Genomic DNA, 113904 nt, shown 5'->3' on the forward strand with positions numbered 1-113904 from the left:
TTCATCGCCGTGGCCGCCGGGGTGGCCTTCTTCGCCACCCGCAGCAACCGCTACACCCTGGCCACGGCGGCGATCACCCTGCTGGTGCTGTTCTGCTTCAACCAGGTCGGCGACGGCTATGGCCTGATCATCCCGCGCCTGGTCGACACCCTGCTCGGCAGCCTGATCGCCGGCCTGGCGGTATTTTTGATCCTGCCGGACTGGCAGGGTCGCCGGCTCGACCGCATGGTGGCCAACACCCTGAGCTGCAACAGCACCTACCTGCGCCAGATCATCCAGCAGTACGCCAGCGGCAAGCGCGACGACCTGGCCTATCGCCTGGCGCGGCGCAATGCCCACAACGCCGACGCGGCGCTGTCCACCACCCTGGGCAACATGCTCATGGAGCCCGGGCACTTCCGCAAGGAGGCGGACATCGGCTTTCGCTTCCTGGTGCTCTCGCACACCCTGCTGAGCTACCTCTCGGGGCTCGGCGCGCATCGCGGAGAGATGCTCCTGACCGAGGGCCACAACCAGTTGCTGAGCAGCGCCGAACGCCTGGCCAGCAGCCTGGATGAAATCGCCGGCGAGCTCGGTGAAGGCCGCGCGGTGGCGATCCACAGCGATGCCGAGGAACAGCTGGCGGCCGAGCTGGAGCGCTTGCCGGAGGAACTCGATGACCAGCAGCGCCTGGTGCAGACCCAGCTGGCGTTGATCTGTCGGCAACTCGGCCCGCTGCGCACCCTCGCCGCCCACCTGCTCAAGGGACGCGGCGATAGCACGGCGAAGTGAGTGAATAGCTAGCGCAGGGCCGCGGCGATGCTGTGGATTTCGTCCCAGTGCTGGCTGACCAGTGAGAGGCAGCCGTGCTCGTCCAGTTCGTTCTGCGGCGCAGCCAGCTTGGCGTAGGCCGCCAGCTCGTCGATCGGCGGCAGGTCGGCGGCCGGATTGGTGTCCTTGACCGCGTGATACAGCCCCAGGTTGACCAGGTCGATCAACTCGATCTGCCGCTGCCGCAGCAGTGTCCAGTCACCAATGTCACGAATGATCTGCACATAGGCTTCGTCCACCGCCCATTTCTTCAGCAGCATGACCCCCAGCGACTTGCTGTAGGCCCGGCACAGCTTGAGATAGCGGTCCTTGGTGGGTACCAACGTTTGGCTCTTGAACGCCGACAACACGGCCAACGAGCCGACCTCGCTGAGCAGGCAGGCCAGCACCGCATGGTCCGCCGGGATGTGCCCGACCATGCGCGCCAGGAAGGCGCAGACGCTGGCCTTGAGAGTCAAGCGGTGCCAGGCTTCCATGAACAACTGCTTGTGCTCGGCGCTGTGCAGGGTGAACAGGCTCTTGACGCTGTGCACCATGACCACCCGGTCCACCTGCTGCAGGCCGAGCACCCGCATCACATCAAGCAGGTTCCGCGGCGCCATGCGCGAACGCAACAGGGCGCTGGACGCATACTTCATCAGCAGGGCGCTGAGCGCCGGGTCCTGACTGATCAGCTCGACCAACTGGCTGATGCTGACCTCGGGCTCCGCGAGCGCGCGGCGAATCTTCCAGGTCAGCGACGGCAGGCTGGGCAACTGCTCCTGATCGCTCATCAGCTGAGCGATCAGGTCGCGGTAGACCGAATAGTCCGACTGTAGCGTTTCCATCGTTGCCTCCGGCCCAGTATCGCCTCGAGTGTAGCCAAGCGGCCCTTCTATTGCGTGACTTTCAGCCGCCGCGGTTTTGCCAGGGAGGCCTGGCACGCGGATAATCCGAGCTTTCCCGCTGTGCTGGCGAGTCGTCGATGGACAAGAACACGCTTCACCCGTTGATCATCGAACGCTTGCAGGCCGATCTGGAGCTGGCCCAGCGCGCCGCCCAGAGCGCCTACGAGGCGGCCACCGACGAGCAGAATATCGCCGAGAACAAGTACGACACCCTCGGCCTGGAGGCCTCCTACCTGGCGACCGGTCAGGCGCGCCGGGCGCAGGAGATCCGCCAGAGCCTGAGCGCCTGGCAGCAGCTGACCCTGCGTCCCTTCGACCCGCGGCAGGGCATCCAGCTCGGCGCCCTGGTCTGGCTGGCCGATGCCCGGGAGCGTGAGCAATGCCTGCTGCTGGGCCCGGAGGGCGCCGGGTTGAGGCTTCAGTGGCAGGGTCAGGAGGTACTGCTGGTCAGTCCGCGCGCGCCCCTGGGTCAGCGCCTGCTCGGCTGCGGCCCGGGCGATGAGGTGGAGCTGCGCATCGCCGGCGGCGTGCAGCACTTCGAGATACTGCGCGTGCTCTGAACCGGCGCGCAGACCAGGCCAGCCGCGATCTGCGCTAGGCTGATAAGAGCATGGTCGTGCGCTGGCCGGCGCCCCATCGGCGCCTTATCCACCGAGCAGAGGTACTCGTCATGGAAAGCCCCATCCACAGTCTTCCGGCCCTGTTCAAGCAACTCGGCTTGCCCGCCGATCAGGGCAGCATCGATCGCTTCGTGCGCAACCACTCGCCTCTGGCGCCGACCTGCAAACTCGCCGACGCCGCCTTCTGGAGTCCGTCCCAGGCGACCTTCCTGCGCGAGGAGATCCTCGAGGACGCCGACTGGGCCGAGGTGGTCGATCAGCTCAACGTGATGCTGCGCGGCTGAGCGGCTCAGGGACCTGAGCGCTCAGCCGGGCCTGGCCGCCGACAGCTCGCGCCAGGTCAGGTACAGGCGCAGGTCGAACTCCAGCTGGCCATAGCCGGGGAGCATGTGCTCGCACAACTGGTAGAACGCCTTGTTGTGCTCGGACTCCTTCAGGTGCGCCAGCTCGTGCACCACGATCATCTGCAGAAATTCCGGCGCCGCCTCCTTGAACAGCGAGGCGACGCGAATCTCCTTCTTGGCCTTGAGCTTGCCGCCTTGCACCCGCGAGATCGCCGTGTGCAGGCCCAGGGCGCGGTGGGTCAGGTCCAGGCGGTTGTCGTAGAGCACCTTGTCCAGCGCCGGCGCATTGCGCAGGTGTTCCTGCTTGAGCGCCATGGTGTAGGCGTACAGCGCCTTGTCACTCTGCACCGCGTGACGACCGGCATAGCGCCGGCTCAGGTAGTCGCCCAGACGCTCTTCGGCAATCAGCTGGCGCACCTGATCGAGCAACTGCGCGGGATAGCCCTGGAGGTATTTCAGTGGAGTCATGGCCGCGGCCCGGTTGCTCGCTGGGATGGATCGGGGCCGCGGAGTATGCCGCAGCGCCGCCCCGCGGGCCTACCGTTCGTCGCCTGAGGCAAGCTGGGCGACGCCCCCGATCACCGAGCCGCCCCCGCTTGCGCGGTCGATTCGCACGCGCCAAAGGGTGCACCAATTCACAGAGATGGTACGGGTGCTCCAAAAACTGAAAAGCCGGGCTAGGCTTCCCCTTCGCGTCCGGATCGATGCAGTTAAGGACCAGTCGCCAGGGGCCACAAGCCGACCTGGCAACGCACTCTCCCTAAGGATTGGAGGAACCATGTCTAGAACAGTTACCCACTGGCGTTTTCTCAGTTGCGCTCTCGCCCTCGCCCTGTCCACCAGCCTGCAAGCTGCCCCGCCGACACCCAGCGACCTGCTCAACGAGTTCTGGAGCCCGGCCCGACCGACCTCGGCCGGCTGCAATTCGGTGCTGCTGAACAACAGCCCGCTGGGCCTGCCCCGCTGCATGCAGGCGCGCAAGACCATGTACCACCTGCAGATGCTGCAGGACATCGCCGCCGCCAACGGCGGCACCCGCGCCGCCGGCCTGCCGGGCTACCAGGCCTCGGTGGACTACGTGAAGCAGACCCTCGAGGGGGCCGGCTACCAGGTCAGCCTGCAGCCCTTCCCGTTCACCGCCTTCTATCCCCAGGGCCCGGGCGAACTGGCGGCACTGGCGCCGACGCCGGCCACCTATGAATGGGAGACGGACTTCACCTACCTGTCGCAGACCGAGGCCGGCAACCTCAGCGCCAGCGTCGCGCCGGTCGACCTGGCCCTGGGGCCGAACAACGCCTCGACCAGCGGCTGCGAGGCGGCCGACTTCGCCGGCTTCCCGGCCGGCTCCATCGCCCTGATCCAGCGCGGTGCCTGCAGCTTCCAGCAGAAGGCCGAGAACGCCGCGGCGGCCGGTGCCGTCGGCGCGATCATCTTCAACCAAGGCAACACCGAAGAGCGCAAGGGCCTGCTCAACGCGACCCTCGGCGACGGCTACGGCGGCGGCATCCCGGTGCTGTTCGCCACCTACGACCTGGGCGCGGCCTGGGCCGCCACCGCCGGCCTGCAACTGCGCCTGATGGTCGATGTGGTGCGCGAGAAGACCGAGACCTACAACATCATCGCCGAAACCCGCCGGGGCAACCCGGACAACGTGGTGATGGTCGGCGCCCACCTCGACTCGGTGTTCGAGGGCGGCGGCATCCAGGACAACGGCTCGGGCAGCGCGGCGATTCTCGAAATGGCCCTGCAGATGCGCAAGGCCCGTCCACACAACAAGGTGCGCTTCGCCTGGTGGGGCGCGGAAGAGTCGGGCCTGGTCGGCTCGACCCACTACGTGCAGAACCTCAGTGCGCAGGAGAAAGCCAAGATCAAGGTCTACCTGAACTTCGACATGATCGCCTCGCCGAACTTCGCCTACTTCATCTATGACGGCGACGGCTCGCAGTTCGGCCTCGAGGGCCCACCCGGCTCGGCGGCGGTGGAGAAGCTGTTCGAGACCTACTACCGCCTGCGCGCGCTGCCGTCGGAGGGTGACGAGATCAGCTTCCGCTCCGACTACGCGCAGTTCTTCCTCGACGGCATCGCCTTCGGCGGCCTGTTCACCGGCGCCGAAGTGCTGAAGAGCGAAGAGCAGGCGGCGAAGTACGGTGGCGACGCCGGCGTCGCCTTCGACCCCTGCTACCACCAGGCCTGCGACAACACCCTCAACATCAACCAGCAGGCCCTGGAGATCAACGGCGATGCCGCGGCGTTCGCCACCAGCTGGCTGTCGTTGTCGACCAAGATCATCGACGACGAAATCGCCGCGGCGCAGCAACCGAGCACCCGCGCCTTCAGCGCACAGCAGTCTGCCGCCTATGACATCACCCACTGGGGCAAGCACTGGGTCAAGTAAGGCATCGCCCCTGACCCACAACGAAGAAGCCAGGCCGCAGGGCCTGGCTTCTTCGCTACACGGCCCGGCAGGCGCTCGCCCACCGGACCGATGAACCCGCGCGCTATCAGCTGCCGCTGCTGAGCGCATGCCCGGGGAAGTGCTCCTTGAACTGGCGCTCGCTCTCTTCCAGGAGGCGACGCCCCTCTTCGATCTCGCGGTTACCGCGGGTCACCTGCTCACGCCCCTCCTCGAGGGCCTGCTCGGCCGAGTCGATCTGCTTCTCGCCCTTGCTGATGCGCTTCTCGCCGTCGCGCACCAGCTCCGAGCCACGATCCCAGTCCGCGGCAAACTGCTTCCTCAACTCCACACGAGCCTGCGCCTCATCGGCGTGTGCCCGCATCAGGTCGGCCGTGCTGGGCTGGCTGGCGCAACCAGCCAGCAGGGTGGAGGCAAAGCCAACAGCGATATAAATGGCATGCTTTCTCATTGATAACCTCGACTCATGTGGACTGCTTGTCTCGCATCCCGCATGCTCGCCTGCGCATTCACTGCACCGGCTCATCCATCCCTAGAAGGCATAGGGCGCACTTCTTCTTGCAGGCATGCTGACGAGTACATAATCAGCACCCTAGTCATTGAGAAGACTCAGATGCCAACAAAGTCACACTACGGCCGAAATACTATTCGCGTCCGCGATGAGCTCGAGATCTATCAATTCCGTCAAAAATCAGCTCCTGCGCCATGACAAGCCCTCCATCGCGGCCAACAAAAAAGCCCGCTCGAGAGCGGGCTTTCTGGCTGACGCGGCGCGGGCTTAGTTGACCTTGGCCGCCAGCTCGCCCTTGGCATAACGCTGGAACATGCCTTCCAGGGAGATCGGCTTGATCTTCGAGGCGTTGCCGGCGGTGCCGAAGGCTTCGTAGCGGGCGATGCAGATGTCACGCATGGCGGTGACGGTGGCGGCGAAGAACTTGCGCGGGTCGAACTCGCTCGGGTGCTCGGCCATCATGCGGCGCATGGCACCGGTGGAGGCCAGGCGCAGGTCGGTGTCGATGTTGACCTTGCGCACGCCGTGCTTGATCCCCTCGACGATCTCCTCGACCGGCACGCCGTAGGTTTCCTTGATGTCGCCGCCGTACTGGTTGATCACCGCCAGCCACTCCTGCGGCACGCTGCTGGAGCCGTGCATCACCAGGTGGGTGTTGGGGATGCGCGCGTGGATCGCCTTGATCCGGTCGATGGCGAGGATATCGCCGGTCGGCGGCTTGGTGAACTTGTAGGCGCCGTGGCTGGTGCCGATGGCGATGGCCAGGGCGTCGACCTGGGTGCGCTTGACGAAGTCGGCGGCTTCTTCCGGGTCGGTGAGCATCTGGCTGTGATCGAGCACACCCTCGGCGCCGACGCCGTCTTCTTCACCGGCCATGCCGGTTTCCAGGCTGCCCAGGCAACCCAGCTCGCCTTCCACCGAGACGCCGCAGGCGTGGGCCATGGCCACGGCTTGCTGGGTCACGCGGACGTTGTAGTCGTAGTCGGCCGGGGTCTTGCCGTCTTCCTTCAGCGAGCCGTCCATCATCACCGAGGAGAAACCCAGCTGGATCGAACGCTGGCAGACATCCGGGCTGGTGCCGTGATCCTGGTGCATGCACACCGGGATATGCGGGAATTCTTCGATGGCGGCGAGGATCAGGTGGCGCAGGAAGGGCGCGCCGGCGTACTTGCGGGCACCGGCGGAAGCCTGGACGATCACCGGCGAGTCGGTCTTGTCGGCCGCTTCCATGATCGCGCGCATCTGCTCGAGATTGTTCACGTTGAAGGCCGGCACGCCGTAGCCGTATTCGGCGGCGTGGTCGAGCATCTGGCGCATGCTGATAAGTGCCATGGTTTCCTGTCTCCCGGTTTGGAGGTCGTTAATCGTGCAAGCCTGCCGCAGGGGCAGGCGCTATTCAAGTATTCGGGGATAAGGGGTCGCTGGCGCGCGCCGCGGTCCAGGCTTCAACGCCCGGCCCACGGCGCGCCCCGGGCGACTCAGCCCCGGGCGCGCTCTTCGAGCACGGCCACGGCCGGCAGCACCTTGCCCTCGACGAACTCGAGGAAGGCGCCACCGCCGGTGGAAATGTAGGAGATGCGCTCGGCCACGCCATATTTGTCGATCGCCGCCAGGGTGTCGCCACCGCCGGCGATGGAGAAGGCCGGGCTCTCGGCGATGGCTTCGGCGAGCACCTTGGTGCCGTTGCCGAACTGATCGAACTCGAACACCCCGACCGGGCCGTTCCACAGGATGGTCCGGCTGGACTTGAGCAGTTCGGCGAACTGCGCCGCGGTCTGCGGACCGATGTCGAGGATCATGTCGTCCTCGGCCACCTCGGCCACCAGCTTGACGGTCGCCTCGGCATCCTCGGCGAAGGCCTTGGCCACCACCACGTCGACCGGCAGCGGTACGCTGACCTTGGCCGCGATGGCCTTGGCGGTGTCCACCAGATCGGCCTCGTACAGCGACTTGCCGACCGGGAAGCCGGCGGCGGCGAGGAAGGTGTTGGCGATGCCGCCACCGACGATCAGCTGGTCGCAGACCTGGCTGAGGCTGTTGAGCACGTCCAGCTTGGTCGACACCTTGGAACCGGCGACGATCGCCGCCATCGGTTTGGCCGGGTTGCCCAGGGCCTTGCCCAGGGCGTCCAGCTCGGCCGCCAGCAGCGGACCTGCGCAGGCCACTGCGGCGAACTTGGCCACGCCATGGGTCGAGCCCTCGGCGCGGTGGGCGGTGCCGAAGGCATCCATGACGAACACATCGCACAGCGCGGCGTACTGCTGGGCCAGCTCGTCGCTGTTCTTCTTCTCACCCTTGTTGAAGCGCACGTTCTCGAACAGCACCAGCTCGCCGGCGGCGATCTCGACACCGCCGAGGTAGTCGGCCAGCAGCGGCACGTCGCGGCCCAGGGCCTTGGCCAGGTAGTCGGCAACCGGCTTGAGGCTGTTCTCCTCGGAGAACTCACCCTCGCTGGGGCGGCCCAGGTGCGAGCAGACCATCACCGCCGCACCCTTCTCCAGCGCCAGCTTGATGGTCGGCAGGGCGGCGAGGATGCGTGCATCGCTCTTCACCACGCCGTCCTTCACCGGCACGTTGAGGTCTTCGCGGATCAGCACGCGCTTACCCTGGAGGTCGAGGTCGGTCATCTTCAAAACGGTCATTGGAATCAGTCCTTCACGGGGGCTGGTGGAACGGTGGCAGAGGAGACTTCGAGAAAATGCTGGGCGACATCGAGCATGCGGTTGGCGAACCCCCACTCGTTGTCGAACCAGGCCAGCAGGTTGACCAGGCGCGGGCCGGAGACCCGCGTCTGGCTGCCATCGACCACCGCCGAATGGGGGTCGTGGTTGAAGTCGCAGCTGGCATGGGGCAGTTCGGTGTAGGCGATCAGGCCCTTGAGCGGCCCGGCTTCGGCGGCCTCGCGCAGCACCCGGTTGATCTCGGCGGCCGAGGTGTCGCGGGCGGTCTGCAGGGTGATGTCCAGGCAGGAGACGTTGACCGTCGGCACCCGGATGGCCTTGGCCTGGATGCGTCCGGTCAGTTCCGGCAGCAGGCGTTCGATGCCCTTGGCCAGGCCGGTGGACACCGGGATCACCGACTGGAAGGCCGAGCGCGTGCGGCGCAGGTCTTCGTGGTGGTAGGCGTCGATCACCGGCTGGTCGTTCATCGCCGAGTGGATGGTGGTGATGGAGACGTACTCCAGGCCCACGGCGTCGTTGAGCAGCTTGAGCAGCGGCACCCCGCAGTTGGTGGTGCAACTGGCGTTGGACACCAGGCGCTCGGCGCCGCTCAAGCGTTGCTGATTGACCCCGAAGACGATGGTGGCGTCGATATCCGCCTCGCCGGCCATCGGCTGCGACAGCAGCAGCCGCGGTGCACCGGCCTCGAGGAAACGCTCGGCCTCGGCACGGCTGGTGTACTGCCCCGAGCACTCCAGCAGCAGGTCGATGTCCAGCGCCGCCCAGTCGATGCCTTCCGGCTCCTCCTGGCGCAGCACCTGCACGGAAGTGCCGTTGATATGCAGGCAGTCCCCTTCGACCCGTACCTCGCCGGGGAAGCGCCCGTGGGTCGAGTCGAAACGGGTCAGGTATTCGAGGCTGGCCTGGTCGGCCAGGTCGTTGAGGGCGACGATTTCCAGCTGCGCGCCCGCACCGCGCTCGTGCAGCGCGCGCAGCACGCAGCGACCGATGCGGCCGTAGCCGTTGAGGGCAACTCTATAGGGACGCTTGGACATGGCGATCTCGATGGATAAACGACCGTAGGATGAGCCGCGCCGCGCGCAGCCCGACCCATCCTAACTGCTGATCAGCCTTCCAGCAGTTCGGCCGCGGTTTCCAGGACGTTTTCCAGGGTGAAGCCGAAGTGCTCGAACAGCGCCGCCGCCGGCGCCGATTCGCCGAAGGTGGTCATGCCGATGACCCGACCCTCGAGCCCCACGTACTTGTACCAGAAGTCGCTATGGGCGGCTTCGATGGCGATCCGCGCGCCGACCTGCAGCGGCAGCACGGCCTGCTTGTAGCCGGCGTCCTGCTGGTCGAACACGCTGGTCGACGGCATCGACACCACACGCACCTTGCGGCCCTGCTCGCTGAGCTTGTCGTAGGCCTGCACGGCCAGGCCGACTTCCGAGCCGGTGGCGATGAGGATCAGCTCCGGCTCGCCGGCGCAGTCCTTGAGCACGTAGCCGCCGCGGGCGATGTCGCCCAGCTGCGCCGCGTCGCGGCTCTGGTGCGGCAGGTTCTGGCGGCTGAAGATCAGCGCGCTGGGGCCATCGCTGCGCTCGATCGCGCACTTCCAGGCCACCGCCGATTCCACCGCGTCGGCCGGACGCCAGGTGTTGAGGTTCGGCGTGCAACGCAGGCTGGCCAGCTGCTCGATCGGCTGGTGGGTCGGGCCGTCCTCGCCCAGACCGATGGAGTCGTGGGTGTAGACGAACAGCACGCGCTTCTTCATCAGCGCCGACATGCGCACGGCGTTGCAGGCGTATTCCATGAACACCAGGAAGGTCGCGCCGTAGGGGATGAAGCCGCCGTGCAGGGCGATGCCGTTCATGATCGCGCTCATGCCGAACTCGCGCACGCCATAGAACATGTAGTTGCCCGAGGCGTCCGCCGCGGAGACGCCCTGGCAACCCTTCCACAGGGTCAGGTTGGAGCCGGCCAGGTCGGCCGAGCCGCCGAGGAATTCCGGCAGCAGCGGGCCGAAGGCGTTCAGCGCGTTCTGGCTGGCCTTGCGGCTGGCGATGGTCTCGCCCTTCTCGGCGACTTCCTGGATGTAGGCGGCGGCCTTCTCGGCGAAGTCGGCCGGCAGCTCGCCCTTGATGCGCCGCTGGAACTCGGTGGCCAGTTCCGGGTAGGCGGCGGCGTAGGCGGCGAAACGCTCGTTCCACTCGGCCTCGACGGCGGCGCCGGCCTGCTTGGCGTCCCACTCGGCATAGATCTCCGCGGGAATCTCGAACGGGCCGTGCTCCCAGCCCAGGGCGGCGCGGGTCAGGGCGATCTCGTCGACGCCCAGCGGCGCGCCGTGGCAGTCTTCCTTGCCCTGCTTGTTCGGCGAGCCGAAGCCGATGGTGGTCTTGCAGCAGATCAGGGTCGGCTGCGCGCTCTTGCGCGCGGTGTCGATGGCGATCTTGATCTCTTCGGCGTCATGGCCGTCGACGTTGCGGATCACCTGCCAGCCGTAGGCCTCGAAGCGGTTCGGCGTGTCGTCGGTGAACCAGCCTTCGACCTCGCCGTCGATGGAGATGCCGTTGTCGTCGTAGAAGGCGATCAGCTTGCCCAGGCCCAGGGTGCCGGCCAGCGAGCAGACTTCATGGCTGATGCCTTCCATCATGCAGCCGTCGCCGAGGAACACGTAGGTGTTGTGGTCGACGATGGCGTGGCCGTCGCGGTTGAACTGCGCAGCCAGGACCTTCTCGGCGATGGCGAAACCCACGGCGTTGGCCAGGCCCTGGCCGAGCGGCCCGGTGGTGGTCTCGACGCCCGGGGTGTAGCCGTATTCCGGGTGGCCCGGGGTGCGGCTGCCCATCTGGCGGAACTGCTTGAGGTCCTCGATGCCGAGGTCGTAGCCGGTCAGGTGCAGCAGCGAATAGATCAGCATCGAGCCATGGCCGTTGGACAGCACGAAGCGGTCGCGGTCGGCGAACTCGGGGTTGTTCGGGTTGTGCTTGAGGTAGTCACGCCACAGCACTTCGGCGATATCCGCCATGCCCATCGGGGCACCCGGGTGGCCGCTGTTGGCTTTCTGCACGGCATCCATGCTCAGGGCACGAATGGCATTGGCACGCTCACGACGGCTGGGCATCGCTGAATCTCCTGCTGGGGCTGATCACGAAAAAGGCGGCCATTTTCGCCCACCCGGGCGGTGCGGGGCAATGACAGATGGTCGCAGGTCCGGCTTTTCTCGGGCCAGGCGCGGCATCAACAAGGCAAATCGCGCCACGACAGCAATATCAAAACTTTTTGATATTGCTGTTGCTGTATGAAAATTGACCGACTAGACTTCGCGCCCTATGAATATCCGCGTGCCCCAGCTGAGCTTCGAGCCTGCCGACGAGCTGGCCGCCCTGTGCAAGGCCGGCGGCGACCCGTTGCGGCTGAATGTGCTGCGAGCCCTGGCCAACGACTCGTTCGGCGTGCTGGAGCTGGCGCAGATCTTCGCCACCGGCCAGTCGGGCATGAGCCATCACCTCAAGGTACTGGCCCAGGCCGGCCTGGTGGCCACGCGCCGCGAGGGCAACGCGATCTTCTATCGCCGCGCCCTGGCCCAGGGCGACTCGCTCGGTGGCACGCTGCACGCGGCGCTGCTGGAGGAAGTCGACAGCCTGGCGCTGCCCGCCGAGGTGCAGGCGCGGATAGCCGCAGTGCACGGCCAGCGGGCGGCGACCAGCCAGGATTTTTTCGCCCGCTGCGCGGCCAGCTTCCAGGCCCAGCAGGACCTGATCGCCGGACTGCCGCAGTACCGCGACAGCGTGCTGGCCCTGCTCGACGCCCTGGGCTTCGCCGGCGACGCCACGGCCCTGGAGGTCGGCCCCGGCGACGGCAGCTTCCTGCCCGAGCTGGCCCGGCGCTTCGCCCGGGTCACCGCGCTGGACAACAGCCCGGCGATGCTCGAGCTGGCTCGCCAGCGCTGCATGAAGGAAGGATTGGACAACGTCGCGCTGCAGTTGGCCGACGCATTGAATGACGAGTACCCGAGCGCCGACTGCGTGGTGCTGAACATGGTCCTGCACCATTTCGCCGCCCCCGCCGACGCGCTCAAGCAGCTGGCACTGCGCGTAAACCGCGGCGGCAGCCTGCTGATCACCGAGTTGTGCAGCCACAACCAGAGTTGGGCCAGGCAGGCCTGCGGCGATCTCTGGCTGGGCTTCGAACAGGACGACCTGGCCCGTTGGGCCATCGCCGCAGGGCTCACGCCCGGCGAAAGCCAGTACCTGGGCTTACGCAATGGTTTCCAGATTCAGGTGCGGCACTTCGCCAAACCGGATGAACACACCGGCCCACGGGCCACCCTCACCCACCGGTAATTAATTTAGGAAGACCGATAGATGAGCGAATACTCCCTGTTTACCTCCGAGTCCGTGTCCGAAGGCCATCCGGACAAGATCGCCGACCAGATTTCCGACGCGATCCTCGACGCCATCATTTCCCAGGACAAGCATGCCCGCGTGGCCTGCGAGACCCTGGTCAAGACCGGCGTGGCGATCATCGCCGGCGAAGTCACCACCTCGGCCTGGGTCGACCTGGAAGAGCTGGTGCGCAAGGTCATCGTCGACATCGGCTACGACAGCTCCGACGTCGGCTTCGATGGCGCCACCTGCGGCATCATCAACATCATTGGCAAGCAGTCCCCGGACATCAACCAGGGCGTCGACCGCAGCAAGCCGGAAGACCAGGGTGCCGGCGACCAGGGCCTGATGTTCGGCTACGCCAGCAACGAGACCGACGTGCTGATGCCGGCGCCGATCTGCTTCAGCCACCGCCTGGTCGAACGCCAGGCCGAGGCGCGCAAGTCCGGCCTGCTGCCGTGGCTGCGCCCGGACGCCAAGAGCCAGGTCACCTGCCGCTACGAGAACGGCAAGGTGGTCGGCATCGACGCCGTGGTGCTGTCCACCCAGCACAACCCGGACGTCAGCTACAACGACCTGCGCGAAGGCGTGATGGAGCTGATCGTCAAGCACGTGCTGCCGGCCGAACTGCTGCACAAGGACACCCAGTTCCACATCAACCCGACCGGCCAGTTCATCATCGGCGGCCCGGTGGGCGACTGCGGCCTGACCGGGCGCAAGATCATCGTCGACTCCTACGGCGGCATGGCCCGTCACGGTGGCGGCGCCTTCTCCGGCAAGGACCCGTCCAAGGTCGACCGCAGCGCCGCCTATGCCGGCCGCTACGTGGCCAAGAACATCGTCGCCGCCGGCCTCGCCGAGCGCTGCGAGATCCAGGTGTCCTACGCCATCGGCGTGGCCCAGCCGACCTCCATCTCGGTCAACACCTTCGGCACCAACAAGGTCAGCGAAGACAGCATCATCAAGCTGGTCCGCGAGGTCTTCGACCTGCGCCCATACGCCATCACCAAGATGCTCGACCTGCTGCACCCGATGTACCAGCCGACCGCGGCCTACGGCCACTTCGGCCGCGAGCCGGTGGAGATGAGCTACGGCGACGACAACTTCACCGCCTTCACCTGGGAGAAGACCGACAAGGCCGCCGAACTGCGCGCCGCCGCCGGCCTGTAAGCCCCCGCTATAAGAAAAAAGCCCCGCATCCGCGGGGCTTTTTTATTTGTTGGACAACGCCACGAGGGCTCAGTCGCCCGCTCGCTCAGAACGCGCGAAACTCCTTGTGGCAGGCCTCGCAACTGTCCTCGACCCGCTGCACGACCGGCGCCAGCTCGCTCTGGCGCAGCGGCGGGGCGGTGGTGGCCTCGACCAGGGCGGCCGTCGCCCCCTCGAGCTCGCGGGCCAGCGCCTGGAAACGCGCCTGGCGCTGCCACACCTCGTCCTTGGCGCGGGTGTCGTCCTCTTCCTTGACCTGGGGGAAGTGCTGCCAGGGCTCGCGCGCCAGCTGATCCAGCTCCGCGGCACCCTGGATAAAGCGCTGCTCGTCGAAGGCGATGCGCCCGCGCAGCATGCCGCCCAGGTCTTCGCTGGTCTTGAGCATCTGCTTGAAGATCGCCTGGCGCTTGCCCAGGGGCGAATCCGGGTCGACGCCGCCGCAGGCGGCCAGGGCCAGGCTGATGAACAGGACGGGTAAGGCGATCTTCAGTTTCATAGGCAATAGGTTCGACGGTGAAAAACGGGCCACAGTATCCCGACTCGTGACGCCCGGGCCAAGCGCGGTGTTTTGCCACAAATGTCGAGCGGGCGAATCCGTCGATCTGCCGGCAACCCTCGAGACGGCCAATCCGGCGACGGAAAGCCTTGGGCTCGGCGAGCGCCGCCGCTATAATCGGCGGGCTTCACGCGACCGGCACCGCTCCGGTCGTGCCCGCCACCCGTCCGAGGGGCGCTGCAGCAGACCCTGTCCACAGGGATTTGTCAGGCTCGGATGGGGCGTGCTCTCTCCCGCAGAGGGCGTTCAACGCATCAACGGCGCCCATTCGCAGACAACGAATGGAGAACTCTATATATGAGCGCTGTAATGACGCCTGCCGGTTTTAACGACTACAAGGTCGCCGACATTTCCCTGGCCGCCTGGGGCCGTCGCGAGCTGATCATCGCCGAGTCCGAGATGCCCGCCCTGATGGGCCTGCGCCGCAAGTACGCCGGCGAACAGCCACTCAAAGGCGCGAAGATCCTCGGCTGCATCCACATGACCATCCAGACCGGCGTGCTGATCGAGACTCTGATTGCCCTCGGCGCCGAGGTGCGCTGGTCGAGCTGCAACATCTTCTCCACCCAGGACCAGGCCGCTGCCGCCATCGCCGCCGCCGGCATCCCGGTGTTCGCCTGGAAGGGCGAGACCGAAGAAGAGTACGAGTGGTGCATCGAGCAGACCATCCTCAAGGATGGCCAGCCGTGGGACGCCAACATGATTCTCGACGACGGCGGCGACCTGACCGAGATCCTGCACAAGAAATACCCGGCGATGCTGGACAAGATCCACGGCATCACCGAGGAAACCACCACCGGCGTGCACCGCCTGCTCGACATGCTCAAGGCCGGCACCCTGAAAGTCCCGGCGATCAACGTCAACGACTCGGTGACCAAGAGCAAGAACGACAACAAGTACGGCTGCCGCCACAGCCTCAACGACGCCATCAAGCGCGGCACCGACCACCTGCTGTCGGGCAAGCAGGCCCTGGTGATCGGCTACGGCGACGTGGGCAAGGGCTCGGCGCAGTCGCTGCGCCAGGAAGGCATGATCGTCAAGGTCAGCGAAGTCGACCCGATCTGCGCCATGCAGGCCTGCATGGACGGCTTCGAGCTGGTTTCGCCCTACAAGAACGGCATCAACGACGGCACCGAGGCCAGCGTCGACGCCGCCCTGCTGGGCAAGATCGACCTGATCGTCACCACCACCGGCAACGTCAACGTCTGTGACGCCGGCATGCTCAAGGCACTGAAGAAGCGCGCCGTGGTGTGCAACATCGGCCACTTCGACAACGAGATCGACACCGCCTTCATGCGCAAGCACTGGGCCTGGGAAGAAGTGAAGCCGCAGGTGCACAAGGTCCACCGCAACGGCCTGGACCTCGACCCGCTCAACGACGACTACCTGATCCTCCTGGCCGAAGGCCGCCTGGTCAACCTGGGCAATGCCACCGGCCACCCGAGCCGGATCATGGACGGCTCCTTCGCCAACCAGGTGCTGGCGCAGATCTTCCTGTTCGAGCAGAAGTTCGCCGACCTGCCGGCGGCGCAGAAGGCCGAACGCCTGTGCGTGGAAGTGCTGCCGAAGAAGCTCGACGAGGAAGTGGCGCTGGAGATGGTCAAGGGCTTCGGCGGCGTGGTCACCCAGCTGACGCCGAAGCAGGCCGAGTACATCGGCGTGACCGTGGAAGGCCCGTTCAAGCCGGACAGCTACCGCTACTAAGCCTCCGGCCGCAGGCGCCCCGCACAGCCCCTGGGCCGTGCCGGGCGCCTCGCCCCATCAGCCTCACGCCTGGATATTCCTATGAGCCAAGAACACAGCTTCAGCTTCGAGTTCTTCCCCGCGAAGACCGAGGCCGGGCATGAAAAACTGCTGAACACCGCGCGCGAACTGGCCGCCTACAAGCCGGACTTCTTCTCCTGCACCTATGGCGCCGGCGGCTCCACCCGCGATCGCACGGTTTCCACCGTGCTGCAGCTGAATGACGAGGTGCGGGTAGCCACCGCACCCCACCTGTCCTGCGTCGGCGACAGCAAGGCCGAACTGCGCCAGCTGCTGAACCTGTACAAGGACGCCGGGATCAAGCGCATCGTCGCCCTGCGCGGCGACCTGCCCTCCGGCATGGGCATGGCCAGCGGCGAACTGCGCTACGCCAACGAGCTGGTCAGCTTCATCCGTGAGGAGACCGGCGAGCACTTCCATATCGAGATCGCCGCCTACCCGGAGATGCATCCCCAGGCGCGCAACTTCGAGGCCGACATCGCCAACTTCGTGCGCAAGGCCAAGGCCGGCGCCAGCAGCGCGATCACCCAGTACTTCTTCAACGTCGACAGCTACTTCTACTTCGTCGAGCGCGTGCGCAAGCTGGGCGTGGACATCCCGGTGGTGCCCGGCATCATGCCGATCACCAACTACAGCAAGCTGGCGCGCTTCTCCGATGCCTGCGGCGCGGAGATTCCGCGCTGGGTGCGCAAGCAGCTGGAGGCCTACGGCGACGACAGCGACAGCATCCGCGCCTACGGCGAGCAGGTGGTCAGCGAGATGTGCGAGCGCCTGCTGCAAGGCGGCGCGCCGGGCCTGCACTTCTACACCATGAACCTGGCCGGCCCGAGCCTGGCGATCTGGAACAACCTCAAGCTGTCGCGCTGAGGCCAGACGCAACCCTGAGGCCGCCTCTTCCGGCCCCAGGGTTGTGACCGCCTGCCGGTTTGCCGCAAGCGCGCCCTTTCCCGAGCCCGACGGCCCGCGTATTCTGGACCGATGACGGCACTCCAACGACAATTACTCGTCATCCTCCTCCTCGCCAGCTCTTGCCTAACCGCCCAGGCCCAGCCTCTGCGCCTGGTGAGTGAAGCCTGGCCTCCCTACATCTATGAGGAACAGGGCCAGCTGCGCGGCCTGGATTACGAAGCCGCGCACATCGTCCTGCAGCGCCTAGGCGTCGAAGTGGAGTGGCAGCTGATGCCCTGGAAGCGCTGCCTCGCGGCGTTCAGCCAGGGCCGGGTGGACGGCATCTTCGATGTCTTCCAGACCGCCGCACGCCAGGCCACCATGCTGTTCCCCAGCGAACCGTTGTCGGAAATCGAGTTCGTGCTGTTCCACAGCGCGGCGCGCCCCTACCGCTATCGTCGACTGAGCGACCTGGACGGGCTCAAGGTCGGGGTATCCGCCGGCTACTGGTACGCCAATCGGGCCTTTCGCGAATCCGAGCGCTTTACCCGGGAACCGGCGCCCACCCACGCGGCCAATTTCGGCAAACTGCAGCGCGATCGCATCGATCTGGTGATCAACGACCATCGCGCTGGGCACTTCCTGCTGAACCAGATGGGCCTGAGCAAGACGATCGGACACAGCCCCAAGGTGATCAGTCGCGACCGCCTGTACCTGGGCCTGCGCCGCGATGGCGGCTTCGAAGCGCTGGCCGAGCGCTTCGCCGAGGAACTGCGCCGCTTCAAGCGCGAGCCGGGCTATGCCGCCCTGCTCGCCCGTTACGCGCCGCCCCATGAGGTGCACAGCGTTAGCGCGCCAGAAGCGGCGAGCGCTGCCCCCAACCCCTGAAAGCCGGGCGATTGCCGGCCACCTCCGCAGCCGGCAACTTCAGGGGGCGCGCCCCTCAGGCCACCACCTTGTAGCTCGGCACATAGGCACTGCCGCCCGGCAGCTTCATCCGCTGCTGGTCGACGAACGCCTGCAGCAGACGGTCCAGCGGCCGCATGATGCTTTGGTCACCGGTGATCTGGTACGGGCCATGCTCCTCGATCAGGCGAATACCCTGGACCTTCACATTGCCGGCCACGATTCCGGAGAACGCCTGGCGCAGCTGCGCCGCCAGTTCATGCACCGGCTGCGCGCGGGTCAGCTTGAGACCGGCCATGTTCTCGTGGGTGGGCTCGAAGGGACGCTGGAAGGTCTCGTCGATCTTCAGCAGCCAGTTGAAGTGGAAGGCATCGTTGCGCTCGCGGCGGAACTGGGTAACGTCCTTGATTCCCTGGGCCATCTCCCGCGCCACCTCGGCCGGGTCATCGACGATGATCCGGTAACGCTGCTGCGCCTCCTCACCCAGGGTCGCGCCGATGAACTGGTGCAGCTGCTGCAAGTAGGCCTCGGCGCTGCGCGGCCCGGTGAGGATCAGCGGGAAGGGCAGCTCCCTGTTGTCCGGGTGCATGAGGATGCCGAGCAGATAGAGGAACTCCTCGGCGGTACCGGCCCCGCCCGGGAAGATGATGATGCCGTGGCCGACCCGTACGAAGGCCTCCAGGCGCTTCTCGATATCGGGCAGGATGACCAGCTCATTGACGATCGGGTTGGGCGCCTCGGCGGCGATGATGCCCGGCTCGGTCAGCCCCAGGTAACGCCCGGTGACGTTGCGCTGCTTGGCGTGGGCGATGGTGGCGCCCTTCATCGGCCCCTTCATTACTCCGGGGCCGCAGCCGGTGCAGACGTCCAGGCCGCGCAGGCCCAGTTCGTGGCCGACGATCTTGGTGTACTTGTACTCCTCGCGATTGATCGAGTGCCCGCCCCAGCACACCACGATCTTCGGCTCCACGCCGGCACGCAGGGTGCGGGCATTGCGCAGCAGGTGGAAGACATAGTCGGTGATGCCCTGGGAGCTGCTGAAATCGACCCGCTTGTTCTCCAGCTCGCTCTGCGTATAGACGATATCGCGCAGGGCGCTGAACAGCATCTCCCGGGTGCTGGCGATCATTTCGCCATCGACGAAGGCGTCGGCCGGGGCATTCAGCAGCTCGAGACGGATGCCACGATCCTGCTGATGGATGCGGATCTCGAAGTCCGGGTAGGCCTCGAGGATGGTCTTGGCGTTATCGCTGCCCGAACCGGTGTTGAGTATCGCCAGGGCGCACTGGCGAAACAGCGCATAGACGCTGCCGCAACCGGTCTCCCGCAGCTGCTGCACTTCGCGCTGGGACAGGGTCTCCAGGCTTCCTTTGGGGGACACCGAAGCATTGGTGGTGTTTCTCGTGGCCATTGCAGGCGCTCCATCGTGGTGAGGCCGACCAAGCCTGCAAGGCCTGATCGTTGAGTCAAGTTATAGACCAGCGGCCGCTCGGTCCGGCATTCGCCAGGGGCAAACCCGGGCATTGCTGCCGTTGCGCCGCGCCGGTCTGGGTCGAGACCGCGGCGTCAGCGACGCCCCCGATCGACATGGGGTGACGACTGCGCAGCATGATCTCCGAGACGATGCGACTTTGCACGTCGAGCTTTACTGCGCCGTCGCCGGCCGAGGGATTATTCGTCCCCGCCCCCTCTGCAACGGCCTCCTCGAAACGCCGAGGCACGCACGGACAGCCTCCTGCAGGGACCAGTGCGCCGGGCTGACAGTGGCTTGAATCGCAGGTGCAGAGGAAACCCGTACCAGCGGACAGGCGAAAAGTCCCACGGCGTCCTTGTTCTGTTATACTCGGGCCTCCCCGCCAGGCTTGCGCCCGGATGCTAGCCCCCAGTTGGCCAGCAGTACCGGACGGGATTGCGCGCCCCACGCCGCGATTCAAGCCAGGCAATACACCCCATAGGGCCTCGCCCTCACTAGACAGGATTGCACATGTCCTTTGCCTCCCTCGGTCTCTCCGAGGCTTTAGTCCGTGCGGTCGAATCCGTCGGCTACACCCAACCCACGCCGGTGCAACAGCGGGCCATTCCCGCCGTGTTGCAAGGTCGCGACCTGATGGTGGCGGCTCAGACGGGTACAGGTAAGACAGGCGGCTTTGCCCTGCCGATCCTCGAGCGACTGTTCCCCAACGGTCACCCGGATCGCGAACACCGCCACGGCCCGAAACAACCGCGCGTGCTGGTGCTGACCCCCACCCGCGAGCTGGCCGCCCAGGTGCACGACAGCTTCAAGGCCTACGCCCGCGATTTGCATTTCGTCAGCGCCTGCATCTTCGGCGGCGTTGGCATGAACCCCCAGATCCAGGCCCTGGCCAAGGGTGTCGACGTCCTGGTGGCCTGCCCCGGACGCCTGCTCGACCTGGCCAACCAGAGAGCCATCGACCTCTCCCACGTCGAGATTCTGGTGCTCGATGAAGCCGACCGCATGCTCGACATGGGCTTCATCCACGACGTCAAGAAGGTCCTCGCCAAGCTGCCGACCAAGCGTCAGAACCTGCTGTTCTCGGCGACCTTCTCCAAGGACATCACCGACCTGGCCGGCAAGCTGCTGCATAACCCGGAACGCATCGAAGTGACGCCGCCGAACACCACGGTCGAGCGCATCGAGCAGCGCGTGTTCCGCCTGCAGGCCAGCCACAAGCGCGCCCTGCTCGCCCACCTGGTCACCGCCGGTGCCTGGGAGCAGGTGCTGGTCTTCACCCGCACCAAGCACGGCGCCAACCGCCTGGCCGAGTACCTCGACAAGCATGGCCTGCCGGCCGTGGCGATTCACGGCAACAAGAGCCAGAACGCCCGCACCAAGGCCCTGGCCGACTTCAAGGCCAACAAGGTGCGCATCCTGGTCGCCACCGACATCGCCGCCCGCGGCCTGGACATCGACCAGCTGCCCCACGTGGTCAACTTCGAGCTGCCGAACGTCGAGGAAGACTACGTGCACCGCATCGGCCGCACCGGCCGTGCCGGACGCAGTGGCGAGGCGATCTCGCTGGTCGCTCCGGACGAAGAGAAGCTGCTCAAGGGCATCGAGCGGATGACCAAGCAGAAGATCGCCGACGGCGACCTGATGGGCTTCGATGCCAGCAAGGTCGAGGCCGAGCGTCCGGAAGTCCGCGAACCGCAGAAGCCGCGCCCACCACGTGGCGGCGGTGCCGGCGGCGAGCGCCACGGCAGCGGCCGCAAGGACAAGGGCAAGGACAGCGGCAAGGCCAAGTCCCAGCCGAGTCGCGGCCAGCAGCAACCGCGGGCGGCGCGCCCGGCCGCGGCGGCCATCCCCGCCTTGCCTCCCGACCGTGCGCCGGACGAGTTCCGCGATGACGAGATCGACAACTTCGGCAACCGGGTCGACTACGTCAGCCCGCACCAGAACAAGCCGCAGAACCGCGGCCGCCGCCCCGCAGCAGCGGCTGCCGCCGGCACTCCAGCCCAGGCTCCTCGCGGACAGGGCAAGGGACCTCGCAACAGCGGCACTGGCACCGGCCAGGGCAAGCGTCAGGGTGGCCAGGGCCGCACGGGCGGTGGTCGCGCGCGTCCGCCGCGCGACGCCAGCACCTCGCTCAACCGCGACGAGCTGCCCCTCCAGGAACCCGCCGTGAAGAGCACCCGCGACAAGCAGCCGGTGATCATGCACAAGGGTTCGCGCAGCGACCGCTTCCCCACCCCGGAGCAGCTCGACCAACTGCCGAGCAGCCGCCCTCGGGGCGAGAAGCCGGCCCTGCTGACGCGCAACCGCGACAGCTGAGCCGTCACGCCGACAGGCGCGCCCCGCAACGGGCCTGCCTGATCAGCGGAAACGAAAACGCCGGCCCAAGGGCCGGCGTTTTCGTTGGGGCGTTCTCGCTTACTGGCGCACGCCTTCCACCGAGAGGATCAGCTCGACTTCCTGGGAAGCCGGGCCGAGGTCCATCTGGATATCGAAGTCCTTGAGCTTCAGCTTGGTCGAACCGGAGAAGCCGGCGCGGTAGCCGCCCCACGGATCCTCGCCCTGGCCGACGAAGGTGGCGGCGATGACCACCGGCTTGGTCACGCCGTTGAGGGTCAGGTTGCCGGTGATATCGGCGGTGCCCTCACCGGTGCTTTTCACCGCCGTGGACTCGAAGGTCGCGTTCGGGTGCTTGCCGACATTGAGGAAGTCGCCGCTGCGAAGGTGCTTGTCACGCTCGGCGTGATTGGTATCGACGCTGGCAGTGTCCAGCGTGACCTTGACCTTGCTGGCTTCCGGATTCTTCTCGTCGTAGCTGAAGCTGCCTTCGAACTCCTTGAAGGTACCGTACAACCAGCTGTAACCCAGGTGGTTGATCTTGAAGTTGACGAAGGCGTGCTGGCCTTTGGTGTCGATCACGTAATCGGCGGCCAGGGCCTGGCCGGCGCCGAACAGGGCCGAGCCGAGCGCCAACGCGGCGAGGGTCTTTTTCAACATGACGAATCTCCTTGTGAGGGTGTGCGGGTCGATAGGTGGAAGCTGGCGGAAGGCCAAGCGCATCAGCGCCCGAGCATGCGCCGCAGCGTGGCGTCGTGATCGATGAAGTGGTGTTTGAGCGCCGCCAGGGCGTGGATGCCGGCGAAGACCACCAGGGCCCAGGCCAGGTACTCATGCACCAGCCCGGCGACATCCTCCTGGCCGGGAATGCCGGTGACGGTCGCCGGCACCTCGAACAGGCCGAATACGGGAATGCCACGCCCCTCGGCGGTCGAGATCAGGTAGCCGGAGACCATCAGCACGAACAGCCCCAGGTAGAGAAAGCCATGCCCTAGCTTGCTGCCCAGACGGGTCAGTCGACCATGATTCGACAGGCTCGCCGGCGGCGGACTGAGCCGTCGCCAGAGCATGCGCCCGAGCATCACCGCAAACAGCAGCAGGCCGAAGCTCTTGTGCAGCTCCGGCGCAGTCTTGTACCAGCTGCTGTAGTAGTCCAGGCCGACCATCCAGTAACCCAGGCCGAACAGGCCGTAGACCGCCACGGCCACCAGCCAGTGCAGCACTATGCTGACCAGACCGTAACGCTCTGAAGTGTTGCGCCACTGCATGTCGAATCGGCTCCACAACGCGGGCTCGCCTCGAGCCCTTGGAAAATACCCAGCAAGACTATCAACAAAGCATTCGATAAAAAGCGGAAAAATTCGCTCTGAAATATCGAGAAATACGATGCTTGATTGGCTTCTTGCGTGCCAGCAGCCTTAGGTCGACGAACGCCGCGCCGGTTCTGCGCGGCCCTCCCAACGGCAGCATTTGGCGGATGAACGGCAGTCCCTCGCCGGGCGGCCAACCTAGCGGATGCCCGCCCCATAGCCGCGGACACATCTGATAGGCTTGCCGCAGATGATTGGGAGAGCGTTTCGATGAGCCTGAATGACCACTGGATGCAACGCGACCTGGCCGTGCTCTGGCACCCCTGCACCCAGATGAAAGACCACGAGCAGCTGCCACTGGTGCCGATCAAACGGGGCGAAGGCGTGTGGCTGGAAGACTTCGACGGCAAGCGCTACCTCGACGCGGTCAGTTCCTGGTGGGTCAACGTGTTCGGCCATGCCAACCCGCGGATCAACCAGCGCATCAAGGACCAGGTCGATCAGCTGGAGCACGTGATCCTCGCCGGTTTCAGCCATGCGCCGGTGGTCGAGCTGTCCGAGCGCCTGGTCAGGATGACCCCGGCCGGCCTGGATCGGGTGTTCTATGCCGACAACGGCTCGTCCTGCATCGAAGTGGCGTTGAAGATGAGCTTCCACTACTGGCTCAACGTCGGCCAGCCTGCGAAGAAGCGCTTTATCACCCTGAGCAACAGCTACCACGGCGAGACCGTGGCGGCGATGTCGGTCGGCGACGTCTCGCTGTTCACCGACACCTACAAGGCGCTGCTGCTCGACACCCTCAAGGTGCCCAGCCCCGACTGCTTCTACCGCCCGGAGGGGATGGGCTGGGAGGAACATTCGCGGGCCATGTTCGCCCACATGGAACAGTGCCTGGCCGAGCACCACCGGGAGGTCGCCGCAGTGATAGTCGAGCCGCTGATCCAGGGCGCCGGCGGCATGCGCATGTACCACCCGATCTACCTCAAGCTGCTGCGCGAAGCCTGCGATCGCTATGGCGTGCACCTGATCCATGACGAGATCGCCGTCGGCTTCGGCCGCACCGGGACGATGTTCGCCTGCGAACAGGCCGGCATCCGCCCGGACTTCCTCTGCCTGTCCAAGGCCCTGACCGGCGGCTACCTGCCGCTCGCCGCCTGCCTGACCACCGACACCATCTACCAGGCGTTCTACGACGACTACTCGACCCTGCGCGCCTTCCTCCACTCGCACAGCTACACCGGCAACCCCCTGGCCTGCGCCGCGGCCCTGGCGACCCTGGACATCTTCGAGCAGGACGATGTGATCGAGGCGAATAAACAACTGTCTGCGCGGATGGCCAGCGCCACCGCCCACCTGGCCGATCACCCCCACGTCGCCGAGGTGCGCCAGACGGGCATGGCCCTGGCCGTCGAGATGGTTCAGGACAAGGCCAGCAAGACTGCCTATCCCTGGCAGGAGCGCCGCGGCCTCAAGGTCTATCAGCACGCCCTGCAACGCGGCGCATTGCTGCGCCCCCTGGGCAGTGTGGTGTACTTCCTGCCGCCCTACGTGATCACCCCGGAGCAGATCGACTTCCTCGCCGAGGTGGCCAGCGAAGGCATCGACATCGCCACCCGCGAGTCGCTCAGCGTGGCGGTGCCGAGCGGCGCCCGCGTCGACTTCCGCGACCCGGGCTGAGGTTCGGCGGCCGGTGACCCGCGCCCTACAAGCGGGTCACCGATCAGGGTAAGCTTTGCGCTTTCCGTCCACGGCTTGCCCTTCAGTCCCATGCGCCTTTCCCGTTTCTTCATCGACGCCCCCCTGTCCCTCGGCCAACACCAGTTGCCGGAAGCCCAGGCCCACTACATCGGCCGCGTGCTGCGCCATGCCGCCGGCGATGCCGTGCAGCTGTTCGACGGCAGCGGCCAGGAATATCTCGGCGAGCTGATCGAGGTCGGCAAGAAGAGCGTACGGGTCGAACTGCGCGAGGCCTTTGCCGGCCTGGCCGAATCGCCCCTGAGCATTCACCTCGGCCAGGGCCTGTCGCGCGGCGAGCGCATGGACTGGGCGATCCAGAAGGCCACCGAGCTGGGTGCCAGTGAGATCAGCCCGATCGTCAGCGAGCGCTGCGAAGTCCGGCTGAAGGATGAGCGCGCCGACAAGCGCATGGCCCACTGGCGCCAGGTGGCGATCAGCGCCTGCGAGCAGTGCGGCCGCTCGGTGCTGCCACTCATCCACCCGCCGATCGCACTCGGCGACTGGCTGCAGCGGGTCGAGGCGCAGCTCAAGCTGGTGCTGCACCCGGTGGCAGAGCCCCTGGTGAGCCATGCCCGACCGCAGTCGCTGGCGTTTCTCATCGGCCCTGAGGGCGGCCTGGCGGAGGCCGAGGTCGAGCAGGCCAAGGCCGCCGGTTTCCTCGCCGCCCGCCTCGGCCCGCGGGTGCTGCGTACCGAGACCGCGCCGGTGGTGGCGCTGTCCGTCGCTCAGCAATTGTGGGGCGACTTTTAGGGCTGGAACTCTCGTCTCAATCTGGCTATCTTGTGCGCCGCCCGCGACCTGCCCCTATCCAGGCACGACGTGGCACCTGGTACGGCGAGTACTTCGCCAAGCCAAACGAGTCTCCCCTACAACTACAAAAGCCATAACAGGACTGCGACTCCATAAGAGCGCCGCAGCTTGAGATGGCACGGAGCGTTCTGCGATGAATGATCTAGTCAATAGCCTCAATGGTCTCGTCTGGAGCCCGGCACTGATCTACCTGTGCCTCGGTGTCGGCCTGTATTTCACCCTGCGAGGCCGCTTCCTCCAGGTGCGCCACTTCAAGGAAATGATTCGCCTGGTCTTCGCCAAGCGCACCAGCAGCCACGGTATCTCCTCCTTCCAGGCCCTGACCATGACCCTCGCCGGTCGCGTCGGTACCGGTAACATCGCCGGTGTGGCCACTGCCATCACCTTCGGCGGCCCGGGCGCCGTGTTCTGGATGTGGATGGTTGCCTTCCTCGGCGCCAGCTCGGCCTTTATCGAGTCGACCCTGGGTCAGGTCTACAAGGAAGACATCGACGGCCAGCACCGCGGCGGTCCGGCCTTCTACATCGAGAAGGGCCTGGGCATGAAGTGGTACGCCTGGGTCTTCGCCCTGGTCACCGTACTGGCTTGCGGCCTGCTGCTGCCGGGCGTTCAGGCCAACTCGATCGGCAACGGTCTGAACAACGCCATGGGCATCGACCCGAGCACCACCGCAGCCGTGCTGGCGGTCATGCTGGGCCTGATCATCTTCGGCGGCATCAAGCGCATCGCCACCTTCGCCGAGGTCGTGGTGCCGTTCATGGCCCTGAGCTACATCATCGTCGCCTGCGTGATCATCGGCCTGAACATCGAGCAGCTGCCCGGCGTGGTCGCCCTGATCATCGAAAGCGCCTTCGGCATGCAGGCCGGCTTCGGCGCGATCCTCGGCCTGGCCATCATGTGGGGCGTGAAGCGCGGCGTGTACTCCAACGAAGCTGGCCAGGGCACCGGCCCGCACGCATCCAGCGCCGCGGCGGTCAGCCATCCGGCCAAGCAGGGCCTGGTGCAGGCCTTCTCCGTGTACGTCGACACCCTGTTCGTCTGCTCGGCCACGGCCTTCATGCTGCTGATCACCGGCCAGTACAACGTACAAGGTCCTGACGGCGAAGCGCTGCACATCGGCATCGCCGGCGTCGCGGCCGGCCCTGGCTACGTGCAGACCGCCATGGAGAACATCCTGCCGGGCTTCGGCTCCTACTTCGTGGCCATCGCCCTGTTCTTCTTCGCCTTCACCACCATCATCGCCTACTACTACATCGCCGAAACCAACATCGCCTTCATCAACCGCAAGATCCACCGCCCGTGGCTGACGCTGGCGCTGAAGTTCGGCATCATCGCGGCCACCGTCTACGGCACCGTGAAGACCGCCGACCTGGCCTGGGGCCTGGGCGATCTGGGCGTGGGCATGATGGCCTGGCTGAACATCGGCGCCATCCTGCTGATGCACAAGGTTGCCTACACCTGCCTGAAGGACTACGAGGCCCAGAAGAAGCAGGGCCTGGACCCGGTCTTCGACCCCGAGAAGCTCGGCATCAAGAACGCCGACTACTGGACCGGCAAGAAAGGCAGCGACAGCGCCGAAGCGCCAGCCGCTGAAGCGCAGCCGGAAAGCGCCCGCTAAGCGCGACTGAAAAGCCCCGCGCGCCACGCTCCGTCAATCCGGAGCCTGGCACGCGGGGCTTTTTTGTGGGCGAATGATGGGCGCCGCGGGCGCTCGCATGCCGCGCGCCGGGGCATGGCTGGCCGGTGTTTCCGGGCGAAAGGCTGAAGGGGCAGGCGGGCGCGCCCACCGAGGCGGCGAGCGGCCCTCAGGAGGGGGACGCTAGATCAGGCCGGCGTCGGCCAGTTTCTGCTCCAGAGCGATCAGATCGGGAATCTTCAGGGTGTCTTCGCCCCAGGCCACCGCATCGAGTTCCAGTGGCGCCAGGGCCTCGTCCGCGCGCGCCAGTTCGCCATCGACTTTGATCGAACGGGGAATCCCCTGCACCAGCAGGGCCAGGAACTTGACCTTGGGGCGTCCGCCGAGGGCGTTGATCACCGCCACCCGGCAAGAGGAGCCGACCTGCACCTGGCCGTCCGAGGCCGCCTCGAAGGACAGCAACGGCAGGCGCAGGTCACGCCAGGCGATCTGCCCGAGGAACCAGGCCGGCATGCCGGCGCTGACTTGCGGCGCGCGATAGGGGATCAGCTCGGCGAGCGCCACGTTGGGCAGCAACAGGGTGCGGTCGGCCAGCGGCACCTGCAACGCGGTCAGGCTGCTGGCACTATTCTGGGTGGCTACGGCTTGGCTCATGTATAGGTCCTGTACGGGCACTTGTCCCGGTTAACTGCATTGCTCGGCCAGGTGCTTGACCAGTGCGGCGGCAAGCTCGCGCGGATCGGCGCTGAAACTGCTGTAGCCGCCCTCGCGCAGGCTGTCCGGCATGCTCGGACAGACGCAGCTGTCGCCGCGCTGGGTCCAGATCTCACCGCCCTGGCGGCGCACGTAGGCGGCCGCGGCACTGCCGTCGCTGCCCATGCCGCTGAAGCTGATGACCCCGCACTGGGCACCGAAATGCTGGGCGAGGTTGAGCATCATCTGATCGATGGACGGGCTGTAGGGCTCCGGCCAGCCGCGCTCGGCGATCTGCATCACGCGCTCGTCGCTGAAGCCGAGCTCGCGACTGATCGGTGCCACCACCACCTCGCCACAACGGATCGGTTCGCCATGTCGCGCCGGATTGACGTGCCACTGGCTGTGCCGGCCGACCGCCTGGGGCAGCGCTGCCTCGAAGCTGGCGTCGATATGCTGGGCATACACGAAGCCCACCGGCAAGCCGCCGGGCAGGGCATCGAGAAAGGCTTTGACCGCCGCCGGACCGCCCAGCGAGGCAGCCAGCAGCCAGACCTGACGCGCCGGCTCGCCGGCGGTCAGCGGGGACGTCGCCAGTGCCTGCGGCAACTCCAGGCGCGTCGGCCGCTGCGCCTCGGCGAGCAGCGCCGCCAGGCTCGGGCCGACGGCCTGGGAGGGATCGCCGACCAGCTTCTTCAGCTTGCCGAACAGCCGCCGCTCCCAGCGCGGATAGTTCTCCGAGTGGCGCTCGGGGGCATGCCCCTCGCCGAACAGCACCGGTGCCGAGACCCGCTCGAGCAGGCTGTCGACCAGAGGCGAATCCTCGGACTGGGCCAGGTCGACCAGCCACAGATCGGTCTCGCAGGCGCCCAGGGCTTCCTCGTCCAGGCGTGCCGGGTCGCTGTTGAGTACCACCTGGTAGCCACTGCCGCTCAAGGCCTGCTGCAGCACATGGCGCTGCAGCGAGGTGTCGGCGATGACCGCAATACGTGCCGCGCTTTTCTCAGTCATTTCCGTTTGACCAGTTGGTGGATGCTGTCGAGCAGCAGGGACTCTTGGTAGGGCTTGCCGAGGTATTCGTTGACGCCGATGGCCATGGCCCGTTCGCGGTGCTTCTCGCCGGTACGCGAGGTGATCATGATGATCGGCAGGTCCTTCAGCCGCTCGTCGTGGCGCACCAGGGTCGCCACCTCGAAGCCGTCCATACGCGGCATCTCGATGTCCAGCAGCATGATGTCGGGCTTGTGCTCCTGCAGCTGGGCGATGGCGTCCACGCCGTCCTTGGCCGTCAGCACGTTCATGCCGTTGCGCTCGAGCAGGCGGCTGGTGACCTTGCGAACGGTCACCGAATCGTCCACCACCATGACCAGGGTCGGCCGCTCGGCCTCGACCTCTTCGGCGCTCGCGGTCTTGGCCGGCAGCCGTGGCTGGGCCTGGCTGAGCAGGTGCGCATGCAGCACGCGGATGGTCGCCAGCAGGTCGAGGATCACCACCACCCGGCCGTCGCCGAGGATGGTCGCACCGGAGATGCCGTGCACCCCGGCGAACTGTGCACCGAGGCTCTTCACCACGATCTCGCGGGAGCCCGCCAGGCTGTCGACCTGCACGGCCACCGCGTGCTCGCTGGAGCGCACCAGGATCACCGGCAATGGCAGGCTCTGGCCGACCAGCTTGGGCTGCTGCCCGTTGTTCAGCAGATCGCCCAGGTAGCGCAGCTCGTAGGTCTGCCCGGCATACTCGAAACTCGGCGCGTCGGGCTGGTAGTAGGCCTCCAGCTCGAAGGGCGACACCCGCACGATGCCCTCGATGGTGTTCAGGGGGATCGCATACAGGTCCTCGCCGGACAGCACCATCAGCGCCCGGTTGACCGACACGGTGAACGGCAGGCGAATGCTGAAACGGGTGCCCTCGCCAGGCGTCGAGTCGATGCTCATCGAGCCACCGAGCTGCTTGACCTCCGAATGCACCACGTCCATGCCGACGCCGCGCCCGGAAATCTGCGTGACCTTCTCCGCCGTGGAGAAGCCGGCCTCGAGGATGAACTGCAGGATCTCGTGATCGGTGAGATCCGACTCCTCGTCCATCAGGCCACGCTCGATGGCCTTGCGGCGTACCGCCTCCAGACGGATGCCGCCGCCATCGTCGGCCAGGTTGAGGACGATGTCGCCCCCCTCGCGGCCGAGGCTCAGACGGATGCTGCCCTGTTCCGGCTTGCCACTGGCGCGACGCACTTCGGCCGGCTCGATGCCATGGTCGACGGCATTGCGCAGCATGTGCTCGAGCGGCGCGACGATGCGCTCCAGCACCGTGCGGTCCATTTCCCCTTCGGCATTGCCGACGACGAATTCGACCTGCTTACCCAGTTCCGCGGCGACCTGGCGGACGATCCGCCGCAGGCGCGGCACCAGGCGGTCGAAGGGCACCATGCGGGTGCGCATCAGGCCTTCCTGCAGCTCGGTGTTGACCCGCGCCTGTTGCAGCAACAGGGTTTCCGCATCGCGGTTGCGCGCGGCCAGGGTCTCCTTCAGGTCGAGCAGGTCGGAGGCCGATTCGAACAGGGCCCGGGACAGCTGCTGCAGCTGCGAGTGGCGGTCCATCTCCAGCGGGTCGAAATCTTCATAACCGGCGCGCTCGGCCTCGGCCTGGTAGCGGCTGAGGATCTGCGCCTGGGTCTCGGTGTCCAGGCGCCGCAGCTGATCGCGCACCCGGTCGATGGTCGCCTCCATCTCACTGAGGGTGAAGCCGAAATCACTCACCTGCTGTTCGACCCGGCCGCGGAAGATCGAGGTCTCGCCCGCCAGGTTGACCAGCCCTTCGAGCAGATCCGCCGGCACCTTGACCAGCTCCTGCGGCGCACGGCGCGCAGCGGCGTCCTGGGCGGCCTGCTCGGCACGCTGCATGAACGGCAGCACCTTGGCCACCAGCTCCTGGGCCGGACGCTCGCTGGCCGCGACTATCGGTGTCGCCAACTGCGGCGCACGCGGCGCACTGTCCTGCACCGGCTCCTCTGCGGGGGCCGGGGCGGCTGCATCCGCCGGCAGGCTGTCGCGCAGCTGCTGGCGCAGCTGGTCGAGCTCGGCCTGCAGGCCTTCGAAACCCGACTGCACGTCGAGGAACAGGCTCTCGGGCCAGGGGGCGCCCTGCTGCTGGATCTCGGTCAGGTGCTGTTCCAGGTCATGGGTCAGGTCGCCCAGGCGCTTCTGCCCGGCCAACCGCGCACCACCCTTGAGGGTGTGCAGCACGCGCAGCATGTCGTCGATGGCGCCGGCATCCTCGCGGCCCGCCTCCCAACGGCCGAGCGCCAGCTCCATGGCCTCCACCAGGTCGTCGGCCTCTTCCATGAAGATGTCGAGGATGTCCGCCTCGGCAGCGAAGTGATCGTCGACGACGTCCACGGCCTTGAGCTGGACCGCCGAAGGCATGCTCAGCTGCTCGTCCGGGTTGGCGCGAAAGCCCTTGATGGTTTCGATCAGCGCCTGTCCATTGGGCACGGCGCGCTGGCCGCGCACCGCCTCGAGCATCTCGGCGAGGCTGTCGTGGCAGGTCTGCAGCAGGCCGAAGAGCGCCGGACTGGCCCGAAGCCGCCCGCCGCACAGGCCTTCGTAGAGAAACTCCAGCTCATGGGCCAGATCGCCGATCTCGCGGATCTCCGCCATCCGCGCACCGCCCTTGAGGGTGTGCAGGTCGCGCTGCAGGGCCTCCAGCTCGAGGCTGTTATCGACGTCGTCGATCCAGCGCTGCAGGGACGCACCGGCGCTGTCGATGATGTCGAAGCCTTCCTCGAGGAAGATCTCAACCAACTCCGGATCGCGCTCGTCGACCGCCGGCTGGGGCTCGCCCGGCGCCTCGTCAGTCTCACAAGCACCTTGCGGCTGCGGGGCTGCCGACTCCAACTTTTCGGCGCTTTCCTGCGGCCCGGGCAGGGACTGCAATTCAGACTCAGACTCAGACTCAGACTCAGACTCAGACTCGGATTCGGCCTGATGCTCGGGTTCGAGCTCGGCCGCCTGCGCATCCTCAGGCTCCGGGATTTCGGCTTCGGCTTCGGCTTCGGCTTCGGCTTCGGCTTCGGCTTCGGCTTCGGCTTCGGCTTCGGCTTCGGCTTCGGCTTCGGCTTCGGCTTCGGCTTCGGCTTCGGCTTCGGCTTCGGCTTCGCAAGCAGGCTCGGGGAGGTGCGGTGGCGGGGTCAAGTCCGGTGTACGGCCTTGGCGAAACCCACGAATCGCCTCGATCAGGTCAGCCGGCTCGGACAGCTCGGCGCGGCGTTGCAACTGCTCAAGCAGCACGGCCAGGCGGTCATGGCTTTGCTGCAGCAGCTCGGCGAGGGGTTGCGAATGGCTATAGCGCCGATCCAGCAGCCCCTCGTACAGGGATTCCAGCTCATGGGCGAGGTCGCCAATCGGGCCGATCTGCGCCATCCGGGCGCCGCCCTTGAGGGTATGCAGGTCGCGCTGCAAGGATGAAAGCGCCGCCTTCTGCTCAGGCTCAGCCAACCAGCGCTCCAGTGCCTTACCGGCACTTTCCAGGATATCGACCGCCTCTTCGAGGAAGATCGCCACCATCTCCTCGTCCAGCACATCATAGGACGCAGCGCTTTCCGTTTCGTCCTCGGCCTGCTCGAGCTGCAGCTCGACTTCCGTCGCCAGCTCATCGTCGCCGTCGCTCGTCCAGCGTTCCAGCTCGGCCGCGGCGGTGGCTTCGTCCAGTTCGACTATCTGCAGCCCGTCTTGGCCGTCGTCAGACAACAGGGCCAGGGCGCTCGGGTCCAAAGCCTCGCCAAGCAAGCTGCGCAGCGCCGCGACCCGTTCCGGTTGGGCGCTGACCTGCAGGCCCGCGGCGACCTGGTCCATCATGCCGATCAGCGCTTCGTGGGCTTGCTCGGCTTCGCTGAAGAAGCGCTCGCTGACCGCCAGACTGCCCTCCTCGACCGCGCCGTAGAGATCGAGCAGGGCCTCGCAGAGCTCCTCGATCTGCGGCAGTTCGGCCATATCGGCGCCACGCCCCAGGGTGGTCAGCTCCTCCAGCAGCGCGCTGAGTTCCTGACGCTCGGACGGGTGCTGGTGCCAGCGGCGCAGTAGGTCCTCGGCATCCAGCAAGATGTCCATGCCTTCGGCGAGGAAGATGCTGATCAGCTGCGGGTCGCGCGTTTCGCCCTGTTCGCTCTTGCGACCGTCCTCGGCGGCGGCGAGGCGCTCCTGGTGCAGCTTCTGGGTGCGTTCGAGGAACTCCGGGGCACCGGGTAGCGGCGCCAGGGGCTGACTCTCCAGCTGTTCGAGGCCGACGCGGAACAGCTGCTCGGCGGCGCTCAGCAGCTCGGCCTCGGCCATGTCCATCGGGATCAGATTGGCCTTGAATTCCTTGACCAGCTTCTCCAGCGGCGCGGCGATCTCCGCCACCGGCAATATACCGGCCATGTAGGCGCTGCCCTTGAGCGTATGCAGGGCGCGCTGCAGGTCGTCGGTGACCGGCTGCGGCAGTTCCTGGGCGCAATCGGCGAGGAAGCCGACCAGGGTATCGAGGTGGGTTTCCGCCTCGTTGCGGAAGATCTCCAGCAATTGCGGGTCGAGCGTCTCGCCGATTTCCGCCAGCGCGGCGGTAGCCTCGCTTTCGCCCACTGGCGCGGCTACCGGCGCTACCGGGGCGTCAGACTTTGGGAGGCTTTCACCCTTGGCCAGGGCATGGGCGGAGGCCGCGAGCAGATCGACGTCATCGCGCTGGCGCTGGGCATTGGCGGCGAACTCCTCGACCAGCGCCGGCATCACCTCGACCACCTCGCCGACCACCCGCTGCACCTCGGCATCGGATTGAATACTGCGATCGAGCACGCGGTTGAGCAGGTTCTCGATCGACCAGGCCAGCTCGCCGATGACCAGCGCACGGACCATGCGCCCGCTGCCCTTGAGGGTGTGGAAGGCGCGGCGCACCTCGACCAGGGCATCCTTGTTGGCCGTATCGGCGCACCACTGCGGCAGGAACTGGCCGATAGTCTCCAGGACTTCCCCGGCCTCCTCGATAAAGACTTCCGCCAGCTCCTCGTCGATCGGCTCCTCATCGGCCGGCGGCGGCAGCAGGCTGGGCGGCACCTCGCCGGCAGGCGGGTTGATCGCCTGCTGCGGAGCGGCCATGACGTCGGCCAGCGACAGCGGCTTGTCAGCCTCAGGCACCTGTTCCTCGGCGGCGCTCTCGCTCAATGCCGGCGCAGCGGGCAGTTCGACCTCGGGAATCTCCAGAGCCGCCAGTTCGGCCTCGTCCCAGTGCCCAGGGCTGGCCGGCTCCTGCAGGTCGAGCTCATCCAGTTGCAGGCCGTCGAACGACAGCGGCTCGTCGCCGGCCGCCTCGTCTTCCAGTGCCGGCAAGCTTTCCGCCTCGGTCTCGGGCGCGGCCTCGAGGAGCTCGCCCGGTACAGCCTCGGCATGCTCGGACGGCAATGGCGGCTCATCCGCCGGCGAATCCTCGGCGACCGGGACGGCGCCAAGCTCGGCGAACTCCGCGCTCAGCTCATCATCGGCCAGCACTTCAAACGGCTGGGCGCCCTCCTCGGGCTCCGACGACTCAGGCTCCAGGGCTGGAGCCGCTTCTGCGGCCAGCACCTCGATCTCGTCCAGCGGGTCGGCCAGGGGGGCGGGGGCTGGCTCCGACGGTTCGACCCGATCGAGAATCGATGGCTTCTCCTTGAGCGGGTAGCCGAGGCTATCGAGACTCTCCTCGGCCACGTCGAGGATCAGATCGCCCTGACTGGCGTGGTCCTCGGCCAGTCGCTCGAGGTAATACTCGACGCTGGTGATGGCGTCGGCCAGGGTGTCGAGGTGCTGCCAGTTAGGCACGGCCTTGCGCGCCAGCAGCTGTTCCTCGATGTAGCGATTGCAAGCCTTCAGCAGGTCCGCTGCGCGCTGCAGCGGGATCATGCCGAGTCCGCCGCGCACCTGGGTCAGCAGCCCGGGCACCCGGGCCAGATGCTCGTGGTTCCACTGCGAGGCAATGAACTCGATGATCGCGTCCTTGGCCTGCTCCAGGCCATTGCGCGCCTCCTTGATCACCAGCTGGTGGATCTGCGCCACGTCGGTGGTCGGCAGATGGCTCTCCTCGCGGCCGCCATCCTCAACCGGGCCGACCATGCCCGCCAGCGTCGCCTCGACGTACAGCAGGGCGCCGGCGACATCCATCAGCACGGCATCGTCGGGCTGGCGCTGCCCCAGGGACAGGCCGTGGACCACGTCGATCTGGTCGACTATGACCTTGCGCGGCTGGGCAAAACCCAGCACCGCCAGGGTGTCGGCGATCTGCTTGAGCGGCGCCAGCAGAGCATCGAGTTCGGCCACGTGGCTGCGATCACCACGCACGAACAGGTCGAGGCTGTCCTTGACCCGTACCAGCTCCTCACACAGGGCCGCGACCACCGAGCGCATGGCGTCTCGATCGGGGCCGGCCAGGCGGGCCCGCTCCTCGTCCACCACCTCGTTGTTCGGCAGGGCGTCGTCGAGGCGGTACTGCTCCTTGAGGCTGCGGATGCGCGGCGACTGCGCCGGCGCCTTGGCGACATAGAACAGCAGGTTCTTGGTCAGCTCGTCGGACGCCGGCTGGTTGATGCCGTCGGCGCCCTGCTCCAGCAGGCGCTTGAGTTCCTTGTCGACCTGGCGCAGCAGGGTGCGCACCGAGGTGCCGTTGACCACGCTGCCATTGGCCAGGCCCTCGACCAGGCCGGAGGCGATCTGCCACAGCGGCCCGAGCGGGGCCCCCTTGCACAGGGTTTCCAGGCGCGCGAAGACCCGCGCCATGTAGCCCAGGTTGGTGCCCAGGTCCTGGTTGCGGATCACCCCGACCAGGGCCATCTGCAGCATCTGCCGCAGCTTGCGCAGCAGCACCGGCAACTCGGCGGTGCGCAGTTGGGCCAGGGACTCGACCGACAGGGCCGGGGCACGCGCGGACATGTCCGGGGAGAACAGGCTGGTTTCCGACAGCAGCTTCTCGCCGCGGGCGGCTCGCAGGTCGTTGAGCAGCGGCAGCACGACCATCGGCAGGTCACGGCGCGCGACCTGGATGCGGTCGAGATAGGTCGGCAGCTGCAGGATCGCCTGCATCAGCACTTCCAGCGCCTCGCCCTGGTTGGCCACGCGGCCCTCCATCAGGGCCTGGGCCAGGTGCTCCATTTCCTCGGCGAGCAAGGCCGCACCGTAGAACTCGACCATCTGCAGGGTGCCGTGCACCTGATGCACATAGGTCAGGCAGAAACGCATGCGCGTCGAGTCCTGCGGATTCTCGACGAACGCCTCCAGGGCCTGACGCGCCTGCTTCAGGGTTTCCGCGATTTCGCCCTTGACCCACTCCAGGGCGACATAGTCGTGCCGATCACCCATAGCCACTCCACTCATAAAGCCCTATCCCTTGCGGGTAAACGCCAGCACTCGCTCGTCGGCCACCGGGATCAACTCCGGATGCTGCCAACCGACCACTTCACCTACACCGACCACCAGCAGCCCTCCGGGTGCCAGGCGCTCAGCCAGGCGATTGAGGATCTCGCGGCGACGCCAGCGGCGAAAATAGATCAGCAAGTTCTGACAAAAAATAACGTCCATGCCGGACATTGGCGCCTTGGCCAGTTCCAGCACGTTGAGCCTGGCGCAGCAGACACGCGCGGCCAGGCTCGGCAGTACCTTGAAGCGTCCATCGGCCTGCGTCGCGAAATAGCGCTGACGCAGGTCTTCTTCCATCTGTTCGAGCTTGCGTGCCCCATACAGGCCCTCGCGGGCCTTGCTCAGGGCATTGAGACTGATGTCCGTACCGGTCACGCCGAAATGCTCCGGCCATTCGCTGTCACGCAGCACCTGAGCGGCGCTGATGGCCAGCGAGTAAGGTTCCTCACCGCTGGAGCAACCCACGCTCCATAAGGCCAAGGGACGCTGCAGCCCCCGGTCAAGCTGTTCACCCAGGTGGCGTTCGAGCACCTCGAAAGACGCGGGATGGCGAAAGAAGCGGGTCTCCTGCACGGTCAGACGGTCCAGCAGGGTCGACCATTCCACCGCACCGCGCGGGCCATCGGTAACCTGGCGGTAGTAGGCGGCGTAATCGCCGACCCCCAGCTCGCGCATGCGCGCGCTCAGGTTGGTCTGTAGAAATGCCCGACGCTGCTCGGTGATCACCACCCCGGTGCGCTCTTCGAGCAGGCTCTGCCAATCGCGAAACTCCGCGGCGGACATGTCCACCACGGGTTGCAAGGCCCAGACGCCTGACTGCATGTCGTGCCCCTCGCTGATGGCCATCGGCCGGCTCTGGCGACCGTCTCCGGTCGCCGCCGCGCATTCGCTTATGCCTGCTCCCCGGCTTCCGGCAAGGTGAAGCCGGAGACCGACTTGCGCATCTCACTGGCCATCTTGGCCAGGGTACCAATGCTCTTGGCCGTGGCGGTGGTACCGGAGGAGGTCTGCGAGGTGATCTCCTGGATCACGTTCATGGTGTTGGAGATATGGCCGGCCGAGGAGGCCTGCTGGCGCGCCGCGTTGGAGATGTTCTGGATCAGCGCCGCAAGGGTCTTGGATACCTTCTCGATCTCTTCCAGTGCCACCCCGGCGTCCTGCGCCAGACGCGCACCGCGCACCACCTCGGAAGTCGTTTGCTCCATCGAGATAACGGCTTCGTTGGTGTCGGTCTGAATCGTCTTGACCAGCGCCTCGATCTGCTTGGTTGCCGCGGAAGAACGTTCTGCGAGGCGCTGTACTTCGTCCGCTACCACGGCGAAGCCTCGACCCGCATCACCGGCCATGGAGGCCTGGATCGCGGCGTTCAGGGCGAGGATGTTGGTCTGGTCGGCAATGTCGTTAATCAGGCTGACGATGTCACCGATCTCCTGGGACGATTCACCGAGGCGCTTGATCCGCTTCGAGGTGTCCTGGATCTGCTCACGGATGTTATCCATGCCGGTGATGGTGTTGTGTACGACTTCGTTGCCCTTGTTGGCGATGGCTACGGAACGCTCCGCTACCGCGGACGACTCCGAGGCGTTCGCCGATACCTGGTCGATCGACACGGCCATTTCATTGATCGCCGCAGAAGCACCGGCGATTTCCTGGGCCTGGTGCTCGGAAGCTTCGGCCAGGTGCATCGCCGTGGCCTGGGTTTCCTGGGCCGCGCCGGCTACCTGAACGGCGGTCAGGTTGATCGTGGCTACCAGGTCACGCAGCTGGTCGATGGAGTAGTTGATGGAGTCGGCGATGGCACCGGTGAAGTCCTCGGTTACCGTCGCGGCCACGGTCAGGTCACCGTCGGCGAGGTCGGCGATCTCATCGAGCAGTCGCAGAATCGCCGCCTGGTTGCGGTCGTTCTTTTCCGCGGTTTCGCGCAGCTGGCGGTTGGTCTCGCGCACCATCACCAGGCCGATCAGGATGATCGCAGCCAGGGCCAGGGCGCCCAGCACGTAGCCGGCGAGGGTGTTCAGGGCCCGCCCGCCCGCCAGGTCTTCGAAGCCGGCGGCCAGCTCGGAGGCCTTGTCCAACAGGGTCTGCGACACGCTGAAGATGGTGTTGGCCGACTCCCTCACCTGGAACAGCTCGGGCGAGGTTTCGAGGATCTCGTCCACCGAACCGGAGACGAACTCGAACAGCTCGGAAATCTCGGCCAGACGCTCGAGAGCCTCGGCATCGGTCACCTTGGCGATCTCCATCGCCGCGTTGCCTTCGAGCATCGCGCTCAACACACGGCCGAACAGGCTGGCATCGCGACCGAACATGTCGGCGGCCTGTACCGAGTCCGCGTCACCGGCCAGGACCTTGTTCACCGAACCGAGAATACGTTCGGCCAGCAGCGACTGGCGCTGGGCCACGGAGACCTGGGCCGCCGGGGCCCCGCTCTCCAGGAGGATGTCGACCACTTCCTCATACTCGACCTGCAGCTGCGGGATGGTCTCCGCCAGGGTCACGGCAACCTGGTGCAGGGAAAGTACCGTCTGTTCGCTGGCCAGAATGGCGTCGGTGTTCTGCCGCAGGCTGTCCCAGTCCTGCTGCACGGCGGCCATCTGCGCCTGCACGGCGTCAGGCGCCGCGGGTACGCCGCTGGCGCTGTTGCCGTCGGTCAGGTAACCCCAGCGAGTCTGGAAGTCGTTGCGCGCTTCGCGCAACAGGCCGAACGCCTCGGCGGTACCCGCCGCGGCTTCGGAGGCGTTCTTGGCGATCCGCTGGGACAGCACGCGCAGCTCACCGGAGTGGCTGATGTACTCGGTATCGTAGTTGGACTGGGTGTTGATATAGGCGAAGTTGGCGAACAGCAGCACGATGGAGACGATCAGGACGATGAACAGTCCGGCGATCAGCGTGCTGCTGCGCGTACCCGCGAATAGATTGCCTGTATTGAGTTTTTTCATTATCTGGCCCCCGCCTGGACCGACCGCACTACGGTTCCCATGTAACGCCAAAAGGCCGACAACGCCGGCCCCACCGAAAAGCTGTTAATACGCCACGTCGAGAAACCCCTGATGCTGGGCCAGCGCATGAGGGCTGAAGACCAACCAGGGTTGCTCGCGTTGAAACACGCCATGAATAAAGGGTTGGATGGACGCTTCGAGCGGCGGCAGCTGCTCGGAGAAGGCGTCCACTGGAAAATGTTGCATGCCGAACACTTCATCGACCGTCAGGCCGGCAAAGACCTCCTGATGATCGACCACCAGCACACGCCTCTGCTTGCGCAGCGGCGACAACTCGTTGCCGAAGAAACCGCACAGGTCCATCACCGGCAGCAGCCGGCCACGCACGTTGGCGACCCCCTTCACCCAGCTCTTGACGCCAGGCAGCAGGGTATAGCGTGGTTCGTGCAGCACTTCGCCGACCTCGCCCATGGGCGCGACGAACATGCGTTCGCCCATGCGAAAGCCGATGCCGCTCCAGGTCTGCACCGCGGTCTGCTGCAACGGCAGGCCAGCCGCCAGCTGCCGACAGCGCTGGTCGATTTCGAGGAGCAGTTGAAAGGGTGTCTGCGCGTCCGACATGCCAGCCTTGGCCTTCTTCTTATCTAATAGCGGACTGAGCCGGGATCAACCGGCCAATACCGAATTAATGGTTTTCAGCAGCGTTTCTTCGTCGACCGGCTTGGTCAGGTAGTCCTTGGCGCCCTGGCGCTTGCCCCAGACCTTGTCGGTTTCCTGGTCCTTGGTGGTGACGATGATCACCGGGATGTGGCTGGTGTCGGCGTCCTTGGTCAGCTGGCGAGTCGCCTGGAAGCCGTTGAGCCCCGGCATGACGATATCCATCAACACCGCATCGGGCTTCTCCTGGCGCGCCAGGGCGACGCCGTCGGCGCCATTTTCCGCCTTGAGTACCTGGTGCCCGTGCTTCTCCAGCATGGCGGTCAGCTTGTACATCTCGGTCGGCGAGTCATCAACAATCAGAATTCGAGCCATGGTGTTTCCCAATACATGAATAGGCGTCTAGGACTGTGCCACTTGGTGGTCAGGATGCTTGATCCACTGGAACGAAGTCGGGTACGTGAGCCTTGATCGCCCCGAGCAGCTCTTCCTTGCTGAAGGGCTTGGTCAGGTACTGATCGGAGCCAACGATGCGCCCCTTGGCCTTGTCGAACAAGCCGTCCTTGGAGGACAGCATGATCACCGGCGTGGACTTGAACGCACTGTTGTTCTTGATCAGGGCGCAGGTCTGATAGCCATCGAGCCGCGGCATCATGATGTCGACGAAAATGATACTCGGGTGGCTGTCGGCGATCTTTGCCAGGGCATCGAAACCGTCTACCGCGGTGATTACCTCGCAACCCACCTTCTTCAGCAGGGTTTCTGCGGTACGACGAATCGTCTTCGAGTCGTCGATCACCATCACCCTCAAACCCTCGGAATGCTGTTCCATGTTTGCCCTACCATCGCCTCGGTGAGTCGTTATTATCGCGTTGAACCAGTGCGCCTGAGGCCCTGCCGCCGACGGGCCGCAACCCGATCGTCGGGCCTTTTTAGCACACTCTCCCCATGCAAGCCATAAGCCGCGCAAGGCCGGGCTTTCCCCTTGACCGCCCGTCCACTCGGCGCCACCCTGGCGCCACACGCGAGTCTCTGCGCCTTCTCAGCTACCGCCCTTTCACGGAGAGTTCCCCCATGAGCGTTCGCCTCGGCATAGTCATGGACCCCATCACGCAAATCGCCTTCAAGAAGGACAGTTCGCTGGCCATGTTGCTGGCCGCGCAAACGCGCGGCTGGTCGCTCTACTATATGGAGCAGCGCGACCTCTATCAGATCAGAGGCCAGGCCCGCGCCCGCCTGTCCCCGCTCAAGGTCTTCAACGACCCCGAGCGCTGGTTCGAGCTGGGCGACGAGCAGGACCTGCCGCTGAATGAGCTGGACGTGATCCTGATGCGCAAGGATCCGCCCTTCGACAACGAGTTCGTCTATTCCACCTACCTGCTGGAGCAGGCCGAGCGCGAGGGCGTGCTGGTGGTCAACCGCCCGCAGAGCCTGCGCGACTGCAACGAGAAGCTATTCGCCACCCTGTTCCCCCAATACACCCCGCCGACCCTGGTCAGCCGCAGACCCGACATTCTGCGCGAGTTTGCCAAAGAGCAGCGTGACATCATTCTCAAACCCCTCGATGGCATGGGCGGAACCTCGATTTTTCGCCACCGCGAGGGCGACCCCAACCTCTCGGTGATTCTCGAGACCCTCACCGCCCATGGTCAGCAGCAGATCATGGCGCAGCGCTACCTGCCGGCGATCAGCGAAGGCGACAAGCGCATCCTGATGATCGACGGCGAAGCCGTGCCCTTCTGCCTGGCGCGCATCCCGGCCCAGGGCGAGACCCGCGGCAACCTGGCCGCCGGCGGCCGGGGCGAGGCCCGCCCGCTGAGCGAGCGCGACCACGAGATCGCCGCCGGCGTCGGCCCGACCCTGCGCGAGAAGGGCCTGCTGTTCGTCGGCCTGGACGTGATCGGCGACTACCTGACCGAGATCAACGTGACCAGCCCGACCTGCATCCGCGAGATCGACGCCGCCTACGACACCCGCATCGGCGAGCGCCTGATGGACAAGATCGCCGACCGACTCAATGCGCGCAGTGCTTCATAGACTTTTGTCCGAGCCGTCGGCAGACTGCGCGGCAACCTGAACCGACCCGAATCGCGATGACCGCAGCCGCCAAGCCCACCGCAACCCCGTCCGCCGGCGTCCGCCCGGCGGACCGCCTGGGGTTCACCCTGTTCCTCGCCACGGCGCTGCATGCCGCCCTGATCCTCGGCCTGGGTTTCTCCCTGGCCGAGCCCAGCCAGATCAGCAAGACCCTGGAAATCACCCTGTCCACCTTCAAGAGCGAGGAAAAGCCCAAGGACGCGGACTTCCTCGCCCAGGACAACCAGCAGGGCAGCGGCACCCTGGAACACAAGGCCGCGCCCAAGACGACCGAGCAGGCGCTGTTCCAGGACACCCAGGTCAAGCGGGTGACCCCACCGACCACACCGCCGCCGCCGGTAGCCCGCCAGGAGGCGCCGAAGGCCGCGGTCGCCACCCGCACGCCGCAGCCCCAGAAGACCCCGGTCAAGCGCGAAGAGAGCGAGCCAACGCCGCAGGCCCGCCCGGCGCCGGTGTTCGACAGCGCCCAGCTGTCGGCGGAGATCGCCAGCCTGGAAGCCGAACTGGCCCAGGAGATCCAGCAGTACGCCAAGCGCCCGAAGATCCATCGCCTCAACGCCGCCTCGACCATGCGCGACAAGGGCGCCTGGTACAAGGACGAATGGCGCAAGAAGGTCGAGCGCATCGGCAACCTCAATTACCCGGACGATGCACGCCGCCAGCAGATCTATGGCAGCCTGCGCCTGCTGGTGTCGATCAACCGCGACGGCACCCTCTACGAGGTCCAGGTGCTGGAATCCTCCGGCCAGCGCGTGCTGGACCAGGCCGCCCTGCGCATCGTCCGCCTGGCCGCGCCCTTCGCCCCCTTCACCGGCGACCTGGCCGATGTCGACCGCCTGGAGATCATCCGCACCTGGCGCTTCGAGCGCGGCGACCGACTGTCGAGCAACTGAGCCGGGGCGACACCGCCACTTGGCGTTTTAGCTTCCAGGCTCCGCCCGCAGGCTTTAAGCTAACGCGCATGAAAGACGCCAACCCGAGCTTCCTCAAGCACCACTTCCTGATCGCCATGCCACACATGGCCGATCCGCACTTCTCGCACACCCTGATCTACCTGATCGAGCACAACGAGCAAGGCGCCATGGGCCTGGTGATCAACCGCCCCAACGGCCTCAACCTGGCCGACGTCCTCGAGCAGCTGCGCCCGGACGACGAACCGCCGAGCCTCTGCCAGGCCCTGCCGATCTTCTCCGGCGGCCCGGTGCAGACCGACCGCGGCTTCGTCCTGCACCCGGCCGGCCTGCAGTTCCAGGCCACCCTGGAACTGGGCGAGCTGGGCCTGTCCACCTCCCAGGACGTGCTGTTCGCCATCGCCGACGGCAGCGGCCCGACCAAGTACCTGATCGCCCTGGGCTATGCCGGCTGGGAAGCCGGGCAGCTGGAGGCCGAGCTGGCCGACAACGCCTGGCTGACCTGCCCGGCCGACAGCGCCATCCTCTTCGACCTGCCCTTCGACCAGCGCCTGAATGCCGCGGCCGCGTGCCTGGGCGTGGACCTCAGCCTGCTCACCTCGCAAGCCGGTCACGCCTGATGGCCGATGCCAGCGCAAAGCCGCTGCGCCTATTGCTCGGTTTCGACTACGGCAGCAAGCAGATCGGCGTCGCCGTCGGCCAGGCCATCACCGGCCAGGCCCGCGAGCTCTGCGTGCTCAAGGCGCAGAACGGCGTGCCGGACTGGCAGAAGGTCGAGGCCCTGCTGCGCGAGTGGCAGCCGGACGCCATCGTGGTCGGCCTGCCGCTGAACATGGACGGCACGCCGAGCGAGATGAGCGCCCGTGCCGAGAAATTCGCCCGCCGCCTCAACGGCCGTTTCAACCTGCCCGTACACACCCACGACGAGCGCCTGACCACCTATGCCGCCAAGGGCGAGCGCCTGCAGCAAGGACAGAGCGGTGGCTACCGCGAGCGCCCGGTCGACGCCCTGGCCGCCGCGCTGCTACTCGAAGGCTGGCTGGCCGAACACCTCCCGAGCTGAGCTCGGGCCTGGCCCACAAGGAGTTATCCATGCCCCTACCGTCCCCCGCCGAACTGCTGCCGCAAATGGCCGGCGCGCTGATTGGCCACCTCAACCAGCGACAGATCAGCGAGCCGCGCTTCATCGGCATCCGCACCGGTGGTGTCTGGGTCGCCCAGGCCCTGCTCGAGGCCCTCGGCAAGCCGGCGCCGCTGGGCGTGCTCGACGTGTCCTTCTACCGCGACGACTTCACCCAGAGCGGCCTGCACCCCCAGGTACAACCCTCCGAGCTGCCGTTCGAGATCGAGGGCCAGCACCTGGTGTTGATCGACGATGTACTGATGAGCGGGCGGACCATCCGCGCCGCCCTCAACGAGCTGTTCGACTACGGACGCCCGGCCAGCGTGACCCTGGTCTGCCTGCTCGACCTCAACGCCCGCGACCTGCCGATCCGTCCCGACGTGGTCGGCGCCACCCTGTCGCTGGCCGCCGATCAGCGGGTAAAATTGTCCGGCCCTACGCCGCTCACCCTCGAACTCCAGACGCTCGCCAACTGAGACCCCCCGCGATGACGCCGATTGACGCCCAGCGCCCGCTGCAGCTGAACGACCAAGGCCAGCTGCGCCATTTCCTCTCGCTCGACGGCCTGCCCCGCGAGCTGCTGACCGAGCTGCTCGATACCGCCGACTCCTTCCTCGAAGTCGGCGCCCGCGCGGTGAAGAAGGTCCCGCTGCTGCGCGGCAAGACCGTGTGCAACGTGTTCTTCGAGAACTCCACGCGCACCCGCACCACCTTCGAACTGGCCGCCCAGCGCCTGTCCGCCGACGTGATCACCCTCAACGTGTCGACCTCCTCGACCAGCAAGGGCGAGACCCTGTTCGACACCCTGCGCAACCTCGAGGCCATGGCCGCCGACATGTTCGTGGTCAGGCATGCCGACTCCGGCGCCGCCCACTTCATCGCCGAGCACGTCTGCCCGGATGTGGCGATCATCAACGGCGGCGATGGCCGCCACGCCCACCCGACCCAGGGCATGCTCGACATGCTGACCATCCGCCGGCACAAGGGCGGCTTCGAGAATCTCTCGGTGGCGATCGTCGGCGACATCCTCCACTCCCGGGTCGCCCGCTCCAACATGCTGGCCCTGAAGACCCTGGGTTGCCGGGACATCCGCGTGATCGCGCCGAAGACCCTGCTGCCGGTCGGCATCGAGCAGTACGGGGTGAGCGTCTTCAGCGACATGGCCAAGGGCCTCGCGGATGTCGACGTGGTGATCATGCTGCGTCTGCAGCGCGAGCGCATGCAGGGCGGCCTGCTGCCCAGCGAGGGCGAGTTCTACCGCCTGTTCGGCCTCACCGAGCAGCGCCTCAAGCTGGCCAAGCCGGACGCCCTGGTGATGCACCCGGGGCCGATCAACCGCGGCGTGGAGATCGAGTCGGCGGTGGCCGATGGGCCGCAGTCGGTGATTCTCAACCAGGTCACCTACGGTATCGCCGTGCGCATGGCCGTGCTGTCGATGGCCATGAGCGGGCAGACCGCCCAACGTCAACTCAATACCGAGGAGCAGAACTGATGCGCACCCGTATCCTCGGCGCCCGCGTCATCGACCCGAGCAGCGGCCTCGACCGGCTGGCCGACCTGTACATCGCCGATGGCAAGCTGGCCGCCATCGGCCAGGCGCCGGACGCCTTCGACGCCGAACAGAGCATCGACGCCCAGGGCCTGGTCGCCGCCCCCGGCCTGGTCGACCTGTCCGTCGCCCTGCGCGAGCCGGGCTACAGCCGCAAGGGCAGCATCGCCAGCGAGACCCTCGCGGCCGCCGCCGGCGGTGTCACCAGCCTGTGCTGCCCGCCGCTGACCAAGCCGATCCTCGACACCCCGGCGGTGGCCGAGCTGGTGCTCGACCGCGCCCGCGAGGCCGGCCACACCAAGGTGTTCCCCATCGGCGCCCTGAGCAAGAACCTGGCCGGCGAGCAGCTCGCCGAGCTGGTGGCCCTGCGCGACGCCGGCTGCGTGGCGTTCGGCAACGGCCTGGACAACTTCCGCAGCAGCCGCACCCTGCGCCGCGCCCTGGAGTACGCCGCCACCTTCGACCTGACGGTGATCTTCCACTCCCAGGACCATGACCTGGCCGAAGGTGGTCTGGCCCACGAAGGCCCGACCGCCAGCTTCCTCGGCCTGCCCGGCATCCCCGAGACCGCCGAGACGGTCGCCCTGGCCCGCGACCTGCTGCTGGTCGAGCAGACCGGCGTACGCGCCCACTTCAGCCAGCTGACCAGCGCCCGCGGTGCCGAGCTGATCGCCAACGCCCAGGCCCGCGGCCTGCCGGTGACGGCAGACGTCGCCCTGTACCAGCTGATCCTGACCGACGAGGCGCTGAGCGGCTTCTCCAGCCTGTACCACGTGCAGCCGCCGCTGCGCACTGGCGGCGACCGCGAAGGCCTGCGCGAGGCGGTGAAGGCCGGGGTGATCCAGGCAATCGCCAGCCATCACCAGCCCCATGAACGGGACGCCAAGCTGGCGCCCTTCGGCGCCACCGAGCCAGGTATCAGCAGCGCGCAGCTGTTGCTGCCCCTGGCCATGACCCTGGTGCAGGATGGCCTGCTGGACTTGCCGACGCTGCTGGCGCGCCTGAGCGCCGGCCCCGCCGACGCCCTGCGCCTGCCGGCCGGCCGCCTGAGCGTGGGCGCCCCAGCCGACCTGCTGCTGTTCGATCCGCAGGCCTCGACCCTCGCCGGCGAAACCTGGTACTCCAAGGGCGCAAACTGCCCCTTCATCGGCCACTGCCTGCCTGGCGCGGTGCGCTACACCCTGGTCGACGGGCATCTCAGCTACCAGGCCTAAGCAATCGGCCGAAACAACAAGCCCGCCGTATGGCGGGCTTGTTGTTTGCGGACGGAGTCAGCCGCGCTCGGCGTTCTTCAGCGAGATCTGGCTGTTCAGGGTCCAGAAGTCGTACAGCACGCCGACCAGGAACAGGCCGCCGGTGAGCAGGTAGAGGATTCCCGTGATCCACTTGCCCTGATACATGCGGTGCACACCGAACACGCCGAGAAAGGTCAGCAGGATCCAGGCCACGTTGTAGTCGGTCTCCCCGGCACTGAAGCGCAGGTCCGCCTCACGGTCCATCGCCGGGATCAGGAACAGGTCGATGATCCAGCCGATAAACAGCAGGCCCAGGGTGAAGAACCAGAGGGTGCCGGTCACCGGCTTGCCGTAATAGAAGCGATGGGAACCGAGGAAACCGAAAATCCACAACAGATAGCCGATGACCTTGCTATGGGTGTCGTGCTTCACGTCCATGCCGTACTCCTTCGACTGCAGTTTGCGGCGAATGACCCGGCAGACCGAGCGTAACCTGCCGATAAAAAAGCCCGCGATCGCGGGCTGGTGAAACCACTGGGCCTCAGCGGAAACGCCGCCCCGGATCTTCCGGCGCGGTCTCCAGGGACAGCCCTTCGCTCATCTGGGACAGGTGATCGCCATCGGTCTCCGAGCCGAGCTTGATCATCAGGCGCAGGTCGTTGGCCGAGTCGGCGTACAGCAGCGCATCCTCGTAGGTGATCTCGCCCTGGCTGTAGAGGCTGTACAGCGCCTGGTCGAAGGTCTGCATGCCCAGTTCGGTGGAGCGTTTCATCAAAGCTTTGAGCTCGTGCACCTCGCCCTTGCGGATCAGGTCGGCAGCCAGCGGGGTATTGATCAGCACCTCGATCACCGCGCGCCGCCCCTTGCCGTCCGGGGTCGGAATCAGCTGCTGGGCGACGATGGCCTTGAGGTTGAGCGACAGGTCCATCCACACCTGGTTCTGCCGGTCGGCGGGGAAGAAGTTGATGATCCGGTCCAGGGCCTGGTTGGCGTTGTTGGCGTGCAGCGTGGCCAGGCACAGGTGGCCGGTTTCGGCGAAGGCCACGGCGTGGTCCATGGTCTCGCGGGTGCGCACCTCGCCGATGAGAATCACGTCCGGCGCCTGGCGCAGGGTGTTCTTCAGCGCCACCTCGTAGGACTCGGTGTCGATGCCCACCTCGCGCTGGGTGACGATGCAGTTCTGGTGCTGGTGGATGTATTCGATCGGGTCCTCGATGGAGATGATGTGGCCGCTGCTGTTCTTGTTGCGGTAGCCGATCATCGCCGCCAGCGAGGTGGATTTGCCGGTACCGGTGGCGCCGACGAACAGCACCAGGCCGCGCTTGGTCAGCGCCAGCTTCTTGAGGATTTCCGGCAGCTTGAGGTCATCCAGGGTCGGGATGTTGGTCTCGATGCGGCGCAGCACCATGCCCGCCAGGTTGCGCTGATAGAAGGCGCTGACGCGGAAGCGCCCAACGCCACGGGCGCTGATGGCGAAGTTGCACTCGTGATTCTCGGCGAACTCCCGGCGCTGCTGCTCGTTCATCACCGCAAACACGGTTTCCCGGGTCTGCTCCGGCGACAGGGCCATCTTGGTGACCGGCATGATCTTGCCGTTGACCTTCATGGACGGTGGCACGCCGGCGGTGATGAACAGGTCCGAGCCGCCCTTCTCCACCATCAGGCGCAGCAGTTTTTCAAATTCCATGCGTTGTCTCGCCCATCTGCGTCACGCGCCTACTCGAGGGCCAGCTGCCGAGGCGCGTGACTCGCCACTGGCCCGAACCCCGCGCGCCTGGTGGCGGAGGGGCATGATGAATCAGAAGTTTTCCGGGTTCTTCGACTTTTCCCGGGCGCTCTCGCGACTGACCAGGCCCTTGGCCACCAACCCCTTCAGGCAGGCGTCCAGGGTCTGCATGCCGAGCGAGCCACCGGTCTGGATCGCCGAGTACATCTGCGCCACCTTGTCCTCGCGGATCAGGTTACGGATGGCCGGGGTGCCGATCATGATTTCGTGGGCCGCCACCCGGCCGCCGCCGATCTTCTTCAGCAGGGTCTGGGAGATCACCGCCTGCAGCGACTCGGAGAGCATCGAGCGGACCATGGATTTTTCTTCGGCGGGGAACACGTCGACCACCCGGTCGATGGTCTTGGCCGCCGAGGTGGTGTGCAGGGTGCCGAATACCAGGTGACCGGTTTCCGCAGCGGTCAGCGCCAGGCGGATGGTCTCCAGGTCACGCATCTCGCCGACCAGGATGATGTCCGGGTCTTCCCGCAGCGCCGAGCGCAGGGCCTCGGAGAAGCCCAGGGTGTCGCGGTGCACCTCGCGCTGGTTGACCAGGCACTTCTTCGACTCGTGGACGAATTCGATCGGGTCCTCGATGGTCAGGATATGGTGGTACTTGGTGCTGTTGAGGTAGTCGAGCATCGCCGCCAGGGTGGTCGACTTGCCCGAGCCGGTGGGCCCCGTGACCAGCACCAGGCCGCGCGGCACGTCGGTGATCTTGCGGAACACATCGCCCATGCCGAGGTCTTCCATGGTCAGCACCTTGGACGGAATGGTCCGGAACACCGCGCCGGCGCCACGGTTCTGGTTGAAGGCGTTGACCCGGAAGCGTGCGACCCCTGGGACCTCGAAGGAGAAGTCGGTCTCGAGGAATTCTTCGAAGTCCTTGCGCTGTTTGTCGTTCATGATGTCGTACATCAGCGCGTGCACCTGCTTGTGGTCCAGGGCCGGCAGGTTGATCCGGCGTACGTCGCCGTCGACCCGAATCATCGGCGGCAGACCAGCAGAGAGATGCAGGTCCGACGCGCCTTGCTTGGCGCTGAAGGCAAGCAGCTCAGTGATATCCATGGGACTCCCTAATGACAAGCAAGCAGGTAGAATGCCGCGAACGCTTAACGACCGGGGCTACAGAGCGCGAGTAATGTCCACGATAGCAGAGAATATTGCAAAGGTCGGAGCGCGCATCCGTGAGGCGGCGCAAGCCTCGCAGCGCGATTTTGCCTCGATCGGCCTGCTCGCCGTGAGCAAGACCAAACCCGCCGCGGCGGTTCGCCAGGCCCATGCCGCCGGACTGCGCGACTTCGGCGAAAATTACCTGCAGGAAGCCCTGGAGAAGCAGGCCGAGCTGGGCGACCTGGCGCTGACCTGGCACTTCATCGGCCCCATCCAGTCGAACAAGACCCGCGCCATCGCCGAGCACTTCGCCTGGGTCCACTCGGTCGATCGCCTGAAGATCGCCGAGCGCCTGTCCGCCCAGCGCCCGTCGCAGCTGCCGCCACTGAATGTCTGCCTGCAGGTCAACATCAGCGGCGAGGCCAGCAAGTCCGGCTGCACCCCGCAAGAGCTGCCGGCGCTGGCCCAGGCCGTCGCCCGGCTGCCCAGCCTGAAGCTGCGCGGCCTGATGTGCATACCCGAACCCACCGAGGACCCGGCCGCCCAGCGCGTGGCATTCGCCCGCGTGCGCGAGCTGCTGAGCGGCCTGGACCTCGACCTCGACACCCTGTCCATGGGCATGAGCCACGACCTGGAGGCCGCCATCAGCGAGGGCGCGACCTGGGTACGCATCGGCACCGCCCTGTTCGGCGCCCGCGACTACGGCGCCCCTCGCAATGAATAAGGAAGCCCACATGAACGACCCCAAGATCGCCTTTATCGGCGCCGGCAACATGGCCGCCAGCCTGATCGGCGGCATGCGCGCCCAAGGCGTCGCGGCCAGCGCCATTCGCGCCAGCGACCACGGCGCCGAGCAGCGCGCCAGGATCACTGCCGAACACGGCATCGAGACCTTCGCCGCCAACGCCGATGCGGTTGCCGGTGCCGACGTCATCGTCCTGGCAGTCAAGCCGCAGGTCATGAAGGGTGTCTGCCAGGAACTGGCCGAGCATCTGGAAGCCGGCCAGCTGATCGTCTCGGTCGCCGCCGGCATCACCTGCGCCAGCCTGGAAAACTGGCTGGGGCCGCGCGCCGTCGTGCGCTGCATGCCCAATACCCCGGCGCTGCTGCGCCAAGGCGTCAGCGGCCTGTATGCCAACACCCGGGTCTCCGACGAACAGCGCCAGCAAGCCGAGCGCCTGCTCGGCGCGGTCGGCCTGGTCATGTGGCTGGACGAGGAACGACTGATCGACGCGGTCACCGCGGTATCCGGCAGCGGCCCGGCGTATTTCTTCCTGCTGATCGAGGCGATGACCGCCGCCGGCGAGAAGCTCGGACTGCCCCGCGAGACCGCCGCCCAGCTGGCCGAGCACACCGCGCTCGGCGCCGCGCGCATGGCGGTGAGCAGCGACGTCGACGCCGCGGAACTGCGCCGCCGCGTGACCTCCCCGGCCGGCACCACCGAGGCGGCCATCAAGACCTTCCAGGCCGGCGGCTTCGAAACCCTGGTCGAACAGGCCCTGAATGCCGCCGCCCGCCGTTCGGCGGAGCTGGCCGAACAGCTTGGTCAATAAGGAGCTCATGATGATCGGACTCGATACCGCTGCGGTGTATATCCTGCAGACCCTCGGCAGCCTGTACCTGCTGGTGGTGCTGCTGCGCTTCATCCTGCAACTGGTGCGCGCGGACTTCTACAACCCGCTCAGCCAGTTCATCGTGCGCGCCACCCAGCCGCTGCTCAAGCCACTGCGCAAGGTGATCCCCGGCCTCGCCGGCCTCGACCTGGCCTCGCTGGTGCTGGCGATCCTGGTGCAGCTGCTGCTGATGACCCTGACCCTGATGCTGATGGGCTACGGCGTCGGCAACCCGCTGCAACTGCTGGTCTGGTCGATCATCGGCGTCACCGCGCTGTTCCTCAAGGTGTTCTTCTTCGCCCTGATCATCAGCGTGATCCTCTCCTGGGTCGCCCAAGGCAGCCACAACCCGGCGGTGGAGCTGATCAACCAGATGTGCGAACCGCTGCTGGCGCCGATCCGCCGCTTCATGCCGAACCTGGGAGGCCTGGACCTGTCGCCCATCGTCGCCTTCCTGGCGCTCAACCTGATCGACATGCTGGTGATTCGCAACCTGGCGATGATGACCGGTATGTATAGCGGACTCAGCCTGGCGATCTGACCGGCCTCGCGCGCCGCGCCGGCACGTCCGGCGCGGGCCCTGGCCTGCTTCCCGAACCAGACCCGACCGTTCGACCGGCCTGGGCGACCACAAGGCGGGACTGTGACGCGGGCCGATTGACGCATGCGGCGGGACCCGCATAATGCCCGCCAGGCTGGCATGCCGCGCCGAGCACGACGACAGCCACAGAACACCGCAACGGATACTCCGATGGCCCGGATGAGACCTGCGCCGTGGCCGCTTTCCAAGGATGCGCTACCGAGAGGAACGCCCGGATGAGCATGGAACGTCTCAGTCAACAGGTCGATGCCTACGTCGCCTGGAAGCGCGAACTGATGCGCGAGATCACCCGCTATCGCAGCTGGCTGGTGACCAACCGGCTGATTTCCGACGCCGTCGAGGCCAAGCTCGAGCGCGCCCTGCGCCTGCTGCGCACCGACCATATCACCCTGGCCTTCGTCGGCGAGTTCTCCCGCGGCAAGACCGAACTGATCAACGCCCTGTTCTTCTCCGAGTACGGCCAGCGCATGCTGCCGTCGCAGGCCGGGCGCACCACCATGTGCCCCACCGAGCTGTTCTTCGACCCGCGCTCGGAGCGCTCCTATATCCGCCTGCTGCCGATCGAGACGCGCCTGTCCGAGGCCAATGTCTCGCAGTTCAAGCGCATCCCCCGGCACTGGGTGAACATACCGCTGGACCCCAGCGACCCGGACAACATGGTCCAGGCCTTCATCCAGGTCGCCCGAACCAAGCCGATGCCGGTGGAGCAGGCGATCCAGCTGGGCTTCCACCCGGACATGCTGGAGCGCACCGGCAAGCCAGGCCAGGTGCTGGTGCCGGCCTGGCGCCACGCCCTGGTCAACTTCGACCACCCCTTGCTGCGCCAGGGCCTGCGCATCCTCGACACGCCCGGCCTCAACGCCCTGGGCAGCGAGCCGGAACTGACCCTGTCGATGCTGCCCAACGCCCAGGCGATCATCTTCCTGCTGTCGGCGGACAGCGGCGTCACCGCCAGCGACATGGACATCTGGCAGCAGCATATTCGCCAGCTCGACGACGACACCCAGACCAGCCTGTTCGCCGTGCTCAACAAGATCGATGTGCTATGGGACGACCTGGCCGGCGACGCCTTCGTCCAGCAGGCCATCGCGCGCATCCAGTCCACCACCGCCAAGCAGCTCGGCATCAAGGGCGAGGACGTGCTGCCGCTCTCGGCCAAGCAGGCGCTGCTGGCCAAGGTGCGCAAGGATTCGGCGCTGCTCGCCCGCAGCCAGATGAGCGGCCTGGAAACCCTGCTCTGCGAACGCATCGTCAGGCAGAAGGAACGCCTGATCGAGGAGCGCGTGGTCAACCAGGTGCTGGCGCTGGTGCAGAACAGCCAGCATGTGCTCAACCTGCGCCTGGAGAAGGTCAACGAACAGCAGGCCCTGCTCAGCAGCCACCAGCAGGACAACGGCCAGATGCTCTTCGAGCTGACCGCCAAGACCAAGGAGGATCACGGCCTGCACCATCGCCGCCTGCTCGGCCTGAAGACCAACCAGCGCCTGCTCAAGCGCCAGGGCGACCTGCTGCGTGCCGCCGCGCGGCCGGAACGCCTCGACGAGCACCTGAACAAGGTGCGCAAGAACCTCACCGGCAGCTGGACCACCCTGGGCATCAACCAGGCCATCCTGCACTTCTTCCGCTCGGTGGAGAGCGACCTGCACAGCCTGTCCCACGAGGCCGAGATGGCCAACCGCATGGTCGCCGCCATCTACCGCCGGCACAACGAGGAGAACCCGCTGCACGGCGTCGACGCGCCGCAGTTCGACGTCCAGCGCTACCTGCGCGAGCTCAAGCAGCAGCAGGCCAAGGCCGACCAGTTCCGCCTGCACCTCAAGACCCTGCTCACCGAACAGCGCAGCCTGACCCGGCGCTTCTTCGCCACCCTGGTGCAGGAGGTCATCGGCCTGCACCAGCGCCTGCGCCAGGAAGCCGAGCAATGGGCCGGCGACGCGCTGCTGCCGCTGATGCAGCACACCCTGGAGCACAAGCAGCTGCTGGAAACCCACATGCTGCGCCTCAAGGCCCTGGCCCAGCAAACCCAGCAGAGCCGCCAGCGCAGCCAGCAACTGGCGCACTACCGCGGCGAACTGGAGCAGCAGCTGGCCCAGGCCGGCGAGATGCTGCGCACCCTGCGCCGACCGGCGCCGATCCAGCGCCAGGGCAAGGTGGTCAGCCTGCCGGGTGCCCGGCGCGCGCTCGGCGCCGCCGAATAGCCAACGGCGCTGCGCCCCCTGTGCTTGCCGCAGGGGGCGGCGCTCTTTAGACTGCTGCCCTTCGTTTTTTTCTTCCCATTTCGCGAGCAGGGTCGATGCCGACTGCCTTTCCCCCAGATTCCGTTGGCCTGGTGACGCCCGAGGTGTTGCAGTTCGCCGCGCCCCTGGCGCTGGCGTGCGGGCGCAGCCTGGCCGACTATCAGCTGATCTTCGAGACCTATGGCCGGCTGAACGAGGCACGCAGCAACGCCGTGCTGATCTGCCATGCCCTGTCCGGCCATCACCATGCCGCCGGCTATCACAGCCCGGACGACCGCAAACCGGGCTGGTGGGACAGCTGCATCGGCCCGGGCAAGCCCATCGATACCAACAAGTTCTTCGTCGTCAGCCTGAACAACCTCGGCGGCTGCAACGGCTCGACCGGCCCCTCGAGCCTCAACCCCGCCACGGGCAAGCCCTATGGCGCGGACTTCCCGGTGATGACGGTGGAGGACTGGGTACACAGCCAGGCGCGCCTGGCCGACGCCCTGGGCATCGCGCAATGGGCCGCCGTGATCGGCGGCAGCCTCGGCGGCATGCAGGCCATGCAGTGGACCATCAGCTACCCCGAGCGGGTGCGCCACTGCCTGGCGATCGCCTCGGCGCCCAAGCTGTCGGCGCAGAACATCGCCTTCAACGAAGTGGCGCGCCAGGCCATCCTCACCGACCCGGAGTTCCACGGCGGGCACTTCCAGGAACAGGGCGTGATCCCCAAGCGCGGCCTGATGCTGGCGCGCATGGTCGGCCACATCACCTACCTGTCGGATGACGCCATGGGCGAGAAATTCGGCCGCGGCCTGAAGAGCGAGAAGCTCAACTACGACTTCCACAGCGTCGAATTCCAGGTCGAGAGCTACCTGCGCTACCAGGGCGAGGAGTTTTCCGGGCGCTTCGACGCCAACACCTACCTGCTGATGACCAAGGCCCTGGACTACTTCGACCCGGCCGCCGAGCACGATGGCGACCTGGCCAAGACCCTGGCCAAGGCCAGCGCCGACTTCTGCGTCATGGCCTTCACCACCGACTGGCGCTTTTCCCCGGCGCGCTCGCGGGAGATCGTCGACGCACTGATGGCCGCGCGCAAGAACGTCTGCTACCTGGAGATCGACGCGCCCCAGGGCCATGACGCCTTCCTCATGCCGATCCCGCGCTACCTGCAGGCCTTTTCCAGCTATATGAACCGAATCCAGGTGTAACCCCGCCATGCGTGCAGATCTCGACATCATCCAGGAGTGGATTCCCGCCGGCAGCCGCGTGCTCGACCTCGGCTGCGGCGACGGCGAACTGCTGGCCTGGCTGGGCGAACACAAGGCGGTCAGCGGCTACGGCCTGGAGATCGACCCGGACAAGATCGCCCGCTGCATCGAGCGCGGCGTCAATGTGGTGGAGCAGAACCTCGACGAGGGCCTGGGCAACTTCGCCAGCGACAGCTTCGACGTGGTGGTGATGACCCAGTCGCTGCAGGCCCTGCATTTCCCCGACAGGGTCCTGGCGGAGATGCTGCGGGTCGGCCGCACCTGCATCATCACCTTCCCCAACTTCGGCCACTGGCGCTGCCGCTGGTACCTGGCCAGCAAGGGGCGCATGCCGGTCTCCGACTTCCTGCCCTACACCTGGTACAACACGCCGAACATCCACTTCTGCACCTTCGAGGACTTCGAGCGCCTGTGCCACGCGCAGCACGCCAGCATCCAGGAGCGCCTGGCGGTCGACCGCGACCATCGCCACGGCTGGGCCAGCCGTATTTGGCCTAATCTGTTAGGTGAGATCGGCATCTACCGAATCAGCGGGCCCACCGCCCTGGAAACGCCGCCGGCCGGCTGAGCCGCCCGCCCTTCCGGGCCCAACCTTGCAGGAGAGCCACCATGCGCCGCATCGCCATTCTGTTTATCGCCCTGTGCCTGAGCCTGCCGGCGCTTGCCGAACGCAAGCAAAGCTTCGGCGAGCTGGACGTGCACTACATCGCCTTCAACTCCAGCTTCCTCCAGCCGGATATCGCCGCCGCCACCGGCCTGGTACGCAGCAAGCGCCAGGGTGTGGTCAACATCTCCGTGCTCAAGGCCGGCGCGGCCATGGCCGCCAGTGTCGACGGCGAGGTGAAGAACCTGCTCGGGCAGAGCCACCCGCTGAACTTCAAGCAGGTCAACGAAGGCTCGGCGATCTATTACCTGGCGCAGTTTCCCTTCGAGAGCCGCGAGGTGCTGCGCTTCTCCATCAACGTCAAGGCCGGCGACGGCGTCGCCCACAGCTTCGACTTCAGCCAGGAATTCTTTCCGGACGAATGATGCCCATCAGCGAACTCGTACTCGCCAGCCATAACGCCGGCAAACTCAAGGAACTCCAGGCCATGCTCGGCGACGCCGTGCGCGTACGCTCGGTCGGCGAGTTCAGCAGCGTCGAGCCGGAAGAAACCGGCCTGAGCTTCATCGAAAACGCCATCCTCAAGGCCCGCCACGCCGCCCAGGTATCCGGCCTGCCGGCCCTGGCCGACGATTCCGGCCTGGCGGTGGACGCCCTCGGCGGCGCCCCGGGGATCTACTCGGCGCGCTACGCCGACGGGCAGGGCGATGCGGCCAACAACGCCAAGCTGCTCGAAGCCCTGCGGGACGTCCCGGATGAACAGCGCGGCGCCCAGTTCGTCTGCGCCCTGGCCCTGCTGCGGCACGCCGAAGACCCCCTGCCGATCCTCTGCGAAGGCTTGTGGCACGGGCGCATCCTGCACCAGCCGCGCGGCGACCAGGGCTTCGGCTACGATCCGCTGTTCTGGGTCGAGGAGCGTCAGTGCGCCAGCGCCGAACTGGCACCGGCGCAGAAGAACCAGCTGAGCCACCGCGCCCGCGCCATGGCCTTGCTCAAGCAGCGCCTGGGGCTCGTATGAGCACCGCCGCCGGCGGGGGCTTTCAGCTCCCGCCACTCGCGCTCTACATCCATATTCCCTGGTGCGTGAAGAAGTGCCCCTACTGCGACTTCAACTCCCATGCCGCCGGCCCGACGCTGCCGGAACAGGCGTACGTCGACGCCCTGCTGGCCGACCTCGATGAAGAATTGCCGCAGGTCCATGGTCGCCCGCTGACCTCGATCTTCTTCGGTGGCGGCACCCCCAGCCTGTTTTCCGCCCAGGCCCTCGGCCGCCTGCTGGAGGGGGTCGAGCGCCGCGTGCCGTTCGCCCCCGACATCGAGATCACCCTCGAGGCCAACCCCGGCACCTTCGAACAGGCCAAGTTCGCCGCCTACCGCGCCCTCGGCATCAATCGCCTGTCGATCGGCGTGCAGAGCTTCCAGGCCGACAAGCTCCAGGCCCTGGGGCGTATCCACGACGGCGTTGAAGCGATCCGCGCCGCCGACATGGCCCGCGCCGCCGGCTTCGACAATTTCAACCTGGACCTGATGCACGGGCTGCCCAATCAGTCGCTCGACGACGCCCTGAGCGATCTGCGCACCGCCATCGCCCAGGCGCCGACGCACCTGTCCTGGTACCAGCTGACCCTGGAACCGAATACGGTGTTCTGGAGCCAGCCGCCGACGCTGCCGGAAGACGACATCCTCTGGGACATCCAGGAGGCCGGCCAGGCGCTGCTGGCCGAGCACGGCTACGCCCAGTACGAGGTGTCGGCCTATGCCCAAGCGGGCCGGGCGGCGCGGCACAACCTCAACTACTGGACCTTCGGCGACTTCCTCGGCATCGGCGCCGGCGCCCACGCCAAGCTGAGCAGCCCGCAGGGCATTATCAAGCGCAGCTGGAAGACCCGCCTGCCCAAGGACTACCTGGATGCAGACAAACGCTTCAGCGCCGGCGAGCGACTGCTGGAGGCCGACGAGTTGCCCTTCGAGTTCCTGATGAACGTGCTGCGCCTCACCGACGGCGTGGCCAGCGAACTGTTCAGCGCGCGCACCGGCCTGCCGCTGGCGATGCTCGCCGGCGCCCGCGCCGAGGCCGAGCGCCGCGGCCTGCTGCACCGCGACCCGGCACGACTGAGCGCGACCCGCGAGGGTCAGCTGTTTCTCAACGACCTGCTGCAACACTTCCTGCCCTGACCGACTATTCGTGCGCCCGCGGCGCTAAGGACCCCGCATGGACCTGCTACTCGAGCTGATCGCCACCCTCTCGCGCTGGAGCCGTGGCCATCTGTACGACATCTCCCTGGCGATCATGGCCACCCTGTTCGTGCTGTTCGGCCCGGGGATCAACGCCTGGGTGCAGCGCAGCATCGGCAATCTCAACTTCTTCCTGCGCACGCTGATCTTCGTGCTGGTCTGCGCGGTCGGCTACGGCCTGGCGATCGTCTTCCTCACCCCCTGGCTGTCCCAGGGCCTCGGCCACTTCAACAACTACACCCTGGCGCCGGTGCTGCTGCTGGTGTTCTTCCTGATCGGCGTGCTGGCCGATCGCAACTAGCCCCGCCAGCCCGCCGCCAATTCCCTGCGCACAAGAAAAAGCCGCCTGAAGCGGCGGCTTGTTCAGTGCGGCGAGCCCGGCCTCAGTTGCCGACGCGGCGCAGCGCCTGCGGGGTGAAGTCGCGCGGCCCCAGCTCCGCAGCGAAGTCGTACATCGGCTCGTTGTTGTCCATGCCATCGACGAAGTAACGCCCGCTCTCGAGGTCGTAGAGGGCCTCCAGGGTGCTGCCGAACATCGGCACCTCGTAGTAGCTGATCGGGTGGCTCTCCTGCAGGCCGACCAACTGGCCGGCATCGTCGTACAGGTCGACCGCGAGGATCTGCCAGCTGTCCTCGTCCAGATAGAAACGCCGCTTGGCGTAGGGGTGGCGGAAGCCCTTGCGCAGCTCCGCCTCGACCAGCCATACGCGGTGCAGCTCATAGCGCAGCAGCCCGGGATTGACCGTGTTGCGCTGCAGGATACTGTCGTAGGGGATGCCCTGCTGGTGCACCGCATAGCTGTTGTAGGGCACCAGCAGCTCGCGCTTGCCGAGCAGCTTCCAGTTGTAGCGATCCGGCGCGCCGTTGTAGGTGTCGACCATGTCGGCGGTGGCCATGCCGTTGGTGTCCGGCTGCGGGCTGTCGTAGGCCAGCATCGGCAGGCGCCGCACGCGGCGCTCGCCGCGACTGAAGCGCCAGGCCTTGCGGATCGCCAGGACCTGGTCGAGGGTCTCCTGCACCAGCAGCGCCGAACCGGCCAGCTTGGCCGGGGCGACGACCTTGTAGCGGTAATGGAACAGGGTGTTGTCCAGGTCCTGCGGGCTGACGCCTTCGCGGCCATAACGGAAATACACGTCGCGCTCCAGCTTGAGCAGGGTGTAGGCGCCATTGGCCAGCACCGCCGCCTGGTTGGTGACCATGCTGACCTGCTCACCGCGGTAACGCATGATGTGGTTCCAGATCGCCTGCTGGCCATTTTCCGGCAGCGGGAAGGGCACTCCGGCCGCGACCCCGGCGACGCCGTTGCCGCCGGAGATCAGCTCGGCGTTCTGCGCGTTGAAGCGGGTGGCGTCGTAGATACGCTGCGGCGCCGCGGCGCTGCGGCGGGTCGGATAGACACGCAGGTAGTAATCGGGATGCCGCGCCAGCAGCGCCTGGTGCCCCGCCGACAGGCGAGCGCGGTACTGCTCGAGATTACCGCCGTCGACCTGGTACCGCGGGGCGTCGCCGGCGTAGGGGTCGGGGTGGTGCATCCCGGGCCGATAGCCGGCCGGTGGCTGGGCCAGCCCACCCTGCCAGGCCGGGATGGTGCCCTCTGCATTGCCTGCCCGCTCGCCGCCCAGCGGCGTCAGGTCCTGGCCCAGGCGGGCGGCCTGGGCAGCGTCCAACTTGGCCTGCGCCGGCAGCGCCAGGGTCGCCAGCAGCAGCAGTGAAAGTGTTCGCAACACAACATTCTCCTCGCGGCGCCGTCGAGCGGGCGCCGCCTTTTATTATTTCGCGCTAAAGAGGCTGCGCCTTATCGGAGTCATCACGGTGAGGAGCCGTCCTGGCGTCGGGTGGTCCCGATCATCTGCCATCGTCCCGATGGCGGCGCCGTGGAGCCAGCGCCGATAGTCTGGTGCGTGCGATTCAGGCGCTGCGCTGGAACTTGAGGTCCCACACGCCGTGCCCGAGGCGCTCGCCGCGGCGCTCGAACTTGGTGATCGGCCGCTCCGGCGGCCGCGGCACGTAGTCCCCGTCCGCCGCCAGGTTGTGATAACCCGGCGCGGCCTGCATCACCTCGAGCATGTGCTCGGCATAGGGCTGCCAGTCGGTGGCCATGTGCAGCACGCCGCCGACCTTGAGCTTCTGCCGCACCAGTTCGGCGAAGGCCGGCTGGACGATGCGGCGCTTGTGATGACGGGCCTTGTGCCAGGGGTCGGGGAAGAACAGCAGCAGGCGATCGAGGCTGGCGTCGGCCACGCACTGGCGCAGCACCTCGAGGGCATCGCAACTGTAGACCCGCACATTGCTCAGGTTCTGGGTCATCAGGCCGTTGAGCAGGGCGCCGACACCCGGCCGGTGCACCTCGACGCCGATGAAGTCCTGCTCCGGAGCGGCGGCGGCCATCTCCAACAGGGAGTGACCCATGCCGAAGCCGATCTCGAAGGTGCGCGGCGCGCTGCGGCCGAACACCTGGTCGAAATCCGGCGCGCCGGCCTGCAGTTCCAGGCCGAACTTCGGCCAGCCCTGGTCCAGGCCACGCTGCTGGCCTTCGGTCATCCGTCCGGCGCGCATGACGAAGCTCTTGATGGTGCGCAGGTGGCGCTGTTCCTCGGCCGGTGCCGAGGGATCGTGGGATTCAGTCATCGGGGGCTCTTAAGAACGATGGGGCTTGGGGCGGCCACAGATCAACGGATCAGGCCTTCCAGTGGCGACGAGGCACTGGCATAGAGTTTTTTCGGCATGCGCCCGGCCAGGTAGGCCAGGCGTCCGGCCTCGATGGCGTACTTCATCGCCTCGGCCATCAGCACCGGGTTCTGCGCATGGGCGATGGCGCTGTTCATCAGCACCGCTTCGCAGCCCAGTTCCATGGCGATGGTCGCGTCGGAGGCGGTACCCACGCCGGCATCGACCAGCACCGGCACCGTCGCCTCTTCGAGGATGATGCGCAGGTTGTAGGGGTTGCAGATGCCCAGGCCGGTGCCGATCAGGCCGGCCAGCGGCATCACCGCGATGCAGCCCATGTCGGCCAGCTGGCGGGCGATGATCGGATCGTCGCTGGTGTAGACCATCACGTCGAAGCCATCCTTGACCAGCACTTCGGCGGCCTTGAGGGTTTCGATGACGTTGGGGAACAGGGTCTTCTGGTCGGCCAACACCTCCAGCTTGACCAGCTTGTGGCCATCGAGCAGCTCGCGGGCCAGGCGGCAGGTGCGCACGGCCTCGTCCGCGTCGTAGCAACCGGCGGTGTTCGGCAGAATGGTGTAGCGCTCCGGCGAGATCACCTCGAGCAGGTTCGGCTCGCCGGGATTCTGGCCGATATTGGTGCGGCGCACGGCAACCGTGACGATCTCCGCTCCCGAGGCCTCGATGGCCGCGCGGGTTTCGTCGAGGTCCTTGTACTTGCCGGTGCCGACCAGCAGGCGCGACTGGTAGGTGCGGCCGGCCAGGGTGAAGGGCTTGTCGCTGCGAACGTGGCTCATCGAAGACTCCTCGGGACTAATGACGGGGGACGGGGCGGCGGGCTCAGCCGCCACCGATGGCATGCACCACTTCGACCCGGTCACCGTCGCGAAGCGCGGTACTGGCGTGCTGGCTGCGTGGCACGATGTCCAGATTGAGCTCGACCGCAATGCGCCGGCCGGCCAGGTCCAGACGGCCGAGCAGGTCGGCGACGGTCTGGCCATCGGGCAGCTCGAATGCTTCACCGTTCAACTGAATGCGCATGACGGAGCGGTCACATCTTGAGAAAGGGACGGCATTCTAGCCCGATCATCGGCGCCGACCAAGGCTAAAGGGCGCCATTCGTCCAGCTTTCCTGACGCGCGGGTCAGGTCAGGCGAAGGGCCGCCAGCGCCAGGCACAGCCAGCCGCCGAGAAAGGCCAGGCCACCGAAGGGGGTGACGATGCCAAACCTGCCGTAGCCGCTCAGGGCCAGCAGGTACAGGCTGCCGGAAAACAGCAGGATGCCCAGGGCGAACAGCCCCCCGGCCAGGTTGACCAGGCGCCCGGGCGCCTGCAGGGCCAGCAGGGCGACGCCGAACAGGGCCAGGGCATGGATCAGCTGATAGTGGCTGCCGGTCTGGAACACCGCCAGGTGGTCGGCGCTGAGCCGAGCCTTCAGGCCATGGGCGGCGAAGGCGCCGAGGGCGACCCCGGTGAATCCGGCAAAAGCGGCCAGCAACAACCACAGACGAGCCATGCGTCACTCCAGACATTTCGAAGGCGGCCGCTATAATGGCCCGCCAACCCCCTCCCGGCCAAGCTCCCATGTTCCGCTCCATCCGCCGCCAACTGCTGAAACTGCTGCTCTACTTCATGGCCGCCACGGCCGTGCTGGTCCTGCTGTTTCGCTGGGTGCCGCCGCCAGGAACGGCGCTGATGGTCGAGCGCAAGGTGCAATCCTGGGTCAATGACCAGCCGATCGACCTGCAACGCACCTGGCGCCCCTGGCGCGAGCTGCCCGACGACCTCAAGCTCGCGGTGATCGCCGCCGAGGACCAGAAGTTCGCCGAGCACTGGGGCTTCGATGTCGCGGCGATCCGCGCGGCACTCAGCCACAATCGCCAGGGCGGCTCGTTGCGCGGCGCCAGCACGCTGAGCCAGCAGGTGGCCAAGAACCTGTTCCTCTGGTCCGGCCGCAGCTGGCTGCGCAAGGGCGTGGAGGCCTGGTTCACCGCGCTGATCGAGCTGCTCTGGCCGAAGCAGCGGATTCTCGAGGTCTACCTCAACAGCGTCGAATGGGGTGAAGGGGTGTTCGGCGCCGAAGCCGCGGCCCGGCACCACTTCGACAAGGGCGCGCCCTACCTGTCACGCCAGCAGGCCAGCCTGCTGGCCGCGGTACTGCCTAACCCGCGCCAGTGGAGCGCCAGCCGACCGAGCAGCCGGGTCAGCCGCCGCGCCGCCTGGATTCGCCAGCAGATGTGGCAGCTGGGGGGAAGCCACTACCTCAATCAGCTGCGAGGCGCGCGCCCGGACTGGTGGCCCGTCTGGCTGTGAGCACAGACAGCCGCCGGTAGTCCAACCGGCTCAGCGCGAGCCCAGGACCCGCTGTGGCACAGCCTGCAGCACGCGCAGCCGCTCACCGTCGGCATGGGCGGTCAGGCCCAGTTGCGGGTAGACCCAGGCCTCACCGTCGTCCAGCTGCAGGCGCAGGCGCGGCTGACCGAGACTGCTGGCCAGGCGCGCGGCCGGCACTGCATCCTGCGGCTCGAGAGTCAGCCCGACGATGCCATGACCGCCCAGCTGCGCGACGAGCTGTGCAGCAAGCGGTTGCTCGGCGTCTTCCGCCCCCAACCCGGCCGCCGCCATCAGACTGCTGCGCTCGGTCTCGCTCAGCGCCAGCTCCGCCTCCAGGCGCCAGGGCACGCCGGCGTCCAGCCACTCGCCGCGGTAGAGCAGGCGCGCGCCCTGCGGCCGCGGCTGCAACCACAGCTCGCCGGCGACCAGGACACTCAACTCCGCCAGACGCAGGCGCTCATCGGCCAGCGGCTCCAGCACCAGGACCTGCCACTCGGCCAGCCAGGGCAGCGGCTCGTCCGGCGGGGGCGTGCGCACCAGAAAGGCGCCCCAGGCGAAGAACAGCAGGGCGACGGCGGCAAACACCAGCCATTGCCGGGGCCCGAGGGGTGGCAACTTCACGGCTAATCTCCAGGCAGAAAAAAGCCGCACCCGGGTGCGGCTTGTTCAGGTGCGGCGCTCAGGCGGCGATCGAGCCCTTGAGCTTGTTCATCGCATTCTTCTCCAGCTGGCGGATGCGCTCGGCGGAGACATTGTACTTGGCGGCCAGGTCGTGCAGCGTGGCTTTCTCCTCGGCCAGCCAGCGCTGGTAGAGGATGTCGCGACTGCGCTCGTCGAGCCCTTCCAGCGCTTCGTGCAGGTTGGCGGTGGCGCTGTCGCTCCAGTCGGCATCCTCCAGCTGACGCGCGGGGTCGTAACGGTGGTCTTCCAGATACTGGGCCGGCGACTGGAAGGCGCTGTCGTCGTCGGCATCGTTGGCCGGATCGAAGGCCATGTCGTGGCCGGTCAGGCGACTCTCCATCTCGCGCACCTCGTGGGGCTCGACGCCCAGGCTTTCCGCCACCGCATGCACTTCGTCGTTGTTCAGCCAGGCCAGCCGCTTCTTCTGGCTGCGCAGGTTGAAGAACAGCTTGCGCTGCGCCTTGGTGGTGGCGACCTTGACGATGCGCCAGTTGCGCAGGATGAACTCGTGGATCTCGGCACGGATCCAGTGCACGGCGAAGGACACCAGGCGCACGCCCATTTCCGGGTTGAAGCGCTTGACCGCCTTCATCAGGCCGACGTTGCCTTCCTGGATCAGGTCGGCCTGGGCCAGGCCATAGCCGGAATAGCTGCGGGCGATGTGCACGACGAAACGCAGGTGGGCCAGCACCATCTGCCGGGCGGCCTCGAGATCCTGCTTGTAGTAGAGGCTCTCGGCCAGCTCGCGCTCCTGCTCCGGCGTCAGCAGCGGGATGCTGTTGACCGCGTGCACGTAAGCCTCCAGGTTGGCGCCTGGGACTAGGGCATGAACAGGTTGCAAGGACGTTGACATTTGAACCCTCCGACTCACGAAACGCGTGCAGTGTAGCACTGCGCAATACGACTAGGAACGCGTATACAAGTTCCGTTACAGATAGTCAATATTAAAGAAATCAATCAGTTACTACCTGGGCGCGAGCTCGCTCAAATGGCGTGCGACGGCCAGCCAGGCGCCGATGTAGCCCAGCAGCACCGCACCGAGCAGCAGCGACAGGCCATCGGCCGTGGGCACCCCGGCCAGGGCGAAGTCGCTGCCATACAGACCGGCTAGGCGCACCACGGCATCGTTCAGCCAGCCCAGGCCATAGGCCAGCACCAGCCAGGCCAGCAGCCCGGCGCCGAATCCATACAGCGCGCCCATATAGAGGAAGGGCCGGCGCACGTAGCTGTCGGTGCCGCCGACCAGCTTGATCACCTCGATCTCGGTCCGGCGATTCTCGATGTGCAGGCGAATGGTGTTGCCGATCACCAGCAGCAGGGCCAGCACCAGCAGCAGGGTCAGGCCGAAGACGAAGCGGTCGCCCAGGTTGAGGATCGCCGTCAGGCGCTCGACCCAGAGCAGATCGAGCTGGGCCTGCTGCACCTTGGGCAGCTCGGCCAGGCGCAGACGCAGGGCCTCCAGGGTGGCCTTGTCGATTTCCTTGGGGGTGACCAGCACCACGCCCGGCAGGGGGTTTTCCGGCAGTTCCTTGAGCGCCTCGCCGAGCCCGGACTGCTGCTGGAACTCGTCCAGTGCCTGTTCGCGGCTGATCCACTCGGCCTCGGCGACATCCTCCATCGCCGCGATCAGCTCGCGCAGGCCCTCACCCTCGACCTCGCTGGCGTCGATCTGCAGGAACAGGGAGATCTGCGCCGCGCGCTGCCAGGAGCCGCCGAGGCGCTCGACGTTATCCAGCAGCAGGGCCAGACCCATCGGCAGGCTCAGGGCAACGGCCATCACCAGGCTGGTGAAGAAGCTGCCGATCGGCTGCTTGGCCAGGCGGCGCAGGCTGTCGGCCAGGCTGGCGCGGTGACTCTCCAGCCAGGCATGCAGCTGGGTACGGAAATCCGGCCCCTCGTCGGCGGACGTGTGCTCGGTCTTCTTCGGTGCCGCGCCGACACGCTGGGCCGGCTGTGGTGGCGGAATGCGCGTGGCGCTCATCAGACTGCCTCCCCGTCGCCGATCAGGCGGCCGCGTTGCAGGGTCAGCATGCGGTGGCGCATGCGCGCGATCAGGGCCAGGTCGTGGCTGGCGATCAGCACGCTGGTGCCGAGGCGGTTGATGTCTTCGAACACGCCCATGATCTCCGCCGCCAGGCGCGGGTCGAGGTTGCCGGTCGGTTCGTCGGCCAACAGCAGGGCCGGGCGATGGACGATGGCGCGGGCGATGCCGACGCGCTGCTGCTGGCCGGTGGACAGGTCGCCGGGAAACAGCTCGACCTTGTCCGACAAGGCCACCCGCTCCAGCGCGGCGCCGACCCGCTGGCCGATCTCCGCCTTGCCCAGGCCGAGGATCTGCAACGGCAGGGCGACGTTGTCGAACACGCTGCGGTCGAACAGCAGCTGATGATTCTGGAACACCACACCAATCTGCCGGCGCAGGTAGGGAATCTGTGCGCTGGTGATCTGCGCCAGGTCCTGCCCGGCCAGCAGCAACTTGCCGCTGGTCGGCCGCTCCATCGCCAGCAGCAGGCGCAGCAGGGTGCTCTTGCCGGCACCGGAATGGCCGGTGACGAACAGGAACTCGCCGCGGCGCACGCGAAAACTCAGCTCGTGCAGCCCGACGTGACCGTTGGGGTAACGTTTACCGACCTGCTCGAATCGAATCATCCCTATTTCTCCGCGAACAGCGCCTGGACAAAGGCCTCGGCCTCGAAGGTGCGCAGGTCGTCGATGCCTTCGCCGACGCCGATATAGCGGATCGGCAGGCCGAACTGCTTGGCCAGGGCGAAGATCACCCCGCCCTTGGCAGTGCCGTCCAGCTTGGTCAGCACCAGGCCGCTGAGGCTGACCGTCTGGTTGAACTGCTTGGCCTGGTTGATGGCGTTCTGCCCGGTGCCGGCGTCCAGCACCAGCAGCACTTCGTGGGGCGCGCTGTCATCCAGCTTGCCGATCACCCGACGGACCTTCTTCAGCTCCTCCATCAGGTTGTCCTTGGTGTGCAGGCGCCCGGCCGTATCGGCGATCAGCACGTCCATGCCGCGCGCCTTGGCGGCCTGCACGGCATCGAAGATCACCGAGGCGGAGTCGGCGCCGGTATGCTGGGCGATCACCGCGATCTGGTTGCGCTCGCCCCACACCTGCAACTGCTCCACCGCAGCGGCGCGGAAGGTGTCGCCGGCCGCCAGCATCACCTTGTTGCCGTCCAGCTGCAGCTTCTTCGCCAGCTTGCCGATGGTGGTGGTCTTGCCGACGCCATTCACCCCGACCACCAGGATCACATAGGGGCGCTTGGCGTGGTCGATGTGCAGGGGCTGCTCGACCGGCTTGAGCAGCGCGGTCAGTTCTTCCTGCAGGGCCTTGTACAGCGCGCCGCTGTCGGTCAGCTGCTTGCGCGCGACCTTCTGGGTCAGGCTCTGGATGATCGCGGTGGTGGCCTCGACGCCGACATCGGCCATCAGCAGGCGGGTCTCGATCTCGTCGAGCAGGTCGTCGTCGATCGCCTTCTTGCCGAGGAACAGGCTGGCCATGCCCTCGCCGAGGCTGGCGCTGGTCTTCGACAGGCCCTGCTTGAGGCGGGCGAACCAACCGCCCTGGTTGTCGCCCGGCTTGGCCTGCTCGACTGGCGGCGCGACCACGGGGGCGGGCGGCGCGACCGGCTCGGGCGCCGGCGTCGGCAGCGGGGTGTGCAGCACCTCGCTACCGGCATTGATGCGAAAGCGCGAGGCGCTGGGCGCTGCGGCTGGCGTCGACGCCGGTGCCGGTGCCGGTGCCGATTGCGGAGCGGCCGGCGCCTCAGGCAGGTAGCCGGTGGTTGGCGCAACAGGCGCCGCAGGCGCCTCGGCTGCTGGCGGCGCCTCAGCGGCAGCGGCCTGGGGCGACGGCTCAGCGGCCGCGGCCACGGTGCTATCGGCAGGCGGAGCAACCGGCGCCGCTGCCGGTTCGGCCACTGGCGGCGCTGGCGCCACGTCGGCCGCAGGGGCCGGCTCGGGGGTGGCCGGTGCGGCGGCGTCGGCAGACGCCTGCGGCTTCTTGCGCAGCCAGCCGAACAGGCCCTTCTTTTCCGCGGCTTGATCCGCGCCTTTCTCGGCAGATTGCTCGGCCGCGGGTGCGGCGGGAGTCTTCTTGTCGTCGTTGGAACCAAACATGGAGGACGGCTATCTCAAAGGAGCGACGCGCCGATAGGCAGGTCTGAAAACATCGCAAAGGCTGGGCAGGCAAACCCACACGACGCTGCGCAGCGGTTTTCAGCAGGCTTAACAGGCATGGCCGCCAGTAAAACGGATGAGTATCCTAGCACCTCCGCGCCCGCCGACGCTAAGTTCAAGCGGGCCGCCCGACAGGTCGACAGTTAATGAATATGATTGCCCGCCGCGCCGTCGGCGCAGTCCTCGGCGCGCTCTGTATGCCGCTGATGGCACTCGCCGCCGCCCCCCAACCGACCCACGAATTCAGCCTGGACAATGGCCTCAAGGTCATAGTCCGCGAAGACCACCGCGCGCCGGTGGTGGTTTCCCAGCTCTGGTACAAGGTCGGCTCCAGCTACGAGACGCCCGGCCAGACCGGCCTGTCCCATGCCCTGGAGCACATGATGTTCAAGGGCAGTCGCAAGCTTGGTCCCGGCGAGGCCTCGCGCATCCTGCGCGAGCTGGGCGCCGAGGAGAACGCTTTCACCAGCGACGACTACACCGCCTACTACCAGGTGTTGGCGCGCGATCGCCTGGCCGTGGCCCTGGAGCTGGAGGCCGATCGCCTGGCCAGCCTCAAGCTGCCGGCCGACGAGTTCCAGCGCGAGATCGAGGTGATCAAGGAGGAGCGCCGCCTGCGCACCGACGACAAGCCGTCGAGCAAGGCCTACGAACGCTTCAAGGCCATGGCCTACCCCGCCAGCGGCTACCACACCCCGACCATCGGCTGGATGGCCGACCTCGAACGCATGAACATCGAGGAGCTGCGCGCCTGGTACCAGGCCTGGTACGCGCCGAACAACGCCACCCTGGTGGTGGTCGGCGATGTCACGGCCGATGAGGTCAGGACGCTGGCCGAGCGCTACTTCGGCCCCATTCCGCGGCGCCCGGTGCCAACCGCCAAGGCCCCGCGCGAGCTGCCGGCACCGGGCGAGCGACGCCTCACCCTGCACCTGAAGACCCAGTTGCCTAACCTGCTGATGGGCTTCAACGTACCGGGCCTGGCCACCGCCAGGAACCCGCGCCAGGTGCATGCCCTGCGCCTGATCGCCGCCCTGCTCGACGGCGGCTACAGCGCACGCTTGCCGACGCGCCTGGAGCGCGGCGAGGAACTGGTGTCCGGTGCGTCCGCCTGGTACAACGCCTACGCCCGCGGCGACAGCCTGTTCGTGCTGTCCGCCACGCCCAACGTGCAGACCGGCAAGACCCTGGAGCAGACCGAGGCCGGCCTGTGGCGCGAGCTGCAGGACCTGCAACAGACTCCGCCCTCCGCCGAGGAGCTGGCGCGGGTGCGCGCCCAGGTGATCGCCGGGCTGGTCTACGACCGCGACTCGATCACCAGCCAGGCCACCACCATCGGCCAGCTGGAAACCGTCGGCCTGTCCTGGAAGCTGATCGATCAGGAACTGGCCGAGCTGGAGGCCGTGACCCCGGCCGATATCCAGCATGCCGCACGCACCTTCTTCACCCGCGACCGCCTCAGCGTCGCCCATGTCCTGCCCGAGGAGGCGCGCAATGAGTGAACGCAACGGTCTACGCTACGGCCTGCTCGGCCTGGCACTCGCAGCGCTGCTGGCGGTCCTGCTGCTGGTGGTCGCCTCCGACCACAGCGCCGCACCCGTGCCTGCTGCGGTCGCCAACAGCAAGCTCGAGTCCCTCGCCGAACTGAACGGCCAGGCGCCGACGCGCCGCGACCTGCAGATCCAGACCTGGCGGACGGCCGAAGGCGCCAAGGTGCTGTTCGTCGAGGCCCGCCAGTTGCCGATGTTCGACCTGCGCCTGCTCTTCGCCGCCGGCAGCAGTCAGGATGACGGCGTGCCCGGCCTGGCCATGCTGACCAACGCCATGCTCAACGAGGGCGTGCCGGGCCTGGATGCCGGTGCCATCGCCGCCGGCTTCGAGAACCTCGGCGCGCAATTCGGCAACGGTTCCTACCGCGACATGGCGGTGGCCAGCCTGCGCGCCCTCAGCGCCCCGGAGATCCGTGAGCCGGCACTGCGCCTGTTCGACCAGGTGGTAGGCCAGCCGAGCTTCCCCGAGGACGCCCTGGCGCGGATCAAGAACCAGGTGTTGGCGGGCCTCGAGTACCAGAAGCAGGACCCGGGCAAGCTGGCCAGCCTGGAACTGTTCCAGCGTCTGTACGGTGAGCATCCCTATGCCCACCCCAGCGACGGCACCGAGCAGTCGATCCCCTCGATCGACCCCGAGCAGCTGCGCGCCTTCCACGCCAAGGCCTATGCCGCCGGCAACGCGGTGATCGCCCTGGTCGGCGACCTCTCGCGCAGCGAAGCCGAGGCCATGGCCGCCCAGGTCTCGGCGGCGCTGCCGCAAGGGCCGGCGCTGCCGCGCATTGCCCAGCCGGAGTCACCGCAGCCCGGCAGCAGCCACATCGACTTTCCCTCCAAGCAGACCCATCTGATGCTCGCCCAGCTCGGCATCGACCGCCGCGACCCCGACTACGCCGCGCTCTACCTGGGTAACCAGGTCTTCGGCGGCGGCGGCTTCGGCTCCCGCCTGATGGAAGAGGTGCGCGAGAAACGCGGACTGACCTACGGCGTCTATTCCGGCTTCAGCGCCATGCAGGCGCGCGGCCCGTTCATGATCAACCTGCAGACCCGCGCCGAGCTCAGCGCCGGCACCCTGCAACTGGTCAAGGACCTGCTGCGCGAGTTCCTGGAGCAGGGCCCGACGCAGAAGGAACTGGACGACGCCAAGCGCGAACTGGCCGGCAGCTTCCCGCTTTCCACCGCGAGCAATTCGGCGATCGTCGGCCAGCTCGGCACGATCGGCTTCTACGACCTGCCGCTGGATTATCTGGAGACCTTCGTGGCCCAGGTCCAGGCCCTGAGCGTCGAACAGGTCAAGGCGGCGATGGCCAGGCACCTCGACCCCGAGGCCCTGGTGATCGTCACCGCCGGACCGAGCGTGGCGCAGCAGGAACTGCCGCCACCGACGGACAAACCCAGCGAAGCGCCTGCCGGCGTACCGGAGCACTGATGCGCAGAGTCACCGCCAAACCCGCCAAGGCCCACGGCGGCCAGGGCCAGCTGCGCATCATCGGTGGCCAGTGGCGCTCGCGCCGCTTCGCCTTCCCCGATGGCCCGAGCCTGCGCCCGACCCCCGACCGCGTGCGCGAGACGCTGTTCAACTGGCTGGCGCCCTATGTCGAAGGGGCACGGGTGCTCGACCCTTTCGCCGGCAGCGGCGCGCTGTACCTGGAGGCCCTGTCGCGTGGCGCCAGTAGCGCCCTGGCCCTGGACCTCAACCCGGACTCGGTGGCCGCCCTGCGCGGCCACCTGCAGACCCTGCGCTGCGAGCATGGCCAGCTGCTGCAGGCCGACGCCCTGGCCTACCTGCAGCAGCAGCCGGCCACGCCCTTCGACCTGGTATTTCTCGACCCACCGTTCCACCAGGGGCTGCTGTCGCCCATCTGCACCCTGCTGGAGGAGCGCGGCTGGCTCGGCGCCGACGCCTGGATCTACAGCGAGAGCGAAACGCCGCCCTCAACCCTCGGCCTGCCGGGCAACTGGCGGCTGCACCGGGAGAAGCAGGCCGGTCAGGTGTACTACGCACTGTGGCACCGCGGCGCCTAGGGCGATGACGCCACCCCGGCGGTACACTGCGACATGAGCACGAACTTCACCCCCGCCTGGTGGCTGCCCGGCCCGCACCTGCAGACCCTGTGGAATCCGCTGTGCCGCAAGCCGGCGGCGCTGCGGCGCCGGCGTGAGCGCCTGTGGCTGGCGGACGGCGATTTCCTCGACCTCGACTGGCACGGCCCGCACAGCGCCAGCGCGCCCCTGGTACTGGTGCTGCACGGGCTGACCGGCTCGTCCGACTCGCGCTATGTGGTGGGGCTGCAACTGGCCCTGGCCGCCCAGGGCTGGGCGAGCGTGGCATTGAACTGGCGCGGCTGCTCCGGGGAACCCAACCTGCTGCCGCGCGGCTACCACTCCGGCGCCAGCGAGGACCTGGCGGAAACCGTGCGCCATTTGCGCGCCCAGCGGCCACAGGCGCCGCTCTATGCGGTCGGCTATTCCCTGGGCGGCAACGTGCTGCTCAAGCACCTCGGCGAAGCCGGCAGCGACAGCCAGTTGCGCGGCGCGGTGGCGGTGTCCGTGCCGTTTCGTCTGGACCAGTGCGCCGACCGCATCGGCCAGGGCTTCTCACGGGTCTACCAGGCGCACTTCATGCGCGAGATGGTCGCCTACGTGCGCAGCAAGCAGCGCCTGTTCGCCGACCTGGGCCAGGCCGATCGCCTGTCGACCCTGGAGCAGCTCGGTCCGCTGGACGGCATGCGCACCTTCTGGGACTTCGACGGCCGCATCACCGCGCCGCTGCACGGCTTCAGCGATGCCCAGGACTATTACCAGCGCTCGTCGAGCCGCTACTTCCTCGGCCGTATCCACACCCCGACCCTGATCATCCAGGCCGCCGACGACCCCTTCGTGTTCCGCCACAGCCTGCCGGAACCGAGCGAGCTGGCGCCGAGCGTGCAGTTCGAGCTGCACGCCCACGGCGGTCACGTCGGCTTCGTCGACGGCTCGCCGCGACGCCCGGGCTACTACCTGGAGCGGCGCATTCCGCAGTGGCTGGCCGCCAGGCGCGGCGACCAGTAGCTGGTCCCCGCCGCCGACTAGCGACTAAGCATAAAGGTCTCGTATTCGAGATCGTCGAGGGAGCGGGTCAGGCGCGCCAGGCCGAGCAGCACGCAGGCCAGCAGGGACAGGGTAAAGCCATAGCCGAAGAAGCTCGGCCCCAGGTACTGGCTGAGGGCGGTCAGCGCGCCGTTGAGCACCACGAACAGCAGGCACAGCTGCATGACGATGACGCGCTTGTCGAGGTAGAAGAACACGTTGAGCAGGGCCATGAACACCACCTGGACGCTGACGCCGATCAGGTCGACGTAGAACAGCGGCAGGTAGTAGGAGGAGATCCCCAGCCACTCCAGCAACTGCGGCCCGAGCAGGAACAGCAGGACCACGGTCAGCCCCTGGACCTTGCAGATCTCCAGCAGGCCCTGGCGGATCGCCAGGATCATCTGCTCCTTCAGCTGGCCGATGTGCTGCAGGGTTTCGCCACCGCGGATCGCCGCATAGACCCGCTCGTACCACTCGGCGAAGTCGGTTTCGATGCGCACCAGGAACACCGCCATGCCGGGAATGATCGCCAGGTAGGCGAGGAAGATCGGCAGGTCGTAGAGGATCGACGCACGCAGCGGGCCGATCACCGCGTCCGAGGTGTGCGGGTTGAACCAGAAGAAGAACTTGTCGATCCAGATGCCCAGGTTGTAGCACAGGCCGGTCACCACCAGGCTGACGAACACCTGGCGCCGGTCGAGGAAGTCGAACGCCACCAGGCGCGGCGCCGGGTACTCGCGCAGGATGTCGAACAGGAACATGAACAGCAGGCTGGCGTGGCCGATCAGCAGCGCCAGCAGCAAACCGTCCATCTTCATGAAACGCAACAGCAACGCGCAGACCACCATCAGCGAATAACCCGCCAGCATCACCAGCAGGATGCGGTTATAGGCCTTCATCCCGGACAGGAAGATGATCACCAGCCACAGGTTGCACAACACCACGAAATTGGCCAGCACCAGCAGGCGGTAGAGCAGCGGCTGGTCGAACAGCAGCGCCAGGATGAGCACCGCCAGCGCCCCCGACGACAGGGTCACCAGCAGGAGGATGCCGACCAGGTTGGGCAGGATCAGGTCGCTGCGCTTCTCGAACAGCCGGTCGGAGATGAAGCGGGTGAAGAACAGCTGGGCGCCGCCGGTGAAGATCAGCGAGCCGGCCATCAGGTAGGTGACCGTCACTAGGAACTGGCGGATGAGGATTTCCGGCACCACCACGCCCAGGCTCAGCACGCCGATCAGCATCACGCTGATGATCGACAGCACCCAGGGCCCGGAGCTGATCAGGCCGGCGTAGACGTAGGCGCGCAGGGTGGCCGAGTAGGAGTCACGGGCGAGGATCTTGCGCAGTTCGAAACCGATTCCGGCCATTTCAGACGGTCTCCATGGCCTGTTGATAGAGGCTGCGATAGCGGTCGAGCATAAGCTCCTCGGTGTAGTAGCGGTTGACCCGGGTCAGACCGACGGCCTGGGCTTCCCGCCAGCGCTGGGGGTTGCCCAGCAGGTCGAGAATCGCCCGCGCCGTCGCCTGCGGGTCGGCGATGGCCACCACCTCGCCGGCACTGCCGAGGGCGCGATCCTCCTCGCCGGCGCCCTCGATCAGCTCGCGGCAGGAGCCGACGTCGGTGCTGACCACCGGCGTGCCGGCCGCCCAGGCCTCGAGAATCACCAGGGGCTGGGCCTCGCTGATCGAGGTCAGCACCATCACACCGAGCTTGGGCATGATCTCCTGGATCTTCTGGAAGCCGAGGAACTTCACCTTGCCTTCCAGGCCGAGGCTGGTCACCAGGCTATGGCACTCATGGGCGTAGTCCGGGTCCTCTTCCTCGGGCCCGACCACCCAGCCTTCGGCCTCGGGCATGGCGCTGACCACCGAGCGCATCGCCCGGATGAAGGTCTTCAGGTCCTTGATCGGCACCACCCGGCCGATCAGTCCCACCACCGGCGGTATGCCCTCCGGCCGCTGCGCCATGGCGTTGGCCCAGCCGCCCATGGCGATGCCGTTGGGAATCACCCGGGTGCGCGCCTCGGCGGCGCCATCGGCGATCTGCCGCTGCCGGTTGCCATCGTACAGCGCGATGATCGGCTCGGCCGAGCGGTAGGCGAGCAGGCCGATGCGCTCGAAGAAGCGGATCCACAGGCGGCGGATGTAGCTGACCTCGGCATCCAGTCCGGTGCTCAGGGCCTGGTCCGGGTTTTCCGAGATCCAGCTGGCCTGGGCCAGGTCGATCTTGCGCTCCTTGGTATAGATCCCATGCTCGCTGAGCAGGTAATTGCACTGCCAGCGGTGCTGGAGAATGGCGCCCAGCAGCCCGGCGTAACCGGTTGAGATCGAATGCAGCACTCGCGCCCGCGGCAGTCGCCGCGCCGCCTCGGCGAGCATCAGCAGCGGCGCCTGCATGGTGCGCAGGGTCCAGAAATAGTTGACGAAGGACGGATCGCTGCAATGCCGGGTGTAGCCCTCGGTGATGGCCTCCCAGCTGGCCTTGCTGTGCAGCACGTCGTCCAGACTCAGGGTGCCGCTGGCGAGCATCTCGAGCATCGCCTGACCTTGCTCCGCGGTAGGCGCATCGGGATGGTGAAGGAACTGATGCAGGTCGCGCAGCACCGCTCGCGGCCCCTCTCGGCCCGCCGCGGAAACGGCCGCTCCAGGCTGCCAGGCGCTCTCGAGAAAATGCTCCTCGATATGCAGGACGTTGGCGGGAATCGCATATTGGCGCTTGCCATAGGCCTCGCGCTGACCGCCGATGAAGAATACCGAGAAGGTCAGCTCGGGCAGGCCGAGGATCAGCTGGTTGACCCAGCTCGAGACGCCACCGCGCACGTAGGGCCAGGTGCCCTCGAGCAGCAGGCAGATATCGGCGGTCGGCAAGGGCTCGGCGGTTTTCTTCATAGCCAGTATCTCGCCAGCTCCGCGAAGGGCGGACGCTGCAGCAGCTGCGCCGGCAGGGTCGCCAGCAGCGCGGGAATATCGCCATAGCGGCGCTGCAGGAAGGCGATCTCGGCGCGGAACGGCACCAGCTTCTGCGCGTCGATGCCGGCCGCCTCGGCCTGCTGGAAGTGCGCCTCGGCCTGATCCAGCAAGCCCTGCTGCAGGGCGATACGCCCGGCAAGCAGGTGCGACTCGCCACTATTGGCGCCAACCAGGGACTGTTCGACATGCTCGCGGGCCTGATTGAGCACGTGCTCCAGGACGCTGCCCTGGGCCAGGCCCAGGTAGGCCAGCTCCCAGTACCAGCGCGCCAGGGTGGCGTGCAGCGCCGGCCGCTGCTCCTCGGCCGCCGCGGCCAGCTCGCCGAGCGCCGCCTCGATGCGCTGGTTGATCCGGCTCTCCTGCTGGTCGAGCATCGAGTAGGCCAGCAGGCGTACGTCATCGGCCGGATCGCGCAGGGCCAGCTTGAGGATCGGAATGGAGTCGCGCCCGTCCATGCGCCGGGTGGCGAACAGCGCATTCAGGCGCTTCTCGGTGCTGGGGGCGTGCCGCACCACGTCCTGCAGGCCGCCATCGCTGAACATCAGGTCGCCGCGCTGATCCTGCGGGCGAAACGGCAGATCCGGCACCGCCATCGCATCCCACGCTTGCTCCTGCTGCTTGCGCGGCAGGTACAACGCCGGAAACACCGCGAGGATCACGCCGATGGCGCCGAGCAGCGGCACGAAGAACGCCAGGGCGAAGATGAACAGCGGGCTCCAGGGCAAGGGGAACTTGTAGCGGCGCGGCAGCAACAGCCAGATTCCGGCGCTGAGCAGCAGGCTGCCCAGGGCATGGGCCGCCGCATACAGCAGGGCCGCCTGGCCGACCGGCAGCTGCGCGGACAGGCTCGCCCAGCTGCTCAGCTCGAACAGGAAGGCGCCGCTAAATAGCCACTTGCTGGTCACTGAAGGCGCACTCGTTGAAGAGGAAATGGCGCAGGGCCTGGCGCTCGTTGCGGGCGTCCAGGTCATAGGCATGGGTGGTCACGCCCAGGCTGCCGAGCCCCTGGTCGAGGCCGAAACGCTCGCGCAATAGGCTGTTCAGGCGCAGCAGGTAGCCCTCGGCGCCCTCGGCCGAAGTCAGCGGCAGCAGCACCAGCACACAGGTATTGCCCCGCTGGTTGGTCAATTTGAGCTGCAGGTCGAGACCGCGCTGGCTGCCCTCGATCAGCCGCAGCAGCTCATCGTGGTGGGCCGCAGGCTCGAGCTCGAACGCATACAGGTAGGCCTCCAGCGAGTGCTGCTCGGCATCGATCAGCGAACGCTTGAGGTTCTGGCTGAACGCCTGGGCGTCGCTGTCCGGCAATTGCAGGGCCAGCGGGTCGCTGAGCAGCAGGTCGGCGATATGCCCGGCGAGAATCATCAGCAGGCTCAGGGTGCGCTCGTTGAAGGCGAAGAAGGGCATCTGCTCCACGGCGAGGATCGCCAGCACGCGTCCTTCGGTGTCCACCAGGGGGATGCACGCCTGGTACAACGAGTGCTGGCGATGCTCGCCGCGCTCCAGCAGGGCCTCGCGCACGCTGACCAGCTCCCCGCGCTTGAGGCACAGGCGCACCAGCAGGTCGTCATGGCGCAGTGCCGAGACCTCGCCGATGCTGCTCAAGGCTTCGGCGTCGATCCGCCCCTGGGCACTGACGCGGTAGAGCCCGGCGACGCGGAAGGAGCCGTACATCGCCAGCAGACTGAGGATCGAACCGGCCAGGGCGACCAGCGCATCATCGCCGCGCGGCAGCGCGCGCAACTGGCTGCGCAACCCCAGCAGCGAGCTGCGCAGGCTCTGGTCGGTGCCGGCCACACGCTGCTCCAGTCGGTCGTGGGATATGCGCAGGATGTAGTGCGCCCGGGTGAACTCATCCAGGCGCAGCTGGCGGTAGTCGTTGGCCAGGTCCAGGCGCTCCAGGCGGCGCTCCCAGATGTCGCGAAACTCGCCGACCAGCATGCCGCTGATCAGCACGCCGACGATGAACGAGGCCGGCATGTCCTGGTACAGCGCCTCGCCGTAGGCGCGGCAGAGGAACAGCGCCAGCACCAGCATGGCGGCGCTGGCCAGGCCGTTCATGAAGCCGTAGCGCATGCCCAGCAACAACGGCGCCATGATCACCCAGGGGAAGGCCGCCTCGACCATCAGCGGGTCTTCCGGCGACAGCCAGAAGCCCAGGCCGATGGCCAGCGCGCTGAGCAGCAGCGTTTCCAGCCAGGACACACGGCTGCTGGCCCGTGGTGCCAGGGTGAAGTCCTTGTGGGCCGATTCCATCGCCATCAGTCGAACTGCAGGTCGCCGACCAGCTCGCGCAGCACCTTCTGCGCGGTCCCCGCCAGGCTCTCCCGCGACCAGCCGGCACGCGCGCCGCTGTTGCTCCAGAGCACCCGGCCGCTGGCGGGCTCGATCACCTGCAGGCTGATGCCGACGGCGGGCTCACCGTCTAGCCCGCTCTTGTACTGCCATTCCTCGACGCTGCCGCTGACCACGTAGTCCAGGCCCTGCTGACGCGCCCAGGCCAGCGCCTGGGTGAGGCGCTCGCGGTCGTCCAGCAGGGTCATGTCGGCCTGGGGCAGTGCCGGATACAGACGCGGCCGCAGCCCCTGCTCGGCCAGCACGCTGAGCAGGATCTGCTCGGCCCGCTCGCCGGCCTGGGGCGCCTGGGAAAAGTTGACCAGCGGCAACAGCCCCCACTGAGCACCTTGCGGGAAGGCGGGGCCGCTCTCACGGGTAAAGCTGGAACAGCCCGCGACCAGCAGAGCAATGGCCACCAGGGCCAGATTGCGTAGGGATTGCATGATTCGATCCTCCTGTTGAATCCGTGCTCAGCGCCCGAAACGGGCACTGTAGCTGATACCCATGGTTCCACCCGGCTCGCCGCCACCGCTGCGCGGTGCGGACTGGTAGCCGAAGGTGAAGGCCAATTCGTCGTCGCCGAACAACTCCAGGCCGACCCCGGTGTTGAGGGCGTAGCCGAACTCCTGCTCGGTCCACTGCCAGCCGGCCAGGACATCGACCAGCCAGGTGTACTGTGCCCGCTCGCGGTTGAGCGTGCCGGGGAAGCCGCGCCGCCAGGTGCTGCCCAGATACAGCTGGCCGAAACGCTCCTGCAGCAGATCGCCCGGCGTCGCCCTCGTCCCGTCGACCTCGCGCAGCGCCAGCAGATCATCCGGCAGGGCGCTTTCCAGGCTGTTCTGCTGATAGCTGATACCGCTGCGCAGCAACCAGGTCGGCCCCTCGAAGAACAGCGCGTGAGTGGCTTCCAGGTTGAACTGCTGCCCGCTGCCCAGGGCGTCGCCCTGACGGGTGCTGTAGCGCTGGTGAGCCAGCGACCAGCTCAGCTGGTCCCGCGCACCGAAACTGTGGCGACCGGCGACGCCGAGCCCATCGCGCATGCCCAAGGCACGCATCAGGCCACTTTCGTCGGCCTCGCGATGCCAGCCCAGGCTGACCTCCAGCTCATCGCGTGACGACAACTGCAGCCGCCGCGCCAGGCCGAAGCCCAGGCGATCCTGATCGTCCCGCCAGCTACCATCGACGCTCAGCTCGAGGGCGCCGTCACTGAGTTCGCGCTGCAGCAGCAGCTGCAGGTTGCGCTCCTCCCCCAGCACCCGCTCATCCAGCGTCGGCGCATCGTAGCTGCCCTGACCGAGGCGCAGGTCGGCATACCAGTCGTTACCCAGATGGCGAGCAATCCTGGCACCCGGCCCGCCCAGGTCGAAGCCACCGAAATCCCGGTGCTGCCAGCTCAGCTGCACGCCCTGCGGCGTGCGTTGATGCAGCTCGACGGTCTGGCGCAGCAGTTGTCCACGGATGCTGCCGGGCTGCTCGTCGGACAGGCCGGCCAAGCCCTCGCCCAGCGCCTCGCCGCCCCGGCCCAGGCGGGTGAGCGCCTCGACCCGCTGGGCCTGATCCAGCCCGCCGCCGGCCAGCAGCCGCTCCAGCGCGTCACGATCCTGAGCACGCATGGCTTCCTGGAACAGCTCGTAGCGGCCGATTTCCAGGCCTTGGCTGCGGGCCCAGGCCAGCCACTCGTCCTTCATGGCCTCCTGCCGGGTGCCGTCGAGTCGCGCCAGGAGCTGCTCGAACCACAGCTGCAGCATGGTTTGCGAGCCGTCCTGCCACTGCCAGGCCTGCTGCAGGGCGCGGCGCCCGGATTGGGCGCTGCTGACCAGGCGCAGGTACACGCGGTAGCGCTCGATGGCGCCGGCGAGCTGGGGTTCGGCGACCCGGTTCAACAGATGGCGGCGCAGGCGCTGCGCGGCGTCGGCGTAGCCGCCGCTGTCCAGGGCATCGGCATAGGCCGCCTGTACCAGCCAGTCGCCAGGCTTGCTGCGCAGGTACAGGCGGTACCAGGCCAGGGCCTGCTCGGTACGGTTGAGCAGCAGGTTGGCACTGGCGAACGGCAACCACAGCACGCTGTCCTCGCGCGCCAGGCTGCGCCACTGCTGGAGCAGGGTCGAAAGCTCGTCGCGCCGGCCCTGATCGATATACAGCCAGAGCAGGCGTTCGCGGAACACGGTCTGCTGGGGGAACAGGCTCAAGCCCTGGCGGTACAGGCGCTCGGCCTCCTCCTGGCGGCCGCCGCGTTCCGCCAGCAGGGCGCGGGCCTGCCACAGGGCTGGCACCCGGCTGCCGCCCGGCAGCGCCATGGCTTCGTCGACCAGGGCTTGCAGCTGCACCCAGGCGGCCAGCTGCTCGGCCAGCTGCAGGGCGTCGGTCAGGGTGGCGCTATCCCGTGTGCGCTGCCAGCTCTTGACCAGCAATGCCAGGGCCTGGTCCGGCGCCGACTCGCGGTAGAGGCTGATCAGCTGCTGCTCATCGCCATTGCCCAGGGTCACCTGCAGGGCCAGCAGACGCTCGTAGGCCCGCTGCGCATCGTCATCCTGTTCCAGATCCCAGGCCAGCGCGGCGCGCATGCGCCAGTAGTCCTCATCGTCGATGGTATCGGCATCGATGGCGTCGAGGACCTGCCAGGCGGCCGCCGGATCGAACAGGCGCCAATGGGCCTCGGCCCAGGCCAGGCGCTCGGCGACGGTTAGCCTGAAACGCTTGTCCATGTCCGCCCAGACCCGGGTCTCGGCGGCGAACTGCTGATTGTGCTCGAGCAGCAGCCGCAGCCCATCCCAGGCCTTGCGGTGCTCGGGATGATGCCGCAGGTAGCCGCGCAGCCAGCGCTCGAGCGCTTCCGGCGTGCCGAGCGAACGCTGGCTGTAGATCAGCGCATCCAGTTCGACGTCGTTCAGGCGGCGTCGCTCGCTGAGCCCTTCCAGAAGCGGAATCGCCCGCTCGAAATCGAACAGCTGGGTCGCCAGGCGCCAGGCGTGCTCGCGGGTCTCGTCATCTTCGCGCAGCTGCAGCAGGCGTATCCAGTAACCGAGCGCGGCTTGCGTCTCGCCGACCCATTCGCCCAGCTGGGCCATCTGCCTGAGCAGTTCTGGATCGTCTGCACGGGCCTCGACCAGCGCCTGGCCGACCCGCCAGGCTTCCTGCAAGTCGCCCTCGGCCAGGCGTACGCGAAAGTCGAGCGCCATGGCCTGCGGGTCATCGGGGCGCCAGGCGCGCCAGGTGCGGATAAACTGCGTGGCGAGGTCCAGGCGTCGACTGCCGATGGCGGTTTCGACAGCCTCGGCCAGTAGCCGCGGATCACCATCGCGCAACTCGGCGAAGTGGCGCGCCAGCATTTCCACGGCGGCTTCGCCGCGGTCGCCCGCACGCAGGGCCGCGAAGGCCTGCGCGAGCCACTGCGCACGTTGCTGCGCAGTTGCGGCCTGCTCCAGCAGCTGGAGATAGAGGCCGGCGGCCCGCGTCTGCTGACCGCTCGCCAGATACCACCTGGCCGCCTCCCCGAGCCACTCGGCGGACTTCTCCGGCTCACGCCCGGCCAGTTCCACGTAGATGTCCGCGGCCAGCCCCGGCGCCGACAGCGACAGGGCGTAGCGGGCATGGCGGAGCAACACCTCGGTGGACAGCCCGTCACGGCTGAGCCCGCTCAGACGCTCGACCAGGGCCACGCGCCTGGGCCGCTCGATACCCTTGCGGCTGGCCAGGGCCTGGAGCACGTCCAGTTCGACCCGGTAGAAGCGCAAGCGGTCGGTTTCATCCAGCTGCAGCTCGCGCAGGTGGCGGCGCGCCCGCGGGTAATCGCCCAGCTTGATCAGCTGCTCGATCAAGGTCAGGCGCAGCTCGTCATTCTCCGGACGCGCTTCTAGCAGCAACTCGGCGTAGCTGACCCACACGGCGTCGGGCTGCTTGCCCGCCGGCAGGAACACCTCTTCGCTCCTGTGGGTCAGGTACAACAGCCCGCCCACCACCAGGGCCAGCAGCAGCAGGGCCCAGGGACTGAGCAGGCGGGTGGGCTTAGCGGCAGACGAGTTGCGCATCCTGCACCCGCGTCATTGGCAGCTTGAAGCGCCAGAGTTGCTGCTGACGGCTGCCCGGGAATGTCTTGCCGTCGAGCTCGACGCTGCAGCTGCCCTGGGCACGCACCGTGAAATCCAGGGGAATCTGGCCGGCGAAGGAGAAGCGCACCCGCCCGTCGCTGGCGTAGCGCCAGGCCGTCAGCGGCGTGTTCGCCTCCTCCAGGGCCGGGTGCGGATCGCGACTGTCGCGCAGGACCAGGCGAACCCGATCGGCGCTCAGGTGCAGGTAGCGACCCTGGGGCAGGTCGCGGACCCCCGCCACGCCGCTGGAGCGCAGCAGGTCGGGCCAGCCCTGGTCCGGGTCCAGGCGCAGGGTACGCAGGCCGTCGAGGCCACGCACCTGCCAGCTGCCGTCGCTGGCGCGTGCCAGGCTGGCCTGGTACAGGCCATGCATACGGGTGATGTAGTCGCTCATCCACAGCGACAAGGGTTGCTGCTGATCCATGAAACGATAGATCTGGTGCATCACCCGGATCGACGCCTGCTTGGTGCCGGCATAGAAGTGGTAATACAGGTGCAGGCCGCGCAGGCGCCGCGGGCTGTCGGTCAGCTCGAAGGTCTCGATGACATCACGAAAGCCATAATAGGGACCCTGCCAGAGGTTGGTGTAGAGGTTCTCGTTGATCACCGGCGCGTAGTACTGCAGCCCGCCCGAGGTCGGCCGGATCAAGGGATAGAGGCCCGTCACCGAGGGATAGGCCTTGGTCAGGATGGTATTGCCGCCGTTGACGTTGGTCAGGCCGCTGTCATAGGCCAGCTTGATGGTCGCCTCGTCCGGCATGGCACCACCCGACCAGAAGACCATCTTCACCGGCTTGTCCGGCGTGGTCAGGCGCGCGTTGATATAGGCCGCGGACCCGGCGATCTCCCGATGGAAGTCGATCTTGTCGTAACCGGGGATGGCCATATTGAGGCCGTACTCGGCCTTGAAACCCTCGCGCTGCTGGGCCCGCTCGGGCTGCCAGAAGAACGGGTGGCTGTAGGTGTGGGTGGCCACCTCCACCTTGGGCTCGGCGAATATCTCGCGGGCGATAGGCTCCAGTTCACGGGCCAGGTGCGGGTACATGCCCCTGGGCCCGACCTCGCCCTCGATCACCGACACGGAGGCCAGGTACGGGTAGGGTCTGATGAAGTCGTTCAGTACCTGCTTGCCCGCGTAGGGCGTCCCAACCACCTCTGCCCGCGAGACGAAGCCGTCGCCGTCGATGTGCACGGTGGCGATGCGTCGGCCATTTTCGGTGGTGGCATCCGGGCGCGGAAATACCGGCAGGCGCAGGGCGCGCTGGAGGAAGGCGAAGGGGTCGAGAATCCAGCGCTGGTAGTCCGAATCGGCACCCTCCTCGAGCAGGTAGGGCGACAGCGCCAAGCCGCCCCAGGAGCCCACCACCACCGGGGCGTACTCGTGCTGCTGGCTATCGGCAAGGGTCAGCAATGCCTCTGCCGCCGGCTCGACTACGGTCAGCGCCGGCAGCCCGCGCGTACGCAGGCGCAGCGGCGCCTCGAAATGCCCCAGGTACTCGGCGTCGTAGCCTACCAGGCTGGCCTTACCCCGCAGGGGCTGCGCCACGCGACGCAAGCCCATGCGCTTGAGCAGGCTGTCGTTGTCGATGGGCAGCCCGGCGAATACCGCCAGGGGAACCTGCTCATCCAGGCGTGCCGCCAGCCAGCGATTGAATGCCACCGAATTCGCCGGCGGACCGCTGGTCATCCAGAGGACCACCCCGGCATACAGGTCGCTGGCCGGGCGGGCGGGCAACTGGTCGGCGGGCAGATAATCCACGCGAAAGCCGAGGTACTCGAGCAGGCCACCCAGGTACCGATGGCCGGCCCCTTCATTGAAGGGCCCTTCTCGCGGGTCGAAAATCAGGGCGATGCGCCGCGGTTGCACCTCGATGCTGCTGATGCCCAGGTAGTCCAGCTCGGGCACCGTGACGAAGGGCACGAAGCCCTCTTCCTGCAGGCGCTTGGCCAGCTTGCGCGCGTCCGCGCGACGCTCGGGTGGCAGGTAGTCAATGGCCACCAGTGGCACACCCTGGGCACGCAGCGGCGCCAGATGGCCTTCCAGCCAGTCCCTGTCGCCCTGGGGCACCGGACGGTAGCTGCGGTTGGCCGCATCCCAGCCCGAATGAATGGACTCGACGGCCACCGCCGCCGCGACCCCCGGCAACTCCGGCAGGACCTCGAAGCCCCGGTTGAAGAACAACTGCAGCCCGGGCTCCTTGCGCTTCAACTCGGCGAGAAAATCCCGGAGTGCAGTTCGCTCGGCCGCCCACTCGGCCTCGGGCAGCAGCTGAAAACTGTCCAGGGTATCGAGAAACAGGCCGCTGTAGCCCTGCTCGCGCAGTTCGCCCGCGCGGCGCAGCAGGTGCTCCCGCCAAACCGGCGAGCTGAGGCGCATGACCTGACTGTTCCAGGCCTGATTGCGCACGGCGCTGGCGGCGTCGTCGAGCCGACCCATTTCGAGCGCAGCTTGGTCGCCATCGAACTCCCCTATGGACAGGTAGGCGAACGGCTGGCTTCCCTGAGCACGCAGGAAGGCCACGGCTTTGCGGTCGGCGTGCCCCGGCTCGAGCACACTCCAGTCGAACTGGCTGAGCTCTGCCAGCGGCGGGTTGTCGGCGTACCAGAACGCCACGCTCTGCGGACTGCTCGGCTTTTCCGGCGCACCGGCCAAGGCCTCGGACAGGCCAAGGCCCAAGGAGGCGCCTAGCACCATCAGCCCGCAGGCAAACGAAACCCGCAGACACCAGACGCGCAGGGCCACGCAAGCTGATGCGAAAACAAAGCTGAGGCCGCTTCCATAGCCGACAGAGAAGGACATAGATCGCTCGAGGCGCCGCTACCGGCACCTACAGGTAATTATTCGTTTGATTACAATTTCGAGCAGCGAATGCTAGCACCAAGCCATCAAATAGCCACCTGACTGCCCCCAATGACAGCCCCCTAGTATCCAGAATGCCGAAACACGCGTATCGGCCATTCATTACCGACCTTGATCCCGGGTACGACTCCAGCGCCTTAGCGACTCACGCGCTCTTAATCCTGGGAACGCGTGCGCGGCACCAACTCAATGCGCAACCACTGCATATATAACGCCGGCTATTAGAACATCTGTACCAAGGGGACGAACAGCTTGCCCTGCAACTCCTCGACGGCAGGCCGGGCCGAGGGCTCGATGAAGCCGTCCTCCAGCGCCAGCACCTGGTAGATGCCGCGGCGCAGCATCTCTTCGCTGAGGCCATCGACATGGCCGCCGGCGGTGCTGAGAAAGCGCACCCAGGAGGTCATGATGATCCAGGCATTGAGTGCCAGGGCCTCGATCTGCGCGGGGCGCATCGACAGGATGCCGGCCTCGACGAATCCCTGGTAGATCCCCTGGGCACTGTGCAGGCAGCGCTGGGCGAAGGCCCGGTAGCGCGCGGCCAGTTCGACGTCGCAGTCGAGCAGGTGCTCGAGGTCGCGATGGAGGAAACGGAACTGCCACATGGCCGCCAGCAACGCCTCCAGGTAGAGGGGCTTGTCGGCCAGGGTCAGCGTTCGGCCTTCCGGCAGGCGCAGGAAGGCATCCACCTGCTGCTCGTATTGGCCGAACAGCTCGGCGATGATCGCCTGCTTGTTGCGGAAGTGGTAGTAGAGGTTGCCTGGCGAGATTTCCAGGTGGGCGGCGATGTGGTTGGTGGTGACGCTACGCTCGCCCTGGGCGTTGAACAGCGCCAGGCTGGCTTGCAGGATGCGCTCGCGGGTCTTCGGGGCAGACGCCATAAACAACTCGACTTGGATACAAACGATCCGCCAAGGGTACAGGTGCCGCTGCACGGGGGTAACCCGGCGCAGCCCCGACACCCACCCGTCCGGTCGCTTGAGCCTCATACACCCGCCGCAACCACCGGCCAGTTGACACTTTAGAGCAATTGCTCTAAAAATCCAGCAAAGCACCCACTCGCCCCGGGTCGGTGACTGAACGGCTGGATCGCCGAGGAGCCGCACCATGGTCGCCGACATCGCCTATCTGGAACAAAGCCTGCAGTCGAGCCAGCAGCAGATCGGCGCCCTGCAAGCCAGCTTCGCCCGCCAGCGCCAGGCCTTCGCGGCCAATCCGATGCCCTCCGCCGAGCAACGCATCCAGTGGCTGAAAGGCCTGCGCGAGGCCCTGCTCGCCCAGCAGGACGCCCTGGTGCAGGCGATTTCCGCGGACTTCGGCAATCGCTCGGCCGATGAAACCCTGCTTGCCGAGCTGATGCCCAGCCTGCATGGCATCCACTACGCGACCAAGCGCCTGAAGAAGTGGATGAAGCCCTCGCGGCGCCGCGTGGGCCTGCAGTTCATGCCGGCCTCGGCCAAGGTGATCTACCAGCCGCTGGGCGTGGTCGGCATCATCGTGCCCTGGAACTACCCGCTGTTTCTCGCCATGGGCCCGCTGGTCGGTGCCCTGGCCGCCGGCAACCGGGTGATGATCAAGATGAGCGAATCGACTCCGGCGACCTCGCAGCTGGTCAAGGAGCTGCTGGCGCAGGTCTTTCCCGAGGACCTGGTCAGCGTGGCGCTGGGCGAGGCGGAGGTCGGCATGGCCTTCTCCCGGCTGCCGTTCGATCACCTGCTGTTCACCGGCGCCACCAGCGTAGGCCGACATGTGATGCGCGCCGCCGCCGACAACCTGACCCCGGTGACCCTGGAACTGGGCGGCAAGTCGCCGGCCATCGTCTCCGCCGAGGTGCCGTTGCGCGACGCCGCCGAGCGCATCGCCTTCGGCAAGACCCTGAACGCCGGGCAGACCTGCGTGGCGCCGGACTACGTGCTGGTGCCCAGGGAGCGCGTCGAGGGCTTCGTCGAAGCCTACCGCGCCGCGGTGCAGGGCTTCTATCCGCAGCTGGCGGACAATCCCGACTACACCGCGATCATCAACGAGCGCCAGCAGCAGCGCCTCGACGGCTACCTGGAGGACGCGCGGAGCAAGGGCGCCACGGTCGTCCCGCTGTTCGCCGAGGCCCAGGGCCGGCGCATGCCCCACTGCCTGCTGCTGGACGTCAACGACGAGATGCAGGTGATGCAGGACGAGATCTTCGGCCCGCTACTGCCGATCGTTCCGTACGAGCACATCGACGACGCCTTCGCCTACATCAACCAGCGCCCCCGCCCACTGGCCCTGTACTACTTCGGCTACGACAAGGGCGAGCAGCAACGGGTGCTGCACGAGACCCATTCGGGCGGCGTGTGCCTCAACGACACCCTGCTGCACGTCGCCCAGGACGACCTGCCGTTTGGCGGCATCGGTCCGTCGGGCATGGGCCACTACCACGGCCACGAGGGTTTCCTGACCTTCAGCAAGGCCAAGGGGGTGCTGAGCAAGCAGCGCTTCAACGCCGCCCGATTGATCTACCCGCCCTATGGCAAGACGCTTCAGAAGCTGGTCTACAAACTCTTCGTGCGCTGAGCGCGCCACCGAAAGCAGCGGGTGAACCCAACCATGACCGCCACCCCAGTCGCCGCACCGCAGCTGTCACGCCGCAACCTGCTGAAGATCGGGCTGTTCGGCTCGACCCTGCTGGCCGGCGCCGGACTCACCGCCACGCTCAGCGGCTGCTCGACCAGCACGCCGCACGCGGGCTTCGTGGTGATCCGCGAAACCGACCTGCCCTTTCTGCAGGCCCTGATCCCGGTGATGCTGGCAGGCGCGGTGCCGGCCGCCGAGATGGACCAGGCGCTCGCCGGTACCCTGGAAAACCTGGACTACAGCCTCGCGCACCTGTCACCGGCAATGCTCAAGCTCACCCTGCAGCTGTTCGATGTGCTCGCCCTGCCGCTCACCCGTGGTCCGCTGACCGGGGTGTGGGGCAGCTGGGAAGGCGCCTCGAGCACACAGATGCAGCGCTTCCTCGAGCGCTGGCAGAACAGCTCGCTGGACCTATTGAGAATGGGCCATGCCTCCCTGCTGCAACTGGTGATGATGGCCTGGTACAGCCGCGCCCAATCCTGGGCCCACTGCGGCTACCCAGGGCCGCCGAGGGTCTGACCCAGCCCCAGCAAACCGCCTTGCGCCCAATGAATCCGCTCGAGAGTTGCCTAGATGCCCGTACCCGATCTGTTCGCCGAAGGCCTGGCCCGCGGCTGGAAAACCCATGACGGCTCGCGCCTAGAACGGGACCTGATCCTGGAAGCCGACGTCGCCATCGTCGGCAGCGGTGCCGGTGGCGGCACCAGCGCGGAGATTCTCAGCGCCGCTGGCTTCAAGGTGCTGCTGATCGAGGAGGGGCCGCTGAAGACCAGCACCGACTTTAAGCTGCAGGAGGCCGAGGCCTACGCCAGCCTCTACCAGGAGGGCATCGGCCGGATGAGCAAGGATGGCGCCATCACCATCCTCCAGGGGCGCGCCGTCGGCGGCACCACCCTGGTCAACTGGACCTCGAGCTTTCGTACCCCGGAGCAGACCCTGCGGCACTGGGCCCGGGAGCACGGCGTCAAAGGCCATGGCGTGGCGGACATGGCGCCCTGGTTCGAGCGCATGGAGCAGCACCTCGGCGTCGCCCCCTGGGCCGTGCCGCCGAACGCCAACAACCAGGTGATCCGTGACGGCTGCGACAAGCTCGGCTACGGCTGGCAGGTGATTCCGCGCAACGTGCGCGGCTGCTGGAATCTGGGCTACTGCGGAATGGGCTGCCCGACCAACGCCAAACAGTCGATGCTGGTCACCACCATCCCGGCGACCCTGGACAAGGGCGGCGAGCTGCTCTACCTGGCCCGCGCCGAACGACTGCTGATCGACAACGAGCGGGTCAGCGGCATCGAGTGCCTGGCGCTCGACGAACGCGGCGTGAGCCCCACAGGCCGCACGATTCGGGTCAAGGCCAGGCACTACATCCTCGCCGGCGGCGGCATCAACACGCCCGGCCTGCTCCTGCGCTCGGGCGCCCCGGACCCGTACGAGCGCACCGGCAGGCGCACCTTCCTGCACCTGGTCAACTTCTCCGCCGCCCAGTTCGAGCAGGTGATCAACCCCTTCTACGGCGCCCCGCAGTCGATCTACTCCGACCACTTCCAATGGCAGGACGGCCCCACTGGTCGCCTGTCCTACAAGCTGGAAGTGCCGCCCCTGCACCCGGCGCTGGCCGCCACCCTGCTCGGCCGCTTAGGTGTCGACAACGCCCTGCGCATGGAACAGCTGCCCCATACCAATGTGATGCTCGCCCTGCTGCGCGACGGTTTTCACCCGGACAGCGCCGAGGGCCGGGTGGAGCTGCGTGGCGACGGCAGCCCGGTGCTCGACTACCGGATGACCGCCTACAGCTGGGACGGCGTGCGCCGCGCCTTCCACAGCATGGCCGAGATCCAGTTCGCCGCCGGCGCCAAGACCGTGCTGCCGTTGCACGCCGACGCCGGCTACGTGAGCACGCTGCAGCAGGCACGCCAGCTGATCGACGCGCTGCCCCTGGAGCTGTACCGCACCCGCCTGAGCAGCGCCCATGTGATGGGCGGCTGCGCCATGGGCGAAGACCCGCGCCAGGCGGTCACCGACAGCCTCGGCCGGCACCACCAGCTGGCCAACCTGTCGATCCACGACGGCTCGCTGTTCCCAACCAGCATCGGCGCCAACCCGCAGCTGTCGATCTACGCCCTCACGGCCAAGCTGGCGACCCGGCTGGCCGAACGCCTGCAGGTCACCTGATGGCACCGGGCCCCGCCGGCCGGCCTGCGCCCGCGGCCTGGCGCCGGGCCGGCGTGACTTGGCCGTCACGCAGCGCTGCGCTACCATCCGAGTCCCGAACGGATCGCGCCAGGATGTCACGATGAATCGAGTGTTATACCCAGGCACCTTCGACCCCATCACCAAGGGCCATGGTGACCTGGTCGAGCGTGCGTCGCGGTTGTTCGACAGCGTGATCATCGCCGTGGCGGCCAGCCCGAAGAAGAACCCGCTGTTTCCCCTGGACCAGCGCGTGGAACTGGCCCGCGAAGTCACCAAGCACCTGCCCAATGTCGAAGTCATGGGTTTCTCCGGCCTGCTGGCGAACTTCGCCGGCGAACAGGGCGCCAACGCCTTTCTGCGCGGCCTGCGCGCGGTGTCCGACTTCGAGTACGAATTCCAGCTGGCCAACATGAACCGCCAACTGGCGCCGGATGTGGAGAGCCTGTTCCTCACACCGTCGGAGAAGTATTCCTACATTTCCTCGACCCTGGTGCGGGAGATCGCCGCCCTGGGTGGCGACATCTCCAAGTTCGTCCACCCGGCAGTCGCCGATGCGCTGGCCCAGCGCTTCAAGCGCTGACCCTGCTGTGCCGATGTGTCGTCGGCCAGCCCCCTCGACACATGGCGCCTGCCCCGACAATCCGGCACAATTCGCCCATCGTTGTCTGACAGTGTCGCGGCCGCGGGCCTCGGCTGGAGCGCTTATTCAATGTCCCTGATCATCACCGACGACTGCATCAACTGCGACGTCTGCGAGCCCGAATGCCCGAACGGCGCGATCTCCCAGGGCGAGGAGATCTACGTGATCGACCCCAACCTGTGCACCGAATGCGTCGGTCACTATGACGAGCCGCAGTGCCAGCAGGTCTGCCCGGTGGACTGCATCCCCCTCGACGAGAACCATGTCGAAAGCAAGGATGAGCTGATGGAAAAGTACCTGATCATCACCGGCAAGGCCTGAGCGGTGAGGCGCGCGAACGGCACCACCTTCGGTTGGCGAGCGCTCACCAGCAGCCTGCTCCTGCTGCTCGCCCTCTGCGCGCAGGCGGCCGAGCAACCCGGCCGCGCGGCTATCGCCAGCGCCCACCCCGCCGCCACGGTCGCCGGCCAGGAAACCCTGGCCCTGGGCGGCAACGCCTTCGATGCGGCGGTCGCCATCAGCGCCGCCCTGGCGGTGGTCGAGCCCTACAGCTCAGGCCTCGGCGGCGGCGGCTTCTTCCTGCTGCGCGAGGCCGGTGAGCAGCCGAACTACCGCTTCCTCGATGCCCGCGAACGGGCGCCACTGGCCGCCCACGCCGACCTCTACCGCCGCGATGGCGAAGTCCAGCCGGCGCTGTCGCTGAACGGCCCCTTGGCCGCCGCGATTCCCGGCCTGCCGGCGGCGCTGGTCGAACTGGCGCAGCGTTTCGGTCGACTGCCGCTGCGCGATTCGCTGGCACCGGCCATTCGCCTGGCGCGCGACGGCGTGGGGATCGACCGGGTCTACCGCGAGCGCGCCGCCTGGCGCCTGGCGGCCCTGCGCGACGACCCGGAAAGCGCACGCATCTTCCTCGACAAGGGGGAAATTCCCGAGGAACTGGGCCTGCTGCGCCAGCCCGAACTGGCGCGCACCCTGGAACGCCTGGCCCGGGACGGCCGCAACGGGTTCTACGCGGGGGAAACGGCCGAGCGCCTGGTCGCCGGTGTGCGGGCGGCCGGCGGTATCTGGTCACAGCAGGATCTCGATGACTATCGCGTGGTGGAACGCCAGCCCCTGCGCGTGGCGCTCGCCGAGGGTCGCGAGCTGATCAGCGCGCCGCCTCCCTCGGCCGGCGGACTGGCCCTGGGCCAGAGCCTGCTGATGCTGCAGCGCGTGCCCTGGCGCGAGGCCGAGCCTGATCAGCGCGTGCACTTCGTCGTCGAAGCCCTGCGCCGCGCCTATCGCGACCGCGGCCTGCTGGGCGATCCGGACTTCGTCGCCAATCCGACGCAGCGGCTGCTCGCCGCCCCCTACCTGGAGCGGCTGACGGCGAGCATCGACCCCCTGCGCGCCACGCCCAGCGCCAGCCTGCCGCCGGCCGGCGACTGGCATGAAGGCAACCACACCACCCACTTCTCGGTGCTGGACGCCGACGGCAACGCGGTGGCCGCCACCCTGTCGATCAACCTGCCGTTCGGCGCCGCCTTCACCGTGCCGGGCACCGGGGTGCTGCTCAACGACGAGATGGACGACTTCGCCGCCGACGTACGCGGCGCCAATGCCTATGGCCTGGCCGGCAGCCAGGCCAACGCCATCGCCGCCGGCAAGCGACCGCTGTCGAGCATGAGCCCGACCTTCATCGAGAGCCCGCAGGCTTTTGCCAGCTTCGGTACGCCCGGTGGCAGCCGCATCCCCAGCATGGTGCTGCTGGCCATACTCGAGTACCTCGACGGCCAGCCTGTCGCGCGCTGGCCCAGCGTCGCCCGCTATCACCATCAGTACCTGCCGGACCAGATCGAGCACGAGCCCGACACCTTCAGCCCTGAGCAGGTCGCTGCGCTCAAGGCCCGCGGCCATGTGCTCAAGAGCGTGAATCGCCAGTACGGCAACCAGCAGGTCCTGCTCTGGGACAAACCGGGCCAGCGGGTCGAGGCGGCCAGCGACCCGCGCGGCATCGGCACCGCGGCTGTCCTAGCCAAGTAGCACCCGCTTCCCGGTTCTCAAGGCATAAAAAAGCCGGCATCTCTGCCGGCTTTCTTGTTCGAGCCTGGGGTCAGTCGCGCTTGTAGCCCGTGGACGTACAGCCAAGGCAGCGCACGAAGGCGGCCTTGCCCGGCTCGACCACCAGGGCCTTGCCGGCTTCGCCGATATTGCCGCCCGCTGCGGTGAACGGCAGGCTGACGACGAAGGCGACCGCACCGATCGCGGTGGCACCGATCAAAAGCGGACGGGCGATCAGCAGGTCGCCGATCATGGAGAACGCCCTAGGGGCCTCCACGGTATACACAGGGTCACCACTGGTGTTCTGCTGCATCACTTCCGCCTGTGCCGGCAGCGCCAGCAGGCCAGTGGTCAGCGCCAGGACAACAGCGGTCGAGCGAAACAGATTCATGGGGCGATCCTTCAGCTATTAGGAGGCAGTGAGGGTAACTATAACAGCGCGCCGGCAATTGTCAGCGTGATGGCCGTCAATCGCCATGAAAGGCGTATGCGGACTAGGCGGCCAAGGTGCGCCCCCTGCCACTTCTTGGCTGACCACCAGGACTCAACGCTGGCAGCGCGGGCAGTAGACGCTGGCGCGCTGGCCCAGCTTGACCTCGCGCAGGGTGCTGCCGCACTGCTTGCAGAACTCGCCCCCACGGCCGTAGACGAACAGTTCCTGCTGGAAGTAGCCCGGCTGGCCATCGCCGCCGACGAAGTCCCGCAGGGTGGTGCCACCACGTTCGATGGCATGGGCGAGGATGCGCTTGATCGCCTCCGCCAGCTTCAGGTAACGCGCCCGCGAGATCGAGCCGGCCTCGCGCCGCGGGTCGATGCCCGCGGCGAACAGCGCCTCGGTCGCGTAGATATTGCCGACCCCGACCACCACCGCGTTGTCCATGATGAACGGCTTGACTGCCATGGCCCGACCACGGGACTGCTGAAACAGGCGCTCGCCGTCGAACAGTTCCGTCAGCGGCTCGGGGCCGAGCTTGCTGAGCAGTTCGTGCTGCAGCGGGTCGCTGCTCCAGAGCAGTGCACCGAAACGTCGCGGGTCGGTGTAGCGCAGCGCCAGCCCGGACTCCAGCTCGATGTCCACATGCTCGTGCTTGGCCGCCGGCAGGCCACACTCGACCAGGCGCAGGCTGCCGGACATGCCCAGGTGGCTGATCAGGCTGCCGCTCTCGGCCTTGATCAGCAGGTACTTGGCGCGGCGCTCGACGCACTCGATGCGCTGGCCGGACAGGCGCACATCCAGGTCCTCCGGAATCGGCCAGCGCAAGCGCCGCTCGCGCACGATGACCCGACTGACCCGCTGGCCCTCGAGGTAGGGTGCGATGCCGCGGCGGGTGGTTTCGACTTCTGGCAATTCGGGCATGGGCTATCGATCGGAACAATGACAGGAAATACGCAGGTTCAGCTTAACAGGGCGGCCCAGTGCCGCCCCAGCCGGGGCGTCAGACGGTACCCAGCTCGCGGATGCTCTCGCGCAGGTTCTCGAAGTCGTACTCGGACAGGCCGACATACTCCAGCACCAGCTGCTCGATGCTCTGCCACTCGTGGTCCTCGGCCTGGTTGCCGAGGACTTGGTGGGTCTGGCAGATATGCTCGGCCATCTTCAGGATCGCCAGCAGGGTCTTGAGCTGGGCATCGCGACCGGAGTCATCGCTGAAGATCGACAGGGCGTTGTGGTGACTGGCGATCGCCTCGCACAGGTGCAGCGGCAGGTTCCAGGACTTGGCGGTGAAGTAGCCGACCACCGCATGGTTGGTGTTGAGCAGGCGGTTCTCGGTATCCACCACGCGGCGCTCGCCGCCGGCGCTGTAGTAGGCCTCCTCCAGCACCGTCATGTAGTCGGGGAAGCGCTTGACCATCAACGGGATGCCGCAGTTGTGAAACAGCCCCAGGGTATAGGCCTCGTCGGGCGCCTGGTAGCCGATGCGCTTGGCCAGGGTCAGGCAGGTCATGGCCACATCCTGGGCGGTGTCCCAGAAGCGGTTGAGGGTGACGATCGCCTCGTCGGTCAGCTCGCCCTTGATCGACTGGGCATTGATCAGGTTGATCACCGAGTCGCAGCCAAGCAGGTTGACCGCCTGCTGGATCGAGGCGATGCGATTGGCCAGGCCGAAGAACGGCGAATTGACCAGCTTGAGCAGCGCGCCGGACAGGCCCGGGTCCTGACTGATCAGCCGGGCGATGACACGCAGATCCGGGTGGGGCATGACCTGCTCCATCTGCAGATCGACCATGATTTGCGGCTGCGGCGGCACGCTGATGCCCTGCAGGGCCTTCTGGATCTGTTCTGCGCTGAGTTCGTGGGCCATGCTGGGCAACTACTGGAGTGTGAGGAAGGGCACAGTCTAGCGATTGTCGCGGGCGCTGTGCAGCCGTCCCCGGCAAGCAGCGTTGCACCTGCCGCCTGGGTTATAATCCCGCTCTTTTTTCCGGAGAGCGCCCCATGTCCCTGCCCAGCCTGCGCCTGAAAGCCAACGCCGACCGACGCCTGCGCGCCGGCCACCTGTGGGTGTACAGCAACGAGATCGACGTCGCCGCCACCCCGCTGCACGGCTTCGCCCCTGGCGCCCAGGCCGTACTCGAAGCCGCCGGCGGCAAGCCCCTGGGCATCGTCGCCTTGAGCCCGAACAACCTGATCTGCGCGCGCCTGCTGTCGCGCGACCTCAAGCACCCGCTGGACAAGTCCTTGCTGGTGCACCGCCTGAACGTCTGCCTGTCGTTGCGCGAGCGCCTGTTCGAGCAACCCTGCTACCGCCTGGTCTACGGCGACTCCGACCTGCTGCCCGGCCTGGTGGTCGACCGCTTCTTCGACATTCTGGTGGTGCAGCTGGCCTCGGCGACCATGGAGCAGCACAAGGACGAGGTGCTCGCCGCCCTGATCCAGGTGTGCAAGCCCAGCGGCATCCTGCTCAAGAACGACTCCGCGGCACGCGACGCCGAAGGCCTGGAGCGCTACGTCGAGACAGCCTTCGGCGTGGTCCCGGAGTGGGTCGCCCTGGAGGAGAACGGGGTCAAGTTCGAGGCGCCGGTGATCGAAGGGCAGAAGACCGGCTGGTTCTACGACCACCGCATGAACCGCGCGCGCCTGGCGCCCTACGTCCAGGGCAAGCGTGTGCTCGACCTGTTCAGCTACATCGGCGGCTGGGGCGTGCAGGCCGCCGCCTTCGGCGCCAGCGAAGTGTTCTGCGTGGACTCCTCCGGCTTCGCCCTCGATGGCGTCGAGCGCAACGCCACGCTCAACGGCCTAGCCGAACGGGTCACCTGCGTGGAAGGCGACGTGTTCGCCGCCCTCAAGGAGCTCAAGGCCGCCGAGGAGCGCTTCGACGTGGTGATCGCCGACCCGCCCGCCTTTATCAAACGCAAGAAGGACCTGAAGAACGGCGAGGCGGCCTACCGCCGCCTCAACGAACAGGCCATGCGCCTGCTCGGCAAGGACGGCATCCTGGTCAGCGCCTCCTGCTCCATGCACCTGCCCGAGGACGACCTGCAGAACATCCTGCTGACCAGCGCCCGCCACCTGGACCGCAACATCCAGCTGCTCGAACGCGGCGCCCAGGGCCCGGACCACCCGGTGCACCCGGCCATCGCCGAGACCCGCTACATCAAGAGCCTGACCTGCCGCCTGCTGCCCAACAGCTGATCGTCCGCCCGGCCGGAATCGTCCGCATTCGCGGACGATTCCGGCCGGCGCAGCCTGCCCTTCGACATTCACTTACGCTGCCGAATTTCGCTCGGCAACCGCGCCGCCCTTCTCCTTTCGCGTGTCGTCCGATGCCCAACCGAGCGCGCCCTGTTACCGCATTGCACATCCCCCTCGCACAAAACAGAAGCTGAACTACGCTTAGCTGCAGCGGTAGCGCTGCCACCAATTGTGCTCTTTGGCTGGCCTGCTTATTGCTTTTGGTTATGGATATAACGGCCGTTCGTAACACTTACGAACGTAAAGGTCGACTCAAGCAGTCAGGCGAAGGCCACGAGCCGGGTGCCTGTTTTGATCGGAGGCTGGGGAGGGATATGGCGGATCAGGCTGGGCAAAAAGCGTTCCTGCAATTCACCAATGTTAAGAAGACCTACGACCACAAGACCCTGGTGGTCAAAGACTTCAACCTGGACGTGGCCAAGGGCGAGTTCATCACCCTGCTTGGCCCCTCCGGCTCGGGCAAGACCACCTGCCTGATGATGCTCGCCGGCTTCGAAGACGTGACCAGCGGCGAGATCCTCATCAACGGCCGCTCGGTCACCAGCATCGCACCCTATCAGCGCAACATCGGCATGGTGTTCCAGCAGTACGCACTGTTCCCGCACATGACCCTGCGCGAAAACCTCGCCTACCCGCTGAAGATCCGCAAACGGCCCAAGGAGGAGATCCGCGCCAAGGTCGACGAATACCTGGCCCTGGTCGAACTGCAGGACTTCGGCGGGCGCTACCCCGGCCAGTTGTCCGGCGGCCAGCGCCAGCGCGTGGCCCTGGCCCGGGCGCTGATCTTCGCCCCGGACATCGTGCTGATGGACGAACCCCTCGGCGCCCTGGACAAGAAACTGCGCGAGCAGATGCAGTTCGAGATCAAGCGCCTGCACGAGCAACTCGGCTTCACGGTGATCTACGTCACCCACGACCAGACCGAAGCCCTGACCATGAGCGACCGCATCGCCGTGTTCAATAACGGCATCGTTCAACAGTGCGCCGCCCCCGACGTGCTCTACGAGCGCCCGGCCAACCTGTTCGTGGCCGACTTCATCGGCGAGAGCAACAAGCTCAAGGGCACCATCGAAGCGGTCGGCGACGAGACCGTCAGCGTGCGCCTGGAAGACGGCGCCCAGGTCAGCACCCTGAAGGCCAACTGCACCGAAGTCGGCCTGCCGACCATGGTGTCGGTGCGCCCGGAGAAGCTCACCTTCACCGACCGCCTCGGCAGCGCCGGCAATCAGGTCAAGGCGCGCTTCGTCACCCGCCACTACGTCGGCGAATACATCCGCTACCACTTCGAGACCGCCGACGGCACCGAGCTGGTGGTAAAGAACCTGAACGACAGTTCAGCCCCGCAACTCAGCGCCAAGGACGAGGTCGCCCTGGCCTGGCTGCCACAGGACAGCCAGGCCCTGGACCGCCCCGCCGTTCCGACGGCGTCGTGATAACACAACAACAGGCAATGGAGCACAGCAATGGCTAGATCACTGACTACCAGCTTTTCCGCATTCGCCCTGGCTGCGGCGTTGGGCACGGCGTCCTTCGCCGCCAGCGCCGAAGACAGCCTGACCGTGGTGTCCTGGGGCGGCGCGTATGGCGCGGCGCAGAAAAACCACATGATCGACCCCTTCCAGAAGGACACCGGGATCAAGGTGCTGTTCGAGGACTATTCCGGCGGCGTGGCGGAAATGAAGGCCCAGGTCGAGTCCGGCAACATCCAGTGGGACGTCGTCGACGTCGAGGTGATCGACCTCGAGCGCGCCTGCTCCGAAGGCCTGCTGGAAACCATTCCGCGCGACATCCTGCCGGCCGGCGCCGACGGCACCCCGGCCGAGAAGGACTTCATCCCGGAAGCCCTGGCCAGTGAGTGCGCCATCGGCAACATCGTCTGGTCGGTGGTCTTCGCCTACAACAAGGACACCATCGGCGGCACCCCCGCCGCCTCCATCGAGGACTTCTTCGACACCAAGAAGATTCCCGGCAAGCGCGCCATGCGCAAGCGCCCGCAGGTCAACATGGAATGGGCCCTGCTGGCCGATGGCGTAGCGCCTGAAGAGGTCTACGAGGTGCTGGCCACCCCGGAAGGCCAGCAGCGCGCCCTCGACAAGCTGGCCACCATCAAGAACGACATCGTCTGGTTCGACTCCTGGTCGCAGGCCCCGCAACTGCTCAACGACGGCGGCGCGGTCCTGGTGCAGTCGGCCAACGGGCGCTTCTATGACGCCATCCGCCAGGAAGGCAAGCCCTTCGAGATCGTCTGGGATGGCCACGTCTATGACCTCGACGCCTGGGCGGTGCTCAAGGGCTCGCCGAAGAAGGACCTGGCCTTCAAGTTCATCGCCTACGCGACCCAGTCCAAGCCGCTGGCCGGCATGTCGGACGTGGCCTACGGCCCGACCCGCAAGTCCTCCGCGCCGATGATGGACCCGGCCGCCGCCCCGCACCTGCCGACCGCTCACCTAGATGTCGGCATCCAGGCCGGTTCGGAGTTCTGGGCCGACTACGGCGAATCCCTCGGCGAGAAGTTCAACGAGTGGCTGCTCAAGTAACACTCCCAGCCCCTCATCCCCGCCCTGGGGATGAGGGGCGCCACCGCGTCGTTTAGGAGTCGCCGCTTGTCTTCCCTGACCACCACCGAAGCCGGCCAAGCCGCCAGCGCCCGACGCAAGAAGCGCATCACCGCCTTCCTGTTCGTCGTACCGCTGCTCGCCTTCATCCTGCTGACCTTCGTCGCCCCGATCGGCACCATGCTCTGGCGCAGCGTGCACCACCCGACCGTGGCCGAGCTGATCCCCCAGACCCTGGCCGAACTCGAGCGCTGGGACGGCAAGACCACCCCCGACCCACAGACCTTCGCCGTGTTCGCCACGGAACTGCAGGGCCTGGCCGAACAGCGTCTGTCCGGCAAGCTGGCCGAAGAGTTCAACCGTGCCTATGCCGGCATGTCCAGCGTGGTCAAGTCCACCGCGCGCAAGGTTCGCCGGCTCGATGCCGAGCAACTTCCCAGCCAGGGCGCCGAAACCGTGCTCAAGGCCCATCGCAACTGGCAGAAGCCGGAGCTGTGGTTCGCCATCCAGCGCGCCGGCCAGGCTTACACCTACGACTACTACCTCACCGCCCTGGACCTGGAGCTGCACCCCGAGCACGGCATCCAGATGCGTGAGGACACGCAGATCTATGTCCAGCTGTACACCAAGACCCTGAACATGGCGCTGGTCATCACCCTGCTCTGCGCCCTGCTCGGCTACCCGCTGGCCTACTACCTCGCCGGCCTGCCGGAGAACCGCGCCAACCTGCTGCTGGTGCTGGTCCTGCTGCCCTTCTGGACTTCGTTGCTGGTGCGCACCACGGCCTGGATCGCCCTGCTGCAGACCAACGGGGTGATCAACTCCTTCCTGCTCGGTACCGGCCTGATCGGCGCACCCTTCGAGATGCTCTACACCTCGTTCGCCACCGTGGTGGCGATGACCCACATCCTCCTGCCGTTCATGATCCTGCCGCTGTACAGCGTCATGCGCGGCATCGACCCGAGCTACCTGCGCGCCGCCATGTCGCTGGGCGCCCGACCGATTCCGGCCTTCGCCCGCATCTACTTCCCGATGACCCTGCCGGGGCTCAGCGCCGGGGCGCTGCTGGTGTTCATCATCTCGGTCGGCTACTACATCACCCCGGCGCTGGTCGGCGGTACCGACGGCCAGATGATCAGCAACATCATCGCCTTCCACATGCAGCGCTCGAACAACTGGGAACTGGCCGCCGCGCTCGGCTCGCTGCTGCTGGGCCTGATCCTGGTGCTGTACTGGCTGTACGACCGTTTCGTCGGCGCCAGCAATATCAAGCTGGGCTAGGAGCAGACAACCGATGAGCAAGATTCCCGCCTACTTCGGCTTCTGGCACCGCTTCGGTGCCTGGCTGCTGCAGACCAGCTCCTGGCTGGTGCTGCTGTTCCTGATCCTGCCGATCCTGGTGATAGTGCCGCTGTCGTTCAACGTCGAGCCGTTCTTCAGCTTCACCGAGGGCATGCTGCGCCTGCAGCCCGAGGCCTACTCGCTGCGCTGGTACGAGCAGATCTTCAAGGACCCGAAATGGATCCTGGCGATCCAGAACAGCTTCTTCATCGGCTTCTTCGCCACCCTGATCGCCACCGCCCTGGGCACCTGCGCCGCGGTCGGCCTGTCGCGCGACGACATGCCCCAGCGCCGGCTGATCACCGCCCTGCTGCTGTCGCCGATGATCGTGCCACTGATCATCACCGCCGCCGGCATGTTCTTCTTCTATGCCGACTTGGGCCTGGCCGGCAGCTACCTGGGGGTGATCCTGGCGCACGCGGCGCTGGGCACGCCCTTCGTGATCATCACCGTCACCGCGACCCTGACCGGCTTCGACTACTCCCTGGTGCGCGCGGCGATCAACCTGGGCGCCACCCCGCTGCGGGTGTTCTTCGACATCATCATGCCGCTGATCCGCCCCGGGGTGATCTCCGGCGCGCTGTTCGCCTTCATCACCTCGTTCGACGAGGTGGTGGTGATCCTGTTCATGGCCGGCCCCCAGCAGCGCACCATCCCCCGGCAGATGTTCTCGGGCCTGCGCGAGCAGATCAACCCGAGCATCCTGGCCATCGCCACGCTGCTGATCCTGGTGTCCATCGCCCTGCTGGTGACCATCGAGTTGCTGCGCCGGCGCGCCGAGCGCCTGCGCGGCATCGAGCTGATCGAGTAACCCGACGTCGGACCACGCTTTCACCCGCGCGCCGCCTGGGATTAGAATCCTTCTACCCTGCCCCAACCCAGGCGGACTCCTGAGCCCAGGCCGAGCGAGCGGTGATCCCGCCCAGCCAATCGGCCCCGCCCCCTCGCAGACGCTCACGGGCGTTTGCCAGCGGCGCGCATCGCGCTCAACATACGTATGATCAGCGGGACTCGAACCCGTGACCTGAACAGCCTCCCCAGGATTGACCGCCATGCCCGATTACCGCTCGAAAACCTCCACCCACGGCCGCAACATGGCCGGCGCCCGCGCCCTCTGGCGCGCCACCGGGATGAAGGACGAGGACTTCAAGAAGCCGATCATCGCCGTTGCCAACTCCTTCACCCAGTTCGTGCCCGGCCACGTGCACCTGAAGGACATGGGCCAGCTGGTCGCCCGCGAGATCGAGAAGGCCGGCGGCGTGGCCAAGGAATTCAACACCATCGCCGTCGACGACGGCATCGCCATGGGCCATGACGGCATGCTCTATTCCCTGCCGAGCCGCGAGATCATCGCCGACTCCGTGGAGTACATGGTCAACGCCCACTGCGCCGACGCCATCGTCTGCATCAGCAACTGCGACAAGATCACCCCCGGCATGCTGATGGCCGCCCTGCGCCTGAACATCCCGGTGGTGTTCGTCTCCGGTGGGCCGATGGAAGCCGGTAAGACCAAACTGGCCAGCCACGGCCTGGACCTGGTCGACGCCATGGTGGTGGCGGCAGACGACACCGCCAGCGACGAGAAGGTCGCCGAGTACGAGCGCAGCGCCTGCCCGACCTGCGGCAGCTGCTCCGGCATGTTCACCGCCAACTCGATGAACTGCCTGACCGAGGCCCTGGGCCTGTCCCTGCCGGGCAACGGCTCGACCCTGGCCACCCACAGCGACCGCGAGCAGCTGTTCCTGCGCGCCGGCCGCCTGGTGGTCGAACTGTGCCAGCGCTACTACGGCGAAGGCGACGAAGGCGTGTTGCCGCGCAATATCGCCAACTTCAAGGCCTTCGAGAACGCCATGATGCTGGACATCGCCATGGGCGGTTCGACCAACACCATCCTCCACCTGCTGGCCGCGGCCCAGGAAGGCGAGGTGGACTTCGACCTGAAGGACATCGACCGCCTGTCGCGCCAGGTGCCGCAGCTGTGCAAGGTGGCGCCGAACATCCAGAAGTACCATATGGAAGACGTCCATCGCGCCGGCGGCGTCTTCGGCATCCTCGGCGAACTGGCCCGCGGCGGCCTGCTGCACACCGACGTGGCCACCGTGCACAGCCCGAGCATGGCCGACGCCATCGCCGAGTGGGACATCACCCAGACCCAGGACGAGGCCGTGCACACCTTCTTCAAGGCGGGCCCGGCCGGCATCCCGACCCAGACCGCGTTCAGCCAGAGCACCCGCTGGGACAGTCTGGATGACGACCGCGAGAACGGCTGCATCCGCAGCGTCGAGCACGCCTATTCCCAGGAAGGCGGCCTGGCCGTGCTCTACGGCAACATCGCGCTGGACGGCTGCGTGGTGAAGACCGCCGGGGTCGACGAGTCGATCCTCGAGTTCGAGGGCACGGCGAAGATCTACGAGAGCCAGGACAGTGCCGTACGCGGCATCCTCGCCGACGAGGTCAAGGCCGGCGACATCGTGATCATCCGCTACGAAGGGCCGAAAGGCGGCCCGGGCATGCAGGAGATGCTCTACCCCACCAGCTACCTGAAGTCCAAGGGCCTGGGCAAGGCCTGCGCCCTGCTCACCGACGGCCGCTTCTCCGGCGGCACCTCGGGCCTGTCCATCGGCCATGCCTCGCCGGAGGCCGCCGCCGGCGGCGCCATCGGCCTGGTGCAGGAAGGCGACAAGGTGAAGATCGACATCCACAACCGCAGCATCAACCTGCTGGTCAGCGATGAAGAGCTGTCCCACCGCCGCCACGCCCAGGACAAGAAGGGCTGGAAGCCGGTCGAGGCCCGCCCGCGCAAGGTCACCACCGCGCTCAAGGCCTACGCCCTGCTCGCCACCAGCGCCGACAAGGGCGCGGTTCGCGACAAGAGCCTGCTCGACGGCTGAATGCCGAGTCCATGAAAAAGCCCGGCCAATGGCCGGGCTTTTTTCTGCCTAGGCGCGAAGTCTAGCGCCTGCTCCAGGTCTCGAAGGCGTGGGCCGGCGCGGCGTCCTGCGCCACCTGTTCGCTGCTCGAATCCAGCTGCCAGTCGCGCTCGCTGAACTCGGGGAAGAACGCGTCGCCCTCGGGGCTGAGGCGCACGCGGGTCAGATACAGGCGATCGGCGCGTTCCAGGCCCTGGGCATAGAGCTGCGCGCCGCCGATCAGCATCAGCTCCTCGGCGCCGGTTTCGCGGGCCCAAGCCTCGGCCCGCTGCAACGCCCCATCGAGGCAGGCGAACACCTCGGCCCCCTCCAGCTGCAACCCCGGCTGGCGGCTGACCACCAAGTTGAGGCGGCCCGGCAGCGGCCGGCCGAGGGAGTCCCAGGTCTTGCGACCCATGATGATCGGCTTGCCCAGGGTCAGCGCCTTGAAGTGCTTGAGGTCGGCCGGCAGGTGCCAGGGCAGTTGGTTGTCGCGGCCGATCACCCGGTTATCGGCGAGGGCAGCGATCAGACAGAGAGGCAGGGAGGTTTTCATGACCGCGAGGATACCCACTCGGCGCCGATGATTGAAGCCTCGGCGCCGTACACCGCCGTCAGGGCTTCTTGCACACCACCCGGTTGCGCCCCTGTTCCTTGGCCAGGTACAGGGCCACGTCGGCCACGCGCAGGGCGTCCTCCAGGCTCTGGTGCGGCTGCGGGGTCAGGTAGGCCAGGCCGATGCTCAGGGTGACCACGGCGGCCGCATCCGACTGCACATGGGGCAGGCCCAGGGCCTCGATGGCGCTGCGGATCTTCTCCAGAATCAGCAGCATCTGCTCTTCACCCAGGTCGTACCAGCAGCCGACGAACTCTTCGCCACCATAGCGGGCCGTGCAGTCCAGCGGACGCCTGACGTGCTCACCTATCACCCTGGCGACCTGGCGCAGCGCCTCGTCACCGGCGGCGTGCCCGTAGTGGTCGTTGTAGCGCTTGAAGAAGTCCACATCCATCATTACCAGCCCCAAGGCGCGCCCCTCGCGCTGGGCCTGCCGCCAGCTGCGCTCGGCCCGCTCGGTGAAGGCGCGGCGATTGAGCAGACCGGTGAGGAAGTCCTTGTCCGCCAGATCCTGGAGCAGACCGTGGGCGAGGAAGTTCAGCCGTGTGGCGTACTCCTGGAAGTAACAGCCGACCGAACCGATGACATTGGCCAACCCGAGAAACAGGGCGTTGCTGACCAGCGTTTCACCCGCCGAGCCGATGATCAACTCCGCCGCCAGGTAGGCAATAAAGGTCAGCCAGCCGCACAGCGCCGCGGTGGCGAAACGCAGACCGGCGAGGAAGTAGAAGAACACCGTGACCAGGATGATGCCCTCATAGGGCAGGGGAAAGGCATGGTAGCGGGCAATGCCGATGATGCCCGCCACCGCCAGCCCGCACAGCAGGGCCACCGCGCCGCCGATCAACTGCAGGTAGTCGCGCAGCGCCCGCCGATAGGTCGCCAGCCAGGCGAGCAGCAGCGCCGGCTGGATCACCCCCAGGCGCAGGCTGAGGATCTGCCCGCGCAGCGGCTCCGGCAGGTTGAAGATATCCAGCACGACAAACAGCAGAGCCAGCAACATGGCCACCAGCAGCGCCCAGCGCATGCGCCGCAGGAACAGGTCGGCGTGATAACGGCGGAACGCCGGCTCCAGCTCGCCCTCGAAACCCAGGGTATTGAAGCCCTGATGATGCTGGCGCAGATAGGGGGAATCCTGATTGACCCAATCCAGGTGCGGTAACTTCACGACGGCACTCGCATTAGCGTTGTAAGGTTGGACAGTCGGCAGCGGGCGGCCCGCCGCCGGGCCGAGCGGTCTGGCCGGCGGAGTATAGCGGCGTGACTGTGCCATGGCTGTGACTGTGCGGTTATGCTCTGTTTTCCACCTGCCACTGGAACGTCGCGTGAGCCCAACCGAGAAGCCCAGCCTCGATCTTCTGCAACGCCTGTGGCTGAGCGAGGCGATTCGCCTGCGCGAGGAGCAGGCCGGCCCGCTGGAGGATGGCGAAGCCAACCGCCGGGCCCGCGCCACGGGGGGCAACCTGGCCGCACGCATCCAGGCCCGCGCCCTGCTGCTCGCCGAACGCGACGGCCTGCTGCTGGCGCTGCGCCATTGGCTGCAGGGGGCCCGCCTCGCCCTGGCCGCCCTGCTGCTGCTGGCCCTGCTCAGTGGCGCCGGACTGGCCCTGGCCGCCCTGGGCGATGGCCAGCGCCCGGTTAACGTGTTCTGGGCCCTGGGCAGCCTGCTGGGCCTCGACTTGCTGCTGTTGCTCGGCTGGTTTCTCGGCCTGCTGCTGGCCGGCGACAACGCCAGTGCCCTCGGCCGCCTGTGGCTGTGGCTCAGCGACAAGCTCGCCCGCGACGCCCGCGCCGCGCAACTGGCCCCGGCCCTGCTCCTGCTGCTGCAGCGCGCACGCCTGGGCCGCTGGGGACTCGGCGTGCTGGTGCACGGCCTGTGGCTGCTGGCCTTGCTCGCCGCCCTGCTGAGTCTGCTGGCCCTGCTCGCCACCCGCCGCTACGGCTTCGTCTGGGAAAGCACGATTCTCGGCGGCGACACCTTCATCGCCCTGACCCAGGCCCTGGGCGCTCTGCCGGGGCTGCTCGGCTTCGCCCTGCCGGACGCCGAGCTGATCCGCGCCAGCGGCGCCGGCGCGCTGACCAGCGAGGCGGCGCGCCACGGCTGGGCGGCCTGGCTGCTCGGCGTGCTGCTGGTCTACGGCCTGCTGCCGCGCCTGCTGCTGATGCTGCTGTGCCTGTGGCGCTGGCGCCGCGGCAGTGCGCGCCTGACCCTGGACACCGGGCTGCCCGGCTACGACCTGCTGCGCGAGCGCCTGCTGCCGGGCAGCGAGCGCCTCGGCGTGTGCGACGCGGCGCCCGCGTCCACAGCCCGAGCGCCGGCAGCGGCGGGCCCGCAGGGCAGCGACGGGGCATTGCTGGTAGCCGTCGAGCTGGACGAGCGCCGTCCCTGGCCGCCGAGCCTGCCTGCCGGCGTCGGCGACGCCGGGGTGATCGACAGCCGCGAACAGCGCCAGCGCCTGCTCGAACAGCTCAGCCGCTTTCCGCCTGCGCGCCTGCTGGTGGCCTGCGACCCACGCCGCTCGCCGGACCGCGGCAGCCTGGCGCTGCTTGGCGAGCTGGCGCGCAGCGCCGGCGCCACGCGCATCTGGCTGCTGCCGGCGCCGCCCGGGGAAGCCCTGGACGCCGCGCGTCTGGCCGACTGGCACGACGCCCTGGCGCAGCTGCAATTGCCCCACGGCGACGCGGCGCCCCTGACCTGGCTGGAGACGGGCCATGACTAGCCCCCTGAGACTGGCCGTGGTCGGCCACACCAATGTCGGCAAGACCTCGCTGCTGCGCACCCTGACCCGCGACGTCGGTTTCGGCGAGGTGTCGCCCAGGGCCAGCACCACCCGTCACGTCGAGGGCGCACGGCTGTCGGTGGACGGCGAGGCGTTGCTGGAGCTGTACGACACCCCCGGCCTGGAGGACGCCATCGCCCTGCTCGACTACCTGGAGCGCCAGGACCGACCCGGCGAACGCCTCGACGGCCCGGCGCGCCTGGCGCGTTTCCTCGACGGCAGCGAAGCGCGCCAGCGTTTCGAGCAGGAGGCCAAGGTGCTGCGCCAGTTGCTGGCTTCCGACGCCGGACTCTACGTGATCGACGCCCGCGAGCCGGTGCTGGCCAAGTACCGCGACGAACTGGCGGTGCTGAGCATGACCGGCCGCCCGCTGCTGCCGGTGCTCAACTTCGTCGCCGGCGGCGCGCATCGCGAAGCGGACTGGGCCACGGTCCTGGCCCGCCTGGGCCTGCATGCCCGGGTCGCCTTCGACACGGTGGCGCCACCCGAAGACGGCGAGCGGCGCCTGTACCAGAGCCTGGCGCTGCTGCTGGACCAGGCCCAGGCGCCACTGCAGCGGCTGATCGACGATCACCAGGCGCAACGCGCGAGCCGCCGACACGCCGGCGCCCGGCTGATCGCCGAACTGCTGATCGACTGCGCCGCCTGCCGCCGCAGCGTCGCCGCGCAGGCCGAGCCGGAGCGCCAGGCGATCGAACAGCTACGCGAGGCCATCCGTGAGCGCGAACAGCGCTGCGTCGAGGCCCTGCTGCGGCTCTACGCCTTCCGCCCGGAAGATGCCCGGGCCGGCGAGCTGCCGCTGCTCGACGGCCGCTGGGGCGATGACTTGTTCAACCCGGAAACCCTGCGGCAGCTCGGTCTCAAGGTCGGCGGCGGCATGGCCGCCGGCGCGGCAACCGGCGCCGGCATCGACCTGCTGGTGGGCGGCATCACCCTCGGCGCCGCCGCGCTGCTCGGCGCCCTGGCCGGCGGCGGGCTGCAGACCGCGCGCAACTACGGCACCCGTCTGCTCGGCAAGCTTCGCGGCGAACATGAACTGACGGTGGACGACGCGGTGCTGCGCCTGCTGGCCCTGCGTCAGCGCCAGCTACTGGACGCCCTGGCGGCCCGCGGCCACGCGGCCACCACGACCCTGCGCCTGGAGACTCCGGCCGACGCGGATTGGCGCGACGAGCCGCTGCCAGAGCCGCTGCGCAGAGCCCGCGCCCACCCGCAGTGGTCGAGCCTGGCGCCGGGCCGCTGGCGCGACTCCGACGAGCGGCGCGAAGCGGTCGAACAGCTCGGACACCAGCTGCTCACCGGCGCTGCCCAGTCTCAGGGGCGGCCCAGGTAGAGTTCCTTGAGCTTGCGCCAGTCATCGCTGCCGGTGACCCGCAGGATCGCCTGGCTGAGCTGCTCGCGGTAGGGGCTGCCGCTGGCCAGGGCGAAGGCGTAGGACTGGTTCTCGAAAGTACCGGGCAGCACCCGCAGGCCGCCCTGGCCCAGTTCGCCATTGCGGTACTGCAGGATCGGCAGGTCATAGACCACCGCATCGGCCTCGCCCTGCTGCACCGCACGCATGGCGCTCAGCAGGTTCGGGTAGTCGCTGTGGCGGATGCGCTGGTTTTCCAGGTAGCGCGCGCTGACCGTCTTGTCGATGGTGGCGACATGGGCCCGGCGCAGGTCATCGGTGCCCTGGATGCCGCCCTGCAGGTTGCCCACCGTCAGGGTGCTGGTCACCGCCGCGGTGAAGGTCGACACCATGATCAGGCCGGCGAACATCCACACCAGGCCGATCAGGCGCCCGCCGAGGGTCACCGGGGCCTTGTCGCCATAGCCAACCGTGGTCATGGTCACCGCCGCCCACCAGAAGCTGGAGCCCAGGCCCTGGGCCGGGCTGCCGCCGAACTGCTCCTGGTTGCGCCGCCGCTCGAACAGCCAGACCAAGGCGCCGACCAGCAGCAACAGGGCCGCCAGCCCCAGCACCAGGCTGAGGAACTGCCAGGACAGCAGCGCCCTCAGGGCATGCCAGCCACCACCCTCGCCCTCGCGCGGCACCGCGATGGCCAGGCCGGTCTGGTAGAAGGGGTGGGTGAAGTCGAAGCGCGCCTCGCGCTCGGCGGTCATGGTCAGGGCGCCGACCACCACGTCGAGCCTGTCGGCCTCGAGGCTCGGCAGCAGCTCCTGGAACGCCATCGGCTGCAACTCGAAGCGATAGCCGGCCTGGGCGGCGATTTCCTGCCAGAGGTCGATGCTGATGCCGCGCCACTCGCCGTTCTCCTCCTGGATGACGAAGGGCGGCACTTCGCTGATACCCACGCGCAGCAGCGGCCCGGACGGCTCGGCCGCCCAGCTCGGCAGGGCCAGCCAGAACAGCAGTAAGGCGCTCAGAATCCTCGACATAAACAGCTTCCTCCCCAACCCACAAAGCCGTCAGGGTAACAAATGCGCCGCCCCTGCCCACCCGCGATGGGGCGAACCGCCACCACCAGGTGATAACGCCCAGCCCCGCCCCACCGGCCGAAGGCCCGCGGCAGGGCGCCCAGCATCAGGCCTGCGGCGCCCCGCCGGTCATACCGCGACCGGCGCCTTGATATGCGGATGGGACTGGTAGCCGACCAGCTCGAAGTCCTCGTAGCGGAAGGCGAACAGGTCCTTCACCGCCGGATTGAGCTTCATCGTCGGCAGCGGCAGCGGCTCGCGGGTCAGCTGCAGGTCGGCCTGCTCGAGATGGTTGGCGTACAGGTGGCAGTCGCCGCCGGTCCAGACGAACTCGCCCGGCTGCAGGTCGCAGACCTGGGCGACCATCATCGTCAGCAGGGCGTAGCTGGCGATGTTGAAGGGCACGCCGAGGAAGATGTCCGCCGAGCGCTGGTACAGCTGGCAGCTCAGCCGGCCCTCGGCGACGTAGAACTGGAACAGCGCGTGGCACGGCGGCAGGGCCATCTGCTCGACCAGCGCCGGGTTCCAGGCGGAGACGATCAGCCGCCGCGAATCCGGGTTTTTCTTGATCATCTCGATCAGCTGGCTGATCTGGTCGATCGACTCGCCGTTCGGCGCCGGCCAGTTGCGCCACTGGTAGCCGTACACCGGACCGAGGTCGCCGTTCTCGTCGGCCCACTCGTCCCAGATGCTGACGCCATGGTCCTTCAGGTACTTGATGTTGGTGTCGCCCTTCAGGAACCACAGCAGCTCGTGGATGATGGATTTGACGTGGCACTTCTTGGTGGTGACCAGGGGAAAACCCTCGGCCAGGTCGAAACGCATCTGCTGGGCGAACAGGCTGTAGGTGCCGGTACCGGTGCGGTCGCTCTTGAAGGTGCCGGTCTCGCGCACCAGGCGCATCAGGTCGAGGTACTGTTTCATCGGGTGGCTCCCTGACGGTGGTAGGCGAAGGCGATCAGGCCGAGGCCGCCGAGGATCATCGGCAGGCTCAGCACCTGGCCCATGGTCAGCCAGCCCCAGGCCAGGTAGCCGAGCTGGGCGTCCGGCACCCGGACGAACTCGACGATGAAGCGGAAGATGCCGTAGCACAGGGCGAACATGCCCGAGACCGCCATGGTGGGCCGAGGCTTGCGCGAGTAGAACCAGAGGATGGTGAACAGCGCCACGCCCTCCAGGGCGAACTGGTACAGCTGCGAGGGATGGCGAGCCAGCTGCTGCGGGTCGGTGGGGAAGACCATGGCCCAGGGCAGGTCGGTGGCCTTGCCCCACAGTTCGGCGTTGATGAAGTTGCCAATCCTGCCGGCACCCAAGCCGATCGGCACCAGCGGTGCGATAAAGTCCATCAGCTGGAAGAAGCCCTTGTCGTTGCGGCTGCCGAACCACCAGGTGGCCAGCAGCACGCCGATAAAGCCGCCGTGGAACGACATGCCGCCCTTCCACACCTGGAGGATCAGGCTCGGTTGCTCGAGGTAGGCGGCCAGGTCGTAGAACAGCACATAGCCCAGACGCCCCCCGAGGATCACCCCCATGGCCACCCAGAACACCAGGTCGGAAAGCTTCTCCTTGTTCCAGCGCGGCTCGAAGGCATGCAGCCGGCGCGAAGCCAGCCACCAGGCGCCGCCGATGCCGATCAGGTACATCAGGCCGTACCAATGGATCTTCAGCGGCCCCAGGGCGATGGCCACCGGGTCAATCTGCGGGTAAGGCAGCATGCAACACTCCTCAAATCAGGAAATTCAGGCCCACGCCGAACAGCAGCAGGGCGAACAGACGCTTGAGCACGCGCGGCGACAAGCGATGCGCCAGGCGCGCACCGAAGCGCGCGAAAAACATGCTGGTACCGGCCACCCCGGCCAGCGCCGGCAAGTACACATAGCCCAGGCTCCAGGCCGGCAGCCCGGCATTGTCCCGGCCCAGCCACATGAAACTCAGCGCCCCGACCGCGGCGATCGGCAGACCGCAGGCCGCCGAGGTCGCCACCGCCTGCTGCATCGACAGACTGCGCCAGACCAGAAAGGGCACGCTGAGCGAGCCGCCGCCGATGCCGAAGATCGCCGAGGCCCAGCCGATCAGGCCGCCGGCAGCGCCCAGGCCGACCTTGCCCGGCACCGTGCTGCTGGCCTTGGGCCGCAGGTCCAGGGCCATCTGGATCGACACGCAGATCGCGAACACGCCGATGATCCGCTGCAGCATCGGTCCCTGGATAGACGCGGCGGTCAGCGAGCCCAGGCCGGCGCCGAGGACGATGCCAAGGGTCATCCAGGCGAACACCGGCCAGCGCACCGCGCCCTTGCGATGGTGTTCGACGACCGAGTTGACCGAGGTGAAGACGATGGTCGCCAGGGAGGTGCCGACCGCCAGGTGGGTCAGCACCAGCGGATCGAACCCTTGGGCGCTGAAACTCAGCACCAGCACCGGCACGATGATCATCCCGCCGCCGACCCCGAACAGGCCCGCCAGTACCCCCGCTGCCGCGCCCAGCAGCAAATACAGCAACAGCTCCATCGACGCCCCCGAAAACAAAGCGGCATGGTAACGGAAGCGGGCATCCGCACTCCACCGCCGCAGACCGCAGCAGGCCCCTTGTCGCCCTGCCCGGTCCGCCAGGTCGCGCCTGCGGCCATGAGGGGGTAGCCGTTCGACCTCGCAAATTGGCCCGTTCCCCCTTTCCCTTGCCGGCTGTCAGCCCTAAGCTGTCGGGCAAATGTTGGGCGCTTCAGGAGCGAACTGTCACAACAAGAAAACGCATCTGCTGGAACTGGACTCTGGCCCGCCTGGGCCGCAGTGAGGTCACGGTCGGCTACCGAGACACACCTTCAGAGTCCCGTCACTCAAGGAGTTTCTATGTGCCTGATCGTATTCGCTTGGCGCCCCTCGCACCCCTTGCCACTGGTGCTGGCCGCCAACCGCGACGAATTCTATGACCGGCCGAGCCAGCCACTGGCGCCCTGGGAGGACGCCCCGGGCATTTACGGCGGACGGGACCTGCAAGCCGGCGGTACCTGGCTGGCGGTAGGCCCCCAGGGCCGCTACGCCGCCCTGACCAATATTCGCGACCCGCGGCAGCCGCCTTTCGGCCGCTCGCGCGGCGAGCTACCGGTGCAGTTTCTGCGCAGTGAGCTTGGCCCCGAGGCGTTCCTGGGCGAACTGGCCGAGCGCGCCGAGGACTATTCGGCGTTCAACCTGCTGGTCGGCGACGCCCGGCAGCTGTGGCTGCTGAACTCCCGCGAAGGCACCCCGCAGCAGCTTTGCGAAGGCATCTATGGCCTGTCCAACGCCGCCCTGGACACGCCCTGGCCAAAGGTCGAGAAGGGCAAGGCACTGCTCAGCGAGTGCCTGATCGAACCCCAGCCGCCTTCACTCCTGGACCTGTTGCACGACCCCCAGCAACCCCCGGACTCCGCGCTGCCCGACACCGGCGTCGGCCTGAATACCGAGCGCCTGCTCTCGGGCATCTTCATCGCCACGCGCAGCTACGGCACCCTCGCCAGCACGGCGCTGCTGGTGCGCGCCGACGGTTCACGGCAACTGGTCGAGCGGCGCTATGGCCCCTATGGCAAGCCGCTGGGCGAGATCGAGTTCGAATGCTGAGGAGGTCCGGCGGGGCGGACGCCGGGCACGCTGTCAGGCCTGGATATCCGACGCCGGATTGATCATGCGGCCCAGGCCCAGATTTCGCAGGGCCAGCTGCAGGGTGCTGTGGATCAGGTGCGGGTTGTCGATGCTCATCACCTGGGCCAGCAGTTCCTTGGCCTTGCCCAGGCTGATCTGGCGCAGCAGCCACTTGACCTTGGGCAGGTTGGTGGCGTTCATCGACAGGCTGTCGAAGCCCATCGCCATCAGCAGCACCGCCGCCGCCGGGTCGCCGGCCATCTCGCCGCAGATGCTCACCGGCTTGCCTTCGGCGTGGGCGTCGCTGATCACCTTGCCCAGCGCCTGCAGCACGGCCGGGTGGAAGAAATCGTAGAGGTCGGCGACCCGCGGGTTGTTGCGATCCACCGCCAGCAGGTATTGGGTCAGGTCGTTGGAGCCGACCGAGAGGAAGTCCACCTGGCGCGCCAGCTCGCGGGTCTGGTAGACCGCCGCGGGAATCTCGATCATCACCCCGACCGGCGGCAGCGGCACGTCGGTGCCCTCGTCGCGCACCTCGCCCCAGGCGCGGTGGATCAGGTGCAGGGCCTCCTCCAGCTCCTGGATGCCGGAGATCATCGGCAGCAGGATGCGCAGGTTGTTCAGGCCCTCGCTGGCCTTGAGCATGGCACGGGTCTGCACCAGGAAGATTTCCGGGTGGTCGAGGGTCACGCGGATACCGCGCCAGCCGAGAAAGGGGTTTTCTTCCTTGATCGGGAAATAGCTCAGTGCCTTGTCGCCACCGATGTCCAGGCTGCGCATGGTCACCGGCAGCGGATGGAAGGCGGCCAGCTGCTCGCGGTAGATGGCCAGCTGTTCCTTCTCGCTGGGAAAGCGCTCCTTGATCATGAACGGCACTTCGGTGCGGTACAGGCCGACACCCTCGGCGCCGCGCTCCTGGGCCCGCTTGACGTCGGCGAGCAGGCCGGTATTGACCCACAGCGGCATGCGGTGGCCGTCCAGGGTCTCGCAGGGCAAGGCGCGCAGGGCATCGAGGCCCTGGGTCAGCTGGCGTTCTTCCTCGACCACATCGGCGTACTGCTTGCGCAGCAGCTCGCTGGGGTTGGTGAACACCTCGCCGTGGTAACCATCGACGATCAGCTGGATGCCGTCGATCTTCGAATAGGGCAGGTCGACCGCGCCCATCACCGTGGGGATGCCCATGGCGCGGGCGAAGATCGCCACATGGGAGTTGCCCGAGCCGAGCACCGAGACAAGGCCGACCAGCTTGCCCTCGGGCACCTCGCCGAGCATGGTTGGCGACAGCTCCTCGCTGACCAGGATGCAGTTGTCCGGGTATTCCAGAGTCTGCTGGCGCGCCTGCTGCAGGTAGGCGAGCAAGCGGCGGCCGAGGTCCTTGACGTCGGAGGCGCGCTCGCGCAGGTAGGCGTCGTCCATCAGCTCGAAGCGGTTGACGTGCTCGCCGACCACCTGGCGCA

The 113904-nt window shown here is 67.1% G+C and carries 100 protein-coding genes and 1 riboswitch (2 of these 101 cut by a window edge); of the genes, 50 read left to right on the forward strand and 50 right to left on the reverse strand.

Annotation, left to right across the window (positions count from 1 at the left end; translation table 11 throughout):
• Positions 1-771 carry the 3' portion of a YccS family putative transporter gene (gene yccS / locus LPB260_RS03640; protein ID WP_208707279.1) on the forward strand. Its footprint begins 1416 nt before the window's first position, so 771 of the gene's 2187 nt are visible here — the last part of the coding sequence; its start codon lies beyond the left edge, outside the window; the stop codon is at positions 769-771.
• Between the two features lie 8 nt (positions 772-779).
• On the opposite strand, the gene LPB260_RS03645 is transcribed toward yccS, so the two are convergent.
• Positions 780-1637, reverse strand: coding sequence for an HDOD domain-containing protein (locus LPB260_RS03645; RefSeq protein WP_208707280.1), 858 nt, complete (start codon positions 1635-1637; stop codon positions 780-782).
• A gap of 137 nt (positions 1638-1774) precedes the next feature.
• On the opposite strand from LPB260_RS03645, the gene LPB260_RS03650 reads away from it, so the two are divergent.
• Together LPB260_RS03650 and LPB260_RS03655 are read left to right on the forward strand one after the other, a co-directional pair.
• Complete coding sequence (locus LPB260_RS03650) at positions 1775-2257, forward strand: GreA/GreB family elongation factor (RefSeq protein WP_208707281.1); 483 nt, start codon at positions 1775-1777, stop codon at positions 2255-2257.
• A 110-nt stretch (positions 2258-2367) separates the two neighbouring features.
• Complete coding sequence (locus LPB260_RS03655; protein WP_208707282.1) at positions 2368-2601, forward strand: DUF2789 domain-containing protein; 234 nt, start codon at positions 2368-2370, stop codon at positions 2599-2601.
• 21 nt (positions 2602-2622) lie between these two features.
• Here the strand turns inward: LPB260_RS03655 and LPB260_RS03660 are convergent, their stop codons facing one another.
• Positions 2623-3129, reverse strand: a complete 507-nt coding sequence (locus LPB260_RS03660; protein WP_208707283.1) for a YgjP-like metallopeptidase domain-containing protein — start codon at positions 3127-3129, stop codon at positions 2623-2625.
• A 310-nt stretch (positions 3130-3439) separates the two neighbouring features.
• On the opposite strand from LPB260_RS03660, the gene LPB260_RS03665 reads away from it, so the two are divergent.
• The gene (locus LPB260_RS03665) at positions 3440-5056 is read left to right on the forward strand and encodes a M28 family metallopeptidase (RefSeq protein WP_208707284.1); all 1617 of its coding nucleotides are present in this window, start codon (positions 3440-3442) and stop codon (positions 5054-5056) included.
• Between the two features lie 106 nt (positions 5057-5162).
• Here LPB260_RS03665 and LPB260_RS03670 read toward each other — a convergent pair whose 3' ends face one another.
• The 5 genes from LPB260_RS03670 to tkt form a co-directional block, all read right to left on the reverse strand.
• Complete coding sequence (locus LPB260_RS03670; protein WP_208707285.1) at positions 5163-5525, reverse strand: hypothetical protein; 363 nt, start codon at positions 5523-5525, stop codon at positions 5163-5165.
• Positions 5526-5852: 327 nt separating this feature from the next.
• Positions 5853-6917, reverse strand: coding sequence for a class II fructose-bisphosphate aldolase (gene fba, locus LPB260_RS03675; RefSeq protein WP_208707286.1), 1065 nt, complete (start codon positions 6915-6917; stop codon positions 5853-5855).
• 146 nt (positions 6918-7063) lie between these two features.
• Positions 7064-8227, reverse strand: coding sequence for a phosphoglycerate kinase (locus LPB260_RS03680; protein ID WP_208707287.1), 1164 nt, complete (start codon positions 8225-8227; stop codon positions 7064-7066).
• Between the two features lie 5 nt (positions 8228-8232).
• On the reverse strand, positions 8233-9300 hold the full coding sequence (gene epd / locus LPB260_RS03685; protein ID WP_208707288.1) for an erythrose-4-phosphate dehydrogenase: 1068 nt from the start codon (positions 9298-9300) through the stop codon (positions 8233-8235).
• 71 nt (positions 9301-9371) lie between these two features.
• Positions 9372-11369 (reverse strand): transketolase, encoded by a 1998-nt coding sequence (tkt, locus tag LPB260_RS03690; protein WP_208707289.1) that lies wholly within the window; start codon positions 11367-11369, stop codon positions 9372-9374.
• A gap of 208 nt (positions 11370-11577) precedes the next feature.
• On the opposite strand from tkt, the gene LPB260_RS03695 reads away from it, so the two are divergent.
• Positions 11578-12591: a metalloregulator ArsR/SmtB family transcription factor gene (locus LPB260_RS03695; protein WP_208707290.1), complete on the forward strand. Its 1014-nt coding sequence runs from the start codon at positions 11578-11580 to the stop codon at positions 12589-12591.
• A 21-nt stretch (positions 12592-12612) separates the two neighbouring features.
• Positions 12613-13803 carry a methionine adenosyltransferase gene (gene metK, locus LPB260_RS03700; RefSeq protein ID WP_208707291.1) on the forward strand — a complete coding sequence of 397 codons (1191 nt, stop codon included), beginning with the start codon at positions 12613-12615 and terminating at the stop codon, positions 13801-13803.
• Positions 13804-13888: 85 nt separating this feature from the next.
• Here the strand turns inward: metK and LPB260_RS03705 are convergent, their stop codons facing one another.
• The gene (locus tag LPB260_RS03705) at positions 13889-14338 is read right to left on the reverse strand and encodes a cytochrome c (protein WP_208707292.1); all 450 of its coding nucleotides are present in this window, start codon (positions 14336-14338) and stop codon (positions 13889-13891) included.
• Between the two features lie 223 nt (positions 14339-14561).
• Positions 14562-14671: riboswitch (S-adenosyl-L-homocysteine riboswitch) on the forward strand.
• 24 nt (positions 14672-14695) lie between these two features.
• Here LPB260_RS03705 and ahcY point away from each other — a divergent pair.
• The 3 genes from ahcY to LPB260_RS03720 all read left to right on the forward strand — a co-directional run bounded on the left by ahcY (position 14696) and on the right by LPB260_RS03720 (position 17938).
• Positions 14696-16102, forward strand: coding sequence for an adenosylhomocysteinase (ahcY, locus tag LPB260_RS03710; protein WP_208707293.1), 1407 nt, complete (start codon positions 14696-14698; stop codon positions 16100-16102).
• A gap of 81 nt (positions 16103-16183) precedes the next feature.
• Positions 16184-17029, forward strand: a complete 846-nt coding sequence (metF, locus tag LPB260_RS03715) for a methylenetetrahydrofolate reductase [NAD(P)H] (RefSeq protein WP_208707294.1) — start codon at positions 16184-16186, stop codon at positions 17027-17029.
• A gap of 111 nt (positions 17030-17140) precedes the next feature.
• Positions 17141-17938: an ABC transporter substrate-binding protein gene (locus LPB260_RS03720; protein WP_208707295.1), complete on the forward strand. Its 798-nt coding sequence runs from the start codon at positions 17141-17143 to the stop codon at positions 17936-17938.
• A 55-nt stretch (positions 17939-17993) separates the two neighbouring features.
• On the opposite strand, the gene ppnN is transcribed toward LPB260_RS03720, so the two are convergent.
• Entirely contained in the window at positions 17994-19367 is a 1374-nt protein-coding gene (gene ppnN / locus LPB260_RS03725; protein ID WP_208707296.1) for a nucleotide 5'-monophosphate nucleosidase PpnN, read from the reverse strand.
• 573 nt (positions 19368-19940) lie between these two features.
• Between ppnN and LPB260_RS03730 the strand changes: the two genes are divergently transcribed.
• The gene (locus LPB260_RS03730) at positions 19941-21746 is read left to right on the forward strand and encodes a DEAD/DEAH box helicase (RefSeq protein WP_208707297.1); all 1806 of its coding nucleotides are present in this window, start codon (positions 19941-19943) and stop codon (positions 21744-21746) included.
• 99 nt (positions 21747-21845) lie between these two features.
• Here LPB260_RS03730 and LPB260_RS03735 read toward each other — a convergent pair whose 3' ends face one another.
• Positions 21846-22424 carry a YceI family protein gene (locus tag LPB260_RS03735; RefSeq protein ID WP_208707298.1) on the reverse strand — a complete coding sequence of 193 codons (579 nt, stop codon included), beginning with the start codon at positions 22422-22424 and terminating at the stop codon, positions 21846-21848.
• Positions 22425-22486: 62 nt separating this feature from the next.
• Entirely contained in the window at positions 22487-23032 is a 546-nt protein-coding gene (locus LPB260_RS03740) for a cytochrome b (RefSeq protein ID WP_208707299.1), read from the reverse strand.
• Positions 23033-23344: 312 nt separating this feature from the next.
• Between LPB260_RS03740 and LPB260_RS03745 the strand changes: the two genes are divergently transcribed.
• From LPB260_RS03745 to LPB260_RS03755, 3 genes are all read left to right on the forward strand, one after another.
• The gene (locus tag LPB260_RS03745; protein ID WP_208707300.1) at positions 23345-24751 is read left to right on the forward strand and encodes an adenosylmethionine--8-amino-7-oxononanoate transaminase; all 1407 of its coding nucleotides are present in this window, start codon (positions 23345-23347) and stop codon (positions 24749-24751) included.
• A gap of 90 nt (positions 24752-24841) precedes the next feature.
• The gene (locus LPB260_RS03750; protein ID WP_208707301.1) at positions 24842-25561 is read left to right on the forward strand and encodes a 16S rRNA (uracil(1498)-N(3))-methyltransferase; all 720 of its coding nucleotides are present in this window, start codon (positions 24842-24844) and stop codon (positions 25559-25561) included.
• 193 nt (positions 25562-25754) lie between these two features.
• A complete protein-coding gene (locus LPB260_RS03755; RefSeq protein ID WP_208707302.1) occupies positions 25755-27239 on the forward strand; it encodes a sodium:alanine symporter family protein in 1485 nt (494 codons plus the stop codon).
• Between the two features lie 201 nt (positions 27240-27440).
• Here LPB260_RS03755 and LPB260_RS03760 read toward each other — a convergent pair whose 3' ends face one another.
• The 8 genes from LPB260_RS03760 to pilG all read right to left on the reverse strand — a co-directional run bounded on the left by LPB260_RS03760 (position 27441) and on the right by pilG (position 40789).
• Positions 27441-27911 (reverse strand): chemotaxis protein CheW, encoded by a 471-nt coding sequence (locus tag LPB260_RS03760; RefSeq protein ID WP_208707303.1) that lies wholly within the window; start codon positions 27909-27911, stop codon positions 27441-27443.
• A 30-nt stretch (positions 27912-27941) separates the two neighbouring features.
• Positions 27942-28961, reverse strand: coding sequence for a chemotaxis protein CheB (locus LPB260_RS03765; protein WP_208707304.1), 1020 nt, complete (start codon positions 28959-28961; stop codon positions 27942-27944).
• Positions 28958-36304, reverse strand: a complete 7347-nt coding sequence (locus LPB260_RS03770) for an Hpt domain-containing protein (protein ID WP_208707305.1) — start codon at positions 36302-36304, stop codon at positions 28958-28960. The genes LPB260_RS03765 and LPB260_RS03770 overlap by 4 nt, the downstream gene beginning before the upstream one ends.
• 21 nt (positions 36305-36325) lie before the next feature.
• Entirely contained in the window at positions 36326-37183 is an 858-nt protein-coding gene (locus LPB260_RS03775) for a CheR family methyltransferase (RefSeq protein WP_208710033.1), read from the reverse strand.
• 68 nt (positions 37184-37251) lie between these two features.
• A complete protein-coding gene (locus LPB260_RS03780) occupies positions 37252-39300 on the reverse strand; it encodes a methyl-accepting chemotaxis protein (RefSeq protein ID WP_208707306.1) in 2049 nt (682 codons plus the stop codon).
• 84 nt (positions 39301-39384) lie between these two features.
• On the reverse strand, positions 39385-39921 hold the full coding sequence (locus LPB260_RS03785; RefSeq protein ID WP_208707307.1) for a chemotaxis protein CheW: 537 nt from the start codon (positions 39919-39921) through the stop codon (positions 39385-39387).
• Between the two features lie 45 nt (positions 39922-39966).
• On the reverse strand, positions 39967-40332 hold the full coding sequence (gene pilH, locus LPB260_RS03790; RefSeq protein ID WP_208707308.1) for a PleD family two-component system response regulator: 366 nt from the start codon (positions 40330-40332) through the stop codon (positions 39967-39969).
• Positions 40333-40381: 49 nt separating this feature from the next.
• A complete protein-coding gene (pilG, locus tag LPB260_RS03795) occupies positions 40382-40789 on the reverse strand; it encodes a PleD family two-component system response regulator (protein WP_208707309.1) in 408 nt (135 codons plus the stop codon).
• A gap of 242 nt (positions 40790-41031) precedes the next feature.
• Here pilG and gshB point away from each other — a divergent pair, with 242 nt between their 5' ends.
• The 7 genes from gshB to LPB260_RS03830 all read left to right on the forward strand — a co-directional run bounded on the left by gshB (position 41032) and on the right by LPB260_RS03830 (position 46851).
• The gene (gene gshB, locus LPB260_RS03800; protein WP_208707310.1) at positions 41032-41994 is read left to right on the forward strand and encodes a glutathione synthase; all 963 of its coding nucleotides are present in this window, start codon (positions 41032-41034) and stop codon (positions 41992-41994) included.
• Between the two features lie 56 nt (positions 41995-42050).
• Positions 42051-42947, forward strand: coding sequence for an energy transducer TonB (locus LPB260_RS03805; RefSeq protein WP_208707311.1), 897 nt, complete (start codon positions 42051-42053; stop codon positions 42945-42947).
• 68 nt (positions 42948-43015) lie between these two features.
• Positions 43016-43585 carry a YqgE/AlgH family protein gene (locus LPB260_RS03810; protein ID WP_208707312.1) on the forward strand — a complete coding sequence of 190 codons (570 nt, stop codon included), beginning with the start codon at positions 43016-43018 and terminating at the stop codon, positions 43583-43585.
• Positions 43585-44028 carry a Holliday junction resolvase RuvX gene (gene ruvX / locus LPB260_RS03815; protein ID WP_208707313.1) on the forward strand — a complete coding sequence of 148 codons (444 nt, stop codon included), beginning with the start codon at positions 43585-43587 and terminating at the stop codon, positions 44026-44028. The genes LPB260_RS03810 and ruvX overlap by 1 nt, the downstream gene beginning before the upstream one ends.
• A 29-nt stretch (positions 44029-44057) precedes the next feature.
• The gene (gene pyrR / locus LPB260_RS03820; protein ID WP_208707314.1) at positions 44058-44564 is read left to right on the forward strand and encodes a bifunctional pyr operon transcriptional regulator/uracil phosphoribosyltransferase PyrR; all 507 of its coding nucleotides are present in this window, start codon (positions 44058-44060) and stop codon (positions 44562-44564) included.
• A gap of 11 nt (positions 44565-44575) precedes the next feature.
• Positions 44576-45580, forward strand: a complete 1005-nt coding sequence (locus LPB260_RS03825; protein ID WP_208707315.1) for an aspartate carbamoyltransferase catalytic subunit — start codon at positions 44576-44578, stop codon at positions 45578-45580.
• Positions 45580-46851, forward strand: coding sequence for a dihydroorotase (locus tag LPB260_RS03830; RefSeq protein ID WP_208707316.1), 1272 nt, complete (start codon positions 45580-45582; stop codon positions 46849-46851). The genes LPB260_RS03825 and LPB260_RS03830 overlap by 1 nt, the downstream gene beginning before the upstream one ends.
• 57 nt (positions 46852-46908) lie before the next feature.
• Here LPB260_RS03830 and LPB260_RS03835 read toward each other — a convergent pair whose 3' ends face one another.
• The 3 genes from LPB260_RS03835 to pilT all read right to left on the reverse strand — a co-directional run bounded on the left by LPB260_RS03835 (position 46909) and on the right by pilT (position 49705).
• Positions 46909-47310 (reverse strand): TM2 domain-containing protein, encoded by a 402-nt coding sequence (locus LPB260_RS03835; RefSeq protein ID WP_208707317.1) that lies wholly within the window; start codon positions 47308-47310, stop codon positions 46909-46911.
• Positions 47311-47413: 103 nt separating this feature from the next.
• Positions 47414-48559: a PilT/PilU family type 4a pilus ATPase gene (locus LPB260_RS03840; protein ID WP_208707318.1), complete on the reverse strand. Its 1146-nt coding sequence runs from the start codon at positions 48557-48559 to the stop codon at positions 47414-47416.
• Between the two features lie 111 nt (positions 48560-48670).
• Entirely contained in the window at positions 48671-49705 is a 1035-nt protein-coding gene (gene pilT / locus LPB260_RS03845) for a type IV pilus twitching motility protein PilT (RefSeq protein ID WP_208707319.1), read from the reverse strand.
• A gap of 73 nt (positions 49706-49778) precedes the next feature.
• On the opposite strand from pilT, the gene LPB260_RS03850 reads away from it, so the two are divergent.
• The 10 genes from LPB260_RS03850 to LPB260_RS03895 all read left to right on the forward strand — a co-directional run bounded on the left by LPB260_RS03850 (position 49779) and on the right by LPB260_RS03895 (position 58597).
• On the forward strand, positions 49779-50474 hold the full coding sequence (locus tag LPB260_RS03850) for a YggS family pyridoxal phosphate-dependent enzyme (RefSeq protein WP_208707320.1): 696 nt from the start codon (positions 49779-49781) through the stop codon (positions 50472-50474).
• A 10-nt stretch (positions 50475-50484) separates the two neighbouring features.
• Positions 50485-51303, forward strand: coding sequence for a pyrroline-5-carboxylate reductase (gene proC / locus LPB260_RS03855; protein WP_208707321.1), 819 nt, complete (start codon positions 50485-50487; stop codon positions 51301-51303).
• Positions 51304-51313: 10 nt separating this feature from the next.
• The gene (locus tag LPB260_RS03860) at positions 51314-51904 is read left to right on the forward strand and encodes a YggT family protein (protein WP_208710035.1); all 591 of its coding nucleotides are present in this window, start codon (positions 51314-51316) and stop codon (positions 51902-51904) included.
• A gap of 275 nt (positions 51905-52179) precedes the next feature.
• Entirely contained in the window at positions 52180-54162 is a 1983-nt protein-coding gene (locus tag LPB260_RS03865) for a dynamin-like GTPase family protein (RefSeq protein ID WP_208707322.1), read from the forward strand.
• Positions 54163-54257: 95 nt separating this feature from the next.
• The gene (locus tag LPB260_RS03870) at positions 54258-55397 is read left to right on the forward strand and encodes a homoserine O-acetyltransferase (RefSeq protein WP_208707323.1); all 1140 of its coding nucleotides are present in this window, start codon (positions 54258-54260) and stop codon (positions 55395-55397) included.
• A gap of 7 nt (positions 55398-55404) precedes the next feature.
• Positions 55405-56025 carry a methionine biosynthesis protein MetW gene (gene metW / locus LPB260_RS03875; RefSeq protein ID WP_208707324.1) on the forward strand — a complete coding sequence of 207 codons (621 nt, stop codon included), beginning with the start codon at positions 55405-55407 and terminating at the stop codon, positions 56023-56025.
• A 41-nt stretch (positions 56026-56066) separates the two neighbouring features.
• Complete coding sequence (locus LPB260_RS03880) at positions 56067-56486, forward strand: DUF4426 domain-containing protein (RefSeq protein WP_208707325.1); 420 nt, start codon at positions 56067-56069, stop codon at positions 56484-56486.
• Positions 56483-57079 (forward strand): RdgB/HAM1 family non-canonical purine NTP pyrophosphatase, encoded by a 597-nt coding sequence (gene rdgB / locus LPB260_RS03885; RefSeq protein WP_208707326.1) that lies wholly within the window; start codon positions 56483-56485, stop codon positions 57077-57079. The genes LPB260_RS03880 and rdgB overlap by 4 nt, the downstream gene beginning before the upstream one ends.
• A complete protein-coding gene (gene hemW, locus LPB260_RS03890; RefSeq protein WP_208707327.1) occupies positions 57076-58236 on the forward strand; it encodes a radical SAM family heme chaperone HemW in 1161 nt (386 codons plus the stop codon). Before rdgB ends, hemW begins: the two co-directional genes overlap by 4 nt.
• Positions 58237-58273: 37 nt before the next feature.
• The gene (locus LPB260_RS03895; RefSeq protein ID WP_208707328.1) at positions 58274-58597 is read left to right on the forward strand and encodes a DUF3392 domain-containing protein; all 324 of its coding nucleotides are present in this window, start codon (positions 58274-58276) and stop codon (positions 58595-58597) included.
• An 82-nt stretch (positions 58598-58679) separates the two neighbouring features.
• On the opposite strand, the gene LPB260_RS03900 is transcribed toward LPB260_RS03895, so the two are convergent.
• From LPB260_RS03900 to LPB260_RS03920, 5 genes are all read right to left on the reverse strand, one after another.
• Entirely contained in the window at positions 58680-60023 is a 1344-nt protein-coding gene (locus tag LPB260_RS03900) for a DUF1329 domain-containing protein (protein ID WP_208707329.1), read from the reverse strand.
• 181 nt (positions 60024-60204) lie between these two features.
• On the reverse strand, positions 60205-60876 hold the full coding sequence (gene trmB / locus LPB260_RS03905) for a tRNA (guanosine(46)-N7)-methyltransferase TrmB (protein ID WP_218281535.1): 672 nt from the start codon (positions 60874-60876) through the stop codon (positions 60205-60207).
• An 89-nt stretch (positions 60877-60965) separates the two neighbouring features.
• A complete protein-coding gene (locus LPB260_RS03910) occupies positions 60966-61760 on the reverse strand; it encodes a thiazole synthase (RefSeq protein WP_208707331.1) in 795 nt (264 codons plus the stop codon).
• A 43-nt stretch (positions 61761-61803) separates the two neighbouring features.
• Positions 61804-62004 (reverse strand): sulfur carrier protein ThiS, encoded by a 201-nt coding sequence (thiS, locus tag LPB260_RS03915; RefSeq protein ID WP_208707332.1) that lies wholly within the window; start codon positions 62002-62004, stop codon positions 61804-61806.
• Between the two features lie 103 nt (positions 62005-62107).
• Positions 62108-62479 (reverse strand): DUF423 domain-containing protein, encoded by a 372-nt coding sequence (locus tag LPB260_RS03920; RefSeq protein WP_208707333.1) that lies wholly within the window; start codon positions 62477-62479, stop codon positions 62108-62110.
• Between the two features lie 68 nt (positions 62480-62547).
• Here LPB260_RS03920 and mtgA point away from each other — a divergent pair, with 68 nt between their 5' ends.
• Positions 62548-63276 (forward strand): monofunctional biosynthetic peptidoglycan transglycosylase, encoded by a 729-nt coding sequence (gene mtgA / locus LPB260_RS03925; protein WP_208707334.1) that lies wholly within the window; start codon positions 62548-62550, stop codon positions 63274-63276.
• A 30-nt stretch (positions 63277-63306) separates the two neighbouring features.
• Here the strand turns inward: mtgA and LPB260_RS03930 are convergent, their stop codons facing one another.
• From LPB260_RS03930 to ftsY, 5 genes are all read right to left on the reverse strand, one after another.
• A complete protein-coding gene (locus LPB260_RS03930; RefSeq protein WP_208707335.1) occupies positions 63307-63918 on the reverse strand; it encodes a hypothetical protein in 612 nt (203 codons plus the stop codon).
• Between the two features lie 58 nt (positions 63919-63976).
• Positions 63977-64831: an RNA polymerase sigma factor RpoH gene (gene rpoH, locus LPB260_RS03935; RefSeq protein ID WP_208707336.1), complete on the reverse strand. Its 855-nt coding sequence runs from the start codon at positions 64829-64831 to the stop codon at positions 63977-63979.
• Between the two features lie 111 nt (positions 64832-64942).
• Complete coding sequence (gene ftsX / locus LPB260_RS03940; RefSeq protein WP_208707337.1) at positions 64943-65959, reverse strand: permease-like cell division protein FtsX; 1017 nt, start codon at positions 65957-65959, stop codon at positions 64943-64945.
• Positions 65959-66627, reverse strand: coding sequence for a cell division ATP-binding protein FtsE (gene ftsE, locus LPB260_RS03945; RefSeq protein WP_208707338.1), 669 nt, complete (start codon positions 66625-66627; stop codon positions 65959-65961). The genes ftsX and ftsE overlap by 1 nt, the downstream gene beginning before the upstream one ends.
• Positions 66628-66629: 2 nt before the next feature.
• Positions 66630-68105 carry a signal recognition particle-docking protein FtsY gene (ftsY, locus tag LPB260_RS03950; RefSeq protein ID WP_208707339.1) on the reverse strand — a complete coding sequence of 492 codons (1476 nt, stop codon included), beginning with the start codon at positions 68103-68105 and terminating at the stop codon, positions 66630-66632.
• Positions 68106-68311: 206 nt separating this feature from the next.
• Between ftsY and LPB260_RS03955 the strand changes: the two genes are divergently transcribed.
• The 4 genes from LPB260_RS03955 to LPB260_RS03970 are packed head-to-tail and all read left to right on the forward strand — an operon-like array spanning position 68312 to position 72763.
• Complete coding sequence (locus LPB260_RS03955; RefSeq protein ID WP_208707340.1) at positions 68312-69667, forward strand: pitrilysin family protein; 1356 nt, start codon at positions 68312-68314, stop codon at positions 69665-69667.
• Positions 69660-71141, forward strand: a complete 1482-nt coding sequence (locus LPB260_RS03960) for a pitrilysin family protein (RefSeq protein WP_208707341.1) — start codon at positions 69660-69662, stop codon at positions 71139-71141. The genes LPB260_RS03955 and LPB260_RS03960 overlap by 8 nt, the downstream gene beginning before the upstream one ends.
• Entirely contained in the window at positions 71141-71737 is a 597-nt protein-coding gene (rsmD, locus tag LPB260_RS03965) for a 16S rRNA (guanine(966)-N(2))-methyltransferase RsmD (protein WP_208707342.1), read from the forward strand. The genes LPB260_RS03960 and rsmD overlap by 1 nt, the downstream gene beginning before the upstream one ends.
• Before the next feature lie 33 nt (positions 71738-71770).
• On the forward strand, positions 71771-72763 hold the full coding sequence (locus tag LPB260_RS03970) for a hydrolase (protein ID WP_208707343.1): 993 nt from the start codon (positions 71771-71773) through the stop codon (positions 72761-72763).
• Positions 72764-72780: 17 nt separating this feature from the next.
• On the opposite strand, the gene pelG is transcribed toward LPB260_RS03970, so the two are convergent.
• The 8 genes from pelG to LPB260_RS04010 all read right to left on the reverse strand — a co-directional run bounded on the left by pelG (position 72781) and on the right by LPB260_RS04010 (position 85917).
• Positions 72781-74151, reverse strand: a complete 1371-nt coding sequence (gene pelG, locus LPB260_RS03975; protein ID WP_208707344.1) for an exopolysaccharide Pel transporter PelG — start codon at positions 74149-74151, stop codon at positions 72781-72783.
• Between the two features lies 1 nt (position 74152).
• On the reverse strand, positions 74153-75673 hold the full coding sequence (pelF, locus tag LPB260_RS03980; protein WP_208707345.1) for a GT4 family glycosyltransferase PelF: 1521 nt from the start codon (positions 75671-75673) through the stop codon (positions 74153-74155).
• Entirely contained in the window at positions 75670-76659 is a 990-nt protein-coding gene (locus tag LPB260_RS03985) for a HEAT repeat domain-containing protein (RefSeq protein WP_208707346.1), read from the reverse strand. The genes pelF and LPB260_RS03985 overlap by 4 nt, the downstream gene beginning before the upstream one ends.
• On the reverse strand, positions 76637-78007 hold the full coding sequence (locus LPB260_RS03990) for a PelD GGDEF domain-containing protein (protein WP_208710037.1): 1371 nt from the start codon (positions 78005-78007) through the stop codon (positions 76637-76639). Before LPB260_RS03990 ends, LPB260_RS03985 begins: the two co-directional genes overlap by 23 nt.
• Positions 78008-78012: 5 nt before the next feature.
• Positions 78013-78531 carry a penicillin-binding protein activator LpoB gene (locus LPB260_RS03995; RefSeq protein ID WP_208707347.1) on the reverse strand — a complete coding sequence of 173 codons (519 nt, stop codon included), beginning with the start codon at positions 78529-78531 and terminating at the stop codon, positions 78013-78015.
• A 27-nt stretch (positions 78532-78558) separates the two neighbouring features.
• Complete coding sequence (locus LPB260_RS04000; RefSeq protein ID WP_208707348.1) at positions 78559-82116, reverse strand: tetratricopeptide repeat protein; 3558 nt, start codon at positions 82114-82116, stop codon at positions 78559-78561.
• Positions 82094-84871: a bifunctional glycoside hydrolase 114/ polysaccharide deacetylase family protein gene (locus LPB260_RS04005; protein WP_208707349.1), complete on the reverse strand. Its 2778-nt coding sequence runs from the start codon at positions 84869-84871 to the stop codon at positions 82094-82096. The genes LPB260_RS04000 and LPB260_RS04005 overlap by 23 nt, the downstream gene beginning before the upstream one ends.
• Before the next feature lie 386 nt (positions 84872-85257).
• Positions 85258-85917, reverse strand: coding sequence for a TetR/AcrR family transcriptional regulator (locus tag LPB260_RS04010; protein ID WP_208707350.1), 660 nt, complete (start codon positions 85915-85917; stop codon positions 85258-85260).
• Positions 85918-86143: 226 nt separating this feature from the next.
• Here LPB260_RS04010 and LPB260_RS04015 point away from each other — a divergent pair, with 226 nt between their 5' ends.
• The 6 genes from LPB260_RS04015 (at position 86144) to ggt (ending at position 92498) form a co-directional block, all read left to right on the forward strand.
• Positions 86144-87586 (forward strand): coniferyl aldehyde dehydrogenase, encoded by a 1443-nt coding sequence (locus LPB260_RS04015; protein ID WP_208707351.1) that lies wholly within the window; start codon positions 86144-86146, stop codon positions 87584-87586.
• Between the two features lie 33 nt (positions 87587-87619).
• Positions 87620-88165, forward strand: coding sequence for a twin-arginine translocation pathway signal protein (locus LPB260_RS04020; RefSeq protein WP_208707352.1), 546 nt, complete (start codon positions 87620-87622; stop codon positions 88163-88165).
• A gap of 54 nt (positions 88166-88219) precedes the next feature.
• Positions 88220-89815, forward strand: coding sequence for a GMC family oxidoreductase (locus LPB260_RS04025; RefSeq protein WP_208707353.1), 1596 nt, complete (start codon positions 88220-88222; stop codon positions 89813-89815).
• 121 nt (positions 89816-89936) lie between these two features.
• Positions 89937-90416: a pantetheine-phosphate adenylyltransferase gene (gene coaD / locus LPB260_RS04030; protein ID WP_208707354.1), complete on the forward strand. Its 480-nt coding sequence runs from the start codon at positions 89937-89939 to the stop codon at positions 90414-90416.
• Positions 90417-90545: 129 nt separating this feature from the next.
• Positions 90546-90797, forward strand: a complete 252-nt coding sequence (locus tag LPB260_RS04035; protein ID WP_025163485.1) for a YfhL family 4Fe-4S dicluster ferredoxin — start codon at positions 90546-90548, stop codon at positions 90795-90797.
• A gap of 3 nt (positions 90798-90800) precedes the next feature.
• Entirely contained in the window at positions 90801-92498 is a 1698-nt protein-coding gene (gene ggt / locus LPB260_RS04040) for a gamma-glutamyltransferase (RefSeq protein ID WP_208707355.1), read from the forward strand.
• Between the two features lie 70 nt (positions 92499-92568).
• Here ggt and LPB260_RS04045 read toward each other — a convergent pair whose 3' ends face one another.
• From LPB260_RS04045 to LPB260_RS04055, 3 genes are all read right to left on the reverse strand, one after another.
• Positions 92569-92907 carry a multidrug transporter gene (locus LPB260_RS04045; protein WP_208707356.1) on the reverse strand — a complete coding sequence of 113 codons (339 nt, stop codon included), beginning with the start codon at positions 92905-92907 and terminating at the stop codon, positions 92569-92571.
• Between the two features lie 153 nt (positions 92908-93060).
• Positions 93061-93873 carry a bifunctional DNA-formamidopyrimidine glycosylase/DNA-(apurinic or apyrimidinic site) lyase gene (mutM, locus tag LPB260_RS04050; RefSeq protein ID WP_208707357.1) on the reverse strand — a complete coding sequence of 271 codons (813 nt, stop codon included), beginning with the start codon at positions 93871-93873 and terminating at the stop codon, positions 93061-93063.
• Positions 93874-93952: 79 nt separating this feature from the next.
• On the reverse strand, positions 93953-94765 hold the full coding sequence (locus LPB260_RS04055; RefSeq protein WP_208710039.1) for an HDOD domain-containing protein: 813 nt from the start codon (positions 94763-94765) through the stop codon (positions 93953-93955).
• A gap of 188 nt (positions 94766-94953) precedes the next feature.
• Here LPB260_RS04055 and LPB260_RS04060 point away from each other — a divergent pair, with 188 nt between their 5' ends.
• From LPB260_RS04060 to ilvD, 6 genes are all read left to right on the forward strand, one after another.
• Positions 94954-96150: a class I SAM-dependent rRNA methyltransferase gene (locus LPB260_RS04060; RefSeq protein WP_208707358.1), complete on the forward strand. Its 1197-nt coding sequence runs from the start codon at positions 94954-94956 to the stop codon at positions 96148-96150.
• A gap of 374 nt (positions 96151-96524) precedes the next feature.
• Entirely contained in the window at positions 96525-97643 is a 1119-nt protein-coding gene (locus tag LPB260_RS04065) for an ABC transporter ATP-binding protein (protein ID WP_208707359.1), read from the forward strand.
• Positions 97644-97673: 30 nt separating this feature from the next.
• The gene (locus LPB260_RS04070) at positions 97674-98747 is read left to right on the forward strand and encodes an ABC transporter substrate-binding protein (protein WP_208707360.1); all 1074 of its coding nucleotides are present in this window, start codon (positions 97674-97676) and stop codon (positions 98745-98747) included.
• Positions 98748-98813: 66 nt separating this feature from the next.
• Positions 98814-100046: an ABC transporter permease gene (locus LPB260_RS04075; RefSeq protein WP_208707361.1), complete on the forward strand. Its 1233-nt coding sequence runs from the start codon at positions 98814-98816 to the stop codon at positions 100044-100046.
• A 13-nt stretch (positions 100047-100059) separates the two neighbouring features.
• Positions 100060-100917: an ABC transporter permease gene (locus tag LPB260_RS04080; protein ID WP_208707362.1), complete on the forward strand. Its 858-nt coding sequence runs from the start codon at positions 100060-100062 to the stop codon at positions 100915-100917.
• Between the two features lie 241 nt (positions 100918-101158).
• Complete coding sequence (ilvD, locus tag LPB260_RS04085; protein ID WP_208707363.1) at positions 101159-102997, forward strand: dihydroxy-acid dehydratase; 1839 nt, start codon at positions 101159-101161, stop codon at positions 102995-102997.
• Between the two features lie 61 nt (positions 102998-103058).
• Here ilvD and LPB260_RS04090 read toward each other — a convergent pair whose 3' ends face one another.
• On the reverse strand, positions 103059-103571 hold the full coding sequence (locus tag LPB260_RS04090) for a dihydrofolate reductase (protein ID WP_208707364.1): 513 nt from the start codon (positions 103569-103571) through the stop codon (positions 103059-103061).
• 58 nt (positions 103572-103629) lie between these two features.
• Entirely contained in the window at positions 103630-104799 is a 1170-nt protein-coding gene (locus tag LPB260_RS04095) for a diguanylate cyclase (protein ID WP_208707365.1), read from the reverse strand.
• A gap of 157 nt (positions 104800-104956) precedes the next feature.
• On the opposite strand from LPB260_RS04095, the gene LPB260_RS04100 reads away from it, so the two are divergent.
• On the forward strand, positions 104957-106351 hold the full coding sequence (locus LPB260_RS04100; RefSeq protein ID WP_256625486.1) for a DUF2868 domain-containing protein: 1395 nt from the start codon (positions 104957-104959) through the stop codon (positions 106349-106351).
• A complete protein-coding gene (locus tag LPB260_RS04105; RefSeq protein ID WP_208707367.1) occupies positions 106344-107744 on the forward strand; it encodes a GTPase/DUF3482 domain-containing protein in 1401 nt (466 codons plus the stop codon). The genes LPB260_RS04100 and LPB260_RS04105 overlap by 8 nt, the downstream gene beginning before the upstream one ends.
• On the opposite strand, the gene LPB260_RS04110 is transcribed toward LPB260_RS04105, so the two are convergent.
• The 4 genes from LPB260_RS04110 to LPB260_RS04125 form a co-directional block, all read right to left on the reverse strand.
• Complete coding sequence (locus LPB260_RS04110; protein WP_208707368.1) at positions 107726-108793, reverse strand: transporter substrate-binding domain-containing protein; 1068 nt, start codon at positions 108791-108793, stop codon at positions 107726-107728. The genes LPB260_RS04105 and LPB260_RS04110 overlap by 19 nt on opposite strands.
• Before the next feature lie 168 nt (positions 108794-108961).
• Entirely contained in the window at positions 108962-109756 is a 795-nt protein-coding gene (locus LPB260_RS04115; protein WP_208707369.1) for a thymidylate synthase, read from the reverse strand.
• Positions 109753-110547, reverse strand: coding sequence for a prolipoprotein diacylglyceryl transferase (gene lgt / locus LPB260_RS04120; RefSeq protein WP_208707370.1), 795 nt, complete (start codon positions 110545-110547; stop codon positions 109753-109755). Before lgt ends, LPB260_RS04115 begins: the two co-directional genes overlap by 4 nt.
• Positions 110548-110557: 10 nt before the next feature.
• Positions 110558-111340 (reverse strand): sulfite exporter TauE/SafE family protein, encoded by a 783-nt coding sequence (locus LPB260_RS04125; protein WP_208707371.1) that lies wholly within the window; start codon positions 111338-111340, stop codon positions 110558-110560.
• A gap of 339 nt (positions 111341-111679) precedes the next feature.
• Here LPB260_RS04125 and LPB260_RS04130 point away from each other — a divergent pair, with 339 nt between their 5' ends.
• Positions 111680-112426: an NRDE family protein gene (locus tag LPB260_RS04130; RefSeq protein ID WP_208707372.1), complete on the forward strand. Its 747-nt coding sequence runs from the start codon at positions 111680-111682 to the stop codon at positions 112424-112426.
• A gap of 33 nt (positions 112427-112459) precedes the next feature.
• On the opposite strand, the gene ptsP is transcribed toward LPB260_RS04130, so the two are convergent.
• Positions 112460-113904 carry the 3' portion of a phosphoenolpyruvate--protein phosphotransferase gene (gene ptsP / locus LPB260_RS04135; protein ID WP_208707373.1) on the reverse strand. It continues 835 nt past the right edge of the window, so the window shows 1445 of its 2280 coding nt (coding positions 836-2280); its start codon lies beyond the right edge, outside the window; its stop codon occupies positions 112460-112462.

This window comes from Pseudomonas sp. LPB0260, assembly GCF_013388395.1.

Excerpts from the sequence above, each read along its gene's own strand:
- LPB260_RS03990 (WP_208710037.1), bottom strand. The coding sequence starts at position 78,007 with ATGGAATCGGCCCACAAGGACTTCACCCTGGCACCACGGGCCAGCAGC.
- tkt (WP_208707289.1), bottom strand. The coding sequence starts at position 11,369 with ATGCCCAGCCGTCGTGAGCGTGCCAATGCCATTCGTGCCCTGAGCATG.
- LPB260_RS03660 (WP_208707283.1), bottom strand. The coding sequence starts at position 3,129 with ATGACTCCACTGAAATACCTCCAGGGCTATCCCGCGCAGTTGCTCGAT.
- gshB (WP_208707310.1), top strand. The coding sequence starts at position 41,032 with ATGAGCGTTCGCCTCGGCATAGTCATGGACCCCATCACGCAAATCGCC.
- LPB260_RS03655 (WP_208707282.1), top strand. The coding sequence starts at position 2,368 with ATGGAAAGCCCCATCCACAGTCTTCCGGCCCTGTTCAAGCAACTCGGC.
- LPB260_RS03865 (WP_208707322.1), top strand. The coding sequence starts at position 52,180 with ATGAGCATGGAACGTCTCAGTCAACAGGTCGATGCCTACGTCGCCTGG.
- metF (WP_208707294.1), top strand. The coding sequence starts at position 16,184 with ATGAGCCAAGAACACAGCTTCAGCTTCGAGTTCTTCCCCGCGAAGACC.
- rdgB (WP_208707326.1), top strand. The coding sequence starts at position 56,483 with ATGATGCCCATCAGCGAACTCGTACTCGCCAGCCATAACGCCGGCAAA.
- LPB260_RS03960 (WP_208707341.1), top strand. The coding sequence starts at position 69,660 with ATGAGTGAACGCAACGGTCTACGCTACGGCCTGCTCGGCCTGGCACTC.
- LPB260_RS03970 (WP_208707343.1), top strand. The coding sequence starts at position 71,771 with ATGAGCACGAACTTCACCCCCGCCTGGTGGCTGCCCGGCCCGCACCTG.
- LPB260_RS04090 (WP_208707364.1), bottom strand. The coding sequence starts at position 103,571 with ATGAAAACCTCCCTGCCTCTCTGTCTGATCGCTGCCCTCGCCGATAAC.
- rpoH (WP_208707336.1), bottom strand. The coding sequence starts at position 64,831 with ATGTCAACGTCCTTGCAACCTGTTCATGCCCTAGTCCCAGGCGCCAAC.
- LPB260_RS03850 (WP_208707320.1), top strand. The coding sequence starts at position 49,779 with ATGTCCACGATAGCAGAGAATATTGCAAAGGTCGGAGCGCGCATCCGT.
- LPB260_RS04045 (WP_208707356.1), bottom strand. The coding sequence starts at position 92,907 with ATGAATCTGTTTCGCTCGACCGCTGTTGTCCTGGCGCTGACCACTGGC.
- fba (WP_208707286.1), bottom strand. The coding sequence starts at position 6,917 with ATGGCACTTATCAGCATGCGCCAGATGCTCGACCACGCCGCCGAATAC.
- LPB260_RS03760 (WP_208707303.1), bottom strand. The coding sequence starts at position 27,911 with ATGAGCCAAGCCGTAGCCACCCAGAATAGTGCCAGCAGCCTGACCGCG.
- LPB260_RS03645 (WP_208707280.1), bottom strand. The coding sequence starts at position 1,637 with ATGGAAACGCTACAGTCGGACTATTCGGTCTACCGCGACCTGATCGCT.
- LPB260_RS04025 (WP_208707353.1), top strand. The coding sequence starts at position 88,220 with ATGCCCGTACCCGATCTGTTCGCCGAAGGCCTGGCCCGCGGCTGGAAA.
- ahcY (WP_208707293.1), top strand. The coding sequence starts at position 14,696 with ATGAGCGCTGTAATGACGCCTGCCGGTTTTAACGACTACAAGGTCGCC.
- LPB260_RS03705 (WP_208707292.1), bottom strand. The coding sequence starts at position 14,338 with ATGAAACTGAAGATCGCCTTACCCGTCCTGTTCATCAGCCTGGCCCTG.
- ftsE (WP_208707338.1), bottom strand. The coding sequence starts at position 66,627 with ATGATTCGATTCGAGCAGGTCGGTAAACGTTACCCCAACGGTCACGTC.
- LPB260_RS03860 (WP_208710035.1), top strand. The coding sequence starts at position 51,314 with ATGATCGGACTCGATACCGCTGCGGTGTATATCCTGCAGACCCTCGGC.
- LPB260_RS03920 (WP_208707333.1), bottom strand. The coding sequence starts at position 62,479 with ATGGCTCGTCTGTGGTTGTTGCTGGCCGCTTTTGCCGGATTCACCGGG.
- ftsX (WP_208707337.1), bottom strand. The coding sequence starts at position 65,959 with ATGAGCGCCACGCGCATTCCGCCACCACAGCCGGCCCAGCGTGTCGGC.
- LPB260_RS04130 (WP_208707372.1), top strand. The coding sequence starts at position 111,680 with ATGTGCCTGATCGTATTCGCTTGGCGCCCCTCGCACCCCTTGCCACTG.
- LPB260_RS03755 (WP_208707302.1), top strand. The coding sequence starts at position 25,755 with ATGAATGATCTAGTCAATAGCCTCAATGGTCTCGTCTGGAGCCCGGCA.
- LPB260_RS03670 (WP_208707285.1), bottom strand. The coding sequence starts at position 5,525 with ATGAGAAAGCATGCCATTTATATCGCTGTTGGCTTTGCCTCCACCCTG.
- LPB260_RS03735 (WP_208707298.1), bottom strand. The coding sequence starts at position 22,424 with ATGTTGAAAAAGACCCTCGCCGCGTTGGCGCTCGGCTCGGCCCTGTTC.
- LPB260_RS03830 (WP_208707316.1), top strand. The coding sequence starts at position 45,580 with ATGCGCACCCGTATCCTCGGCGCCCGCGTCATCGACCCGAGCAGCGGC.
- coaD (WP_208707354.1), top strand. The coding sequence starts at position 89,937 with ATGAATCGAGTGTTATACCCAGGCACCTTCGACCCCATCACCAAGGGC.
- LPB260_RS03730 (WP_208707297.1), top strand. The coding sequence starts at position 19,941 with ATGTCCTTTGCCTCCCTCGGTCTCTCCGAGGCTTTAGTCCGTGCGGTC.
- LPB260_RS03810 (WP_208707312.1), top strand. The coding sequence starts at position 43,016 with ATGAAAGACGCCAACCCGAGCTTCCTCAAGCACCACTTCCTGATCGCC.
- proC (WP_208707321.1), top strand. The coding sequence starts at position 50,485 with ATGAACGACCCCAAGATCGCCTTTATCGGCGCCGGCAACATGGCCGCC.
- LPB260_RS04005 (WP_208707349.1), bottom strand. The coding sequence starts at position 84,871 with ATGGTGCTAGGCGCCTCCTTGGGCCTTGGCCTGTCCGAGGCCTTGGCC.
- LPB260_RS03775 (WP_208710033.1), bottom strand. The coding sequence starts at position 37,183 with ATGCAGTCAGGCGTCTGGGCCTTGCAACCCGTGGTGGACATGTCCGCC.
- LPB260_RS03720 (WP_208707295.1), top strand. The coding sequence starts at position 17,141 with ATGACGGCACTCCAACGACAATTACTCGTCATCCTCCTCCTCGCCAGC.
- metK (WP_208707291.1), top strand. The coding sequence starts at position 12,613 with ATGAGCGAATACTCCCTGTTTACCTCCGAGTCCGTGTCCGAAGGCCAT.
- LPB260_RS03910 (WP_208707331.1), bottom strand. The coding sequence starts at position 61,760 with ATGAGCCACGTTCGCAGCGACAAGCCCTTCACCCTGGCCGGCCGCACC.
- ppnN (WP_208707296.1), bottom strand. The coding sequence starts at position 19,367 with ATGGCCACGAGAAACACCACCAATGCTTCGGTGTCCCCCAAAGGAAGC.
- LPB260_RS03785 (WP_208707307.1), bottom strand. The coding sequence starts at position 39,921 with ATGTCGGACGCGCAGACACCCTTTCAACTGCTCCTCGAAATCGACCAG.
- metW (WP_208707324.1), top strand. The coding sequence starts at position 55,405 with ATGCGTGCAGATCTCGACATCATCCAGGAGTGGATTCCCGCCGGCAGC.
- LPB260_RS03870 (WP_208707323.1), top strand. The coding sequence starts at position 54,258 with ATGCCGACTGCCTTTCCCCCAGATTCCGTTGGCCTGGTGACGCCCGAG.
- LPB260_RS03840 (WP_208707318.1), bottom strand. The coding sequence starts at position 48,559 with ATGGAATTTGAAAAACTGCTGCGCCTGATGGTGGAGAAGGGCGGCTCG.
- pilH (WP_208707308.1), bottom strand. The coding sequence starts at position 40,332 with ATGGCTCGAATTCTGATTGTTGATGACTCGCCGACCGAGATGTACAAG.
- LPB260_RS04035 (WP_025163485.1), top strand. The coding sequence starts at position 90,546 with ATGTCCCTGATCATCACCGACGACTGCATCAACTGCGACGTCTGCGAG.
- LPB260_RS04105 (WP_208707367.1), top strand. The coding sequence starts at position 106,344 with ATGACTAGCCCCCTGAGACTGGCCGTGGTCGGCCACACCAATGTCGGC.
- LPB260_RS04080 (WP_208707362.1), top strand. The coding sequence starts at position 100,060 with ATGAGCAAGATTCCCGCCTACTTCGGCTTCTGGCACCGCTTCGGTGCC.
- LPB260_RS03770 (WP_208707305.1), bottom strand. The coding sequence starts at position 36,304 with ATGGGTGATCGGCACGACTATGTCGCCCTGGAGTGGGTCAAGGGCGAA.
- LPB260_RS03880 (WP_208707325.1), top strand. The coding sequence starts at position 56,067 with ATGCGCCGCATCGCCATTCTGTTTATCGCCCTGTGCCTGAGCCTGCCG.
- LPB260_RS03780 (WP_208707306.1), bottom strand. The coding sequence starts at position 39,300 with ATGAAAAAACTCAATACAGGCAATCTATTCGCGGGTACGCGCAGCAGC.
- LPB260_RS03825 (WP_208707315.1), top strand. The coding sequence starts at position 44,576 with ATGACGCCGATTGACGCCCAGCGCCCGCTGCAGCTGAACGACCAAGGC.
- LPB260_RS04000 (WP_208707348.1), bottom strand. The coding sequence starts at position 82,116 with ATGCGCAACTCGTCTGCCGCTAAGCCCACCCGCCTGCTCAGTCCCTGG.
- LPB260_RS03765 (WP_208707304.1), bottom strand. The coding sequence starts at position 28,961 with ATGACTGAGAAAAGCGCGGCACGTATTGCGGTCATCGCCGACACCTCG.
- LPB260_RS04110 (WP_208707368.1), bottom strand. The coding sequence starts at position 108,793 with ATGTCGAGGATTCTGAGCGCCTTACTGCTGTTCTGGCTGGCCCTGCCG.
- thiS (WP_208707332.1), bottom strand. The coding sequence starts at position 62,004 with ATGCGCATTCAGTTGAACGGTGAAGCATTCGAGCTGCCCGATGGCCAG.
- LPB260_RS04125 (WP_208707371.1), bottom strand. The coding sequence starts at position 111,340 with ATGGAGCTGTTGCTGTATTTGCTGCTGGGCGCGGCAGCGGGGGTACTG.
- LPB260_RS04115 (WP_208707369.1), bottom strand. The coding sequence starts at position 109,756 with ATGAAACAGTACCTCGACCTGATGCGCCTGGTGCGCGAGACCGGCACC.
- LPB260_RS03995 (WP_208707347.1), bottom strand. The coding sequence starts at position 78,531 with ATGCAATCCCTACGCAATCTGGCCCTGGTGGCCATTGCTCTGCTGGTC.
- LPB260_RS03835 (WP_208707317.1), bottom strand. The coding sequence starts at position 47,310 with ATGGACGTGAAGCACGACACCCATAGCAAGGTCATCGGCTATCTGTTG.
- LPB260_RS04070 (WP_208707360.1), top strand. The coding sequence starts at position 97,674 with ATGGCTAGATCACTGACTACCAGCTTTTCCGCATTCGCCCTGGCTGCG.
- LPB260_RS03695 (WP_208707290.1), top strand. The coding sequence starts at position 11,578 with ATGAATATCCGCGTGCCCCAGCTGAGCTTCGAGCCTGCCGACGAGCTG.
- mutM (WP_208707357.1), bottom strand. The coding sequence starts at position 93,873 with ATGCCCGAATTGCCAGAAGTCGAAACCACCCGCCGCGGCATCGCACCC.
- pilT (WP_208707319.1), bottom strand. The coding sequence starts at position 49,705 with ATGGATATCACTGAGCTGCTTGCCTTCAGCGCCAAGCAAGGCGCGTCG.
- LPB260_RS04060 (WP_208707358.1), top strand. The coding sequence starts at position 94,954 with ATGTCCCTGCCCAGCCTGCGCCTGAAAGCCAACGCCGACCGACGCCTG.
- LPB260_RS03895 (WP_208707328.1), top strand. The coding sequence starts at position 58,274 with ATGGACCTGCTACTCGAGCTGATCGCCACCCTCTCGCGCTGGAGCCGT.
- LPB260_RS03750 (WP_208707301.1), top strand. The coding sequence starts at position 24,842 with ATGCGCCTTTCCCGTTTCTTCATCGACGCCCCCCTGTCCCTCGGCCAA.
- rsmD (WP_208707342.1), top strand. The coding sequence starts at position 71,141 with ATGCGCAGAGTCACCGCCAAACCCGCCAAGGCCCACGGCGGCCAGGGC.
- ruvX (WP_208707313.1), top strand. The coding sequence starts at position 43,585 with ATGGCCGATGCCAGCGCAAAGCCGCTGCGCCTATTGCTCGGTTTCGAC.
- LPB260_RS03955 (WP_208707340.1), top strand. The coding sequence starts at position 68,312 with ATGAATATGATTGCCCGCCGCGCCGTCGGCGCAGTCCTCGGCGCGCTC.
- pelG (WP_208707344.1), bottom strand. The coding sequence starts at position 74,151 with ATGGCCGGAATCGGTTTCGAACTGCGCAAGATCCTCGCCCGTGACTCC.
- LPB260_RS04010 (WP_208707350.1), bottom strand. The coding sequence starts at position 85,917 with ATGGCGTCTGCCCCGAAGACCCGCGAGCGCATCCTGCAAGCCAGCCTG.
- ilvD (WP_208707363.1), top strand. The coding sequence starts at position 101,159 with ATGCCCGATTACCGCTCGAAAACCTCCACCCACGGCCGCAACATGGCC.
- lgt (WP_208707370.1), bottom strand. The coding sequence starts at position 110,547 with ATGCTGCCTTACCCGCAGATTGACCCGGTGGCCATCGCCCTGGGGCCG.
- LPB260_RS04020 (WP_208707352.1), top strand. The coding sequence starts at position 87,620 with ATGACCGCCACCCCAGTCGCCGCACCGCAGCTGTCACGCCGCAACCTG.
- LPB260_RS03650 (WP_208707281.1), top strand. The coding sequence starts at position 1,775 with ATGGACAAGAACACGCTTCACCCGTTGATCATCGAACGCTTGCAGGCC.
- ftsY (WP_208707339.1), bottom strand. The coding sequence starts at position 68,105 with ATGTTTGGTTCCAACGACGACAAGAAGACTCCCGCCGCACCCGCGGCC.
- LPB260_RS03665 (WP_208707284.1), top strand. The coding sequence starts at position 3,440 with ATGTCTAGAACAGTTACCCACTGGCGTTTTCTCAGTTGCGCTCTCGCC.
- LPB260_RS04065 (WP_208707359.1), top strand. The coding sequence starts at position 96,525 with ATGGCGGATCAGGCTGGGCAAAAAGCGTTCCTGCAATTCACCAATGTT.
- LPB260_RS04015 (WP_208707351.1), top strand. The coding sequence starts at position 86,144 with ATGGTCGCCGACATCGCCTATCTGGAACAAAGCCTGCAGTCGAGCCAG.
- pelF (WP_208707345.1), bottom strand. The coding sequence starts at position 75,673 with ATGAAGAAAACCGCCGAGCCCTTGCCGACCGCCGATATCTGCCTGCTG.
- LPB260_RS03740 (WP_208707299.1), bottom strand. The coding sequence starts at position 23,032 with ATGCAGTGGCGCAACACTTCAGAGCGTTACGGTCTGGTCAGCATAGTG.
- pyrR (WP_208707314.1), top strand. The coding sequence starts at position 44,058 with ATGCCCCTACCGTCCCCCGCCGAACTGCTGCCGCAAATGGCCGGCGCG.
- LPB260_RS03805 (WP_208707311.1), top strand. The coding sequence starts at position 42,051 with ATGACCGCAGCCGCCAAGCCCACCGCAACCCCGTCCGCCGGCGTCCGC.
- pilG (WP_208707309.1), bottom strand. The coding sequence starts at position 40,789 with ATGGAACAGCATTCCGAGGGTTTGAGGGTGATGGTGATCGACGACTCG.
- mtgA (WP_208707334.1), top strand. The coding sequence starts at position 62,548 with ATGTTCCGCTCCATCCGCCGCCAACTGCTGAAACTGCTGCTCTACTTC.
- hemW (WP_208707327.1), top strand. The coding sequence starts at position 57,076 with ATGAGCACCGCCGCCGGCGGGGGCTTTCAGCTCCCGCCACTCGCGCTC.
- LPB260_RS03680 (WP_208707287.1), bottom strand. The coding sequence starts at position 8,227 with ATGACCGTTTTGAAGATGACCGACCTCGACCTCCAGGGTAAGCGCGTG.
- epd (WP_208707288.1), bottom strand. The coding sequence starts at position 9,300 with ATGTCCAAGCGTCCCTATAGAGTTGCCCTCAACGGCTACGGCCGCATC.
- LPB260_RS03745 (WP_208707300.1), top strand. The coding sequence starts at position 23,345 with ATGAGCCTGAATGACCACTGGATGCAACGCGACCTGGCCGTGCTCTGG.